This window comes from Nitratidesulfovibrio termitidis HI1 (assembly GCF_000504305.1).
GTDB lineage: Bacteria > Desulfobacterota > Desulfovibrionia > Desulfovibrionales > Desulfovibrionaceae > Cupidesulfovibrio > Cupidesulfovibrio termitidis.
Window position 1 is genome coordinate 1,933,379 of sequence record NZ_KI632512.1, and the last position, 115,343, is coordinate 2,048,721.

Annotated in this window: 94 protein-coding genes and 1 riboswitch (1 of these 95 cut by a window edge); of the genes, 47 read left to right on the plus strand and 47 right to left on the minus strand. The window is 65.8% G+C overall.

The window, feature by feature from the left end; translation table 11 throughout:
• The 5 genes from DESTE_RS18215 to DESTE_RS07975 form a co-directional block, all read left to right on the plus strand.
• A protein-coding gene (locus tag DESTE_RS18215; protein ID WP_035066694.1) for a hypothetical protein crosses the window boundary here: on the plus strand, positions 1 to 88 show its 3' end. It extends 224 nt beyond the left edge of the window; the window shows 88 of its 312 coding nt (coding positions 225-312); its start codon lies beyond the left edge, outside the window; the stop codon is at positions 86 to 88.
• Between the two features lie 31 nt (positions 89 to 119).
• Positions 120 to 401, plus strand: coding sequence for a hypothetical protein (locus DESTE_RS07965; RefSeq protein ID WP_035066697.1), 282 nt, complete (start codon positions 120 to 122; stop codon positions 399 to 401).
• 74 nt (positions 402 to 475) lie between these two features.
• Positions 476 to 610 (plus strand): hypothetical protein, encoded by a 135-nt coding sequence (locus DESTE_RS18545; protein ID WP_281172047.1) that lies wholly within the window; start codon positions 476 to 478, stop codon positions 608 to 610.
• A 69-nt stretch (positions 611 to 679) separates the two neighbouring features.
• Positions 680 to 1,264 carry a BRO-N domain-containing protein gene (locus DESTE_RS17180; RefSeq protein ID WP_051384378.1) on the plus strand — a complete coding sequence of 195 codons (585 nt, stop codon included), beginning with the start codon at positions 680 to 682 and terminating at the stop codon, positions 1,262 to 1,264.
• A 1-nt stretch (position 1,265) separates the two neighbouring features.
• A complete protein-coding gene (locus tag DESTE_RS07975) occupies positions 1,266 to 1,472 on the plus strand; it encodes a hypothetical protein (RefSeq protein WP_035066699.1) in 207 nt (68 codons plus the stop codon).
• 73 nt (positions 1,473 to 1,545) lie between these two features.
• On the opposite strand, the gene DESTE_RS07980 is transcribed toward DESTE_RS07975, so the two are convergent.
• The 6 genes from DESTE_RS07980 to DESTE_RS08005 are packed head-to-tail and all read right to left on the minus strand — an operon-like array spanning position 1,546 to position 6,082.
• Complete coding sequence (locus DESTE_RS07980; RefSeq protein ID WP_156925295.1) at positions 1,546 to 1,836, minus strand: hypothetical protein; 291 nt, start codon at positions 1,834 to 1,836, stop codon at positions 1,546 to 1,548.
• Positions 1,837 to 1,844: 8 nt separating this feature from the next.
• On the minus strand, positions 1,845 to 2,354 hold the full coding sequence (locus tag DESTE_RS07985) for a host-nuclease inhibitor Gam family protein (RefSeq protein ID WP_035066705.1): 510 nt from the start codon (positions 2,352 to 2,354) through the stop codon (positions 1,845 to 1,847).
• Positions 2,354 to 2,563: a hypothetical protein gene (locus tag DESTE_RS07990; protein ID WP_035066708.1), complete on the minus strand. Its 210-nt coding sequence runs from the start codon at positions 2,561 to 2,563 to the stop codon at positions 2,354 to 2,356. The genes DESTE_RS07985 and DESTE_RS07990 overlap by 1 nt, the downstream gene beginning before the upstream one ends.
• A 2-nt stretch (positions 2,564 to 2,565) precedes the next feature.
• Entirely contained in the window at positions 2,566 to 3,180 is a 615-nt protein-coding gene (locus DESTE_RS07995; protein ID WP_035066711.1) for a hypothetical protein, read from the minus strand.
• Positions 3,180 to 3,893 (minus strand): AAA family ATPase, encoded by a 714-nt coding sequence (locus tag DESTE_RS08000; protein ID WP_035066714.1) that lies wholly within the window; start codon positions 3,891 to 3,893, stop codon positions 3,180 to 3,182. Before DESTE_RS08000 ends, DESTE_RS07995 begins: the two co-directional genes overlap by 1 nt.
• On the minus strand, positions 3,890 to 6,082 hold the full coding sequence (locus DESTE_RS08005; RefSeq protein WP_084559406.1) for a DNA-binding domain-containing protein: 2,193 nt from the start codon (positions 6,080 to 6,082) through the stop codon (positions 3,890 to 3,892). Before DESTE_RS08005 ends, DESTE_RS08000 begins: the two co-directional genes overlap by 4 nt.
• Here DESTE_RS08005 and DESTE_RS08015 point away from each other — a divergent pair.
• Complete coding sequence (locus tag DESTE_RS08015) at positions 6,081 to 6,377, plus strand: hypothetical protein (RefSeq protein ID WP_156925296.1); 297 nt, start codon at positions 6,081 to 6,083, stop codon at positions 6,375 to 6,377. The two genes, DESTE_RS08005 and DESTE_RS08015, sit on opposite strands and share 2 nt — an antisense overlap.
• Here the strand turns inward: DESTE_RS08015 and DESTE_RS17960 are convergent.
• From DESTE_RS17960 to DESTE_RS08025, 3 genes are read right to left on the minus strand one after another with little or no spacing between them, the layout of a single operon-like run.
• Positions 6,343 to 6,576, minus strand: coding sequence for a hypothetical protein (locus DESTE_RS17960; RefSeq protein ID WP_156925297.1), 234 nt, complete (start codon positions 6,574 to 6,576; stop codon positions 6,343 to 6,345). The two genes, DESTE_RS08015 and DESTE_RS17960, sit on opposite strands and share 35 nt — an antisense overlap.
• Positions 6,576 to 6,851, minus strand: a complete 276-nt coding sequence (locus tag DESTE_RS08020; RefSeq protein WP_035066722.1) for a helix-turn-helix domain-containing protein — start codon at positions 6,849 to 6,851, stop codon at positions 6,576 to 6,578. Before DESTE_RS08020 ends, DESTE_RS17960 begins: the two co-directional genes overlap by 1 nt.
• On the minus strand, positions 6,848 to 7,276 hold the full coding sequence (locus tag DESTE_RS08025) for a hypothetical protein (protein WP_035066725.1): 429 nt from the start codon (positions 7,274 to 7,276) through the stop codon (positions 6,848 to 6,850). The genes DESTE_RS08020 and DESTE_RS08025 overlap by 4 nt, the downstream gene beginning before the upstream one ends.
• 260 nt (positions 7,277 to 7,536) lie before the next feature.
• Between DESTE_RS08025 and DESTE_RS17605 the strand changes: the two genes are divergently transcribed.
• On the plus strand, positions 7,537 to 8,298 hold the full coding sequence (locus DESTE_RS17605; protein ID WP_084559407.1) for a LexA family transcriptional regulator: 762 nt from the start codon (positions 7,537 to 7,539) through the stop codon (positions 8,296 to 8,298).
• Positions 8,299 to 8,646: 348 nt separating this feature from the next.
• The gene (locus DESTE_RS08035; RefSeq protein ID WP_035066727.1) at positions 8,647 to 10,002 is read left to right on the plus strand and encodes an L-cysteine desulfidase family protein; all 1,356 of its coding nucleotides are present in this window, start codon (positions 8,647 to 8,649) and stop codon (positions 10,000 to 10,002) included.
• 128 nt (positions 10,003 to 10,130) lie between these two features.
• Here the strand turns inward: DESTE_RS08035 and DESTE_RS08040 are convergent, their stop codons facing one another.
• The 7 genes from DESTE_RS08040 to DESTE_RS08070 form a co-directional block, all read right to left on the minus strand.
• Positions 10,131 to 10,586: a YqhG/Tai3 family protein gene (locus tag DESTE_RS08040; RefSeq protein ID WP_198015343.1), complete on the minus strand. Its 456-nt coding sequence runs from the start codon at positions 10,584 to 10,586 to the stop codon at positions 10,131 to 10,133.
• 82 nt (positions 10,587 to 10,668) lie between these two features.
• Positions 10,669 to 11,007, minus strand: coding sequence for a hypothetical protein (locus DESTE_RS08045; protein ID WP_156925299.1), 339 nt, complete (start codon positions 11,005 to 11,007; stop codon positions 10,669 to 10,671).
• Positions 11,008 to 11,964: 957 nt separating this feature from the next.
• A complete protein-coding gene (locus tag DESTE_RS17190) occupies positions 11,965 to 13,035 on the minus strand; it encodes an RHS repeat domain-containing protein (RefSeq protein ID WP_051384380.1) in 1,071 nt (356 codons plus the stop codon).
• Between the two features lie 1,229 nt (positions 13,036 to 14,264).
• Complete coding sequence (locus DESTE_RS08055) at positions 14,265 to 15,056, minus strand: nitroreductase family protein (protein WP_035066736.1); 792 nt, start codon at positions 15,054 to 15,056, stop codon at positions 14,265 to 14,267.
• 176 nt (positions 15,057 to 15,232) lie between these two features.
• Positions 15,233 to 15,910: a LysE family translocator gene (locus DESTE_RS08060; protein WP_035066739.1), complete on the minus strand. Its 678-nt coding sequence runs from the start codon at positions 15,908 to 15,910 to the stop codon at positions 15,233 to 15,235.
• Positions 15,911 to 16,529: 619 nt separating this feature from the next.
• The gene (locus DESTE_RS08065; protein ID WP_035069982.1) at positions 16,530 to 18,083 is read right to left on the minus strand and encodes an ammonia-forming cytochrome c nitrite reductase subunit c552; all 1,554 of its coding nucleotides are present in this window, start codon (positions 18,081 to 18,083) and stop codon (positions 16,530 to 16,532) included.
• 40 nt (positions 18,084 to 18,123) lie between these two features.
• Positions 18,124 to 18,603: a NapC/NirT family cytochrome c gene (locus DESTE_RS08070; RefSeq protein WP_035066741.1), complete on the minus strand. Its 480-nt coding sequence runs from the start codon at positions 18,601 to 18,603 to the stop codon at positions 18,124 to 18,126.
• Positions 18,604 to 18,925: 322 nt separating this feature from the next.
• Here DESTE_RS08070 and DESTE_RS08075 point away from each other — a divergent pair, with 322 nt between their 5' ends.
• The 7 genes from DESTE_RS08075 to DESTE_RS08100 all read left to right on the plus strand — a co-directional run bounded on the left by DESTE_RS08075 (position 18,926) and on the right by DESTE_RS08100 (position 28,686).
• Positions 18,926 to 22,051, plus strand: a complete 3,126-nt coding sequence (locus DESTE_RS08075) for a response regulator (RefSeq protein WP_051384381.1) — start codon at positions 18,926 to 18,928, stop codon at positions 22,049 to 22,051.
• Complete coding sequence (locus DESTE_RS08080; protein WP_035066743.1) at positions 22,051 to 23,910, plus strand: sigma-54-dependent transcriptional regulator; 1,860 nt, start codon at positions 22,051 to 22,053, stop codon at positions 23,908 to 23,910. The genes DESTE_RS08075 and DESTE_RS08080 overlap by 1 nt, the downstream gene beginning before the upstream one ends.
• Before the next feature lie 930 nt (positions 23,911 to 24,840).
• Complete coding sequence (locus DESTE_RS08085; protein ID WP_245590778.1) at positions 24,841 to 26,094, plus strand: TolC family outer membrane protein; 1,254 nt, start codon at positions 24,841 to 24,843, stop codon at positions 26,092 to 26,094.
• A 320-nt stretch (positions 26,095 to 26,414) separates the two neighbouring features.
• A complete protein-coding gene (locus tag DESTE_RS08090) occupies positions 26,415 to 26,663 on the plus strand; it encodes a helix-turn-helix domain-containing protein (protein ID WP_035066748.1) in 249 nt (82 codons plus the stop codon).
• Entirely contained in the window at positions 26,656 to 27,939 is a 1,284-nt protein-coding gene (locus DESTE_RS08095) for a type II toxin-antitoxin system HipA family toxin (protein ID WP_051384382.1), read from the plus strand. Before DESTE_RS08090 ends, DESTE_RS08095 begins: the two co-directional genes overlap by 8 nt.
• Before the next feature lie 223 nt (positions 27,940 to 28,162).
• Positions 28,163 to 28,381, plus strand: a complete 219-nt coding sequence (locus DESTE_RS17610; RefSeq protein ID WP_245590907.1) for a type II toxin-antitoxin system RelE/ParE family toxin — start codon at positions 28,163 to 28,165, stop codon at positions 28,379 to 28,381.
• Positions 28,378 to 28,686: an addiction module antidote protein gene (locus tag DESTE_RS08100; protein WP_035066749.1), complete on the plus strand. Its 309-nt coding sequence runs from the start codon at positions 28,378 to 28,380 to the stop codon at positions 28,684 to 28,686. Before DESTE_RS17610 ends, DESTE_RS08100 begins: the two co-directional genes overlap by 4 nt.
• Before the next feature lie 231 nt (positions 28,687 to 28,917).
• Here DESTE_RS08100 and DESTE_RS08105 read toward each other — a convergent pair whose 3' ends face one another.
• Positions 28,918 to 37,863 carry a VCBS domain-containing protein gene (locus tag DESTE_RS08105; protein ID WP_035066751.1) on the minus strand — a complete coding sequence of 2,982 codons (8,946 nt, stop codon included), beginning with the start codon at positions 37,861 to 37,863 and terminating at the stop codon, positions 28,918 to 28,920.
• Between the two features lie 603 nt (positions 37,864 to 38,466).
• Positions 38,467 to 38,647: riboswitch (cobalamin riboswitch) on the plus strand.
• Between the two features lie 260 nt (positions 38,648 to 38,907).
• Between DESTE_RS08105 and DESTE_RS08110 the strand changes: the two genes are divergently transcribed.
• The 5 genes from DESTE_RS08110 to cobI all read left to right on the plus strand — a co-directional run bounded on the left by DESTE_RS08110 (position 38,908) and on the right by cobI (position 43,957).
• On the plus strand, positions 38,908 to 39,873 hold the full coding sequence (locus DESTE_RS08110; protein WP_156925300.1) for a sirohydrochlorin cobaltochelatase: 966 nt from the start codon (positions 38,908 to 38,910) through the stop codon (positions 39,871 to 39,873).
• Entirely contained in the window at positions 39,873 to 41,066 is a 1,194-nt protein-coding gene (locus DESTE_RS08115; protein ID WP_051384383.1) for a FecCD family ABC transporter permease, read from the plus strand. Before DESTE_RS08110 ends, DESTE_RS08115 begins: the two co-directional genes overlap by 1 nt.
• Positions 41,063 to 42,076 carry an ABC transporter ATP-binding protein gene (locus DESTE_RS08120; RefSeq protein ID WP_035066753.1) on the plus strand — a complete coding sequence of 338 codons (1,014 nt, stop codon included), beginning with the start codon at positions 41,063 to 41,065 and terminating at the stop codon, positions 42,074 to 42,076. Before DESTE_RS08115 ends, DESTE_RS08120 begins: the two co-directional genes overlap by 4 nt.
• A 4-nt stretch (positions 42,077 to 42,080) precedes the next feature.
• Entirely contained in the window at positions 42,081 to 43,106 is a 1,026-nt protein-coding gene (locus tag DESTE_RS08125; RefSeq protein WP_245590779.1) for an ABC transporter substrate-binding protein, read from the plus strand.
• 71 nt (positions 43,107 to 43,177) lie between these two features.
• A complete protein-coding gene (gene cobI / locus DESTE_RS08130; protein WP_051384384.1) occupies positions 43,178 to 43,957 on the plus strand; it encodes a precorrin-2 C(20)-methyltransferase in 780 nt (259 codons plus the stop codon).
• 393 nt (positions 43,958 to 44,350) lie between these two features.
• Here cobI and DESTE_RS08135 read toward each other — a convergent pair whose 3' ends face one another.
• The 10 genes from DESTE_RS08135 to DESTE_RS08180 all read right to left on the minus strand — a co-directional run bounded on the left by DESTE_RS08135 (position 44,351) and on the right by DESTE_RS08180 (position 55,033).
• Entirely contained in the window at positions 44,351 to 46,396 is a 2,046-nt protein-coding gene (locus DESTE_RS08135; RefSeq protein ID WP_035066759.1) for a methyl-accepting chemotaxis protein, read from the minus strand.
• A gap of 246 nt (positions 46,397 to 46,642) precedes the next feature.
• Positions 46,643 to 47,347 (minus strand): ABC-type transport auxiliary lipoprotein family protein, encoded by a 705-nt coding sequence (locus DESTE_RS08140; RefSeq protein WP_051384385.1) that lies wholly within the window; start codon positions 47,345 to 47,347, stop codon positions 46,643 to 46,645.
• Entirely contained in the window at positions 47,344 to 48,267 is a 924-nt protein-coding gene (locus DESTE_RS08145) for an MlaD family protein (RefSeq protein ID WP_035066762.1), read from the minus strand. Before DESTE_RS08145 ends, DESTE_RS08140 begins: the two co-directional genes overlap by 4 nt.
• 1 nt (position 48,268) lies before the next feature.
• Entirely contained in the window at positions 48,269 to 49,096 is an 828-nt protein-coding gene (locus tag DESTE_RS08150; RefSeq protein ID WP_035066765.1) for an ABC transporter ATP-binding protein, read from the minus strand.
• A 1-nt stretch (position 49,097) separates the two neighbouring features.
• Positions 49,098 to 50,402, minus strand: a complete 1,305-nt coding sequence (locus DESTE_RS08155) for an ABC transporter permease (protein WP_035066768.1) — start codon at positions 50,400 to 50,402, stop codon at positions 49,098 to 49,100.
• 372 nt (positions 50,403 to 50,774) lie between these two features.
• Complete coding sequence (locus tag DESTE_RS08160) at positions 50,775 to 51,047, minus strand: hypothetical protein (RefSeq protein ID WP_035069996.1); 273 nt, start codon at positions 51,045 to 51,047, stop codon at positions 50,775 to 50,777.
• Positions 51,048 to 51,275: 228 nt separating this feature from the next.
• On the minus strand, positions 51,276 to 52,079 hold the full coding sequence (locus DESTE_RS08165; protein ID WP_035066771.1) for a DODA-type extradiol aromatic ring-opening family dioxygenase: 804 nt from the start codon (positions 52,077 to 52,079) through the stop codon (positions 51,276 to 51,278).
• 201 nt (positions 52,080 to 52,280) lie between these two features.
• Positions 52,281 to 52,715 (minus strand): hypothetical protein, encoded by a 435-nt coding sequence (locus tag DESTE_RS08170; RefSeq protein ID WP_051384386.1) that lies wholly within the window; start codon positions 52,713 to 52,715, stop codon positions 52,281 to 52,283.
• Positions 52,716 to 52,797: 82 nt separating this feature from the next.
• On the minus strand, positions 52,798 to 53,241 hold the full coding sequence (locus DESTE_RS18375; protein ID WP_245590780.1) for a hypothetical protein: 444 nt from the start codon (positions 53,239 to 53,241) through the stop codon (positions 52,798 to 52,800).
• Positions 53,242 to 53,620: 379 nt separating this feature from the next.
• Positions 53,621 to 55,033, minus strand: a complete 1,413-nt coding sequence (locus DESTE_RS08180; RefSeq protein ID WP_035066774.1) for a sigma-54-dependent transcriptional regulator — start codon at positions 55,031 to 55,033, stop codon at positions 53,621 to 53,623.
• Positions 55,034 to 55,238: 205 nt separating this feature from the next.
• Here DESTE_RS08180 and DESTE_RS17195 point away from each other — a divergent pair, with 205 nt between their 5' ends.
• From DESTE_RS17195 to DESTE_RS08205, 4 genes are all read left to right on the plus strand, one after another.
• Complete coding sequence (locus tag DESTE_RS17195) at positions 55,239 to 55,913, plus strand: hypothetical protein (protein WP_051384387.1); 675 nt, start codon at positions 55,239 to 55,241, stop codon at positions 55,911 to 55,913.
• Between the two features lie 215 nt (positions 55,914 to 56,128).
• Positions 56,129 to 56,515 carry a Rid family detoxifying hydrolase gene (locus DESTE_RS08195; RefSeq protein WP_035066777.1) on the plus strand — a complete coding sequence of 129 codons (387 nt, stop codon included), beginning with the start codon at positions 56,129 to 56,131 and terminating at the stop codon, positions 56,513 to 56,515.
• A gap of 371 nt (positions 56,516 to 56,886) precedes the next feature.
• The gene (locus DESTE_RS18615; RefSeq protein ID WP_035066780.1) at positions 56,887 to 57,771 is read left to right on the plus strand and encodes an HD domain-containing phosphohydrolase; all 885 of its coding nucleotides are present in this window, start codon (positions 56,887 to 56,889) and stop codon (positions 57,769 to 57,771) included.
• Positions 57,768 to 58,943, plus strand: coding sequence for a GGDEF domain-containing protein (locus DESTE_RS08205; protein ID WP_035066782.1), 1,176 nt, complete (start codon positions 57,768 to 57,770; stop codon positions 58,941 to 58,943). Before DESTE_RS18615 ends, DESTE_RS08205 begins: the two co-directional genes overlap by 4 nt.
• Before the next feature lie 153 nt (positions 58,944 to 59,096).
• Here the strand turns inward: DESTE_RS08205 and DESTE_RS08210 are convergent, their stop codons facing one another.
• Genes DESTE_RS08210 through DESTE_RS08220 form a run of 3 tightly spaced genes read right to left on the minus strand, consistent with a single transcriptional unit; the run spans position 59,097 to position 64,548 of the window.
• Positions 59,097 to 62,213 carry an efflux RND transporter permease subunit gene (locus DESTE_RS08210; protein ID WP_035066784.1) on the minus strand — a complete coding sequence of 1,039 codons (3,117 nt, stop codon included), beginning with the start codon at positions 62,211 to 62,213 and terminating at the stop codon, positions 59,097 to 59,099.
• Positions 62,210 to 63,505, minus strand: coding sequence for an efflux RND transporter periplasmic adaptor subunit (locus DESTE_RS08215; protein ID WP_035066785.1), 1,296 nt, complete (start codon positions 63,503 to 63,505; stop codon positions 62,210 to 62,212). Before DESTE_RS08215 ends, DESTE_RS08210 begins: the two co-directional genes overlap by 4 nt.
• A complete protein-coding gene (locus DESTE_RS08220; protein WP_035066787.1) occupies positions 63,502 to 64,548 on the minus strand; it encodes a CerR family C-terminal domain-containing protein in 1,047 nt (348 codons plus the stop codon). Before DESTE_RS08220 ends, DESTE_RS08215 begins: the two co-directional genes overlap by 4 nt.
• Positions 64,549 to 65,348: 800 nt before the next feature.
• Between DESTE_RS08220 and DESTE_RS08225 the strand changes: the two genes are divergently transcribed.
• The 6 genes from DESTE_RS08225 (at position 65,349) to DESTE_RS08250 (ending at position 70,651) form a co-directional block, all read left to right on the plus strand.
• Positions 65,349 to 67,295, plus strand: a complete 1,947-nt coding sequence (locus tag DESTE_RS08225; RefSeq protein WP_035066789.1) for an NADH-quinone oxidoreductase subunit 5 family protein — start codon at positions 65,349 to 65,351, stop codon at positions 67,293 to 67,295.
• Positions 67,295 to 68,143 carry a respiratory chain complex I subunit 1 family protein gene (locus DESTE_RS08230; RefSeq protein WP_035066791.1) on the plus strand — a complete coding sequence of 283 codons (849 nt, stop codon included), beginning with the start codon at positions 67,295 to 67,297 and terminating at the stop codon, positions 68,141 to 68,143. The genes DESTE_RS08225 and DESTE_RS08230 overlap by 1 nt, the downstream gene beginning before the upstream one ends.
• Positions 68,144 to 68,158: 15 nt before the next feature.
• Positions 68,159 to 68,632, plus strand: coding sequence for an NADH-quinone oxidoreductase subunit B family protein (locus tag DESTE_RS08235; protein ID WP_007524163.1), 474 nt, complete (start codon positions 68,159 to 68,161; stop codon positions 68,630 to 68,632).
• 125 nt (positions 68,633 to 68,757) lie between these two features.
• Positions 68,758 to 69,150: an NADH-quinone oxidoreductase subunit C gene (locus DESTE_RS08240; RefSeq protein WP_035066792.1), complete on the plus strand. Its 393-nt coding sequence runs from the start codon at positions 68,758 to 68,760 to the stop codon at positions 69,148 to 69,150.
• A 12-nt stretch (positions 69,151 to 69,162) separates the two neighbouring features.
• Positions 69,163 to 70,239: a hydrogenase large subunit gene (locus DESTE_RS08245; RefSeq protein WP_035066793.1), complete on the plus strand. Its 1,077-nt coding sequence runs from the start codon at positions 69,163 to 69,165 to the stop codon at positions 70,237 to 70,239.
• Positions 70,240 to 70,255: 16 nt separating this feature from the next.
• Positions 70,256 to 70,651: a 4Fe-4S dicluster domain-containing protein gene (locus DESTE_RS08250; protein ID WP_035066794.1), complete on the plus strand. Its 396-nt coding sequence runs from the start codon at positions 70,256 to 70,258 to the stop codon at positions 70,649 to 70,651.
• Positions 70,652 to 70,915: 264 nt separating this feature from the next.
• On the opposite strand, the gene DESTE_RS08255 is transcribed toward DESTE_RS08250, so the two are convergent.
• Positions 70,916 to 73,615: a sigma 54-interacting transcriptional regulator gene (locus DESTE_RS08255; RefSeq protein WP_051384388.1), complete on the minus strand. Its 2,700-nt coding sequence runs from the start codon at positions 73,613 to 73,615 to the stop codon at positions 70,916 to 70,918.
• Positions 73,616 to 73,893: 278 nt separating this feature from the next.
• On the opposite strand from DESTE_RS08255, the gene DESTE_RS08260 reads away from it, so the two are divergent.
• The 5 genes from DESTE_RS08260 (at position 73,894) to DESTE_RS08280 (ending at position 76,786) form a co-directional block, all read left to right on the plus strand.
• On the plus strand, positions 73,894 to 74,193 hold the full coding sequence (locus tag DESTE_RS08260; protein ID WP_035066795.1) for a DVU0150 family protein: 300 nt from the start codon (positions 73,894 to 73,896) through the stop codon (positions 74,191 to 74,193).
• 30 nt (positions 74,194 to 74,223) lie between these two features.
• Entirely contained in the window at positions 74,224 to 75,249 is a 1,026-nt protein-coding gene (locus tag DESTE_RS08265) for a sulfite exporter TauE/SafE family protein (protein ID WP_035066796.1), read from the plus strand.
• Positions 75,250 to 75,289: 40 nt separating this feature from the next.
• A complete protein-coding gene (locus tag DESTE_RS08270; RefSeq protein WP_035066797.1) occupies positions 75,290 to 75,625 on the plus strand; it encodes a hypothetical protein in 336 nt (111 codons plus the stop codon).
• A gap of 89 nt (positions 75,626 to 75,714) precedes the next feature.
• Entirely contained in the window at positions 75,715 to 75,948 is a 234-nt protein-coding gene (locus DESTE_RS08275; protein ID WP_035066798.1) for a hypothetical protein, read from the plus strand.
• Between the two features lies 1 nt (position 75,949).
• Positions 75,950 to 76,786 carry a hypothetical protein gene (locus tag DESTE_RS08280; protein WP_035066799.1) on the plus strand — a complete coding sequence of 279 codons (837 nt, stop codon included), beginning with the start codon at positions 75,950 to 75,952 and terminating at the stop codon, positions 76,784 to 76,786.
• 293 nt (positions 76,787 to 77,079) lie between these two features.
• On the opposite strand, the gene DESTE_RS08285 is transcribed toward DESTE_RS08280, so the two are convergent.
• The gene (locus DESTE_RS08285; protein ID WP_051384389.1) at positions 77,080 to 77,712 is read right to left on the minus strand and encodes a flavin reductase family protein; all 633 of its coding nucleotides are present in this window, start codon (positions 77,710 to 77,712) and stop codon (positions 77,080 to 77,082) included.
• Positions 77,713 to 77,827: 115 nt separating this feature from the next.
• Entirely contained in the window at positions 77,828 to 78,133 is a 306-nt protein-coding gene (locus DESTE_RS08290) for a putative quinol monooxygenase (protein WP_035066811.1), read from the minus strand.
• A 331-nt stretch (positions 78,134 to 78,464) separates the two neighbouring features.
• On the opposite strand from DESTE_RS08290, the gene chrA reads away from it, so the two are divergent.
• A complete protein-coding gene (gene chrA / locus DESTE_RS08295; RefSeq protein WP_035070011.1) occupies positions 78,465 to 79,682 on the plus strand; it encodes a chromate efflux transporter in 1,218 nt (405 codons plus the stop codon).
• 153 nt (positions 79,683 to 79,835) lie between these two features.
• Here the strand turns inward: chrA and DESTE_RS08300 are convergent, their stop codons facing one another.
• From DESTE_RS08300 to DESTE_RS08310, 3 genes are all read right to left on the minus strand, one after another.
• Positions 79,836 to 80,882 (minus strand): zinc dependent phospholipase C family protein, encoded by a 1,047-nt coding sequence (locus DESTE_RS08300; protein WP_245590781.1) that lies wholly within the window; start codon positions 80,880 to 80,882, stop codon positions 79,836 to 79,838.
• 297 nt (positions 80,883 to 81,179) lie between these two features.
• Complete coding sequence (locus DESTE_RS08305; RefSeq protein ID WP_156925301.1) at positions 81,180 to 82,640, minus strand: phospholipase D-like domain-containing protein; 1,461 nt, start codon at positions 82,638 to 82,640, stop codon at positions 81,180 to 81,182.
• Positions 82,641 to 82,749: 109 nt separating this feature from the next.
• Positions 82,750 to 83,175 carry a universal stress protein gene (locus tag DESTE_RS08310; RefSeq protein ID WP_035066813.1) on the minus strand — a complete coding sequence of 142 codons (426 nt, stop codon included), beginning with the start codon at positions 83,173 to 83,175 and terminating at the stop codon, positions 82,750 to 82,752.
• Positions 83,176 to 83,535: 360 nt separating this feature from the next.
• On the opposite strand from DESTE_RS08310, the gene DESTE_RS08315 reads away from it, so the two are divergent.
• A complete protein-coding gene (locus tag DESTE_RS08315) occupies positions 83,536 to 86,148 on the plus strand; it encodes a sensor domain-containing protein (protein ID WP_245590782.1) in 2,613 nt (870 codons plus the stop codon).
• Between the two features lie 224 nt (positions 86,149 to 86,372).
• Here DESTE_RS08315 and speB read toward each other — a convergent pair whose 3' ends face one another.
• The 5 genes from speB to speA form a co-directional block, all read right to left on the minus strand.
• On the minus strand, positions 86,373 to 87,251 hold the full coding sequence (speB, locus tag DESTE_RS08320; RefSeq protein ID WP_035066815.1) for an agmatinase: 879 nt from the start codon (positions 87,249 to 87,251) through the stop codon (positions 86,373 to 86,375).
• A gap of 251 nt (positions 87,252 to 87,502) precedes the next feature.
• Positions 87,503 to 87,712 carry a hypothetical protein gene (locus tag DESTE_RS08325; protein ID WP_035066818.1) on the minus strand — a complete coding sequence of 70 codons (210 nt, stop codon included), beginning with the start codon at positions 87,710 to 87,712 and terminating at the stop codon, positions 87,503 to 87,505.
• Between the two features lie 330 nt (positions 87,713 to 88,042).
• Positions 88,043 to 89,269 (minus strand): carboxynorspermidine decarboxylase, encoded by a 1,227-nt coding sequence (gene nspC, locus DESTE_RS08330; RefSeq protein WP_035066820.1) that lies wholly within the window; start codon positions 89,267 to 89,269, stop codon positions 88,043 to 88,045.
• A gap of 173 nt (positions 89,270 to 89,442) precedes the next feature.
• Complete coding sequence (locus DESTE_RS08335; RefSeq protein ID WP_035066822.1) at positions 89,443 to 90,633, minus strand: saccharopine dehydrogenase family protein; 1,191 nt, start codon at positions 90,631 to 90,633, stop codon at positions 89,443 to 89,445.
• Positions 90,634 to 91,110: 477 nt separating this feature from the next.
• Positions 91,111 to 93,030, minus strand: a complete 1,920-nt coding sequence (gene speA / locus DESTE_RS08340; protein ID WP_035070018.1) for a biosynthetic arginine decarboxylase — start codon at positions 93,028 to 93,030, stop codon at positions 91,111 to 91,113.
• An 866-nt stretch (positions 93,031 to 93,896) separates the two neighbouring features.
• Here speA and DESTE_RS08345 point away from each other — a divergent pair.
• Positions 93,897 to 95,042, plus strand: coding sequence for a GGDEF domain-containing protein (locus DESTE_RS08345; RefSeq protein WP_084559409.1), 1,146 nt, complete (start codon positions 93,897 to 93,899; stop codon positions 95,040 to 95,042).
• Between the two features lie 412 nt (positions 95,043 to 95,454).
• Here the strand turns inward: DESTE_RS08345 and DESTE_RS08350 are convergent, their stop codons facing one another.
• Positions 95,455 to 97,056 (minus strand): leucyl aminopeptidase, encoded by a 1,602-nt coding sequence (locus DESTE_RS08350; RefSeq protein WP_035066824.1) that lies wholly within the window; start codon positions 97,054 to 97,056, stop codon positions 95,455 to 95,457.
• 277 nt (positions 97,057 to 97,333) lie between these two features.
• Positions 97,334 to 98,653, minus strand: a complete 1,320-nt coding sequence (locus DESTE_RS08355; protein WP_035066826.1) for a malic enzyme-like NAD(P)-binding protein — start codon at positions 98,651 to 98,653, stop codon at positions 97,334 to 97,336.
• Positions 98,654 to 98,833: 180 nt separating this feature from the next.
• On the opposite strand from DESTE_RS08355, the gene DESTE_RS08360 reads away from it, so the two are divergent.
• Together DESTE_RS08360 and DESTE_RS08365 are read left to right on the plus strand one after the other, a co-directional pair.
• Positions 98,834 to 100,198 (plus strand): TrkH family potassium uptake protein, encoded by a 1,365-nt coding sequence (locus DESTE_RS08360; RefSeq protein ID WP_035066828.1) that lies wholly within the window; start codon positions 98,834 to 98,836, stop codon positions 100,196 to 100,198.
• 35 nt (positions 100,199 to 100,233) lie between these two features.
• On the plus strand, positions 100,234 to 100,899 hold the full coding sequence (locus DESTE_RS08365; protein ID WP_035066830.1) for a potassium channel family protein: 666 nt from the start codon (positions 100,234 to 100,236) through the stop codon (positions 100,897 to 100,899).
• Between the two features lie 656 nt (positions 100,900 to 101,555).
• On the opposite strand, the gene DESTE_RS08370 is transcribed toward DESTE_RS08365, so the two are convergent.
• Together DESTE_RS08370 and DESTE_RS17615 are read right to left on the minus strand one after the other, a co-directional pair.
• Positions 101,556 to 102,410 carry an IS3 family transposase gene (locus DESTE_RS08370; protein ID WP_035066832.1) on the minus strand — a complete coding sequence of 285 codons (855 nt, stop codon included), beginning with the start codon at positions 102,408 to 102,410 and terminating at the stop codon, positions 101,556 to 101,558.
• Entirely contained in the window at positions 102,377 to 102,697 is a 321-nt protein-coding gene (locus tag DESTE_RS17615; protein ID WP_198015345.1) for a transposase, read from the minus strand. The genes DESTE_RS08370 and DESTE_RS17615 overlap by 34 nt, the downstream gene beginning before the upstream one ends.
• Positions 102,698 to 103,059: 362 nt before the next feature.
• Between DESTE_RS17615 and DESTE_RS08375 the strand changes: the two genes are divergently transcribed.
• The 6 genes from DESTE_RS08375 (at position 103,060) to DESTE_RS08400 (ending at position 110,129) form a co-directional block, all read left to right on the plus strand.
• Positions 103,060 to 103,842, plus strand: a complete 783-nt coding sequence (locus tag DESTE_RS08375) for an aldehyde dehydrogenase family protein (RefSeq protein ID WP_035066834.1) — start codon at positions 103,060 to 103,062, stop codon at positions 103,840 to 103,842.
• A 2-nt stretch (positions 103,843 to 103,844) separates the two neighbouring features.
• A complete protein-coding gene (locus tag DESTE_RS08380) occupies positions 103,845 to 105,674 on the plus strand; it encodes a triose-phosphate isomerase (protein ID WP_035066837.1) in 1,830 nt (609 codons plus the stop codon).
• A 533-nt stretch (positions 105,675 to 106,207) separates the two neighbouring features.
• A complete protein-coding gene (locus DESTE_RS08385; RefSeq protein ID WP_051384390.1) occupies positions 106,208 to 106,996 on the plus strand; it encodes a septal ring lytic transglycosylase RlpA family protein in 789 nt (262 codons plus the stop codon).
• A gap of 232 nt (positions 106,997 to 107,228) precedes the next feature.
• A complete protein-coding gene (locus tag DESTE_RS08390) occupies positions 107,229 to 109,025 on the plus strand; it encodes a glycosyltransferase family 9 protein (RefSeq protein WP_035066839.1) in 1,797 nt (598 codons plus the stop codon).
• A 142-nt stretch (positions 109,026 to 109,167) separates the two neighbouring features.
• Entirely contained in the window at positions 109,168 to 109,773 is a 606-nt protein-coding gene (locus DESTE_RS08395) for a DUF8043 domain-containing protein (protein WP_012612674.1), read from the plus strand.
• Positions 109,774 to 109,778: 5 nt separating this feature from the next.
• Positions 109,779 to 110,129 carry a hypothetical protein gene (locus DESTE_RS08400; protein WP_035066841.1) on the plus strand — a complete coding sequence of 117 codons (351 nt, stop codon included), beginning with the start codon at positions 109,779 to 109,781 and terminating at the stop codon, positions 110,127 to 110,129.
• A gap of 395 nt (positions 110,130 to 110,524) precedes the next feature.
• Here the strand turns inward: DESTE_RS08400 and DESTE_RS08405 are convergent, their stop codons facing one another.
• Together DESTE_RS08405 and DESTE_RS08410 are read right to left on the minus strand one after the other, a co-directional pair.
• Entirely contained in the window at positions 110,525 to 112,735 is a 2,211-nt protein-coding gene (locus DESTE_RS08405) for an EAL domain-containing response regulator (RefSeq protein WP_035066843.1), read from the minus strand.
• A gap of 573 nt (positions 112,736 to 113,308) precedes the next feature.
• A complete protein-coding gene (locus DESTE_RS08410) occupies positions 113,309 to 113,962 on the minus strand; it encodes a septal ring lytic transglycosylase RlpA family protein (RefSeq protein ID WP_035066845.1) in 654 nt (217 codons plus the stop codon).
• Between the two features lie 347 nt (positions 113,963 to 114,309).
• On the opposite strand from DESTE_RS08410, the gene DESTE_RS08415 reads away from it, so the two are divergent.
• Entirely contained in the window at positions 114,310 to 115,188 is an 879-nt protein-coding gene (locus DESTE_RS08415) for a DMT family transporter (protein ID WP_035070024.1), read from the plus strand.
• The last annotated feature ends 155 nt before the right edge of the window (positions 115,189 to 115,343 follow it).

Here is a 115,343-nt window from a genome sequence, read left to right on the forward strand (position 1 = left end):
CCTGCTCATCGCCTACGGAGTGGCTGCCCTGCGGCGCTGGCGCTTGCGTCGTGCTGCTGCCAAGGCTGATGACCAGCAGCAGGCGTAGTTCTCTCACTGGAAAAACAGCGGAGGAACGCATGGACAGGGGCAAACTGGAAGACTGGCTCGGCATCGCCATCCTGCTGGCGATCATCTTCGGCATCGGCTCCTGCCAGGCTAAAAGAATGACGTGGTGGCAGGGCGGCATCGAAACGTTGCTGGCCCTCGCCATGGCTGCGACAAGCATCATCCTCGGGGGGATTGCCGGAACAGAGGTCGGCAAGCGTACAAATATGGCCGCAGGCATCCTTGTGGGATTTTTCGTCTTTTGCTTGCTTGGCGGCATGATGGCGCTCATCCCGCGCCCTTGGTACAGGTAGAAGGGGTTGACATGAAACCTGCATGCCTGTATTTTGTTAAAAAGCATGGAGGTGCCGTGCCAGACAGAAAGAACATGACCGTTCAGATCAAGGAGGAAGAGCACCGGAAATTGAAGGTACTTGCGGCGGCGAAGGGCTTGACCATCAAGGAAGCCGTACTGCTGGCGCTGGACAAGACATTTCCGGGATGGCGGGAGAAAACCAAATAAAGCGGCGTGGCCGGGTGCAGGAACACCGCGGCCACGCCTAACCACAAACACCCTGAAAAGGAGGGTATTATGGCTGAAAACACCGTAGCGCAATCCGTGTTCGCTGTCGATGGGAATGACGTGCACTACGTTGAAAAGGATGGAGAAGTCCTGTTCACGGCGGAGGAGATAGGACGCCACCTCGGCTATGGTGACCCTGCCAAGGCGATCAATAAGCTGTATGAACGCAACGCCGACGAACTCAAGTTGTATTCCTCCGTCGTCAAACTGACGAACGAAGAGCAATCCCAGCGCCTTACGCGCGTATTCTCCGAAGAAGGCGTGTACATCCTGTCCATGCTGGCCCGCACGGGCGAGGCCAAGCGCTTCCGGGCGCGGGTGGCCCTGCTGCTGCGCCGCATCCGGGGCGAGGCCCAGCAGCGCGCCGTGGAATTGGCCCGACAGGCCGCGCTGCAAGAGGCGGGCGCGGCCCGGCAGCAGTCGGTGCGTGCTGCGCTGGACATCACCCCGGCCAACCGGGCGCACATCCGCAAGGTGCTTGCCTACCGGGCGCGCGGGTTCACCGTGCGCGAAATCGCGGCGGTCATGGGCATGAGCCGCAGCCGCGTGGGCTGGTTCGTCACCGCCGCGCGCAAGCTCGGGCTGGAGGTGTAGCATGCACCTTTGCGACACCGGCTCCCCGTGGGACCATGTGGGAAGGGCGGAATCCGTGCTGCGCTTCCTGGCCGAAGCCTGCTGCTGGCCTGCCGGACAGGTGGAGATATCCCCCTCCGCCACCAGCGGTCTGGCGTTCATCCTCATGGCCTGCGCCAACACCCTGGAGCAGGCCGCACGCGAGGCGGAAGAAAGGCCGTCGGCGTAACCACACGTCATTCGCACACCCTGTACCTCGCCGCCCCCGCCCTTCGGGGGCGGCGTTTTGTGGTTATGTTCCTTCACTGCGCCGTGGCCGAAGTCGCGCCCGGTATGATTTCCCGTTCCGCCATGGCCAGCGTCCTCCCGAACAGTTGGGTTTGCATGGCCAGGTCCAGGTCACCCCATGCGAGTCCCACACCGTTCATGGCGGTAGCGCCGTTTTCTGCCTGCGTTTCAAACATCAGGTGCAGTACGAACCCGTCGGCCTTGTCCGCGTACTGGCTCACAACCAGTTCCACCGCCTTGCGGATATTTTCGCCGATGGCGGCGTTATCCATTGTCCCTTTGACCAGTACTTTCCCGTTGTTCATGTGGCCTCCTACGCCGCGCGCTCCACGCCTTCCAGGTGAATTTCGATGTAGAACTCGTCGCTGGTGCGCCGCCGCAGGCCCACCAGTTCCAGCCGCTCGTCCGGCCAATCCCGCATGACTTCCTTGTCGATCTCCTGCTTCACGCGGATGCCGTCGCGCAGGCCGTACTCGGCCAGCTTGGCCAGGGTCATTTCCTTGGTGATCTTCGCCAGCTGGCTGATTTTCGTGGTCACGCGAAAGCCCACGGTCCCGAAGCCCAGGTCCAGGCTCTTGCGCCCCTTGAACAGTTCGCCCTTGTTCAGGATGGCCCAACTGGCCACCGCGTTCTCCAGTTCCTTGCGCCGCGCCAACAGAGGGGCGCTGGCCTGGCTGGCGGTGGCCTTGGCCGCGTCGATGGTCGCGTTCATGTCCGCTTCCAGGGCGGCCACCTTGCGGTTGATGGCCGCAATCTCCGCCAGTGCGCCCTCGGCCTGCGGCGTTTCCGCCACGATAATGGGTGCGGGCTTGCTCCTGGCCATCAGTTCACCCCTCCCGTTCCGGCGTCCGCCGGACCCTTGCCGCGCGGCGCGCCGGGCACGGCCAGCATCTTCTCCATCTGCTCGGCCAGTTGCGCCGCGTCGGCCAGTTCGCCCTGCACGCACTTGATCAGACCCCACTGGTCCTCGGTGATCTGCCCGGCCAGCACGCCCAGCGCCAGCCGCGCGTCCTTGATCTTGTTGGCAATCATGCTCATGCCTCCTGTCTCTTCATGTTCATGCCGTCGATGATGGTGTTGCATTCCGCCGCTATCCGTTCCCGCACGCTCCGCTCGCCCAGGTCGCCCTCCACGAACAGCCGCACCAGGCGGCACAGGGCGGCCCGCTCGGCCTCGTGGGGCATGGCCCGCGTGATGGGCGGGAACGGGGTCACGCGCTGTTCAATTCCTTCCCGGGTCACGCCGTACAGCCGGGTGTTGCCGCGCTTGCCCCGCTCGGCCACCAGTCCCTCGGCCGCCAGCCACGCCACGTACCGCTGCACCCCGCGCAGGTTCACGCGGGTCACGTGGGCAACGTGCGTGCAGTCCCAGCCCGGCCGTTCCGTCCGTATGATGCGCCACATGCGGTTGTACGTTTCGCCCCCGCGCTCCGGTTCGCCCCGGCCGGTCCAGCGCAGCCACCCGCGCCCCAGGCGCTCCAGTTCGCCGCGCGCCACAAGCTCGGTAATCTGCTTGCGCACCCGGTCCTTCTCCTCCTGCGTGCGGCACCCCATGGCCTCGTAGACCAGGGCGTTGCTGATTTCCTGGCTCCCGCTGGCCGCCAGGCTGCGCACCGCCAGGCGAATCTGGTCTGCGGTTCCCGTGCGCATCACTGCCTCCCGGTCGGGGTGCCCATGCCCAGGGCGGCCCGGCACATGGCCAGGTCCACGTCACTGGTCCCGGCGGCGCGGGCCGTCCCCTCAATGGACAGCACCGCGTTGTGTACCCGCCGGAAGTTCCCCCGTGTCGCCGTATGCACATGGGCTGCGGCCTCCGGCGTCAGCCGCAGGTCCGCCGTCTGCGCGGCGTACAGCAGGATGTCCTGCCGCGAGATGCTGTCGAAGTGCACCCGCAGGGCCGCCGGAATGCGGTCGTTGATGCGCGTCCGCGCGTTGACCCGCGTTGGCAGGCCCATCTCGCCGATCAACACCACGGGCGAACCCGTCACGTCGTGAATGTCCCGCAGGTCTTCCAGCCGCCGGATGTCCAGCCGGTCCGCCTCGTCCACAAAGATGGGCGCAGGGGCTTCGTCCAGCCGCCGCAGCACCGTCTGCTTGCAGCGGTAGCTTCCGTGCGGACGGCTGCCGTCCACCTCGAAGCACAGTTCCTGGAGAAATGCGTGCTGGCTCATCTGCTCCATGGCGCGCAGGTAGACGCCGCCGAACTCCGAAAACAGCATGCGCGCCGCCACGGTCTTGCCGGTGCCCGCCTCGCCGTAGGTCATGACCATGGCGGGGTAGCCCCGCCCGGCCCCGCAGGCGCTGCCCACGGCTGTGCGTAGCGCCTGCACGTTGTTGGTTTCCACGAATACGTCGCGCCTCATGCCTGTGCCTCCATGGTGTGAGAGTGGTCGTTTGCGTAGATGGCGCGCAGTTGCGCATAGCGCCGCTCCAGCGGCGGGTACTCGGCCGACGCCTCGAAATCGGCCATGAACCGGGCGTCCTCCGGCGTCAGGCGCTTGCCCTCGCCCACGGACACCTCGAACAGAAATTCGTACTTCTCCCGCGCATTGGCGAAGAACGCCGGGGCCTCGTATTCGGGCCGGGCCGCCTGGCGCGCCGTCAGGTCTTCCAGCGCCGCCCGCAGTTCCTGCGCCTCGGCCTCGCTCATGTCGGGGGTGGGGTGGGCTTCCGGCAGCATGCGCCGGTCCTGTGCGGCGGGCATGGCCCCGCGTGCGGGCACCACGGTCAGGGGGGTGCGGCGCTCCTGCGCGGGCTGCATCCACGGCAGGCCGCCCAGCGCCTCGGCGGCCCTGCCGTCCAGTTCCCGCGCCAGTCGCACCGTGTCGCGCTTCATCTGGCGCAACCGCTTGTTGGCGTCGGCCACGCTGTCCATGTCCAACTTGTCGCCGAAGTGCTTGGCCAGCGGGTTCAGGCTGGCCACGGGCCGGGCCGTGGCGATGTAGCGCCCGTCGTCGTACAGCCGCACCTCCGAAAGGTCCGACCACGCGAACATGGCCGTCAGCCGCTTGTTGACGCCGTACAGCGCGTCCGACTCGAACTCGACGCCCGCGATGGTGATGCGGCAGCGCCGGGGGGTGACCTCCCGCCGCCACAGGAAATGCCGGTCAAGGTCGGCCTGTTGCGCCTCGCTGAACCCCGGCCCGCGCCCCTCGTCGAACACCTCGCGGATGCTCCGGCCAGGCCGCGTGGGGTGCTCGCGCTGGGCGTGCCATTCCACGTACAGGGCAAGAATGCGGCCCACGTCGTCCACGGTGGGCACCCATTCGTTGTGGCGGGCCTTGTGCCACCGCTCGTTGCGGTGCAGGTGCGCGGGCTTGTCGTCTATGCAGCGCCCCCGGTAGCTCGGCAGGATGCGGGCGCACTCCTCGTTGAACGATCCCCAGAACCGCTCAATCACCTTGGTGCGGCCCTGGTAGGGCAGCGAATGCACCACGTCGATGCCCAGCCGCACGTACAGCCCGTCCAGTTCCGCAAGGTCGCTGCGCTCCGAAAAAAACTTGTTTTTGAACGCCTTGCCGTTGTCCAGATAGACCACCTGCGGGCACTTCCCCAGGTTCAGGATGCTCATGCGCAGCGCGGCGGAAACGGCCACGGTGTTCTCGGTGGGCATGATCTCCCAGCCCACCGGCATGCGGCTTGCCCAGTCCTGCCAGCCGATCAGGGTCATGCGGCAAGGCTTGCCCGTTTCCGGGTGCAGCACGTCGAAGTTCAGCACGTGCCCGTCGGCGAACAGCACGTCGCCCACGCGCAGAATGCGGTCGTCACGGTTCAGGTACGCCCCCACCTTGTCGGCCAGCGCCTTTTCCCCGTCGCGTCGCAGCACCACCAGGTCGTGGTGGTAGCTGTCGAACCGCTCGAAGAACCGCCGCACCGACGCATAGCTGGGCACGTCCAGCCCCTGCCGTTGCAGCACCAGTTCCATGGCCCGGTAGGCCAGCGTCATGGATGGCCGGTTGGGCGTCAGGTACGCCGCCAAAAACGCCGCCTCCGCGTCCGGGCCTATCTGCCCCAGCCCCTTCTTGCGCCCGTTGGCCCACCCGCCGCGCTTGTCGGCCAGAACCTCCATGTCCTCGCCCGCCTCGCGCAGGGCCTTGTCCCAGCGGTACAGGGTGGGGCGGCTCACCTCGCCCGCTGCCTCCATCACCTCGCGCGGTAGCAGCGTGCCGCTGCGGTAGGCCGCCAGAAACGCCTCAGTCGCGCCCTTGCCGCTCATCCCGCGCGCCTTCTGGCGCACAATGGTGGCCCGCCACTCGGCAACAACCCGGTACCGGGCGCGCGCCACGCGCCATGCCCAGTCCGGCACCACCACGTCGCTCACCCGCGCCACGGGCGGCGCAGCGGCCTCCGCCTGCCGGGCCAGCGCCACGGTCAGCGCCGCCCGCGTGGGCTCCGGCATCGACGCCACCAGCCACTCGTGCCCGCCGCCACGGCCCGCACGGGGCCGTGATGCCCACCCCTCGCGCTCGGCGCGCATTTGTATTGCGCGATCTGTGCGAGAGAGGAGTTGGGCCAACTCCTGTGCTGTGAATGTCTCTTTCAGTGCTGCCATGTTCCTTGCCGCCGTTGCGATGGTCCGGCTCCTTGGATATGTCTTGGCCTATCCACAAACCCTGCGGGCCAATCCCGCACAAACCCAAGGAGCCGGAACAATGTACAAATTCCAGAATGCCTTGATCCTCGAAAAGGGAACCCAAGTCTTTCTTGAAGCCCTCCGACAGCCGAACGCAGGGATTTTCTTTTCAGCCAAGGCTGGTCCCAAGGCGTCCGCACAAGCTCTCGCCGAAGCCTACGTGGAATTTATTAGGGCGATCAGCCAAGAGATGGCAGAGAAACCCAGGGAATAGCTGTTGTTGCCGTAAGCTCGACTCTCGCGCCGAGCGGCAGTGACAACCTGTTGAGCGACGAGGCCGCCGCCAGTGCGGCCTCGTCCCACGGGACGCCTTGCAGCAGTTCATCCAGCTTCTGCGAAAGCTCTCGCACCCGCTGCGGCTTCGATGTTTCCTTCGCCTTTTCACTCACCTGCTGTTGTTTCTTCTCGCTCATCACGCCACCTCTCGTTGCGTTGCGTCCGGCCCCTTCGCGCATACCTTCGCGGGGTCGAACAGGTACTTCTCCGGCACGCCCACGTCGCGCAGCGCCTGCAACACCCTTGGGCTGTGCAGCCTGCCATTCACCGTGTTGGAAACGGCCTGGTTGCAAACGCCTATCTGTTCGGCCAGCGCCGTCATGGTCAGGCTGCGCCGCTCCAGTTCCTCGCGGATGCGGAAACGCACCTGCGCCCGTGCCGCACCGCACTTCCGCCGCATCTCAACACTCATATGTCGTCCTCCAACTGCCTCTTGCGCTTGCGGGCCGCCCGCTCTTCCAGGCATGCCCGGCCATAGTCCCGCAGCCGTCTGTCCTCTTCCGTCATCACGTCCAGCCCCATGGTGCGCAGCAGCACCCGCAGCGCCCCCGCGTCGCCGGTCGCCCGGCAAAACGCCACCACCGCCAGCAACGACGGGGTGTGGTCCCGGTCACTGGGCGACAGCCACTTGTCCAACGTGTCCTTGCTGATGGCCTTGGTGTTGCCAGCGGTCAGCCGAATCCCGGCGCTTGCCGCAATCTGGTTGATGCGGTCCACCAAACGCTTGCGTCCGTCCTCGTCCTGACCGGCGGCAACGTTCATGGCCGCGCGCACGGCGGGCACAAGGCCCGCCAGCGCACTGTCGTTGCTGCCATCAAAGAGGGAGAATTGCCGCATGTCGTTCGCCGTCCGCTGGGGTGGTGGGCTAACGTCCAATCACTATCTGCTCATGGACGTTGACCCTTGGTTGCGGGCGGTTTAGGTAGGGTCAGCGATAATCTTTCCTAGCGCCCGCAAGTCCGTTTTATAGACTTTAGCTAGGCACGGCAAGCCAAAAAGTACTTCGCAGTTTGGTTTTTGCGATATTTTGGCTAACTCGACGTGTTATATAGCTATTTTAGCTATGGCGGACTTCGGAGTTAGCTTCGGAGTTCTCAATGGACAACGCGAAATTGTTTGAAGAGAAGTTAGCCAGAATTTTTGCTGCTACCCAAGCTAAAGGGGATACGGCGTTAGCTAACATTCTTGGGATAAAGCCACCGTCCGTCGCTGCTGCAAAAAAACGCCAGCAGATACCCACCGGATGGGTTGAAACCATTGCGGAAAAGTTCAATGTTTCAGCAGACTGGCTGTTCTTCGGGCGCGGGCCAATGCACCTTGGGGAGCCATCCGGCCAGACAACGCTCCCCGGCTCGGAGGTCGCGCGCAGACTGCTGGCGTCCCGCCCGCAGCCCAATGCGCTCGATGCGCGCCCCCTGTTCGAGGACACGGAACCCGACTGCGACATGGTGCTCGTCACCAAGGTAAAGGCGCGCCTCTCCGCTGGCGGCGGCAGCCTGGAGGTCAACGGGGAATCCGTGGGCCGCTATGCGTTCCGCTCCGACTGGCTGTGCCGCAAGGGCTCACCAGCCCACATGGTGCTCATGGATGTGGTCGGCGACTCCATGGCCCCCGACATCCAGGACGGGGACATGGTGCTCATTGACCAAGGCAAGACGGACATCATCCCCGGCGCGATCTACGCCGTGGGCATTGATGAAGGCGTGTTCGTCAAACGGTTAAGCCTGCTGCCGGGCCGCCTGGTCATCTCCAGCGCCAACCCGGCCTACGCCCCCATAGAGGTTCACCGCGAAAGCCAGGACATGGAAAGCATCCGCGTCATTGGCCGCGTCCTCTGGTGGTGCCGCGAGGCGCACTAGCGCCGCATTTTTCAGGCTGTTTTTGTGTCGAATCAGACACGCAACACATGTGCGCCAGGCAACGCCGGAACGAACGGGAAAAACGGAACCGCAGCGGGCAAGCGAGCCGCGAGAAATCTTACCTTGCATGAAAAAACCGGGCCGAAGTCCGCGATGAAATCTCATCTTGGAATTCGACCCGGTTTTCGCGCGACAATCCGACGAAACCCGCACCAGTCCTGCTTTCGTCGCGCATTCGTCCTATTCGATCAAGGCGCTTCCTCGTGTCTCAACTCTCCTGACCCCTAACAATGCCGGAACCTGCCCATTCCACTTCTCCCGGCCGCCCGCGCACAAGCAGGAGGCCCCATGGACATCGCCGCCTTTTTCGCCGCCGAAGTAAAGCCCGCGCTGGGCTGCACCGAACCGGGGGCCGTGGCCCTTGCCGCCGCCACCGCCGCGCGCCACCTGCCCGCCCCGCCGGAACGCATCCACCTGCGCCTTTCGGCCAACATCTACAAGAACGGCCAGTCCGTGGGCATTCCCGGCGCGCAGGGCCTGCGCGGCAACATGCTGGCATCCGCGCTGGGCGCACTGGCGGGCGATGCGGACATGGGCCTGCAAGCGCTGGCCGCCGTCACCGACGACGACGTGGCCGCCGCCCGCGCCCTGACCGAGCGTGGCGCGGTAACGCAGGAAATCGTGCAGGACGTGCCCACGGTGTACGCCGAGGCGGAACTGTACCGCCCCGGCCATCTGGTGGTGGCCGTGGTGGCCGGGCGGCACGACCGCGTGGCCGAGGTGCGCCACAACGGGCAGGTGGTCTACCGGGCGGAGGACACCCTGGGCGGCGACAGCCTGCCCCCGTACATGGCCGACCTGCAACGGGCCGCCTTTGACGACCTGTGGAACTGGGCCGACGGAATTGACGCCGACCTCACCCGAGACCTGCTGCGCGGCGCGGAGATGAATCTGGCCGTGGCCGAGCAGGGGCTGACCAGCCCGTGGGGCTTGGCCGTGGGACACACCTTGGGAATGGCTCTGCGCGGCGGAGATCGCCAGCATACCGGCGCGTCCGGCACCAACGCATCTGGTTCCTGCGTATCTGGCGACCGCGTATCTGACGCCTGCGGTCCGGACATCAGCGCCCGCGTGAAGGCCACCACGGCTGCCGCCGCCGACGTGCGCATGGCCGGGGCCAACCAGCCGGTCATGAGCAGCGCAGGTTCCGGCAACCACGGGCTTACCGCCATCATTCCTCCGGCGCTGGCCGCCCGCGCCTGGGGCCGCAGCGATGCGGAACTGGCCCGCGCGCTGGCCCTGTCGCACCTGGTTACCGGCGCGGTAAAGGCCCGCACGGGCCGCCTTACCCCGCTGTGCGGCTGCGCCGTGGCCGCCGGGGCGGGCGCCGCCGCCGCGCTGGTGCGCCTTGCGGACGGCACGCCCGCGCAGGCCGAACAGGCAGTGGCGCTGGTGTTCTCGTCAGTCATGGGGATGATCTGCGACGGGGCCAAGGGCGGCTGCGCCCTGAAGGTGGGCACCGCTGCGGCAGAAGCCTGGAGCGCCGCGCAACTGGCCCTGCACGGGCCGGGCATGACCGGGGCCGAGGGCATTGTCTCCCCCGATTTCCGCGCCTCGCTGCGCTCGCTGGGCGAAGTGTCCAGCCTGGGCTTCGCCGCCGTGGACGTAGCCATCATCCGCCTGCTGGAGCGCGGCGTGCAGTAGGCGGCGCATCGCCCCCGCGCTCTGGACATACTACAAGAACGGCCCGCCGCATTGCGGCGGGCCGTTCTTGCGTCTGACCGTGACAGAGGATTGCAGCGGGGCGAGAAAAGCCCGCTCCGCACTCCACGTCATTCCGACCAGTGGACCGCTCTTTCCACCTTGATGATGCGGAGTTCCCCGGCCTCCTTCCCAAGAAACACGAGAAGCGACGTGCATTCCGGCTTGTCCCCTGCAAAATTCACGGGGACCACCATGACGGAATCGTTGATGGCTACTGCCTTGTAAACGTGGATGGTTTCAAGCCATTCCTCATTGGGATCCTGAGAGTCCAGAAAATAGTCTGACCAGTAATTCCCCCTGTCCAGCTCGACAAGGTTCCTGTGTACCGTATCTGCGTACACATACCGATATATTTCTCCATTCTTCAGCGGCTCGTTGCCAAGCAGTATTGCTTCTCGCATATACCACTGATAAAAATCGTAAACAAAATTTTCCGGACCGTCTGAAAACTTGCGCACATTGGCATGGCCAGATGCACATCCGCACATAAAGACAAGCATAAGCAGGTATACGTATTTTTTCATATGCACCCTCTTGCGAATCATATGAAATAAAACATGACGATACTCACATACTGTGCGCGCTCACCACGTCGACCAACACCCTTCACATAAGCGGATACACGTCCATAACCTTGAAGATTTTCAACTCGCCATCATAGCTCTTTACCAAAACAATCACATTTCGTCTTTCCTGTCCCAGAACAAATTCCACAGGTATCATGGAGACGCCCCCTCCAATGCTAACCGCATCCTTCACATCGACAACAACATCAACCCACTGCGCCCCATAACTGCCAACCTTGGTGAAATAGTATATCCCGGACGTATCCGCGCGAACATCCGTGACAAGAGGCTTGGCTACATATTTATAAATTGCATCATTCTTCTCCGCCATATCTTCACCACGGTCTGCCACGAAATACCACGCATAGAAATCACGCACGACTTGTTCGGGGGACTGCTCCGCGCACTAGCCATCGACCGCATGAAAAAACAGCATCGCAACCAGCATGACACTACAATATGCCCATCTCAACATCTTCATCTTATCCTCCAAAAACCTCGCAGACTTCCTACCAACACAGCACATATTTTCTGGACCGCGTCATTGCAACCGACAAGACCGCGTAAACCCAAGGAAAAACACTACTTCCCTACATTTTATCATATCGCACTAAATCCCAGATTTTCATAAAAAGCACAACTCCGAGCCACGACAGAACGCAACGCGAGCTCCTCCAGCGCGCGTCGCACATATTGCAAAAGCGCGAAGATAACCTTGACACTATCGGACAAAAGAAGGATACAAAGACCACTACGCACCATAGCATCAGTACCAAACCCGCATCCCACACATTTTTCATGATACGTGACCATCATACCCGCGTGCACTTCATCCACATTTAATCTTAATCAGTATTATGACAATAACCAACCACACCCAAAAAATAATCACGATACTATGTATATTCCTGTCAGAAACACTTATCTGGTACTTCTTAGACATACTTGACGATGTAAACACATTCTATATGTACATGTTCATCACTTTCTGGATATCAATACTACTCATGACCGCAGTCAACATAAATAACGATAACAACATAACAAAAATCGCATCATGTATAATGATATATTCTGCCTTTCTATTTATGGCATTTATGTTTACCTCATGGTCACATAACATCACAGGTGGCGACAATGTGAGGCCAGATTTATTTCTATTCAAAAAGAATGAACACATAGAAATTGGATTTAGAGGATATTTTGCAGGATATATGCAATGCATATATTTAATTACAATATACAACACAGTTAAAAATCATGAAAATTAAAAGCACCTGTGACTACTTGGCGAAGACGCAAGTACCCGCAGGTGCACCACACAAAAAATTCCCTGCTATTTTTTAGCATTTTCCTCTTGGCGCCTTTTCTCTCTTTTCTTCTTCACGCGGTCTATTCCCATTTTCGCCCCTTCAAACAACAAGAACTCTTGGGCGTTTATTCCGCCTCTCCCCACGTTCTCCATTGTTTTCGCCCAACCCTGAATATTAGGGGTCATAGTTTCCTGCATTTTTGCAATGCCATCCTGCTTCTCTTTGCTTCCATAGGGGTACATCCACCACGGACGCAGGCGTTGCAATATGTCTTTCGCCTTGGAGTCTCCACCACTTTTGCCCTGCCCGTCAGGCCCCGCAGTTGGGACATCGCGCGCGCCTGCTGCATCCCCAGCAGGCCGTCCTTCTTGCTCTTGCACATTGCTCGTCGCGGCGGCACTTCCCGCCGCGCCGCCATGGGCAAACGTGAACCTGCCGTCCGTGGCGCGCGGGTGTTTCGACTCGTCCCAGCCGCGCGCGGCAAGGCCCTGCTGGATCAGCCCCGTCGGGTCGTACGCGCTGACCGGATCGTCCACGCAGTAGTCGTACAGGTCATGGTCGCCCCCCGTGTCACCCAGGGGATCCGGCGCCGTAAAACGCCCCGTGCGCGGATCGTAATCGCGGAAGCCGAAGCGTACAAGGCCGGTGTGCCGGTCCACAAGTCCCCCGGCAAACCCCAGCGGAAAGAAGAAATACGGGCAGGTGTCCAGCAGCGGCAGGCCGAAGCTGTCGTACTCCAGCCGCTTGACCACCGTGCCGTCGGGATCGATGAGCGCCTTTACCGTACCCACCTGATCGCTGCCGATGCAAAAGGTGACGCTACGCGCATGGGCCGCCCTGTTCTCCGCATCGGTACGAAAAAGGGACGGGGCCAGCATGCCGCCGCCCAGATTGTCCAGTGCCGGGCCACGCACGGTGACAGCGTGCGGCACGCGGCACATGCCTGCCGTCGCTTCCGGCTTGTCTTCGCCCGCCTCGTAATGAAACACGTACTCCGTGCCGGTCCGGTGGTCGCGGAACCGCGCCAGGCGCAACGGGTCATGCCACTGGTATTCCTCGCTGGGCGCATCGTTGCGCAACACCAGAAACGGCATGCCCGCATTGTTGAGCGATACCGGACGGTATCGCCAGAGGGCAGCAGCACGGAATCCAGCGTCACCGGGGCGACGAGAATGCGGTGGGCATTCCGGCGCACCCCGTCACGCACCAGTACCTCCCGGACACTGCCGTTCCCGTACTGGAAATACGCACGTTCCCGCCCCTCCTCCCGGCAGCGCAGGGTACCATCGGGCGCGTATCCGTACCGCGCACGTCCCGCGCGGACCATCCTCCCCTCCCTGTCGTAGGCAAAGCTTCGTTCCGACTCCAGACCGCGTAGCGCATCCCTCGACATGCCCGGTACGGTGGCCGTCCGCGCCATGATGCGCTGGCCCGCCGCATTGTACGTGTATTCCTCCGCCAGCGCACCGTCGCGGCGCACTCCGGACAGATGGCCGCGTTCATCGAAGGTGTAGCCGTATTCAACGACATGGCCACCGCATGTCTCCAACCTGGTGCACAACGTGCCATCGGGGCCAAAATCGCAACGACAGGAGAAGCCCGAGCCGACGGCAGGCTCAGCCAGATTCCCCCCTGATACGGTGGTGCCGGGCTGGAACATCTTTCCGGAAATATCGGCAACGACATCCGGCGGACTTGTGCGAGGCTCCGGGTATTCAGGCCTGGGCTGTTTGGCAAACACGATGTCACGCAAAAAAGCTTCCGTGGACATGGCGGGGCGGGCGATACGGGGGCGCGCAGTCTGCTGCCTGCTGGTGCGGGAATACGAAGGCATGGCACTCTCCTGAGTTATGTCGGCATGCGGGCCGACACCGCCGATAGCATGCTCATATCCCGATATTTCCCCGCAAGGGGGTTGGCAGGGGATCACAAGGCCATCCGGACGGGGTTCCACCATGGCCGTTTTCCGTGGCGCAACACCCCTGACGCGCTTTACCGCCACCGCCCATGCCGCCCAATGCCCGGAAGCTCGTCACGCGCCTGTCCGCCTGCATGGGGCAACCACATCCATGCGGAGCTGTCGCACCGCTCTTCCCTGCGGACATGGGCATCAGAAAACGCAACGGGCCGCGTCACCACGACGCGGCCCGTTGTTCATTATTTTCCGATGGCTTCGGCACGTTGCTGCTGGGCATACAAAACGCCACACGGCAGCATACGGCACGCCACGCCCACCGGTTGCACGCGAGGGGCAACCGCACCCCTCCCCGCCACAACCCGGCCCCGCCCGATGGCGCGCAGGGCAGCGCCCCTTCCGTCCCCCTCAGTCCACCCAGACCACCTCGGGCACGTTGCGCGGGGGCACCCGGTGGTACTTCATGGCGGGCATGCCCAGCATCATGGCGCCCACCACGTCCAGGTCGTCGGCAAGGCCCAGCGCAGCGCGGGTGGGTTCGTGATTGCTGGCGGCCCACATCACCAGACCGGCCCAGCAGGTGCCGATGCCCCGCGCCGCAGCCGCGTAATCCAGCGTGGTGGCGGCGATGCCGCCGTCGCACGCGCCAAAGTTGTAGCTTTTCGGGGCGGTACAGTACGCCAGATGCGGCGCGCCGCGCAGCACCTTGTCGCCGCCTGCGGCAAACGCGGCCAGCGCATCCGGGTAGTAGCCCGCTGCGCTCAACCATTCGGAAACCACCCCGGCCAACGCCCGCGACGCGGCTGCGGAACGGATCACGTGCCAGCGCAGCAGGCGGCTGTTGCGGGCGGTAGGCGCATGGCGCACCACGTCCATCAGTTCGTGCAGGGTGGCATCCAGCAGCGGACGCGGCGAAAAACGGCGGATGGAGCGCCGGTTGCGGATCAGTGCATCCATGGCCGTGGCGTCGGCCTGGCCCGGCTGCACCGGCAGGAAGGACGCCAGCGGCAGACGGGCGTGGCGCAGGGCACTGGTGGGGCACACGGCCACGCAGTGCCCGCAGTCGATGCATTGTTCCGCTGCGTCGGGCACGGGCACAGGGTGGCCGTTGCCGTCCGGTTGCAGCAGCCCCTTGGGACAGGCGGCCATGCAGTGGCCGTCGCCCGTACAGACATCCGTATCGAGGGTAATCAGTTCCATGCAGGCCTCCTTGGGCGTTGTGCCCATGGAGCCCTTTTGCCACGTACGGTGTTTTCGGCAAGAAGGCACAATTGGGGAAGCGAGTACCCGGCGGGAAACAGGGGCACCTGCACGAGACCGCCCCCCGCACATCGGAAAAAGGGGACGGACACGGCGGCAGAGGGAAACGAACGGCCCTACCTGTCGGACAAGGCCAGCCCTGCCCCGCTGCCGATGAAGGCGACCCCCACGGTGCGGTTGTACCAGCGCGCGGCGCGGGTGGTGGCCAGCAGCGCGGCAATGCGCGCCCCGGCCATGGCGTAGAGCATCATGCCCAGAAAGGCGATGACGGCCAGGTCCGCCACCAGCAGGGCGCTGCGGGCCAGGGTGTCGCCGGGGGCCAGAAATTGCGGGAACAGCGCGGTAAAGAACACGATGGCCTTGGGATTGCCCGCCGCCACGAAGAACGCCTGCGAGAACAGCTTGCGCGCCCCCGGACCGTCGGGGGTTTCGGATGTACCGCCAACGCTGGCATTGCCGGTGGCGTCTGCATCACCCGCCGTCGCCGCCGCATGCAGGGGCACTGCCGAGGCGCGCAGCATGCACACCCCCACGTACACCAGATAGGCCGCGCCCGCGTAGCGCACCACCCGGAACAGGTCTTCCGACGCGGCCAGCACCACGCCCAGACCGGCCACCGCCACCAGCGCCTGCAACACCGAAGCTGCCGTATTGCCCAGCGCGGATGCCAGCGCGCGCCGCACGCCGTAACGCACCCCGTGCGTCAGGGCCAGCAGCATGCTGGGACCGGGGGTGATGGTGGCCACCAGCACCGTCAGTGTGTACACGATGAGGAAATTCCATGAGATGGACATGACGGCGGGCTCCTGCGGCGGAATAGGGGAACAGGGGGAAGGAGGGTACGCTTGGCGGAAGCGTGGCGGGCAGGGCCGCCCCGTGCGGCTCCGCTGCCCTATCGCGCATCCTGTAGCGCGGCACGATGCGCACGGCAAGCAGCCCGTATCGCCAATTCTCCTGTCGGCAGTTGGCCTGTCCCATCCTGCCCTGTTCTGCCCTGCTCTGTCCTGTTCTGTCCTGTTCTGCCCTGTTCTGCCCTCAGCCTTTCCCCTTGCTCTGAATGCTCCCGTTGCCCCGCCGCTCCGGGCTGCCTTGCCTCCCGATGCCCCCCTGCTCCCCGTGCACGACGAAGGGCGCCCCCGATGGGCGCCCCTCTGCCTGTTCAGGCTGTCGTGTCCCTGTGAAGGAGATCCACGGCGAAACCATGTCTGCAATGCGCCGCGCGGGCAGTGGTGCGGGCATCGGCCCCCCGGAAAGGAACCGCCGGGCCCGGCGGGCGCGCCGTGGGAAATCGATCCGGCGCGTTCCGCGTGCCGCCCGCGCGGCACGTCATGTCATCCGTACATGGACGGGAGCCGCCCGGCGGCTCCCGTCCTTTCGAACAGCGGTCTTTATCCTACTGGGTCCTACTGGGTCCTACTGGGCGGCGGAAACCAGCTTCTTCTGGCCGTCCCACACCTTGTCCGCCTTGGGCAGGACAGGAATGTACCTGAACCAGACGTGCGTCTTCATGTGTTCGGGATCCTGCTGCAACTTGCGGCTGTGCTTCAGGATGGGCGGCACGATCTTGTGGATGTCGCCCGCGAGATCCTTGGAGATGGCAAAGCCGGTGGCCTCGCTGGCCAGGTCCACGGCCTGCTGGCTGTACTGCTGCGAAGAGGCCAGCGTATCCAGCGCCTTGGCCGGGTTGTGGAAGCCCACGCTGTTCTCTGCGGACACGTAATCCCAGAAGAACTGACCCTTGCGCACCATTTCGCGCGCCTGAATCATCAGGTCGTCATAGTTGGCGGGCCTGGTTCCCTGGAATTCGGATGCCAGGCGCACGGCCTCGTGCGCCTTCACCGACAGGTCCTGGGCCTTCAGCAACTGGTCGTAGGTCTTCTGCTGGCTGAACAGCACGCGCGAGCGCAGGTAGTCGGGGCTCTTGTCCGAATGGCACTGGCGGCAGGCGCGCAGGTCCGGATCCTTCAGGGGCGAGGTCCACCAGTGGCCGGAGATCTTCTTCTTGTCGTCGGTGCGGGTGTAGCCCATGTGGCAATCGGCGCACGAAACGCCCGCCGCGCCGTGCACGCCGTTCTGCCACGTTTCGAATTCCGGGTGCTGGGCCTTGATCATGGGCGTCTTGGACACGGGGTGCACCCAGTCCACGAAGTTGCCCTCGAAGCCCTTCATCTGCGAATTGCCCGCGGTCTTGTAGTAGGTGTACATGTCCTGCGGGTCATACCCGTCGGCCCAGGGGAACACGGGCTTCTTGGCCACGCCCTTTTCCTTGTCCAGAAAGTAGTACTCCACGTGGCACTGGCCGCACACCAGCGAACGCTTCTCGTTGCGCGAAAGCTTGGCCCAGTCCTTGCCCTGCGCCTTCAGCTGGTCCTGCAACGGCACGCTGTACAGACGCAGTTCCATGGTCTGCGGGTCGTGGCAGTTGGCGCAGCCGATGGTCTCGTCCTTCATGTCGATCTTGTCACGCAACTCGTTGACGTCCTTGGCCCAGAAGCCGTCGCCGTATTCCTTCACCCAACCCATCATCTTGGGGGTCTTGCAGTTCCAGCAGGTGGCGGGCAGACCACCCTTTTCCGCATAGGTGTTGATGCGGTCGATGTGCAGGAAGTCTTCCAGCGCCTTGGTATGGCCGCGCGCGTTGCGGTACTCGTAGCTGAACGGGTAGCCCAGCCACAGGTTCTTCAGGTACGGCTGGGCGTGCTTGTACCCTTCGGGCAGCGGATTGACGTTGTCGTTCTTGTTGAACGGCACCGAACCGTTGAATTCGGTCATCACGGTGCTTTCGTCGTTGCGCTGGTAGCTTGCGTACTGCTGCGGAAATTCCGCCTTGAAGGCGCTGCTGCGGGTTTCCTCCGCCGCGATCCTGGTCTTGAACACCGGGGTTTTCAGTTCCGTAACGTCGGAACAGCCCGCGAGAACAAAGGGGACAAGCGCAACGGCAAGCAGCAGGGTCCCCTTGCGGGCCATGCCGCGCACCGTGCGCAGCGACAGCGTGTCATTCCTCAGATTATCCATCGGCGACCTTCCTTGTGCTGATCGGCGTCATGCGCATGTGCTGGACGTTGCGGTGGCAGTCCACGCAATAGGGTTTGGAATCCATGCTGGCCACCTGCGTGTTGGTCATGGTGTGGCATGCCTTGCAGTTGGCGTTGACCACGTCCTTGGTGGACTGGCCCGAATGGATCACGTCGTCCGGCCTGCCCAGCGTGTTCATGTACACGTCCTTGGCCCCCGCCACCGCCTTGAAGGGCAGCTTGGCGGCCAGGTTGTGCGGAGCGTGGCACTCGTTGCAGGCCAGGTTGGCATGCGTGGACGCCTTGTGGGTCAACGCCGCCTCCTGCATGATGTGACAGCTCGCGCAGAACGGACGCCGGTCCGTGACCTTCATGCCGAAGCCCGCCCCCGCCGCCAGCACGACCCCAAGGGCCGCCCCGACGACGATGAGCCGCAGCCCCGTACGTCCGTTGCGAGGTGCTTCCTCTGACATTTCCGCCTCCTTGCTGTGGAGGGGCGCCCGCCCTGCCCGCGTGCGGCGGGGTGGTCGCGCCTCCGGGTGCATCCGTGCCCGCGCCCGATCAGCCCGACGGGTGCGCACGGCACTTGGTGACGGACAGTCTTCAAGACCCGTGCCGTTGCGTGAAATCCGGCACATTCCTTCGTTCAAAAATAATTTCGCCGGATTGCCATTACGGCCACTAATGAGGAAGGTATGGCAGGGCTTGCGCTTGTCATATTTACATGACAAATTGGCAGATAAATCTGACGAAGTCAGCTTTTTCAGACTTTCCCGACTCCGCACAGGGGACCCCATGACACAGCCCCAAATGCAGCAGCAAACGCAACCCGATGGCAACGCGGCCGCCACGGACCCGGCGGCAGGAAGTCCGCAGACCAGACTGCCCCATACCCGCGCGGCCTTGTTCTGGAACATTCAGACCCTCATCGTGCCCGCAGCACTGGTGACCCTGTGGGTGGTGCTGCTGCTGGCCCTGTATCAGTGGAATGCCCGCAACGAGGCGGCCCACGTACGTGAACTGGCGCTGTTGCAGGCACGGGCGTTCTTTTCGCAGATCGTTTCGACCAGAGCCTGGAACGCGGCCCACGGCGGGGTGTTCGTCCAGACCAGCGAACTGGGGCAGCCCAACCCGTGGCTGCCGCCCGACCAACGCACCCTGCTGGCCGCCGACGGCACCATGCTCACCCGCATGAACCCGGCCTACATGACCCGCCAGATCTCGGAATTTCTCACCACCAGCCAGGGGGTCAGCTTCCGCATCACCGGCCTGCACCCCCTGCGACCGGAAAACGAGGCCGACCCGTGGGAAACCGTGTCGTTGCAAGCCTTTGGCAAGGGCGAGCGGGAAACCTTCACGCTGGCCGCCGAGCATCCCCACACGGCGGAACAGGGCGCGTCCATTGACACCACTGGCGGCGCCCATGGCCCCAGCTTTCGCTACATGGCCCCACTCGTTGCCGACCAGACCTGCCTGACCTGCCACCGCACCGCCGACGACACCGTGGGCGGCCTGCGCGGCGGCATCAGCGTATCCATCGCGGCGGCCCCGCTGCTGGCTCTGGAACGCCAGCGCCTGGACCAGATGGGGCTGGCCTACGCCATCATCGGGCTGGTAGGGCTGTTGGGCATTGGCGGGGCATCGTTGCAGATCAGCCGCAAAAAGGCCCTGGCCGAGGCGGCCAACCGCATGAAAAGCGCCTTTCTGGCCAACATGAGCCACGACATGCGCACCCCGCTCACCGGCATCATCGGCATGGCTGAGTTGCTGTCCGGCTTCCAGCCGGGTCCGCAAGACCTGTCGGAACCATCCCGCCAGTCCGGCAGGCCTGTCGGTCCAGATGTACCGATTGGACCATGCAACCCGGACGGACCGGGAGGGACAAACGAGTTTGGCGGGCTTGGCGGACCAGGCGGCGCCGATGCGCCCTCCGCGGAACCCGGGGCCCGCTACAACGAATACCTGGGCCAGTTGCGGTGCGCCGCCACGAACCTTCTGGAAATCGTCAACGACATCACGGACTTTTCGTGCCTGGAGTCAGGCCGGATGCGTCTTGCGCCGCGTACCTTCCGGCTGCGCCCCGCGCTGGAGGCATGCCTGGGGTTGTTCCGCTTCGCGGGCGAACGCAAGGGACTTTCGCTGTCGCTCCACGTGGCGGAGAACGTGCCCGAAGCGTTGGTGGGCGACGACTTCCGGCTGCGCCAGGCCCTCGGCAACCTCATCGGTAATGCGGTGAAATTCACCCGCCAGGGGGGCATTGCCGTGGTGGTGAACATGGTGCCGGAACCTGTGCCCAGCCGTCCCCCCGTGACCGGAACCGGAATGGCGACGGGGATTGCGGCAGGAATAACGGCAGGGATTGCGCCGACGACCGGAGCGGGGTCCGCCCCGCGTGAGGTGCTGTTGCGTTTTGCCGTAGTGGACACGGGCGTGGGCATTCCTGCGGAACAGCAGGAAACCATCTTCGAAAGCTTCGTACAGGGCGAGGCGGCCAGTTCGCTGTGCCTTGGCGGCACGGGCCTTGGCCTTGCCATCTCGCGCGAGATTGCCCGCATGCTGGGCGGCGACATCGGCGTTGCCAGCACGCCGGGCGCGGGCAGCGAATTCTGGTTCACCACCCGGTTCACCGTGACGGGGTCGCCCTTGGACGGTGATGTGCCCGTTGACGCGGCCAGCGCACCCGACATGGGGCTGGCCGCATGGGTGGGTGCCTCTGAAACCCGCACCGCCCACCCGGTCCCGCCGATGGTGGAAGAAACCGGTCGCGCCCCGGAAGCCGGACCGGCAAGCGGCGCCGTTGCCCCACTGCGGCTGCTGGTGGCCGACGACAACCCGGTGAACCGGCTGTTCATGCAGGACGTGCTGCGCGGCGCCGGACATCAGGTGGCCGTGGCTACGGACGGCCTGCAGGCCCTGCAACTGCTGGAGGAACTGCGGCCCGACCTGGCCCTGCTGGACGTGCGCATGCCCGGCTGCAGCGGCATCGAAGTGATGCACCGCCTGCGCGCCGGGCAAGTGCCGGGGGTTGCCCCCGACATGCCGGTGCTGGCCGTCACCGCGTCGGCCATGGGCCACGAAAGTGCCGCCCTGCTTGCCGCGGGCATGACCGGCTGCGTGTGCAAACCGCTGACCGCCGTCATGTTGCTGGCCGCCGTGGCCGATGCCGCAACCGGGGGCACCCCGCTGGAATGCCCCGGTACCGGCGATTACGCCGATGGCCTGCACCGTTGGCACGCCGGAGAAGGTACGGTTCCTTCCCGCGCGGGGGCACAGCCCGCCGAAGCGGCCACCGCGAAATCCGACGGTCAGGCAGGGGTGGGCACAGCCACCGCACCCGTTACGCCCGCCCTTTCCGACACTCCCGCTGCGCCGGACGTATCAGGAACCCCGGACGTACCGGACATAATGGACGAGGCTGCCGCGCTGGACGCCCTGGGCGGCAACCGCCCCCTGTTCGTGAAGCTGTGCCGGGCCTTTCTGGACGAGGTGGACACCCGGCGCGCCGCACTGACCAACGCCGTGCGCGAAGGCCGACGCCAGGACGCCCTGCGCGAGGCGCACGCCCTGCGCAACTCGGCGGGCATGCTGCGCCTTTCAGCCCTGCATGACCTGTGCGACGCCATGGAGCAGGCGGCGGGACGCCCCGTGCCTGGCGCCTCGCCGGACGACCTGCCCAATCTAACGGACCTGCCCGATCTGGCGGACCTGCCCGATCTGCCCGATCTGCCCGATCTGGCGGACATGTTGCACCGTCTGTTGCCGCTGCTCGAAGCAGGTGTGACACGCGTACGCGCGATCACCGACCCGGATGGCGGGCCCGATGCAACGGACGCGACTGACAGAGCTGGCGCAAAGGGCGCAAAGGGCGCAACCGATACCGCAACGCCGGACGCCGCCCCGGTGAAGGAGACGCATCGCTGATGGCCCGCATACTCGTGGTGGACGACGAAGCCATGGTCCGTACCATGCTGGCCGAGGTGGCCGTGGGCATGGGGCACGAGGCCCTCGCCGCCGCCACCCTGGACGAGGGGCTGCGCCTTGCCGCCACCGGCGCGCCCGACGTGGTCTATCTGGACGTGCTGCTGCCCGACGGCAACGGCCTGGCCCACGTGACCACCTTCAGCCGCCTGCCGTGCGCCCCGGAAATCATCGTGGTCACCGGCTTCGGCGACGCGGACGGCGCGGAAACCGCCCTGCGCCACGGGGTGTGGGAATACCTGCAAAAACCCCTGCGCGTGCAGGACATCACCCTTTCGCTGTCCCGCGTGCTGGCGTATCGGGGCGGCAGGGCACGGCGGGGGATTGGCGGCAACGGCACGGTGCAGGCCAGCCAGACGGGTCAGGCGGGTCATACGGGTCGGGCGGGTCATACGGGTCGGGCGGCTCAGGCGGGCCTGGCCGACAACGGGCCGGGAACGCCCGCCAATGCCGTGCCGTCTTCCGTTGCGCCCCCTGCACCGTTGTCGCGCGAGGGCATCGTGGGCGACAGCCCGGCCCTCGATGCCGCACTGGAACTGATGGCCGAGGCGGCCGCCAGTTCCGTCAACGTGCTGGTGCTGGGCGAAACCGGCACCGGCAAGGAACTGTTCGCCCGCGCCGTACACCGCAACAGCGCCCGGGCGGCAGGTCCGTTCGTCACCCTGGACTGTGCATCGCTGACCGAAAACCTGGTGGAAAGCCAGCTCTTCGGTCACGTGCGCGGGGCCTTCACCGGCGCGGACCGCAGCCGTGAAGGCCTGCTGCGCCTGGCCCACGGAGGCACGCTGTTTCTGGATGAAATCGGCGACCTGCCCCTGTCCATCCAGGGGGCCTTTCTGCGGGCGCTGGAACTGCGGCGGTTTCGCCCGGTGGGCGCCAGCAGGGAGGTGGAAAGCGACTTCCGCCTGGTGGCGGCCACCAACAAGGACCTGCACGAAATGGTGCGGCTGGACATGTTCCGCAGCGACCTGCTGTACCGGCTGCGCGGCCTGACCATCACCCTGCCCCCGCTGCGCGAACGCACGGAGGACCTGCCGGAACTGTGCGCCTGGGCGGTGGACCGGTTCTGCCAGCGGCACGACCTGCCCCCCAAGTTTCCGGCCGAGGATTTTCTGGAAACCGTGTCCTGCTACCCGTGGCCGGGCAACGTGCGCGAACTGGTGCACGCGGTGGAGCGCGCCTGCGCCGCCGCCCGCGACGAAACCACCCTGTACGCACGGCAACTGCCCACGGAAATCCGGGTGCGTGTGGCCCGCGACAGGATGGACGAGCATGCGGCGGGGCATACTGGCCAGACGGGCCCGGCAGGGCTGGCAGCCAGTCACGCCATGTCCGCCATGTACGGGCAGGCTGGCTGGCCCGGACTGCCCGGATTGCCCGGACTGCCCGGACTGCCCGGATTGGCGGGGGCGGGGTCAGCGGCGCTGCACCGTGCACCAGCCACGGCGGAGCAGGGGGCGGCGTCCATGACGGGCAGGCCGCCCGATGCCGTGCCCGCGTGGCCACCACGCGCCAACGGGGCAGGCCCCGCCCCGGAATGGCCCGAAGCCCCTGCCGCCACCCTGCCGGGAATGACCGGAGCAGCAATGCGCGGGCAGGCGACCATCGACCAGCGTGGATTTGCGCCGGGCGCCACCCCGCCCACCCTGCGCGCCCACAAGGCCGACGCGGAACGCGCCTACGTGACCCGCCTGCTGACCCACTGTCGCGGGGACATCCGCGAGGCGGCGCGGCTGGCCGACGTTTCGCGCGGGCACTTCTACGAACTGCTCAAAAAACACGACATCGGAAAAACCGACTGACCGCGCAAGCCCTGCTGGTACCCGAACAGACTGGTGGACGGGGCGGCGGACCGTGGGGGACCGTGGGGGGCCGTGGGGGGGGGGACCGTGGGGGGCCGTGTGTGGAGCGGGCCGACAGGCAGCGCTCGCCCAGCCAGCCCATGCCATGCCGAATAATTGCCGCGCCGCATCCGCCATTGGGGCATGCGGCGCGGCTTTTCGCATTTCTTCCCGCCCCGTTCCGCCGTTCCCCCGTTCCTGATGACGACAAGCCCCCTTTCCGGCGCGGAGCGGGCAACCGGAAAGGGGGCAATACGGAGCCTGCCACGAGTGGGGGGAACCCGTGACGATGTTACGTTACGACCATCGACGACAGCCATCCATTATTTTTGCATTTTCCGCGTGGCATGACTTCATATGCGAAAATATCGAAAAACCACCATCAGCGCCCCCATTCCATGCATTGCACAAAATGCATACAGCAACAATGCGCACTCCGTCCCCTCATTCCGCATGGCATCATACGTTTCCTTCCGCCATGCGCCAGAAAGCTTTCGCGCTCCGGTTCTTCTCCCGGCGCACACTCCTGCCTGCCTTCGCCTCCCGTGCCCCCCGGCCTGACCGGTCAGGCGCCGTCCGGGTGTAATCCCGCCCGGTGAACCGGCAAGATTTCCCCCAAAAACCTGCATGCTTTGCAACTAACCCTATTGCGCATGACTGCCAAAACAATGTAGTGTCATGAATAGTATTACCGCAAAAGCAGAGGGTGCGGGGTATCCCGCGTCATGTTTTGGAATCACTACGCGCTCTCCGATCCGCGTCTACGGTGGGGGGCCAAAGAGGAGGACTGTCATGAAGGAAAGGAAATCGCAAAAACGGCGCTGGCTTGCATTCTGCGCGCTGGCCGTCGTACTGGGGCTTGCGATCGGGGGGTCGGCGCAAGCGCAGGAGATGACGCTGAAAGATTCGGTCGTCAACACCCTTGAAACGCATCCCCGCCTCAAGGCCTTCCAGGAAAACCGCCAGGCCGCCGAACACGACGTTGACCGCGCGCGTGCCGGCTGGTTCCCGCGCCTTGACGTGCGCGGCGGCGTGGGCGTGGAACAGTACAACGACCGCTCCACCCGCGCCACCGGCAACGAAAACGACTGGTACGACCGCAGCGAAGGTTCGGTGACCCTCAGCCAGACCATCTGGGACGGCCTTGCCACCGCCAGCCGCGTGGATATCAACAAGAACAAGCTGGGTTCGGTGGACAACCGCCTCATCGACAACGCCGAAGCCCTTGGCCTGGACGCCGTGCTTGCGCACATCGAAGTGTTGCGCCAGCGCGAAATCGTCCGCCTGTCCGAACTCAACGTGCAGCAGCACGAATCCATCCTGGGTTCGCAGGAAGAACGTTCGCGCATGGGCGCGGCCAGCGTTTCCGACGTTACCCAGACCCAGGGCCGCCTGGCCCGCGCCCAGTCCACCCTGACTGAAGCCCGCAGCGCGCTGCAGGTGGCCGAGGCCGCCTACCTGCGTCTGACCGGCAAGGTTGTGCCCGAAACGCTGGGCCCGGCGGAAGCGCCCACGGACACCCCGCCCAGCGCCGACGCCGCCCTGGCCGACAGCCAGTCCACCAACCCCAAGGTGCTGGCGCTGATCTCCGACGTGCGCACCTCGGAAGCGGAAATCGACCTCGCCAAGTCCGGCTACCACCCCGTGATCTACGCGGAAGTGGGCCCCACCTACAAGGATCAGGTGGAAAGCAGCCGTGACCACGAATGGGGCACCGCCGCCATGCTGCGCATGAGCTGGAACCTGTTCAACGGCGGCGCCGACGTGGCCGCGGTGAAGGGCGCCTCCGCCCGTTCGCGCCAGAGCCGCCAGGAACTGCAGAACCAGATCGACGAACTGGGCCGCGAAACCCGCGCCACCTGGAGCCAGATGCTGTCCGCCCGTGAACAGCAGCGCTACTTCCTGTCTGCCATCGACTACAACGTGCAGACTCGCGACGCGTACATGCAGCAGTTCCTGGTGGGCCAGCGCAGCCTGCTGGACGTGCTGGATGCCGAAAACGAACTGTACAGCTCGTCCATTCAGGAAGTGACCTCGCGCCTGAACGATGCGGGCGCCCAGTACCGCCTGCTGGCCCTTGGCGGCAAGCTGCTGGACAGCCTGGGCATCGACCGCGACGCCCTGCGCAAGAACACCGAGCAATAGCCGCTCCCGCAGAGAACGGCATACCCGAAGGGGTCGGTCCGAAGGACCGGCCCCTTTTTGCGTGGGCAAAGGCGGGAGCAGGGAACGGGACCGCCACGTCCGGACGGGGGTTGGCTTCACGCAGGCTGGGAGCGGACCGGGTGTCGCTCCCCTGCGGACGGCGAACCGCGTACTGCAGCCACACTCCTGACTGGTCCATATGCAAGGCCCGCATGCAGCATGAAGCGCCTTGTGCGCGCCTTCAAAAAGTGATCAATACTTGACTTTTTGGCATAAAAAACTATTTAAGTCGAAAATACATCACTTTTCTTGGAGCACACATGGATGCCTTCGAGATCGGCATGGCCATCAGGAACGCCCGGAAGGAGCGGCGAGTCACCCAGGCAGCCCTCGCGCAGGCTGCGGGGCTGTCCCGCGAGACCCTGATCTGGCTCGAAAAGGGAACCATCCACGACCTCGGGTTCAGGAAGCTGATCCGCGTCCTGGAGGCCATGGATTTCGAACTGCATGTCCGCCCGGTCGGGCGTCTGCCGGTCCTTGGCGAAACCCTGGAGGACGACCATGCTTGACGTCTGGGCCGGAAACACCCCGAGCGGCATACTGAACCGCCATGGACAGTGGGAGTGCTCCTTCACCTACCGGCCGGGAACCCAGCCCGGCACAGCCGTGTCGGTCATGATGCCGCCCCGGCCGGAAAGCTGGCTGCACCACGGGCTGCACCCCATTTTCGAGCAGAACCTGCCCGAGGGAGCGCTGCGCCTGTGGTTCGATACCGTGGTCGCGAAGACCCTGCCCCGGTACGACGACCTGGAACTGCTGCGGATCACCGGGCGTTCCCAGATCGGCCGCCTGCGCTACACCACGCCGGGCGAGCCGTTGCCGGGACAGCCGGAACAACCAGGACAGCCAGGGCAGGGGGACGACATGCCCGCCATCAGTCTTGGCGACATCCTGTGTGCCAAGGGCACGGAGAATCTCTTCGAAGACCTGATGCGCATGTACGCCATTCACTCCGGGCTCTCCGGCGCGCAGCCGAAGGTCATGGTCCGGGCGGCGGAGGCGGACCGCGCGGAGGCCGAACCGGCCCGGCTGACCGTGCGGATGCCCACCCACATCGTGAAGACCTGGCAGCCGGGGGAGTTCCCCGAGCTTGCGCTTAACGAAACCCTGTGCATGCTGGCGGCTGCCCGTGCCGGTCTGCCGGTGGCCCGCACCGAGATGTCCGATGACCGCCGCTTCCTCGTGGTCAGCCGGTTCGACCGCAACCCTGACGGCAGTTTCATGGGGTTCGAGGATTGCTGCGTCCTGCTCAACAAGTCGGCCCGGCAAAAGTACACGGGCTCGTACGAGCAGGCGGCCAGGGCGTTACGCACGTTCGTGGTGGCAAGCGCCCGCCCGGCGGCCCTGGCACAATTCTTCAGGACGGTGGCGCTCTCCGTGGTCATCCGGAACGGCGATGCCCACCTGAAGAACTTCGGCATCGTCTATGACTCACCGGCCACCCGCCAGGGGACCATGGCTCCGGCTTTCGACCTTGTCACCACCACGCCCTATCTCCCGCAGGACGCCATGGCGCTGGCCATGAAGGGCACCAAGCGCTGGCCGGACAGAAAGACCCTGGAGGAGTTCGGGCGCACGGCGTGCGGGCTGAATGCACGCGAGGTGGCCGGTTGCCTTGAGGATGTCGAGCACGGGGTTTCCCGGACCATGGAAGACCTGAACGCCTGGATACGGGATGAACCGGCGTTCCGGCATGTGGGGCGCGCCATGCGCGCGGCATGGGAGGCGGGATTGCAGGCGTTGACGCCGCGTCCCGGCCAGAATGCCGCCGCCCCGTCTGCCTGAACACGACGGCAGCCTTTCCGGCACCGCGGCGGAAAGGTACGGGGCATGACTGCGGCCGCTTGCGACAGTGACCGGACAGCGCGATATTCCCTCTTGACGTTTGTATCCTGCAAGCTACAATCAGGTCATTCAGAAGAAAAACATCTTCCACGAAACCAGCCAGTTTTCACGTTGACTTGAGAAACTCCGGGATACGCGGGGCAGAGCCAGAATCGCGGCCCGCATTGATTCGGCCAAGGCTGGCAACTTCGGCGACTGTAAGGGTCTGGATGATGGCATTTGCGAAATGAGGATCGATTTCGGCCCCGGCTATCGCCTGTATTACGCCCAAGAGGGTTTGCATGTGTATCTGCTTGTGGTTGGCGGGGATAAATCTTCTCAGAAAAAGGATATCTCCAAGGCAAAGGAGCTATGGCGAACGATAAGGGAGGAACGGCAATGAGCAACGTTGCTATCCGTGAATATGAAACGGCAAGGTACCTGGACAGCGAGGAAATGATTGCCGAATACCTCGCTGCGTGTCTGGAGGATCCGAACCCGGACGTGTTTCTTGCAGCCCTCGGAGAGGTGGCGAAAGCACGGGGGGTCGCCCAGTTGGCCAAGGAAACCGGACTGAGCCGGGAAAGCCTTTACAAGACCTTTTCTCCCGGGACCAAACCGCGTTTCGAAACGATTCTCAAGATAACAAACGCCTTGGGGGTGCCGCTTGGCATACGCCAGAGCGGAGAAACAACGCACCTTGCGTGACATCAAAAAGCCCCTGGAATGGGGCTTTTTGATGTCCGAAACACTTCATCATGGGATTCAGCGGGGCTTGCCGCTCTACGACCGCCATCCCTGCAGCTACTGAAAGTGCGCAAAATTCTGGACACTACCTCTGGATACTACCCCACACCACACTCCATACCACGCAAGACGCCCCGGCCAAGGCCGGGGCGTCCGTTTGTTCATGGTGTGCCGCCGGGGGCGGCGCGCCGGTTAGCTGTTTTCGGTGATGATCTTGTGGTTCAGGATGTGCTGCTCGATGGCTTGCAGGGCCGCCGAGGTATCCGGGGCGCCCGACAGGGCATCCTGAAGCACCACATACTGGGACTGGGCGCCATGGTGCAGGGTGATCACCACGTCGTTGCTGTCGGTACCGGCCAGAACCGAGTTGCCGCCAGCCACCACGTCGGGGTTGGTGCCGATCAGCACGTCGCTGAACTTCAGCACGTCGTGCTCGGTGTTCATGTGGAAGTCGGTCACCACGTCCTTGGCGCCCGCAGTGAAGTCTTCCGCACTCCACATGAAGGTGTCGGCCCCGGTGCCGCCGGTCAGGGTATCGCCGCCCTGTCCACCGACGAGGATGTCGTTGCCGCCGTCACCGAACAGATGGTCATCGCCAGCCCCGCCGTGCAGGTAGTCGTCCCCTTCGCCGCCGTAGAGGTAATCAACGCCGTCATGGCCGAAGATCACATCGTTACCGTCGGTTCCGTGGATGGTGTCACCACCAGTGCCACCCTGGTAGAAGTGGTTGTCATCAGAGTTCAGGGTATGCGTGATGTCCGACACCGACACGTGCGTGGATCTGTCACCCAGATGCACGTTGAGGGTCGCGTAGTCTTCCTGACCGCCACCTTCGGTGGTGGACAGCTTGTACACAAAGGTGTCGTCATGGCCTTCCATGCCCACCTTCGCAGTGTAGGTATAGGTGCCGTCCTGGTGGATATCCAGATGACCGTACGTCGTATCCAAGGACAGACCTGTGGCGGTTACCTCGTGTCCGTTGACCTCGGTCACGTGGGCAACCATGCCCACGAGTTGATCAGCCACATCGGTCCCGACGTGATCGTGGATCACGTCGCCGCTGATGATCGCCGCCGCCGCGTGCATGATGGTCACGTCGTCGATGTAGACCTGCAGGCCGTTGTTCCGGTTTCCGGACGCGTAGGTACCATTGCCGCCGACACCGTCAACCGCCTTGATCTGGACGGTGTGCGGACCGCCCGTCAGGAAGGTATAGGTGAAGGTGCCGGAAGAACCCGTGGAACCGGCGCTCACGGCGTAGACCGCGGGCTGTTCAACGCCGTCGATGACCACAACGAACTTGTCGGGGTCATGATTGTCCGAAACACCGGTCCGACCGGTGACCACGGTCCGCCAGTCGAATTCCAGCGTATCGCCCGCAGAGACGTTAGTGAAGGTCTTGCTGCTGACAATCGCACCGCTGTCGGTGTTAAGGTTCAGCAGAAGCCTTGTATCGCTCTCGGACGAGAGCGTTGCCCCGCCAGTATTGCTCCAACCATCATAACCGGGCTCTTCCGTGGTCCAAGTATATCCGAGCCAATTGTGCGTCACGGTTTCCGTAAAATCATCCGTACTCACCGTCTGGAACGTCGGATTGCCGGTGATCGCGTGGTTGTCATGGGCATCCAGCATGGGCAACCGCAGCAACAGGGTCGCTGTGGACTGCGTGCCGTCCGCGTCTTCCACCGTGTAGGTAAGGATCTCTTCGCCGGTGGCCTTGGAGCCGGGGACGAACTCGTAGCTGCCGTCGTCGAAGTCCAGGGTCAGGATGCCCTTGTTCTCGCCAAGGTCGATGGCGACCTTGTGGGCCGCGTTAGCCTGGGCGTCCACGTCGAAGGTGTAGGTCTTCAGCACACCGTCGACCATCAGCGTCACGTGGTCCACATGCATGCCGCCGTCGGCCCCGGCCGTGTCGTTGGCGAACAGGTTGCCTTCCGTCGAAACGGTGCCAAGCAACACGTCCGGCAACTGGGTCAGGTTGGAAATGACCTCGGAGGTATCCGCCCCGTGTGCGTCCCAGGCAACCCGGTCGAGCTGCGTAGCGCTGACCGCTTCGCCCATGCCAAAGGCGTACACGGTGTCGACACCTGCGGCGGTCAGAGCGTTGATCCACGCCGGCTCGTCGGAAGTGCTCAGCCCGTGCCCGCTGTTCGGGTCACCGTCGGACAGGAAGTAGACCACGGACTTGTCCGCGGATGGCAGACCGCCCGCCAGCACCGCCTTGGCCGCGTCGATGGCGTCGTCGTAGTAGGTGCCGCCGCCAATGGAGCTGTTGGCCGAGGTATTGACCCAGGACATGGCCTGCACCGTCGAGCCGTCGCCGGTGAACCAGGAACTGGTGCGGGTGTCATCGTCGAAGTCGATGATGCGCACGTTCACCTGGCCCACGTCGTCGTACTTTTCAAGCAGCGCGGCTATGGCTGCCTTGGCAAGGTCGAACCGGGTTGCGTACCCACCAGGGCCGTCCGGGTTATCATCCATGCTGCCCGAAGAGTCGAGCACGATAACCACGTTGGTGGTGATGCCCTTCGGGTAGCTGGCCACGTCGTCCACCGCCGTCGGATGATCGTCGACGATGTTGATGTTCACGGTGCCGGTGGCCGCATCCGTATGCGGGTCGGTATCGTTGGCGGTTACGGTAAAGGACAACGAGCCGCCGTTAGGCAACGCATGATTGGCGGCGGTATCCAGGGTGAAGTGGTAATTCACCGTGTAGGTGCCATCACCGTTGTTGGTCACGCCTTCAACCACAAGGTCGCCGTTGGGGGTTCCGATCGTAATCGGCGCACCGGGCAGCACGCCGCCCTGCACCACCGGAGTGCTGTCGATGGACAGGCTGTCCAACCCGTCGGTGGCGGTGACGGTGAAGGAATTATGGTCGTAGATGTCCGTGGGCGGGGTACCCGAACCGTCCGGCGACAAGCCGGATTCGTTCACATTGATCTCCGTGCCCTCAAGCCCGGTGATGAACAGGTCCTGCGCCTCGTTAGCGCCATGCACGTCCACCGTCAGGGTCGACTTGCTGATGTCGCCGTCGGTATCAACGACCATGTACTTGAAGGTTTCCGGAAGGATACTGCCTTCATCCAGGCCGTCCAGACCGGAGGCGTTGTTGTTCAGCGTGTAGGTGTAGTGGCCGTTCTGCTCCACGTGCAGCGTGCCATACTCGGTTTCGATGTCCGTGCCGTCGGCGTCCACTTCCACGTAGCTGCCGATGCCGGTGCCCACCTTGATGCCGATCACCTTGAGCGGCGCGTCTGCGCCTTCCACGTCGGCCGGAGCGTCGGTGATCAGGTTGCCGATGGCCGTCAAGGTACCGTCTTCGTACACCTCGGCCGTATTGGGATTGGCCGTGGGCACGTCGTCGGTGATGTGCACATTGATGGTGCCGCTGTCGGAGCTGCCGTTGCGGTCAACGACTTCCACGCCGAAGGGGAGGTTCTTGTCGTTCTCGCCAAAGCCCGGATAATGGCTGGCGTTGTCCGCAAGGGTGAAGGAGTAGAACACCTCGTAACGCCCGTGGCCCAGGTCTTCCACATGGGTGATGGTCATGCCGCCCAGCGGCGTATCCAGAGTGTGGTCGACCTTCAGTGCGCCGTTCTCGTACACGGTTTCCGTGGCCCCGCCAAAGCTCAGCTTCAGCAGGCCCAGCCCGTCGTTGGCCGACACGATGAACGAGTCGGTATCGGTCAGCGATTCCTTGTGGATGTCGCTGCCCAGAGGCAGGTCATCCTCGTTCACATGCAGGCTGTTGATGCAGCCGATGTCCACCTTGTCGTCGGCGCCGTTGATGGTGATGGTCAGATTGGCCGTATCGGTGTCGCCGTCGCCGTCCTTCAGGGTGTAGGTGAACACTTCCTGCAGGTGCTCGCCCGGAATCAGGTGCTGCACCTTGTCGTTGTGGTTGTTCAGTTCGTAGGTGTAGCTGCCGTCCGGCTTGATGAACAGCGTGCCGTACAGCCCGTTGATGTGTTCGCCGTGGTTGCCCACGCCTTCGGAATGGAAGCCGAACTTGATGTCGGACACCTTGGCCCCATCCGCGCCCTGCACGTCGTCGCCGAATTCGGGCGTATGGAACAGGTTGCCGGTGATCACGTTGCCGGAGGCTTCGTCGTCGGTGAACGGGTTGTGGTCGCGCCCGCCGTCTTCGGTCACCGTGGCGTAGTTGTCATGCGCCGTGGGAACGTCGTCGGTGATGTGCACCTTGATGGTGCCCGAGTCGTCGTCACCGTTGCGGTCAATGGCCTTCACGTCGAACGAGAGCTGGTAGTCGTTCTCGCCCTGAATCGGGGCATGCGGCGCGTTGTCATCCAGGGTGAACTTGTACGAAACCTTGTAGTTGCCGTTGCCGATATCCTGCACCCCGGTGATCACCAGGTTGCCGTACGGCGAATCGAACGTGTGGTCGGTCTTCAGCACGCCATGGTCGAACACCGTCTCGGTCACGCCGTTCAGGGTGATCTTCAGGGTGTCGAGCCCGTCGTTGGCGTTCACGATGAACGAACTGGAATCGGTCAGCGATTCCTTGTGGATGTCGCTGCCCCACGGCAGGTCGTCTTCGTTCACGTGCAGGCTGTTGATGCAGCCGATTTCCACCTTGTCGTTGGCGCCGTCGATGGTGATGGTCAGCTTGGCCGTGTCGGTATCGCCGTCGCCGTCCTTCAGGGTGTAGGTGAAGACTTCCTGCAGGTGCTCACCCGGAATGAGGTGCTGCACCGCAGCATTGGAGTTGTTCAGCGTGTAGGTGTAGCTGCCGTCGGCCTTGATGAACAGGGTGCCGTACAGGCCGTTGATGGCTTCGCCGTTGTTGTCCACGCCTTCGCTGTGGCCGCCGAACTTGATCAGCGACACCTTGGCGCCGTCCGCGCCCTGCACGTCGTCGCCGGGTTCGTTCAGCCAGAAGATGTTGCCGGTGATCACGTTGCCCGAGGCATCGTCGTCGGTGAACGGGTTGTGGTCGTGCCCGCCGTCTTCGGTCACCGTGGCGTAGTTGTCATGCGCCGTGGGCACGTCGTCGGTGATGTGCACCTTGAGGGTGTCGGTGTCGTAGTCGCCTTTACGGTCGATGACCTTCAGCCCCAGCGAGAGCAGGTAGTCATTCTCGCCGTTGCCGTTGGCGTGCGGAGCATTGTCGTCCAGGGTGAACGAGTAGGATATCTTGTACTGCCCGTCGCCCAGGTTCTGCACACCGGTAACCACCAGGTTGCCATAGGGGGTGTCGATGGTGTGGTCGGCCTGCAGCACCCCGTTCACGATCACGTTCTCGCCGCCGATCTGCACGATGTTCAGGCCATCGTTGGCGGTCACGATGAACGAACTGGAATCGGTCAACGATTCCTTGAAGAAGTCGCTACCGAACGGCAGGTCGTCTTCGTTCACGTGCAGGCTGTTGATGCAGCCGATTTCCACCTTGTCGTTGGCGCCGTTGATGGTGATGGTCAGCTTGGCGGTGTCGGTATCGCCGTCGCCGTCCTTCAGGGTGTAGGTGAAGACTTCCTTCAGGGTTTCACCCGGAATGAGGTGCTGCACCGCGTCGTTGCCGTTGTTCAGTTCGTAGGTGTAGCTGCCGTCGGCCTTGATGAACAGCTTGCCGTACAGCCCGTTGATGAATTCACCGTTGTTGTCCACACCTTCGCTGTGGGCGCCGAACTGGATGTTCGACACCTTGGCCCCGTCCGCGCCCTGCACGTCGTCACCGAATTCGGGCACATGGAACAGGTTGCCGGTGATCACGTTGCCCGAGGCTTCGTCGTCGGTGAACGGGTTGTGGTCGCGTCCGCCGTCTTCGGTCACCGTGGCGTAGTTGTCGTACGCCGTGGGCACGTCGTCGGTGATGTGCACGTTGATGGACGCGGTGTCCCAGTCGCCGTTGCGGTCGCTTACCGCAAGGCCCAGCGAAAGCAGGAAGTCGTTCTCGCCGTTGCCGTTGGCGTGGTGGGCGTTGTCATCGAGGGTGAACTTGTATTCGATGCGGTACTTGCCGTCGCCCAGGTAGTCCACGTCGTACACCACCAGGTTGCCGTACGGGGTGTCGATGGTGTGGTCGGCCTGGATGTGGCCGTTGATCACGACGCTTTCACCGTTGATCTTCACCACGTCCAGACCGTCATTGGCCGTGACGATGAACTGGCCGTAGTCGGTCAGCGATTCCTTGTGGACGTCGCTGCCCCACGGCAGGTCGTCTTCGTTCACGTGCAGGCTGTTGATGCAGCCGATTTCCACCCGGTCGTTGGCGCCGTTGATGGTGATGGTCAGCTTGGCGGTGTCGGTATCGCCGTCGCCGTCCTTCAGGGTGTAGGTGAAGACTTCCTTCAGGGTTTCACCCGGAATGAGGTGCTGCACCGCGTCGTTGCCGTTGTTCAGTTCGTAGGTGTAGCTGCCGTCGGCCTTGATGAACAGGGTGCCGTACAGCCCGTTGATGTGTTCGCCGTTGGCGTCCACGCCTTCGGAATGGAAGCCGAACTTGATGTTGGACACCTTGGCGCCGTCCGCGCCCTGCTGGTCGTCACCCAGTTCCGGCAGCCAGAAGATGTTGCCGGTGATGACGTTGCCCGAGGCTTCGTCATCGGTGAACGGGTTGTGGTCGCGTCCGCCATCTTCGGTCACCCACGCGACGTTGTCGTGCGCGATGGGATGGTCGTCCACGATGGTGATGGTCAGGGAGGCGTAGGCGGAATCGCCGGAGGCGTCGGTGACGCTGACGGGAATCACGTCGCCGGTTTCGGTTCCGTCGGGGAAGGTGTGGTCGACGTTGTCGTACAGCACGTAGGTGTACGACACGGTGTACTTGCCCGTGGTCGCATCGAACGTGTAGCCGGTTACATCCAGCGCGGCATGGGCGTGCAGCGGGTTGTCCACCGCAAGCCCGTTCTCGCCGATGAACAGCAGGCCGCCGTCGCGAAGCGCATCAAGGTTGTCGAAGTGCTTTCCGGCCATGGTGATGGCGCTGAAGTCCTCGTGCTGCATGTCGATGACGAAGGTGCCGGTGGCCACCACGTCCTCGTGCCCGGCCTCGGTGCCCACGGCGAACGGCGTGAACAGCCCGGATTCGTGCACCACATGCGCTTCGGTAGGCATGTCGATGTCGGGGGTGCGTTCTGCCTCGATGATCTGCACGTTGAACGACGAGGACGCCGTGTCGCCGTCACCGTCGGTGATGGTGTAGTTGAAGTGCAGGGTGCCGCCACTGTCGTCGGGCAGGTCGAGCAGCGCCTTCTGGGTGAAGGTCCAGTAACCGGTGTCCGGATCCACGCTGAGCACGAAGGCCACGTTGGACTGGGCCAGCGCGGAAGTTGCGTTCGCGTAATCTTCGAGGCTTTCCGGCGCATCACCGATGAAGCCCACCACCAGCCCTTCGGCAGTGGTGACCACGTTCACCACGTGGCCATCGGTGGTCCAGATTTCCGACGGCGATTCCACGGCTGCCGCCGCTTGCAGTTCGCCGCCTTCCGATCCGCCCTCGGGAACGACCACCGACACCCCGGCAAAGCTCAGGTCGAACGACCCGCGGTCGTCCGCGCCGTAGGTGAAGTCCAGGTCGCCGTGGGCCACGCCCACTTCAGAAACCAGGTGGAAGCCGACGTTGGTGATGTAGAAGTCGCTGCTGTCGCCGACGGAGGGCGTGTCATGCCCGTGGCTGCCGTAAAAGCTGGGCATGTGCTGGTAGTCAAGGCCGATGATGACCACGCGGTCGAACAGCCCGCCGTTGTTCAGGTGGGAGAAGTTGTAGCTGTCACCGGGCTGGTTGGCGAAGATCATCCGCGAATCGACAAGTTCGTCGCCCAGGAAGAACAGCACCTTGCCGATCTCGCCGGAGCCGCCCTCGCCGCTGTAGAATGCGGAGGTTCCCATGTGGAACGAATCGGCCACGCCGTCCAGCTTGAAGACCACGCCTTCCTGCTCGTGGAACAATTTGTCGTCGCGGTGGCCCAGTTCGTTTTCGCGGTCGGGCGAATCACCGGGCACCTGATTGCCGTCGTAGGTCACGCCAAGGCCGGCGCCGGAACGGAAGAACGGGGTGCCGCCGTTCACGCGCAGGTCCACGATGCCGTTGTCGAGTTCGGAGACGCCACCGTTGGTCAGGTCGAAGTGCAGATTGAACTCGCCGTTGGTGAAGACGTGTTCGACGACGCCGTCGGTGCCGAGTTCGGGGTAGTCGTCGGGGGTGACTTCGTCTTCGGGGTTGGGGTTGTTGATCTTGCCGATGAACGGCTCGTCATCCGCGATGGTGATGGTAAGAATGCCGGTGGCCACGTCGCCGTCGGTGTCGGTGATGGTGACGCCCACGGTTTCGATGCGGTCTTCAGCACTGGGGGTCAGCAGGGTATGGGTGCTGTCGTCCACCAGGGTGTAGGTGAAGAACACGTTGGTGCCGTCAAAACCGGTCAGCACCATGTCGGCGTAGGCGTCCTGCGCGCCAAGGTCAACGGTAAGCGGGGTGCCGCCTGCCAGGGCGGCAAGCTGCGCCGCCGTGAACACGCTGTTGCCCACGGTCAGCGAACCGATGCCGTCGGGCGCGGTGATGGCGAACGACCCGGAAACGCCGATGGGGCCTTCCGTGGTGCCCTGATAGGTGGAACTGCCGTCGCCCAGGTTCGATTCGTACACGGTGAGTGCGCTGGTGGTCATGACCAGGGTGGGAATCGTGTCGATGAGCGGGGTGGCGTCATCTTCGATGGTCGCCAGCGGGGTCACGCCGAAGGTGGTGGTGCCCAGCGGGTCCAGGCGGTCCACGCCGCCGATGAGGCTGCCCGGATCGTCGGCGTAGTCGCCCACGCCGCCACCGGCAGCGCCCGCCCCCCCGCCGGGACCGGCGGCGGGCAGCAGGTCTTCGCGCAGGGCCGCGAGGAACGCATCGCCCGGCAGCGACTGGCCGTCTTCAAGTGTGAAGGCGGGCAGCTGATTGGATTCGAACAGGCCGAAGAAGTTGGAAAGGACGATGCGGCCGCCGTTCTCGAACAGGAACACGAGATCCTGGCCGGACTGCTCCAGTTGTGCCGCCTCGGACGGAAAGGCCATATCCAGCGCCGCACCTGCGATGTTGTCGATGACGATCTGCTGGTTTGCCTGCGGCTCGGTCAGCTGGATGTGGCGGGCCGCCGATGCGGCGCCTGCGGTGGTGGTGTTCTGCGTAACCATGGCTATCTCCCCATGTTGGCGAAGGCGCGCTGCGACTCCGACCTTGCGTTGTGCGGGAATGCCGATCGGAATCCGATTCCGGGCGCGCCCCGCCTGCGTTCAGCCTGTTGTCCGGGTCCGCCGCGTATCCGTCCGGCTTTTCCGGAATCCCCAAATCCATCCGAAATTTTGTTCCGGGCCGTGCCCGTTGCCTTGTTTTCTCAAGAAATACCAAGGCGTTTTTACATTCCTTCAGGGCAGCGCCAGAATCGCGGGTGTTGTCCGGACAAGCCGGATTCGGGCGTGCGACTAACGCTAGCATTGCAACCGAGATGCCAACCCTGTTAGTCCTGTATTACAGGTGTATTACGACAGCATTCGGCCATCACGGCATCCGGAGCGCCCGGATACCCCCACCTTTCCGGGCGTTCAGGAAATCCGGGGGCCTCAGGAGACTTCGCAAACCCCGGCTCCGTATGCCGCGCCCCCCTGCCGGGCGTCCCCGCCCCGACCCACCCCGACCCGCCCCGACCGGCCCCGACCGGCCCCGACCGGCCCCTCTCGGCACACCTCCCTGCTCTCCCCCCGCGCGGTCCTGTTGCTTGACAGCCTCGCCGCACGGGGCCTATCCATGACCCTTCAGGTGTCCATCGGACTTGATAGGGAATCCCGTGCAAATCGGGAGCGGACCCGCCGCCGTAAGCCCGTCAGAACGCCTGCTCCCCAGAGCGCCACTGGACCATGGTCCGGGAAGGCCGGAGCAGGTCGGGCAAGCCGGAAGACCTGCCTGACGCGTCATCGGCCATGCCCGGAAGGCAACGGGGCTTTTGCCCTTCCGGGACCGGCGGCCACGATTCGCGCGCCCGTGCCTGCCCGACCGCACACACCGTGTCCCCGCGTCCGCCGCGTCCGCCACGCCACTCCATCCGGCGCAACGGACGCATCGGCCGCACCAGCCGCATCAGCGGATGGGGAACACGCCGCACGTCCCGGGCCGTAACGGACCGCATCTCCCGTGCGCCCGCCGCCTTGCCAATTGCCCGCCTGCCTCCTTCGGAGGTCCCCATGCTTCTCGTGCCTTCCGGCCTGCCCGCCCTGCGGCGGGGCGCCCTTTCGTGCGCCTTCTCCCGTTCCCGCTCCCTGCCGCTGCTGGCGGCCCGACTGCTCCCCCTGCTGCTGATCCTGTGCCTGGCCCTGCCCGTGGCCGCCCAGGCCGGACACGGCGGCGATGCCCTCCGCAAGGACGGCATCCTGCTGGTTGCCTTCGGCACCACGGTGGAAGAAGCCCGCCCCGCGCTGGACAACATCGAACGCCTGGTGCGCGCCGCCCATCCCGACGCGGAAATCCGCTGGGCCTGGACGGCCCGGCAAGCCAGAGCCTCGCTGATCAGGGAAGGCAAGCCCGCCGCTTCGCCCCAGCAGGCCCTGGCCGACATGGCCGAGGACGGCTTTACCCACGTGGCCGTGCAGTCGTTCCATACCATCACCGGCGCGGAATTCAGCGGCCTGCTGACCACCGCCAAGGCCATGGAAGGCCTGCCCAAGGGGCTGACCCGCATCACCGTGGGCCTGCCCCTGCTGGGTTCCACCGACGACGCCGAATCCCTGGCCGTGGCCCTGAAATCGCTGCTGCCCAAGGAACGCAAGCCTGGTGATGCCGTCATCTTCATGGGCCACGGCAACCCGCACCACCCCGCCACGCTCAGTTACCCGGCCATGCAGTACTACCTGACCAAGGCCGACCCGCTGTTCTTCATCAGCGTGGTGGAGGGATCGCCCTCGTTCGACGAGGTGACCGCCACCCTGGCCGCCCGCAAGGTGCGCACCGCCTGGCTGGTGCCGCTGATGGCCGTGGCGGGCGACCATGCCCACAACGACATGGCGGGCGACGAACCGGATTCGCTGGCCTCGCTGCTGCGCGAACGGGGCATCACCCCGCGCCCGGTGCTGCGCGGCACAGCGTCGTCCGACGCCATCGTCGCCATCTGGCTGCGCCACCTGGACGTGGCCCTGAAACAACTGGACCAGTAATGCACAACGCCACCGCGCCCCGGACCGTGCCGCCACAGGCGTGGTCCGGGGCCGCGCGGCCCCGCCGCGCCCTGCGCATCATCCTGCTGGCCGTCCTGTGCTGGGCGGCCACGGTGGTGCTGGCCTGCCTGTTCGGGCCGTTCCACATCGCCGTGGGCGACGTGCTGCGGGCGCTGGCCGAACTGGCGCTGCCGGGCGGGCTGGCGGGCGGGGTCGGCGCCACGCCCGACGCCACCCACATGCTGGTGGTCACCCGCATCCGCCTGGCCCGCGTCTGTCTGGCCCTGCTGGCGGGGGGCGGGCTGGCCGTGGCGGGCACGGTGTTTCAGGGGGTCTTGCGCAACCCGCTGGCCGACCCGTTCACCCTGGGCGTGTCCGGTGGGGCGGCATTCGGCGCGTCGCTGGCGCTGACCCTGGGCATCGGCCCGCTGGCCGCGTGGCTGACCCTGCATCTGCCCGCGTTCGCGGCGCTGTCGCCCCAGGCCCTGCTGCCGCTGGCCGCACTGGCCGGGGCACTGGCCTCGCTGGGCGCGGTGCTGCTGCTGGGCGGGGCGGCGGGTGGAGGCTTTCGCCGCGAAACCGTGGTGCTGGCTGGTGTGGTGGTGTCCACCGTGCTCTCGGCGCTGGTCTCGCTGGTCAAGGCGCTGGACGAGGAATCCGTGTCCAGCATCGTGTTCTGGATCATGGGCAGCCTGCAGGGACGCGGTTGGGCGCACACCGCGGTGCTGCTGCCGTGGCTGGCGCTGGGCCTGCTGCTGGTGCTGCCGCGCTTTCGCGAACTGGACATCCTGGCCCTGGGCGACGTGCAGGCCCGGCAACTGGGCATGGATACGGCCCGCGTGCGCCTGCAACTGCTGGTGGGCGCCAGCCTGATCACGGCAGGCTGCGTGGCGGTAAGCGGGGTCATCGGCTTCGTGGGGCTGGTGGTGCCGCACCTGGCGCGGATGCGTCTGGGCGCGGCGCACGGCCCGCTGCTGGCGGCGGGATGGTTCGGCGGCGGCATATTGCTGGCCTGGGCCGACGTGCTGGCCCGCACCCTGCTGCCCGGCGGGGCGGAACTGCCGGTGGGCGTGGTCACGGCGCTGCTGGGCGGGCCATTCTTCTGTCTGTTGCTGGTGCGCGGCGGGCGCGGCACGGCAGCCCGGACGACCGGCCCGACGGCAGGACCAAGAGAATCCGGGGTCACGCCATGATCGAACTTTCCCGCGTGCATGCCGGGTACGGCAATACGGAAGACGTGCTGCGCGACGTATCCCTGTCCGTGCACCCCGGCGAACTGGTGGGGCTGCTGGGGCCCAACGGCAGCGGCAAGACCACCCTGTTGCTGGTGCTGTCCGGCGTACTGACGCCGCGCTCCGGCACGGTGACCCTGAACGGCGCGCCCCTGCACCGCCTGCGCCCGCGCGAACGGGCCCGGCGCATCGCCGCCGTGCCCCAGCGACCGGAACACATTCCCGATATGGACGCCCTGTCGCTGGTGCTCATGGGCCGCTACCCGCACACCACCCTGCTGCGCGGCTACGGTCCGGACGACCATGCAGCCGCCATCGCCGCCCTGCGCGATACCGGTTGCGCCCACCTTGCGGCGCGCGGGGCGCGCACCCTGTCCGGGGGCGAACTGCAACGGGTGCTGCTGGCCCGCGCACTGGCCCAGGGCGCGGACACCCTGCTGCTGGACGAGGCCACCGCCGGGCTGGACGTGGCCCGCGCGCTGGACATCCTGGATCTGCTGCACACGCGCCACCGGGCCGGGGCACGCATAGTGGCCGCCGTGCACGATCTGAACCTGGCCGCCCTGTACTGTACCCGTCTGATATTCCTGAAGCATGGCCGCGTGGTGGAAGACGGCCCGGTGGAGCGCACCTTTACCGCCGCAGTGCTCTCCGAGGTGTACGAAACCCCGGTGACGGTGCACCCCCACCCGGTCACCGGCGCACCGCAGGCCTTCTACGTGCCCGGGGCATTCCGGTTGGATGTGCACACGAGGCTGCCCGTAACTCCAGAGAAACGCGCCATGGCGGACTCCACCGAAAGCAAGCACTCGCCACACCGTCACGATGCACGGCTTCCGGAATCTGCACCGTCACTGTCCGACTTTTCCGGACATGCGCATCCCCTCGCCGCAACACCCCCGGCCCGTTGCGGCGAACCCGACATTTCCGCACAGACCGCGCCTCTTGCCACGGGAACACAGGATGATTGAGCACATGCATTCCGTTGCTTACCAGCCCGCCACGACCACGGCGGCAACGCCCTTCCAGCGCCCGTACCGGACGCTGGCCGTGGCCCTGCCCCTGCTGACCACGCTGGTCATTATCCTTACCGCGCCCGCCGTTGCCGGCACCAGTACCAGACAAGCTGGCATGCACTCTGCCGGGCCGGTATCCATCACCGACGATACGGGGCGCGAAGTGCGCCTGCCCCACCCCGCCCGGCGCATCGTGGCCCTGTACGGGGCCTTCAACGAATTGCTGGCGGCCATGGACCTGACCGATCGCATCGCGGCCCGCACCGCCGCCGATGACGAACCCGCCGCCATCCGCGCCTTGCCGGTCATCGGCACGCACATGCGGCCCAGTCCGGAAATGGTGGCCGCCGTGGCGCCGGACCTGGTGTTGCAGATGGAGGGCCGCCGCGAGGCGGGCGAGGCCGTGGAGGGGCTGCGCGCCCTGGGCATTCCCGTGGCCGTGTTCCGGGTGGGGTCGTTCGAGGAACTGTTCGGTGTGCTGCGCCGGGTAGGCGCCCTGACCGGCGAGCCGCAACGCGCCGCCGCGCTTGAAGCGGCCCTGCGCGCCCGGCTTGACGCCGTGGCCGCGCGCGTGGCGGATAGCCCCCGCCCCACCGTGTTCTTCGAGGTGCGCCACCCCAACCTGCTGGCCGCCGGGGCCGATTCCATCGTCACCGACATCATCAACCACGCTGGTGGCCGCAACTGCGTCACCGCCGAAGGCCGGGTGGCCCGCCTGAGCGAAGAGGAACTGCTGCGACTCGACCCCGCCGTCTATCTGCTGCAACGCGGCCCCATGAATCCGGAACCGGAACCGCCCGCCACCCGGCCCCACTACGCCACCCTGTCCGCCGTCCGGAACGGCCACGTGCGTGAAGTGGACGAGGCCAGCTACTCCCGCCCCGGCCCCCGCGCCGTGGACGCCGTGGAGGAGCTTGCCCGGTACCTGCACCCCGATGTATGGGGCACCACCCCGGCCACGCCCGCTACCGGCCCCAAAAAGTAGCCCCTGAACCCACGGCCTGCCTGACTCGCGGCTTGCCTGACCCGACCGCGCCCTATCCCAAGAGGTTTTTCATGCCTGCCTTCAACAATACGTCCCTGCCCGCCTGCGGCACCCTGTTCGGCATCGGCGTCGGCCCCGGCGAGCCGGACCTGCTCACCCTGCGCGCCGCCAACGCCCTGTCCCGGGTACACGTGGTGTTCGCCGCCTCGTCCACGCGCAACGACTATTCGGTGGCGCTGGACATCGCCCGCCCCCACCTGCCCGCCGACGTGCGCATCGAGACGCTGGGCTTTCCCATGACCCGCGACAAGGCCGCCCTTGCCGCCGCGTGGGAAGCCAACGCCCGCGCCGTGGCCGACACCCTGCGCAAGGGCGAGGACGCCGCCTTCCTGACCCTGGGCGACCCGCTGATCTATTCCACCTTCGGGTACCTGCTGCGCACCCTGCGCCGGGTGGCCCCGGACCTGCCCGACGACGCGGTGCAGGTGGTGCCGGGCGTCACCTCGTACCAGGCGGCGGCCGCCCGCACCCGCACCATCCTGTGCGAAGCGGACGAAACCCTGCTGCTGGTGCCCGGCGTGAACGGCACGGACAAGCTGGCCGACGACGTGGCGGGCGCGGACAATGCCGTGATCCTGAAGGCGTACCGCAAGTTTCCGGAAATCCGCCGGGTGCTGACCGACCAGGGCGCGGCGGAGCAGGCGGTGTTCGTCTCCCGCCTGGGGCTGCCGGGCGAGATCATTGCGCCCACGCTGGCCGAGGCCCCGGACACGCCCCACTACCTGACCCTGCTGCTGGTGCCCAAGGCCCGCACCGGCGACGATACCGACAACGATACCGGCATGGCATAGCCCTTTCCGGCTCCCATTCCCTATCCTGCGAAGCCGAAGGGCCGCTCGTTTCCCACGGGCGGCCCTTGTCCATGCAACCCCGGGCAATGTCGGCAAGACCTATTCTCCCCTGCCCCACCGTATCTCCGCCCGTCCAGCCATCCGAGTTCCTTGCGCACCCCGCTGACCACAAACACCGACGGACCGCCCGGCATCGCCGGACAGCCCGTCCCCTTGCATCCATATATATATATGAGGGCTACACGTTCCTGGGGCTGTTTCCAAATTAGGATTTTCGTTCGTTGGCAAGGAAAACGAGCCTGCCATGAGGGAGTATACTCTTACCGTATTCGACCGACATGGCAGACGAAGTTTGACGCAGCCAACGAGCGAAAGGACAATTTGGATACAGCCCTACCCCCGCTTCAACTGTTCCACCAACTGCCTTAACTCTTGCCCCATGCGGGCCAATTCGCCCACGGCCTGGGACGACTGTTCCATGACTTCCGCCGTCTCCGCCGCGATGCGGTTCACCTCGTCCGTGCCCCGGTTGATCTCCTCGCTGGCGGCGGACTGCTCTTCCGCCGCCGTGGCGATGGCCCGGACCCGGTCTGCCGTTTCCTGCACCACATCCACGATCACCCGCAGGGAATCGCCAGCCATGGTGGCCAGTTCCGTGCTGCGGCCCACGGACATGGACGCCTCTTCCATGCCCTGCACGTTCTCGCGCGACGAGCCCTGGATGGCCCGCACGGCATCGCCCACTTCCTTGGTGGCATTCATGGTCTTTTCGGCCAGCTTGCGCACCTCGTCGGCCACCACGGCAAAACCGCGCCCGGCATCGCCCGCCCGCGCCGCCTCGATGGCGGCATTCAGCGCCAGCAGGTTGGTCTGGTCGGCGATGTCGCTGATCACGTTCAGGATCTGCCCGATGGATTCGGCCCGGTCGCCCAGTTCGTGCAGGCTGCTCCGCAGCAGGGAAGACTTGTCGTTGACGTCCTCGATGGCCTCCACCACCGAACGCACGATGCCCTCGCCGTCTTCCGCCTGACGACGGGCCTTTTCCGCGTTGTCGGCGGCGGACGAGGCGTTGCGGGCCACCTCCATGACCGTGGAGTTCATTTCTTCCATGGCCGTGGCGGTCTCTCCGGTGCGTTCACGCTGCACGTCGGCGCCCCGGCTGGCCTGCTCGATCTGGGCGGCAAGCTCCTCGGACGCGGACCCCACCCGGTCCACGATCACTTCCAGCCGTGCGGCGGCCTGCTGCATGCCCTCGCTCTTGGCGCGTTCCGCCTCGGCGCGGGCGGTTTCGGCTTCGGCCATGGCCCGGCGGGCCTGCGCCCCCTGTTCCTCGGCCTCGCGGGTCTTCTGCTCCGAGGTGGCGATCATGTCCTTCAGCCGGTCCACCATGGTGCGCAGGGCGTTGGACAGTGTGCCGATCTCGTCGGAACGGGCCAGGTCCAACTGCCGCGAAAGGTCACCCTCGGCCACGGCACTGGCGAATTCCACACCCTTGCCCAGCGCGTTCACGATGTTGCGCACGATAAGGAAAATGACCGTTCCCACCAGCACCAGGATGATCGTGGTGGCGGCCACGCTCACGTTGCGGATGGCGGCCACCGGGTCGCGAATGTCACTTTCGTCCACGGTGATGCACATGATCCACTTCGAGAACGGTTCTTCCATGAAGTACGCGTACTTGGTTATACCTTGCCACGGATAGGCAATGCTGCCCGTGCGCTGTGCCAGCACCTTCTTGCCCCAGTCCAGTTCGCTGATGTCGGTCTTGAGGATCAGCGAGGCGTCGGGGTGGGCAATGATCTTGCCGTTGCCGGAGACCAGAAAGGCGTAGCCGGTCTTGCCGATCTTGATGGGATTGATGAATTCCTTTGCGTACCTGGCAAGATCCACCGAGCCGTAGACAACGCCGGCCACCTTGCCGTCCACCTTCAGGGGCGTGGCCACCACGACCACGGGAGTGTTGGTGGTCATGCTCATGAGCGGCTCGGACACGGTGGCCTCGCCCTGCATGCCGCGCTTGAAGTAGTCGCGATTGGAGCGGTTTTCCTTGCCTACCGATTCGTCCAGGTTGCTGGCCGCCACGATGCCGTCCGGCCCCAGCACGTTGACCACCTGATACACGTTGTACGTGGCCACCACCTGGCGCAGGGCCTCGTTGGCGCGCCGCACCACGGCAGCCTTGTCGGCCCCCGGCGGCACCCGCAACACGTCCGCCAGCACGTTGCGCATGCCCTGCGAGGCGATGTCCTCGCGCTGGTCCTGCATGCGCCTGCCCAATTCACCCGTGGCGGCGCGCACCATCATTTCCGACTGGGCAGTGATGGCCTGGTGCTGGGCGTCTTCCGACACGGAATACGACAGCCACGAAGACACGACCATGCCGATGAGCACCAGCCCCAGCGTCGGCACGAGGAAACGGTTGCGCAGATTCCAGCCCATGGACCACCTCGTCTGTTGCAGCCCTCCCCCGAGAGCGCCACATCAGATCCTGATGGTGCCAGCGTAGCACGGCGCCCTGACTGGCGATAGCCCCGCGCCGCAGAAAATACTGTGCGGAAAAACAGCGGGGCCGGAACGAATCCGGCCCCGAGCGCATACGAAGGGGGAAAAGGCGGAGTCGGGCAGCCCTGCGGCATCGGCGGGGCGCAATGCCGCGCCGGGCGCGACGCAGGACCGCACGCCGCGTCAGGAACGGGTGGCGGCCATGGCTTCCAGGCTCCACGCGGTGGCCCGGGCCAGCACGTCGCCCATGGCTGTTTCGAAGGCTTCCGCCACCTGCGGCAGGGCGGACCCGGCGGCGCGGCAGTCGCGCCCGATGGCGGTAAAGGCCACGATGCGCCCGGTCTTCAGGTCCACCAGGCGCAAGGCCAGTTCCACCTCGACCAGCGGCACGCCCCCCTCGCCCATGCGGGTATTGAAGCGACGCAGATCGGTCATCAACCGGTAGTCGGGGTAGATGCCCGCGGATTCCTCTGCCGCGCCGTCCAGCCGCCCGACGCGTTCGAAGGCTTCCACCAGCAGCCGCTGCACCAGGCGCGGGGCCGGGCTGGTCCACTTGGCCCCGGCATAGTAGCGCACCTCGCGCCCGTTCGCCCCCCCCAGCACCAGCACGATGCGGTCGGTATCCAGCATGCGGCTGGTCTCCGGCAGGGAAACGGCCAGTTGCAGATGCAACGCGCCGCCCGCGCCGGGGCCGGGCATGGCCGGGGCCAGCAGCAGGTGGGTGGGCGCGGGGCCGGGATCCAGCACGCGGGCGCAGCCGGACAGCACGGCCAGCAGCAGGCAGAGCAGGCAGAACAGTTGCGGCGCGGCCAGGGCGCGGCCCCTCCGGCCGGGGGAGCCGGGCCTGATGGGAAGAAGGCGGGGCGATACGGAAAGCTGGGCGCTCATCGGGCATCATACTCCGGTACGGGGTTGCCGAACAGGAAACGGCGGGGGTCGCTTTCCACCTTGTGGGCCAGTCGGTCCAGCGTGGCCACCAGCTGACGGGCTTCGGCCAGCAGGCGGCGCATGTCTTCCAGCCCCTCGCCCGAGAATTTGGCCACGCCCGGTTCGGCGCGGGCCACCATGCCGTCCATGCGCCGGGCCATGTCGCCCACGGCGCGGGTGGATTCGCGCAGGTCGGTGCGCAGGTAATCGCGCATGTCGCCGGTGGCGCCTTCCATCCCGGCGGATGCGTTGGCCAGCCGCCGGGTGGTCACGTCCAGATTGCCGATGATGCGGTCCATGGCGTCGGAACGGGCGGCCAGACGCGCGGTGAGCATGTCCAGCGACTGCAACGTCTGCGCCAGCGCACGGCGGTTCTCGTCGTCGGCCATGCCCGCGATGCGCTGGATAAGGTCGCGACTGTCGGAAACCACGGCGGGCAACCCGGCGAACAGGGCCTCCAGCCGCGAAAGCTGGGCAGGGATCACCGCCACCTCTTCGCCGGGCTGCGGCTTGAGCAGCGGGCTGGTGGCCGTGCCGCCGGAAATCTGCACCACGGTCACGCCGGTGATGCCGCGCGCCTCCAGCGAGGCCATGGAGTCTTCGCGCACGGGGGTGTCGGCCGCGATCTCGATGCGCACCTTGACCCGGCCAGGATCGGTGGGGCTGATGGTGATGGCCTTCACCGAGCCCACCTTCACCCCGTTGAACAGCACGTCGTTGGCCACGCTGAGGCCGGAAACGTGCCCCGTGAAATTGATGTCGTACTGCACGAGGTCCACGCCGCTGCCGCGCCCCGCCGTCCACAGGATGAAGGCCAGCGCCCCCACCACGGCCATGAGCGTGAATACCCCGACCAGCACGTAGCTTGCCCTGATCTCCATGTCATCTCCCTTGGGCCGGGGGCTGCCCGGCATGGGCGGCGCGCCCGGCGTGGCCCGAAGCGTCGGACACCCCGGCGGCCACGCGCCCGCGCGGCCCCGTGAAATATTCGCGCAGCCACGGGTGGTCCACCCGCAGCAGTTCGTCGATGGCGCCCACGGCGTAGATGCGCCTTTCCGCCAGCACGGCCACCCGGTCGCACACCGCGTACAGCGAATCCAGGTCGTGGGTGATCATGACCACGGTCAGCCCCAGCGCGTCGCGCAGGTCCGCGATCAGCGCGTCGAAGGCCGCAGCGCCGATGGGGTCGAGCCCGGCCGTGGGTTCGTCCAGAAACACCACCGCCGGGTCCATGACCAGGGCTCGGGCAAGCCCCGCGCGCTTGCGCATGCCGCCGGAAAGCTCGGACGGGTATTTCAGCGCCGCCTCCGGCGCCAGCCCCACCATGCGCAGCTTCAGGGCGGCCACGTCGTCCATGGCGTCCGGCGGCAGGTTGGTGAACTCGCGCAGGGGCACCTTGATGTTCTCGATGACCGACAGGGACGAGAACAGCGCCCCGTCCTGGAACAGCACCCCCCACTGGCGGCGCACCGCGCGGCGCGCGGCCTCGTCGGAATGGGTGATGTCCACACCCAGCACGCGCACGTCACCCGCCTGGGGGCGGCGCAGGCCAAGGATGGTGCGCAGCAGCACCGACTTGCCGGAACCCGATCCGCCGATGAGCCCCAGCACCTCGCCGGGCCGCACGTCCAGGTCCAGGTTCTCGTGCACCGTCACCGGGCCGAAGCGGTTGGCGATGCCCCGCAGCGAGATGATGGGCGCGACCGTCACCCTACACCCCCAGCGACATGAACAGGATGGCGAAGCCCGCGTTGGCCACGATGACCAGGAAGATCGACTCCACCACCGCCTGGGTGGTCAGCCGCCCCACCGATTCCGCGCTGCCGGTCACCCGGAAGCCCTGGAAGCACCCCACGATGCCGATGATCAGCGCGAAGAACGGCGCCTTGACCAGCCCGGTGACGAAGTTGGCCAGCCGGGTGATTTCCAGAAAGCGCACCGCGAATGCGCCGGGTGAAATGCCCAGCGACAGCCACGAGGCAATGCCCCCGCCCAGCACGCCCATGAAATCGGCGATGAAGGCGAGCACCGGCAGCATCAGCACCAGCGCCACCACGCGAGGAATCACCAGCACCTCCATGGGGTCCAGCCCCATGGAGCGCATGGCGTCCACCTCTTCGTTGGCCACCATGGCCCCGATCTGGGCGGTGAACGACGAGCCGGAACGCCCCGCCACGATGAGCGCCGTCAGCAGCACGCCCAGTTCACGCAGTGTGGAAACCTCTATCAGGTTCACCACGAACACCTGCGCCCCGAAGCGGGTGAACTGCTCCGACCCCATGTACGCGGTGACCAGCCCGATGAGAAAGGTCAGCAGGGCCACGATGGGCACGGCCTGGATGCCGGTCTGCTCCATGTGATGCACGATGGACACCCAGCGCAGTCGCCAGGGCCGGGCCACGGCTGCGGCCAGCGACACCAGGAACATGCCCAGGAAGCCGATGATGGCGCGGGCCTGTTCCATCTCCTCGATGATGGACGCCCCGATGGCATTCAGCGCGCCCAGCACCGGAGAGACCCGGCGCGCGCGCGGCACCACGGAAATGTCGATGGCCCGCACCCGGTCCAGCAGCGTGGACTGACCGGGGTCGGACACGTGCCACACCACGTGCGCCCCCGCCGCAGCCATGCTGGCGGCGGCCCGGCACAGCAGTTGCGCCCCGGCGGTATCCAGACGGGTCACCTCGGCCAGGTCCAGGTGCACCACGGGGGCATCGCCCGGCACCGCACAGGCGTTGCCCACCTCTGCGCAACGGCGCAGCAGTCGGGCGGTCATGCGGCCGATGGAGGCGACGTCCCACGCGCCGGAAAAGGCAAGCACCCGCTCGCGCGCGCCCCCGTCGTCCGCTCTGCCCGGCCTGCCGCCCGCCCGATCAGCCGGGCCGGGCTCCACGCAGGGCGCCATGGGCGTGCAGGACAGCCCCGGCTCGTGGGGTCCGGCGTGGGCGTCCGGGTCGGGACGCCGGTAGTCGCCCTTGAGGCTGGGCTCTCTGAACGGGGGAACGGTCTCGCGCATGGGGTCAATCTACCATGCCCCATGGGCTGCGCCAAGGGCGCCGGATACGACCGGCGCGGAAAGGAACGGAAAGGACCGGAAGGAAGCGAAAGCGTGGAATCCGCCCGGACGAAACATGCCGCGGAGGGGCCGCAGTACGGACGTGACGGCGGGCGCAACCACAAACGTGGCAACGTGGGGAAGGAAGAACGAAGAGAACGGGCAGGATGCGGCGTCGGCAGGGCGCATCTCTGCGGCGTGGCAAGCGCGGAGAGCCGCGCGGCCAGAGCCCGCACGCGGCGGGCACTGCCCGGCAGCGATACCCGGTCGCCGGTGATGCCCGGTCGACGCGGCCAGCCGGTGCTGATGAACCGGCGAGATACCCGACGACGGCTATTCCACGTCGTCGTCGTACCACTCGTGCTCGTAGCCGTCGGTAAGCTTGTAGCTGCGCACCTGCAACAGCAGCTCGCCATCCTTTTCGCGCACCGTGCCCACGATTTCCACGTGGGCGTTGATGTGCGCCGCAAGGTCGGCCCCGGCGCCCCGAGGGACGATGTGGAACTCGGTATCCCCGGCGGACACGGCCACCTTGGCGGCCATGTCGTCGTGCCCCTTCAGGGTGAGCGGCACGATGTACCCCTGAATAGTCCTGATGCCTTCCATGGTGTTCACAAATGGCTCTCGTGCGAACGGGGAAAGGGTCCGCCTTTCGGACCCACACAACACTGCGGAATATTACCCCTTTCCTCAAAACGCAAGCGTTTGGTTGGCCCGTTGTGCAAAAAATTTCTCGCAAGAAAAAACATTCGTTATTTCAATATATTAAGCGCTCGACATTTCGCGCTCCACGGCTGGCGCAAGCCGGACTCCGGCAGGACGCGCCCGCCGGCATCAGCCGAAACGGTGCGCGGCGATGGTGGCGCCCATGGCCCGACAGGCGAATACCCGCTCCCCCACATCCGTATCGGCGGCACCGGCAGCCACCATCAGCGGCAGCAGATGGTCCTCGCGGGGGTGCGCGTCGCGGGCGGCCGGGGCGGTCTGCCAGCGGGCCAGGGCGTGGTTGCGCCGCTGCGGGTCCGCGTCGGTGACCGTGGCGGTGAGCCAGGCGTCGAACACGTCGGAGTCCGGCAGGGGCAGATTGTCGGCCCGGCGGAAGGCCCGCATGTTGTGGTAGCTCATGCCACTGCCCACCAGCAGCACGCCCTGGTCGCGCAGGGGAGCCAGGGCGCGGCCCAGCGCAATGTGCGCGGCCGGGTCCAGGTCGTGGCGCATGGATATCTGCAACGTGGGAATGGCGGCCTGCGGCCACGCCAGCAACAACGGCACGAACACCCCGTGGTCGAAGTCGCGCCGGGGATCTTCGCCAAGGGGCATGCCCGCCCCGGCCAGCAGCTCGCGCACGCGGGGGAACAGGTGCGGGGCGGGCGGCGCGGGCCATTGCAGTTCGTAGGTGTGCGGCGGAAAGCCGTAATAGTCGAACAGCAGCCCGGGATCGGGCGTGGTGGCCAGGGTGAAGTCGCGCTCTTCCCAATGGGCGGAGATGACCAGCAGGGCGGCGGGGGGCTCCGGCAGTGATCCGGGCAGCGCGCGCAACCATGCGGCCAGCGCGTTCCAGGTGTCGGGCGGGGTCCAGTCCATGAAGAAGCAGGGGCCGCCGCCGTGCGGAATGTAGAAAACGGGTTGCCGGGCCATGGATTCACCTCGCTGTCATCCGGCAGGAACCGCCTGCCGGGAAAATGCCGCCCCGAAATGCTGCCGGATACATGCCGCCCTGGAAAGGCAACCCTGGAAATGCCGACGGACACGCCACGCCGCACCCCAAGGCTGCGACGCCGTGTCCGTCCAATGCCCCGCGCCGTGATGCGCAAGGCAATCCGGAACCGCTGGTGCCGGCTAGATCCTGCGCCCCAGGTCCGCGGTATCCACGCCGTACAGGTGCGAGGCCTGCGGCGCGGATTCTCCGTTATCCTCATCCACCACCGAATACCCGGTGACGTCAAGGGTGAAGTAGCCTTCCTCGATCTGACTGGCGACGCCGGTCACCACCACTTCCAACCCGTCCAGTTCCAGATCGGTGACGCCCCGCAGCAGAAAGATGCGGTCGTCCATGGTTTCCAGCAGCGGGCCGTCATCGGTCACAACCACCACGCCGGTCACCACCACCTCGGGGGTTTCCGGCCCCAGGGTCATGCCCGTCGCGCGGGCCGCCGTCCCCGCAAGCATCCAGTTTGCCAGCAGCACCAGCAGCAGCGCCGCCATTACCGTCCGCAGCCCTCGCCGCGCGGGCGCCGCCGCGCCGCGCATCCCTTCCTGTATCCGCGCCTTCATGTTCCTGCCCTCTTCCTTGCGCACTGTCCTTGCCCAGCCCTTGCGCACCAAAACACCGCGCCCGGCGCTTTCGCCGACAAACCTACCCCGCCCCGTCCACAACCATGAAATCGCGCACCGTGAACAGCAGCCGTCCGTCACGCGCCGCCAGCCAGCCCGTGGCCGTCACCTTGCGGCGGCACAGGCCCAGCAGGTCCGGATGCTCAGCCACGTTGCCCACCACCAGCTCGCGCTCGCGGTCGTCGGCAATGAGCACCCCGGCAACCTCGAAATTCTTGCCCCAGGCGTCCGGCAACACATACCCGGTGCCGGACACCAGCGATTCCCCTTCCCGCCCCTGCTGCCCCTGTTGCCCCTGTTGCCCCTGCGCCGCCGAGGCCGGGGAACCTGCACCGCCCACGGCGTCGGCGGGCCCCCCGGAGCCTTCGGGAAGCCCGCCGCGCGGGTCGGAGACCTGTTGTCGGGACGTGGCGACAGCGGAAACCGTGCCGTTTCGGTCCCCATGCGGGTATTGCCGGGAATCCATGACCAGTGCTGAGCACTTTTCGCGCCATATCGGCAAGTTGGCGCTCTTTCTAGATTTTTTGTATACCCCCCGGCAAAACAGGAACTGTAACTTCTTATATTTACAGGTTGTGTGATCACCACACCGCAGAATATCCTCTAACTTGCCATTGTGCGCTGACATATCAATCCATAACATTGTGAATAAAAATGAAATATCAAATAATAAGAACCAATGGTTCTCGAAATAGAAAAAAAGAATTCAAAGTTCTCTTTTTACGTCACTTGCCCAGAAACACAGCGCGCCGATGGCGAACTTCCTCCACCATCGGCGCGCTGCATGCCGGACAAGGTCAACACTCCGAAATTCCCAGGGGGCGTTTTCCGAGCAGGCGGGCACACTAGCCGCGCAGTTTGTAATCTTCCTTGCGCAGCCCGTGCCGGGTCATCAGCTTGTGCAGTTGCCGGGTGGTCACTCCGGCCAAAGCCGCAGTACGTTGCACGCTGCCCCCGCACTGGGCCAGCGCCCGTTCCAGATAGGCCCGTTCGAACACGTCCACCGAACGTCGGCGCGCCTCGGCCAGGGGCAGGGTGGTATCCACCGTGGCCAGCCGCCCGCCCCCGCCGGGGCCGAAGAATTCCGCCGGAAAGCTGTCCGGCGTGAGCACGGTGCCGCCTTCAAGAATGCAGGCCCGCTCGATGAGGTTTTCCAGTTCGCGCACGTTGCCCGGCCAGTCGTAGCCCATGAAGGCGTCGATGACCTCCGGGTGGATGGACCGGATGTCCTTGACCATCTGGGCGTTGTAGCGGCGCACGAACAGTTCGGCCAGCAGCAGCAGGTCTTCCTTGCGTTCGCGCAGGGGCGGCACGTCCACCGGAAACACGTTGAGCCGGTAGTACAGGTCGCGCCGAAAGCGCCCCTGTGCGCACAAGGCGGCCAGGTCCTCGTTGGTGGCGGCAATGACCCGCACGTCGGCGCGCAGCACCGCCTCGCCCCCCACCCGCTGGTAGGCCCGATCTTGCAGCACGCCCAGCAGCTTGATCTGGGCCGACTGGCTGACGGTGCCGATTTCGTCCAGAAAGATGGTGCCGCCCTCTGCTATTTCGAACTTGCCCGGCTTCTTGCGCACCGCGCCGGTAAATGCGCCCTTCTCGTGGCCGAACAGTTCGCTTTCGATCAGCGTGTCCGGAATGGCCCCGCAGTGCACGCTGATGAACCGCCGCGTGCGCCGGTTGCTGTGGTTGTGGATGAGCCGGGCGATAAGGCTCTTGCCGGTGCCCGTCTCGCCCGTGAGCAGCACGGTGCTGCGCGTGCCCGCCACCAGCCGCACCTTGTCGAACACCTCGCGCATGCGCGGGCTGTTGGTGTGGGCCAGGTCCACCCCGTCGCCCGCCCAGTGGCGGTCGCGCAGGTAGTCCAGTTCCGAGCGCACCAGCGCCGATTCGTGCAGCTTCTGGGCGACAAGGCGCACCTCCTCTTCCAGCAGGGGGTATGGCAGGTAGCCACCGGCCCCGGCCTGCACCGCGTCCACGGCGTGGCGCACGGCATCGGCATCGGCCAGCACGATGATTTCGGCGGAGGGCACCCGGCGCTTCACCTCCCACACCGCCTCGTGCAGCACGCGGCGCGAGGGCTCGCGCCCTTCCAGCAGCAGGCCAAGGTCGATCATCACCATGTCCAGAGCGCGACCGGTGGCCTGGGCCAGCGCCTCGGCCCTGGTGCGGCAGGGAATGACCGTGACGTCGCCGGAAAAGCTGGTGCGCAGCACATGCAGGGCGTCTTCGTGCGGGGTGACGGCGAGCAGGTATTTCATGTGGTCCTCGTTGCCCATTCGCCTATGGGAAGCCGGGCCGGAGCGCAAGCCCCGCAGCGGGACGCCGCGTTTTCAACCTGAGGTGTCATTTGTATTTCTTTACATTTCCTGCGGCAATCCATAGGCTGTAGCAATGAAAAATCCGGGCATGGCACGGCGACGCTGGAACCCCTCCGTGCCTGCCCGCAGCACTTCGGAGGTACGCATGTTCTCTCGCTGTTTCCCCGGGCGACGCTCCGCCGCCGCCCTGTTGCTGACGCTTCTGGCCCTGGCTCTTGCGCCCGGCATGACTCGTGCGGCCCACGCAGCCGACGCGGACACCATCATCGGGGCCGTTGACGATGCCATGCGCCAGGCCGACCGGGCGCGCGACGCCTACGACCGCGTCCGCACTTCGGGCGACCGCGACGCCACGGCGCGCTACGAGCGGGAATGGCGCGATTCCGAATACAAGCTGGAAGACGCCCGCATCGAAAACCTGTCGCGCGAATCGGGCATGTCGCCCGCGCGCATCCGCTCCATGCGCGAATCGGGCATGGGTTGGGGACAGGTGGCCAAGGAAGCGGGAGCGCACCCCGGTTCGCTGGGAGTGGGCCATTCCAAGGGCAAGAAGGGCAGCTGGAACCGCGACGACGACCGCGACCTGTACCGCGATTACTACCGGGACCGCCATGGCAAGGCCGGGCAGGACAAGCGGGACAAACAAGACAGGACCGGACGGGACAAGGACCGCCATGCCGACGACGGCGACCGGGACGGAAAACCCGGCAAGGGCGGCAAGCACGACAAGCACGAGGGCAGCAAGGCTGGCAAGGACGGCAAGCATGGCCGTGACGACTATCTCGAAGACGGCAAGGGCAAGGGGAAGGGGAAGAAGTAGACGCCGGGACACGTGAGCCCCCCACGCAATTCCCGGCGGTGATCTCCTGCTGGCCCTGCCCCGTTCCCGCACTGCCCCTGCGATCTCCCGTACGCATTGCCTCCGGTGTCTTTACAAGCACGCGGCGACATGGCTAGGTTGCGCCATCGTCCCCCGTGCCCCCGGCGGCCCACCGCCGGAACCATTCCTACACCCCGCATTGCAGGAGCGCGCCAATGGCCCAACGCACCGCCATCATCCCCGCCGGAGCCCCCGCACCGGTCGCCCCCTATTCCCCCGGCCTTGCCTGCGGGGGACTGCTGTTCGTTTCCGGCCAGTTGCCCGTGGACCCGGCCACCGGCACCTTCGTGGAAGACGACATGGGCGCCCGTGCCCGCCAGTGCCTGCGCAACGTGCAGGCCGTGGCCCAGGCCGCCGGAGCCGACCTTGACCGGGTGGTCAAGGTCACCGTGTTCCTTACCGATCTGGCCGACTTCGCGGCCATGAACGCCGCCTACGGCGAATTCTTCACCGCGCCCTTCCCGGCGCGCTCCACCATCCAGGTGGCCGCGCTGCCGCTGGGGTCGAACATCGAGATCGAGGCCATCATCGATCTGCCGTAACGGGCCAAAACGGCCCCTGCCCGCGCGTTCACGATGCACGGCGCGCCCGATCCGTCCTGCGGGTCGGGCGCGCCGCCGCGTTTGTCATCCCGCTTCCCTGCGCTCTCCACCGCCGCCAGCCCGATCCTCCTCCCCGCCTCACTCCCCGGAACCGCTTCACGGCCCCTGCCCGCGGCCCCCATTTCCACGAGCCGACACAGGCGGCCCGCCAGGATGCGTCCACTTTTTCCGGACAATCAGAGGATCTCCCCGCCCTGCCCCATTGACCTCCCACGGTGATGGGGATATTCCCTGCACATGAGAATGATTTTCAACTTCGAAACGCCGCGCCGCCGAAGCGGACCTGCCGCCGTCAGCGTGGGGGACGGGCCATGCTGAGCACCCTGCTGCACCAGTTCGCGGAATCCCTCGGCAACGCCATCGACGCCAAGGACGCCCACACCCGCTCGCATTCGGAAGAAGTGGCCGTGGCCGCCTTTCTGCTGGCGCGCACAATGGGATTTTCTCCGACGGACGCCGACCGCGTGCACGTGGCCGGGCACCTGCACGACATAGGAAAAATCGGCGTGCCCGACGCCGTGCTGCTGAAGGCGGGCACCCTGACCCCCGAAGAATGGGAACACATGCGCGCCCACCCGGTCATCGGGGCGCGTATCGTCAGCCCGGTGGCGGACCTGGCCGACGAAGGCGTGGCCGCCATGATCCTGCACCACCATGAACGGTGGGACGGTCGGGGCTACCCGCACGGCCTGCGCGGCGAGTCCATCCCCCTTGGCGCGCGCATCATCGCCCTGGCGGACAGCCTGTCCGCCATGCTCCAGCACCGTCCCTACCGTCCGGCCCTGCGGTTCGAGCAGGCCGAGGCGGAACTGCTGCGCTGCTCCGGCAGCCAGTTCGACCCCGCCGTGGTGCAGGCCTTCGTTGCCGTGCGCGACGAGATGCACCGGGCCTTCAGCACGCCGCAGCCGCCCCGGTCAGCGTTGGGCGGCACCGCATCCATCGTCGTGGCCAGTTGCTGCCGCCCCGCCACGGCGCCGCGCGCCCTCGTGCCCGACGCAAAACCCGCCCCCGGCGCCGCCCCGCCGTCCGAAACAACCGCCACCCCGGCGGCCTCCCCCATCGGCCCTGGCGCGACGGGCAGTGCCGACCCCGTCCGCCGCAACGACATCACCGCCCCACGGAGCGCCACATGGGAAGACACGTGGGAAGACGGTCGCGCCACGCCGCGCGGCCTGCTGATCCCGGTGCCCGCATGAACCACACCACCTCGTGCAATACCGGTGCGCCCGGCTCCGTTGGTCCCGCCGGTTCCTCCGGCCCCTCCGGCGCAGCCCGCGCCACGGACACTGTCTCCGCGTCGGGGCTGACCCTGGCCATGCCCCGATGGCTGCGCCGCGTCGTCGATGCCTTCTGGCGCGGCGTGGATGCGCTGAACCCGCGCACCCGGCTGGCCATCGCGCTGTTTCTGGTGGTGGTGGCGCCCGCCGGGGTATTGCTGCACCACCTGGAATCGCAGGGCCGCGCCGTGCTGCCGGGGCTGCCCCGCGCACTGCCCGTGAGCATCTATGATGACGTGGTCCTTGCCGTGGCCCTGTACCTGGCCGGGGCGCTGGTGCTGTGCATCCCCATGGCCGGGTTGATCTGCCGCTTCGTGCTGCTGCGCGACATCCGCGAGATCAACGTCTTCTGCCTAGCCCTGCGCGAAGGACGCCAGCCGCGCCCGCTGGCGCTGCCCAACGAGCAGGAGGACGAGCACGACCTGCTGCGCCTGAAACGCAACCTGGAATGGATGGCCCATCTGGTGGCCAGCCGCGAACGGCACCTGATGGCCCGTCTGGAGGCCACGGACAGCCGCGCCCGACACATGGAGGAACTGGCCGTGCGCGACGCGCTGACCGGCCTGTTCAACCGCCGCCATTTCGAACGCCGCCTGACGGAACTGGCCGGTGAAGCGCGGCTGCGCCCGCCCTTCCACCTGATGCTGGTGGACTGCGACCGCTTCAAGGCCGTCAACGACACCCACGGGCATGCGGCGGGCGACGAGCTGCTGCGCCTGCTGGGCGACGTCATCGCCGAGGCCGTGCGCGCGGGCACCGACACGCCCTGCCGCATCGGGGGCGACGAGTTCGGCATCCTGTTCGCCTGCCCGGACGAGAATTCCGTGCGCGCCGTGGCCGAACGCATCCGTCACCGCTTCTCGCAGTGCCAGAACCACGGCTGCACCCTGAGCATCGGCATCGCCCGCTACCGCCAGCAGGGCGAAGGCCGCGCCGATGCCGCCTGCCAACTGGCCCCGGTGACCGACGCGGGCAACGCCGCCTGCGCTGGCCAGGGCGCGCCCCTGGCCGTGCAGGCCATGGTGGCCCGCGCCGACGGCGCGGTGTACGCGGTGAAGCGGCGCGGCGGCGACGGCATCGCCGTGCGGTAGGAGGATATTCCTTCGTCCCCGGTACAGCGTTCCTCATCTCCAGACAACAACACCCCCGCCGATGCCGCGCATCGACGGGGGTGTTCCGTCACTATCGTGTCCGTACAGGGCTGCGTTCGTTGCCCGCAGCGGCCGTGGCGCGACCCGCCGCCCCTAAGCCTGTTCCTGCGGCACGGCCCGTTCGTTGCCCAGCGCGCGGCCCATCTTGCGTTGCAGCCAGCGGCTCAGCTTGTCCAGGTACATGTAGTACACCGGGGTGATGTACAGGGTCAGCATCTGCGACACCATCAGGCCGCCCACCACGGCAAGGCCCAGCGGCCTGCGTTCTTCCGCACCCGCGCCGAAGCCCACGGCGATGGGCAGCGCGCCCATCAGCGCGGCCATGGTGGTCATCATGATGGGCCGGAAGCGCACGAGGCAGCCGTGGAAGATGGCGTCCGCCGGGGCGCGGCCCTCCACGCGCTCGGACTCGATGGCGAAGTCGATCATCATGATGGCGTTCTTCTTCACGATGCCGATCAGCATGATGATGCCCACGAAGGCGTACAGGTTCAGGTCGTACCCGAAGAACATCAGCGTGAGCAGCGCGCCCATGCCCGCCGAGGGCAGGCCCGAAAGGATGGTCAGCGGGTGGATGAAGCTTTCGTACAGGATGCCCAGCACGATGTAGATCACGAACACCGCCAGGGCCAGCAGCACGGCCATGCCTTGCAGCGAATTCTGGAAGGCCTGTGCCGTGCCCTGGAACGAGCCCACCACGTCGGCGGGCAGCAGTGGCGCCGCCACCTGCTCGACCTGCGCCACCCCGTCGCCCAGGGCCACGCCGGGCCGCAGGTTGAAGGACACGGTGACCGAGGGCAACTGGCCGGAATGGTTCACCGAAAGCGGCCCCACCCCTTCGCTGAGGCTGGCCAGGGTGTCCAGCGGCACCAGCATGCCGGAGTTGGCCCGCACGTACAGCAGCGGCAGCACGGAGGCATCACGCTGGTATTCGGGCAAGAGTTCCAGCAGCACCGCGTAGTCGTTGGTGGGCGCGTAGATGGTGGACACCTGCCGCGAACTGAAGCCCGACTGCAATGCCTCTTCGATACGCTGGGCCGACACGCCAAGGGCCGCCGCCTTGTCGCGGTGGATGGTCACGCGCACTTCGGGGTTCTTCAGTTGCAGGTCGCTGGTCACGTCCTGCAGGCCCGGCAGGGTGCGCATCCGTTCTTCAAGCAGCGGGGCCACCCGGTACAGTTCTTCCGTATCCGGCCCCAGAATGGTGTACTGATACAGGCTCTTGGTGGTGCGCCCGCCGATGTTGATGGACGGCGGGTTGGACACGAAGGCCTGGATGCCGGGCAGGGTGTTCAGTTTCGGCCGCAGCCGCTGGATGACCTGTTCCGGCGTTTCCTTGCGCTGGTGGCGGTCCTTCAGCATGATCACCAGCCGCCCGGCGTTGCCGCCAAGGTTCGGCCCGCCCGGCCCCACGATGGAGGTGAACGAAGCGATGGCCGGATCCGCCGCCAGCACGGCGTGCAGGGCGGTCTGGTTGCGCACCATGGCGTCGGACGAGATGGACTGGTCCGCCTCGGTGAAGCCGGCAAGCTGGCCGGTGTCGCCGCTGGGCAGAAACCCCTTGGGCATGATCACGAACAGCCACACCGTCAGCCCCAGCACGCACAGGGACACCAGAAAGGTCATGAAATGGTGGCGCGTGGTGAAGCGCAGGCTGCGCTCGTAGATGTGCAGCAGCCCGTCGAAGAACGCCTCCAGCGCGTTGTACACGCGGCCATGACGTTCCGCGCCGTGCGGCTTCAGGAAGCGGCTGCACAGCATGGGCGTGAGCGACAGCGAAACCACGCCCGAAAGACCGATGGCCACCATGATGACCACCGAGAATTCGCGAAACAGCCGCCCCACCACCCCGCCCATGAACAGCACGGGAATGAACACCGCCGCCAGCGAGATGGTCATGGAGATGATGGTGAAGCCGATCTCCTTCGAGCCGTCCAGGGCGGCCTGCATGACCGGCTTGCCCATTTCCTTGTGGCGCACGATGTTCTCGAGCATGACGATGGCGTCGTCCACCACGAAGCCCACGGCCAGCGTCAGCGCCATCAGCGACAGGTTGTCCAGGCTGTGCCCGAACACGTACATCAGGGCAAAGGTGCCCACCACCGACATGGGCAGGGCCAGGCTGGGAATGACCGTGGCCGACAGGCTGCGCAGGAACAGGAAGATCACCAGCACCACCAGCACCACGGTGAGCACCAGGGTGAACTTCACGTCGTCCACCGATTCGCGGATGGTCTGCGAGCGGTCGTACATCACGTTCAGCTGCACCGAGGCGGGCAACTGGCGCTCGAAGGCGGGCAGCAGATCCTTCACCGCGTTGACCACGGCCACGGTGTTGGTGCCCGGCTGGCGCTGCACGGCCAGCACCAGCCCGCGCGTGTCGTTGAACCAGGTGAACTGCTTGTCCTGCTCCACGCTGTCGATGACCCGGCCCACCTCGCCAAGGCGCACGGGTGAACCGTCGCGCCAGGTGACCACCATGGGCCTGTACGACGCGGCGTCGAACAACTGCCCGCTGGCCTGGATGTTGCGGGTGGTGTGGTCGCCCTGCAGGGTGCCGGTGGGCAGGTTGACGTTGGAATTGGCGATGGCCGAGGCCACCTCGTCCAGGCCGATGCCCCGCGTGGCCAGGGCACGCGGGTCCACCTGGGCGCGCACCGCGTACTTCTGCTGGCCATACACCTGCACCTGGGCCACCCCCGCCACCATGGAGATGCGCTGGGCCAGCATGGTGTCCGCGTATTCGTTCACCTGCGACAGGGGCAGGGTGGGCGAGGTGAGCGCAATGTACAGGATGGGCTGGTCGGCGGGGTTCACCTTGCGGAAGTAGGGCGGCGTGGTCATGTCGTCGGGCAGGCGGCGCGCCGCCTGCGAGATGGCCGACTGCACGTCCAGCGCCGCCGCGTCGATGTCGCGGTCGAGGGCGAACTGGATGGTGATGCGGGTGCGCCCCAGCGTGCTCGACGAGGTCATGGAGTCGATGCCCGCGATGGTGGCGAACTGCCGCTCCAGCGGGGTGGCCACGGCGCTGGCCATGGTTTCCGGGTCGGCCCCGGAAAGCTCGGCCGTCACCTGGATGGTGGGAAAGTCCACGTTGGGCAGGTCGCTTACCGGCAGGTTGCGGTAGCCCACCACCCCGAACAGGAACAGGGCCAGCATGACCAGACAGGTGGTCACCGGCCTGCGGATGAAGAACGCCGCGATGTTCACTGGCGCGCCTCCGCCGGGGCCGCGCCCTTGCCCTTGTCGGGTTCGCCGGGCTTGTCGGCGGGCGCCGCACCGGCGGAGGCCCTTTCCTCCACCACCGCGCCGGGGGTCAGGCGCAGGTGGCCGTCCACCACCACCCGCTCGCCCGCGGCCACGCCGTCCTCGACGACGATCCTGCCCGCGTTGGTCATCCCGGTACGCACCTTGCGCAACTGCACGGCGTTGTCCTGCCCCACCACATAGGCGAACAGCCCCTGGCTGCCGGTCTGCACCGCCTGCGAGGGCACCACCACCACGCCCGGCAAGGCGCCCAGTTCCGCGTACACGTCCACGAACTGGCCGGGCCACAGTGCCCGCGCCTCGTTGGCAAAGGTGCCGCGCATGCGGATGGTGCCGGTGGCGGTGTTCACCGCATTGTCCACGAAGGTCACCGTGCCCCGCGCGGAACCGCCGTCACCCTTCGCGCTCTCGCCCTTGCCGCCTTCCGTGGGGCCGGGCACGCGGGCCTCCACGGGCACGCCGCCCGCCGCCATCTGCCTGCGCGCGACGGCCAGATGCATTTCCGGCAGGGCAAACCCCACGTAGATGGGCTCTATCTGGTCGATGACCACCAGCACCGTGTCTGCCCCGGCACGCACCATGTTGCCCAGGTCCACCCTGACTTGCCCGGCGCGGCCCGACATGGGCGCGGTGATGGTGGTGTACGAAAGCTGCACCATTGCCGTTTCCACCGCGGCCTCGTCGGCGCGCACGGTGGCGCGCAGCGAATCGGCGGTGGAACGGTACTGCTCGTACTGGTCGCGGCTGACGTAGCCGTCGGCCACCAGCTTTTCGAAGCGGCGCACGTCCTCGTCGGCCTTGACCAGCAGCACGCGGTCGCGCTGCAGCCTGGCCTGGGCCTCGTTCAGCGCCGCCTCCAGCGCGCGGCGGTCCAGGGTGAACAGCAGGTCGCCCTTGCGCACGTCCTGCCCTTCCTTGAAGTGCACCCCCACTATCTGGCCGTCCACGCGCGACTTCACGGACACCGTGGCGTAGGGCTCCACGTTGCCCACGGTGCGCACCACCACGGGCAGGTCGAGCTTTTCGGCCAGGGCCGTGGCCACCGGGACGGGACGCTTCTGGGACTTGGCCTTGGCGGCGTCGTCCCCGCCGGAACAGCCAGCCAGCAGGACCAAGAGCAACAGCGGGACAGCCAGCAAGGGCAGAAGCGCCGCAGCGCGCCGGGCAGGCGCAACGGAAGAAGGGACAGCGGGACAGGCCCCAAGCTGGGGCCGGAATTGGGCGTCGATGTTCATGCGGGGTTCCGTTGGCGGCTGGGAGTGGAGGGGGATGCGGCGCTCGACGTTGCGCCGTCGGTGCTGTCCGGGGAGTCGGGGTAGTCAGGGCAATCGGGGCAATCGGGGCAATCGGGTGATGCGGGGGGTACGGCATGCAGACGCTCGCGCAGGGCCGCGATGCCCGCCAGGGAAAAGGCGGTGATGTGTTCCTCCAGCTCGTCGAGGCTGGCGGCATCGTACGAAATTTCGGGGTACAGCAGTGGAATGATGTTCCGCGCGAAGTGGTGGTACAGGCTCTGCCCCACCACGCTCAGCGCGCACAGGGCCACGGCGCGGGTGCGGTCCGGCTCGTCCAGCAGTTCGCGCACCGTTTCGGCCAGATAGCCCGCCCGCGTGCCGATGACCTTGCCCACGATGTCGCCGATGACCCCGGTGGGGTCGGTCATCTCGCGGATGAGCAGACGGTTGTACCATTCCGGACGGCGCGCGCCGCGCGTGCGGTGCAACTGCGAATGGATGAAGGCGCGCAGCCGGGCTTCCGGCGTGGCGGCGCCGGACGGGCCGCAGGCCACTTCGCCGGGCACGCGGTGCGGCATGCCGGACGGGGGCAACGGCGGTTCCGGAAAGGGTTGCAGCAGCACCGCGCGGTACAGGCCCTGCTTGTCGCCGAAATGGTACTTCACCAGGGCCACGTTGACGCCCGCGCGGCGGCATATCTCGCGCAGCGAGGCGCGGTGGAAGCCCAGTTCCGCAAAGGTTTCGCCCGCTGCGGCCATGATGCGCGCCCGGCTGTCCGGACTCTGGCTGTTCGGGCCACCGGCAGCAGGCGGGGCGACGGCGGGAACCGCATTGGCTGGCTCGTTCTGGAGAGGGGAGGATGCCGGCGCCTGTGCCGACGCCTGATCCTGCCCCCCGTCCGGCGCATGCTCTGGCACACGCTCCGGCACACGCTCTGGCGCATGCTCTGGCGCATGCTCCGGCGTGATCACGCCCCGCGCGGTCGTGCGCGTTTCGCGTTCGGGAGGTGCAGCGGGCTGGCGGGCAGACAGGGCGTCGTGCATGAGGCATCCGGGCGGCGCGGCCACAAACGGCCACGGCAAAAAGGAAGGGCGGCCCCCATCCGCAAGGCGGATGCCACAAGGCCATGCACGGCCCATCAATGCGGGCCGGACATCCCCGGTCTTTTCCGGAGGGCGTTCGGCCTACTTAAACGAGTGTTTAAGAAAGTCAATACCCTGTCAACACATTGTAATAAAAGCGCATCGAGGCTGCCCCCCATTCCTGTTCCACCATCTTGCCGCTTGTGCCCGTTCGCCACATGCTCCGTCGGGCGCGTTCATGGCGCGCTGTGCACGGGCAACGCCCCTCCGCGCCCTGCGCGCCGCCCGTGTCAACGGATGCGCTGCCGCGTTCGCCGCCACACCCTGCGATGGTTCCGCAGTGGGTCCGGGTCCCGAAACACCGCAGCGCCCCCCCCCAATCCCTCCGCACCGCCGCCAGGCTTTCCTGTCCGACCTTGCCGGGCGACATCCGGCAAGGCGGAGGATAATGGCCCAACGTCGCGCCCACTGCCGCGTGGCGCCCCTCGCGGTGCCTTTCCGTGCCCTGGGTATTGCTCCATGCTTGCGCAAATAAAAGCAATACTCATATATGAGACTTGCGCTAATTCCTACCTGCCAATTAGACTGTGTGACCAACCACCTGTAGTATTTTACAATTCCCTTGACGTTTCCGTATTGGCGGGACATAGAATCCCTGCGGGAATCCAAGGGCCCATGCCTGTAGGGGCATGCAATCCGTGAGCGGCGACACTCACCCGGAGGTGTCGCAGCTCTCCTTTGTCCTTTGTTACGAGGTGCGTATGCTGGACACCCTTGTCTTTGGAAGCGTCGTGTTTCCACTCTTAGCTGCCCTGGCGGTCTATTTCGTCAGGGGCGACGCCGCGCGCAACATCATCGTCCCGGTATCGGTGGCGATAACCGCCGCGGCGGCGGTGGGACTGGCGAGCGCGGGCTCGTTCTCCTACTCGCCCCAAGCCATTCTTGGCATCAGCCTCAACGGCCTGATCACCGTTCTTGATTTCGCCCTGCTCGCGTTCATCTTCATCATCGCGCTGCGCATGGGCAACCTGCTTATCATGGGCCTGACGGTCCTGCAGGTGCTGGGTCTGGCCTACCTGGACTTCTTCCTGGCGGACCACGGCGCGCAGATTACCGGCTTCTATGCCGACAGCCTGTCGCTGACCATGGTGCTGATCATCTCCATCGTGGGGGGCCTGATCTGTTTTTACGGCCTTGGCTACATGAAGGAACACGAGGAGCACCTGCACCTCGCCAAGAGCCGCCAGCCGCGGTTCTTCTTTTTCATGCTGCTCTTCCTGGGCGCCATGAACGGCCTGGTGCTGGCCAACAACCTGTCGTGGATGTACTTCTTCTGGGAAGTGACCACCCTGTGCTCGTTCATGCTCATCGGGCATGACGGCACCGACGAGGCCAAGACCAACGCCACCCGCGCCCTGTGGATGAACATGGCGGGCGGCGTCGCCTTCGTGGCGGCGCTCATGTTCCTGCAGAAGAGCATGGGCACCCTTTCGGTGCAGGACATCCTGGCCAAGTCGACCGCGCCCGGCATGAAGACCGCGGCGCTGCTGCTGCCCATGGCCTTCCTGTGCTTCGCGGGCTTCACCAAGGCCGCGCAGGTGCCCTTCCAGAGCTGGCTGTGCGGCGCCATGGTGGCTCCCACCCCGGTCTCCGCGCTGCTGCACTCGTCCACCATGGTCAAGGCGGGCGTGTACCTGGTCATCCGCATGGCCCCGGCCTATCAGGGCACCATGCTTTCCGCCGCCGTGGCCATCTTCGGCGCGTTCACCTTCATCGCCGCATCCGCCCTGGCCGTTGGCCAGAGCAACGGCAAGAAGGTGCTGGCCTACTCCACCATCGCCAACCTGGGCCTGATCATCGCCTGCGCGGGCATCAACACCTCGGCCGCCATCGCCGCCGCCGTGATGCTGATCATCTTCCACGCCATCTCCAAGGGCCTCTTGTTCCTGTGCGTGGGCGCCATCGAGCAGAAGATCGGCTCGCGCGACATCGAAGCCATGCGCGGCCTGTTCAAGGTGATGCCCCGCACCGCGGTGATCACCGTCATCGGCATCGTGACCATGATGCTGCCGCCCTTCGGCATGCTGCTGGCCAAGTGGATGGCCCTTGAATCCGCCGCCACCGCCACCGCCGCCATGCCTCCGCTGGTGATCATGCTGGCCCTCGGCAGCGCCCTGACGGTGCTGTTCTGGGCCCGCTGGGCCGGCGTGATGCTGGGTTCCACCATGCCGGGCGAAAACCCGCCCGCCGAACGTCAGCCCTTCTCGGTGCGCCTGCCGCTCCTGCTGCTGGCCGTCGGCGCCGTGGGCCTGTCGCTGCTGTCTCCCTTCGTCTACAGCATGCTGGTGGCCCCGGCCACAGCCCTGTATGCCAAGGCCACGGCCTACACCGTCACCATGGGCGTGTTCGAGAACAACGCCGGGGTGTTCGCGGTGTACCCGCTGTTCCTGCTGCTGGGCGTGGGCTTCATGTATGCACTGCGCGCCGCGAAGAAGGTTGGCCCCGAAGCGGCCAGCCTGCCCTACATGGGCGGTTCGCAGAAGGTTGTGGACGGCAAGATCGGCTTCAACGGCCCCATGAACGGGTTCGTGGAAACCGCCGCCGGCAACTACTACCTGGAAGCCCTGTTCGGTGAATCCAAACTCTCCAAGTCCATCAACGTGATCGCCATCGTACTGCTTGCGGTCATGCTCGGGGGGGTGCTGTAATGCTGACGTTCATCGCCGCTCTCATCGGGCTTGCCCTCACCCCGGTGGTCGGGGGCCTTCTGGCCGGCGTCGACCGCCGCGTCACCGCCCGCCTGCAGTCCCGCTTCGGCCCGCCCATCCTGCAGCCCTTCTACGACGTGCTGAAGCTGCTGGGCAAAGCGCCCATGGTGGTCAACTCGTGGCAGGTCATGTCGGCCTACATCTACGTGATGTCCTCTGCCCTGGCCGTGCTGCTGTTCTTCATGCAGGGCGACCTGCTCTTGCTCTTCTTCGTCATGACCATCGGCGCGGTGTTCCAGGTGGTGGGCGCGCTTTCCGTGCCCTCTCCCTACGCCCAGGTGGGCGCCCAGCGCGAACTCTTGCAGATGCTGGCCTACGAGCCGCTGATCATCGTGGTGTTCGTGGGCATTTCCATGGCTACCGGCAGCTTCAAGATCGCCGACGTGTACGCCATGGACAAGCCGCTGCTGCTCAGCATGCCCTTCCTGTTCATTGCGCTGGGCTACGCGCTGACCATCAAGCTGCGCAAGTCGCCCTTCGACATCTCGGCCTGCCACCACGCCCACCAGGAACTGGTGCGCGGCGTGCTGACCGAATACTCCGGCCCGCACCTGGCGCTGCTGGAAATCGGCCACTGGTTCGACGTGGTGCTCATCCTGGGCCTGTGCTCGCTGTTCTGGCACACCAGCATCGTGGGCATGGTCGCCCTGCTGGTGGTGACCTACGCGGCGGAAATCCTGATCGACAACATCTGCGCGCGCATGACCTGGCCGTGGATGCTCAAGAACGTACTGGGCGTGGGTCTTGTGCTGTCGGTGTTCAACCTGCTCTGGCTCTACGTCAGCTAAGGGGAGGAGGCGATAATGGGTCTGCTTGAAAACTGGATCAACAAGGGCCGTCTGAAGTCCCCGTGGGTCGTCCATTTCGACTGCGGGTCGTGCAACGGCTGCGATATCGAGGTGCTGGCCTGCCTTACCCCCGTCTTTGACGTGGAGCGTTTCGGCATCATCAACGTGGGCAACCCCAAGCATGCCGACGTGCTGCTGGTCACCGGCACGGTGAACCACCGCAACAAGAAGGTGCTGAAGAACATCTACGACCAGATGCCCGATCCCAAGGCCGTCATCGCCATCGGGGCGTGCGGCACCTCGGGCGGGGTGTTCCGCGAGTGCTACAACGTGGTGGGCGGCGTCGACCAGGTCATCCCGGTGGACGTGTACGTACCCGGCTGCCCGGCCAAGCCCGACGCCATCATCGACGGCGTCGTCACCGCCCTTGATGTGGTGAAGGCCAAGCTTGGCCTTGGCGAAATGCCCAAGGTGACCGTCATCGACTAGGCCGCACGGCGGGGTGCCCCGCCGACGTCCGCGCCGCTTCGCCGCACATTCGCGGATGGAACGGGCGCGAACCCTCAAGCGCCGGAACGACCGGCGAGCCCCGGCACGGGGCAACGAGGACAGCAATGCCCACGCACAGCGAAATACTGAACGCAACACCCATCGCCGCGGATGCCGTGGTCGCGCAGGCCAGGAGCATGTTCGACCAGGGCTACCGCCTGGTCACCATGTCCGTGGTGGACCTTGGCGACGGCAATGTGGATATCTTCTACCACTACGACCTGAACAACGAGATGACCCACTTCCGGCTGACCCACCCCAAGGACCAGCCGGTACCCAGCATCTCGCCCGTCTACTTCGCCGCGCTGCTCGTGGAAAACGAATCGCGCGACCACTTCAACCTGAAGTTCGACGGTCTGGTGCTGGATTTCAACCGTACGCTGTACCTGGATGACGAGATCACCTCGACCATCTCGGCGCCGTTCTGCAAGATCTCCACCATCCAGAAAAAGGATTAAGAGGTAGGTCTCATGTCCCGCACCATCATTCCTTTCGGTCCGCAGCATCCGGTTCTGCCGGAACCCCTGCACCTGAAACTGGTCGTCGAGGACGAGACCGTCGTTGAAGCCGTGCCCGCGCTGGGCTACGTGCATCGCGGCCTCGAAACCCTCGCCAGCATTCGTGACTACAACCAGATGGTCTACATCGTGGAGCGGGTGTGCGGCATCTGTTCGTGCATCCACGCCATGTGCTACTGCCAGGGCCTTGAAACCATGATGAACGTGGAAGTGCCGAGCCGCGCCAAGTACCTGCGGGTAATCTGGTCGGAACTGCACCGTATTCACAGCCACCTGCTGTGGCTGGGCCTGTTCGCAGACGGTTTCGGCTTCGAAAGCCTGTTCATGCAGTTCTGGAAGATCCGCGAACGCGTCATGGACATCAATGAAGCCACGGCGGGCAACCGCGTGGTCATCTCGGTCAACGTGGTGGGCGGCGTGCGCCGCGACCTGGACAAGACCCAGCAGCGCTGGATCCTCGACGAGCTGGACAAGCTGGAAAAGGAACTGCGCCAGCTGATGAAGACCATGCTCGACGACTACACCGTGAAGAAGCGCACCGTGGGCGTGGGCGTGCTGACGGCCCAACAGGCCCTGCAGCTCGGCGCGGTCGGCCCCACCCTGCGCGGCAGCGGCGTTGCCCAGGACGCCCGCCAGCTTGGCTACGCGGCCTTCGACGAACTGGACTTCGAGCCCGTCACCTCGCCCGAGGGCGACAGCTGGGCCCGTTCCAAGGTCCGGTTCATGGAAACGCTGCAATCCATGGATATCGTGCGTCAGGCCATTTCGCGCCTGCCCGATACGGAACTGGCCGCCAAGGTTCCCGGCAAGCCCACCGGCGAGGTGGTCTGCCGCGTCGAACAGCCTCGCGGCGAGTTGCTGTACTACCTGAAGGGCAACGGCTCGAAGAACATGGAGCGGGTGCGCATCCGCACCCCCACCTTCGCCAACATCCCGCCGCTTCTGGCCATGCTGCCCGGCGCGCAGCTTGCCGACGTGCCCATCGCGGCCCTGACCATCGACCCGTGCATCAGCTGCACCGAGCGGTAAGCAAGGAGACCAGACCATGTACATGCTCAGCAACGTGCTGCGGAACATCATGGGGAAATACTCCACCCGGCTCTACCCGTTCGAAACGCGGCCGGCGTACGAGGGTTTCCGCGGCAAACTGGTAAACAACATCCACGACTGCATCTTCTGCAAGAGCTGCCAGATCAAGTGCCCTTCGCAGTGCATCACCGTGGATCCCAAGGAAGGCAAGTGGGACTGCGACCCCTTTGCCTGCGTGTACTGCTCGGTGTGCGTCGATGCGTGCCCCACGCACTGCCTGTCGATGGAAAACCAGCATCGCAAGCCCGCGCCCAGCAAGTTCGTGGTGAGCCTGCAGGGCACGCCCAGAAAGTCCAAGAAGGCCGACAAGAGCGCCGAAAAGCCCGCAGAGGGCGCCGCTCCCGAAGCCTAGACGAATACCCCGCACGATCGGCACGGCGAATGCCGGTCGTGCGGCTGCCTTGAGAGCTGACCGGGAAGCGGGGAGAAACGACCCGGAACAGAAGGGGCGTGGCGAAAGCCACGCCCCGCTCTGTTCCGAAGTATGGAGAGATCAGGAAGGGGTGCGGCCAACCCGCGTCCCTTCCTGCTTTGACGTGTGGGAAAAACCGGGAAGGAACCCGCGAAAATCGCGCGTGTTCCGCTCTTCGGGATGCAGCCCGGAACCAGAGCCGTATCAGTCGGTGTCACCAGCCCTGCTTCCGGCACCATGCGCCAGAACGTAGCGTGTGGATGGCCCCTGTCCCACCTTGTCGAGCACCTGCCGTCTCACCATGTCATGCAGGTCGTGGTTGGCCGTTCGCACCGGCAGCTTCCCGCCAATGCAGTCCTGATACTCCTGGCGGGTAATGGATCCGCGTGCCAGGACACGCTCGTAGGCCCGTTGCTGGCGCTTGTTCAGGAGGGGCCTTCCCGGCCCGCCCGCGTCACCATGCGACCCCGCCATGCCATGCACATCGTCCTGACCGGAATCCGCCATCCTGTTCGGCGCATGTCCTGTACCCCCGTCTGCCCGTTCGCGTCGTCCGCCATCCAACGGATTACGCGACAGATCAGGTGACAGGTCGCCCGGCACATCGCCCGACGTATCGCTCGGCAGGTCGCCCGGCAGCCCCCCGGCAGCATCGGCCTTTTCCACGTCCGCGTCCTTCTCCGCAAGGGCCAGGCGCACCGCATCTCCCTCAAGCACGATGTCCTCGGCCTGAATGACGTTGCTCTCCGCCATCACCGCCGCGTTGGTGATGCGGTTGATGAACTCGCGCACGTTGCCCGGCCAGTCGTGCCCCATGAGCTTGTCGATGGCGCCGTTGCTGAATCCCAGCCCCTGCTTGCCGGCCTTGTTTTCCGCGTTCACCAGGCAGCGCACGGCCAGCAGCGGAATGCTTTCCTTGTGTTCGCGCAGGGGCGGGGTGGACAGGGTAATGACCTTGAGCCGGAAGTAGAGGTCCTCGCGGAAGGTCTTGCGCTCGATGAGCTGTTCCAGACTCACGTTGGTGGCGGCAATGATGCGCACGTCCACGTCGATTTCCGAATCGCTGCCCAACGGCTTGATCTTGCGCATGGCCACGGCGCGCAGCAGCGCCTGCTGCACCTTGGGCGATGCCGTCTGGATTTCGTCCAGGAAAAGGGTGCCGAAGTTGGCGTTGAGAAAGGCCCCCTTGCGCTCGCTCTTGGCCTCGGTGAAGGCCCACTTCACGTGGCCGAACAGCGTGTCGAGCAGCAGGTTCTCGTCCAGCGCACCACAGTCCACGCAGATGAACGGCCCGCCGGAGCGGCGGCTGTGCCGGTGAATGGCCTCTGCCGTAAGCTGCTTGCCGGTGCCGGTCTCGCCCACGATGAGCACATCCACGTCCACGCGCGCGGCCTTCAGCACATCGCCCTTCAGCTGCTCCATTTTCGGCCCCAGGCCGCAGAATTCCGGCAGGTCCCCCTGCAATGCCCCGGTGATCTGCGCCTGCAACTGGTCGTCGATGACGGCCCTGCGCCGCATGTTCACCGCGCGCAGCGCCTCGTCCTTCGAGCGGATAAGCTCGGACTGGTGGCGCATGCGCTCGATCATCTTGTTCACCGCATCCCGCAGCATGCCCGTTTCGTACCCGGAATGCGGAATGTCCACCGGGGTCATTTCCTGCGAGGCCCAGGCGGTGCTGACGGCATGCGTCATCTTGAGGATGGGCTTCGCTATGACCCGGCTCACCAGATAAACCAGCGCGGTGATCAGGGCGATGGTGCACAGGGTGATGAGCAGCATGATGTCGATGTGGCGGTACCCCGCGGTCAGCGTGAGCTGGCTGCGGTCCATGGTGGCGATGCCTGCGTACACCACAGGATCCTGACCAGGGTGGGTGGTGAAACGCACGGGGGCATAGGCCTGGATGCAATCACGCGGAAGGCCCGTCTGCGGCGTATCCGTCGTGAAGTCGGCGCTGGTCAGGGTTGCCAGGCCGGACCGGCCCTCGCTTACCTCGCGCACCATCCGCCAGAACGGCTTGTGCAGCGAACTTGGCCGAAACGCACAGGAAATGTACGGGTTGCCCAGTGTCCCCTCGAACCCCGCGCGGGCGAGATACGTGGCCAACGGCGGATCCTGCTTGTCGATGTCCTCGGACTGGAACAGTTCCCAGCCGTCCGTGTCGAACATGAAGCTGTACAGTATCTCGTCGTTGTGCTGCACGCCCCGCAACGGCGACTGGGCCGAACTGTACAGGGAAAGAATGTCGCGGATCTGGCGCACGTCCAGGGCCAGCAGCAGATGCCCCCGTTCGCCCCCGGGCGTGACGTACGGCGTGGCCATGCGGATGACCTGTGAAGACACCTTGCGATTGGGATTGGTTTCGGAGGGGAAGGGATATTCCACCTCCATGACCGGCGAAATCCAGACCTCACCGGGCTCCAGCGGGGGCAGCTTTTCGATGAACAGGAACGGATTGGGGTGAATCTTGTCCAGCCTGTTCTCCGGCAGGGTCAGTATCTCGCCATCGTTGATGACGAAGAAGGTGTGGCCGCTTTCCTTTTGCGAGATCTTGGCAAGCTCGCAATATCTCGTGCCGGAAATGGCCAGACGGCGTTCCAGAAAGCCCCGCAGCAGCCTGTCTTCACCCGCCTGCTGTTCGGCGATGAGCAGGTCCTGCCTGCAATGCCCCAGAAAGTCCTCCACCTGCCTGGCCATGGCCTGGGTCTGGACGGCCGCGATGCGCTCCAGCCCAGTCTGGATGAATGTGTTGGAAAGCAGGTGGGTAAGATAGCCGGTAACCGCCAGGGTAAGCACCACGGGGGGCAGCAGGGCCAGCATGAGCTTGCCCTTGAGGGTCATGTCCCTGAACCAGTTGAAGGTATTCGAAAGTTTTTCGAAGACGCTGCGCCCCATATCCGGCATTGCCAAAACTCCTTCTTGAAATTCGGAAGGATGGAACTCCACGCCAGCTTGTCTTGCGATATCGTTTGCCAGAAGCAGCGTCAACCCGCCTATTGCAACCCCCTGCAAACACGGAAAGCCACACACTTCTCGCCAACCATCCCGCCAGCCTTCGAATGGTCCGGAGATTGCTTTTATTGCGAGACAACGGGCTCGCAGCCACGGAGCATACCCCGGAAACAACGTGCCGGCATGGCGCCGGGCGGAAACGGGGCAACCCCATACCTTCGGAGGAGTACATGTACAGGAAACTGGCCAAGCTGGGCGGTCTTGCGGCTCTCTTGCCCATGCTCGTGCCGTCGTCGCTCTGGGCAGCAGGCGGCAAGGCGGCGGAACTTGTCGTGGTGGCGGACACGCGGGTGCTCACCTCGCCCGTGAACCGGTACTTCGCGAACCTCTACAACACCGACATCCTGGTCTTCGCCGTATGGGCCGTGGTGCTCACCGCCCTGCTGGGGTGCATTCTCGGCATCATCATGGACCGCATCATGCTGGCTACCGGCATCGATCTGACCAAGCGCAAGATCATCGAGCACTAACCGGAGCAAACCACCAGGAGTGAACTAGACATGGAATGGTTGTACATGCACATGCCCATCTCGGGCGTGAACATCCTGTGGCCCGGTCTTGTGCTCATCGGCTTCTCGGTGGGCGTCATCGGCGGGTTCTTCGGCCTGGGCGGCGCGTGGATGGTGACCCCCGGCCTCAACATTCTGGGCTTTCCGATGGCCTTCGCCATCGGCACGGACATCGCGCACATCGCCGGCAAGTCCATGATCTCCACGATCCGGCACTCCAAGTTCGGCAACGTGGACTACAAACTCGGCCTCGTCATGCTTGTGGGCACCATGGTCGGCATCGAGATCGGTGCGCAGATCGTCATGCATCTCGAACGGATAGGCCTTGTGGGCAGCGTGGTCCGCTGGGTGTACGTGGTGGTGCTTGCGCTCATCGCCTTCATGGTCTTCGCCGACTATGCAAAGGCCGCTGGCAAGCGCAAGCGCGGCGAACTGGGTGAACACGGCGCCGAAGGCATCACCTGGTACAAGACCATGCACCGCATCAGCATTCCGCCCATGATGCACTTCCGCGAAGCCGGCATCACCTGCTCCATGTGGCTGCCCATCGTGGTCAGCCTCGTCACCGGCGTGCTGGCCGGTTTCCTGGGCATCGGCGGCGGCCTGCTGCGCATGCCCGCCCTGGTCTACCTGATCGGTTGCCCCACCCACATCGCCGTGGGCACCGACCTGTTCGAGGTCATGATTTCCGGTCTTTACGGCGCCTTCACCTACACCCTCAAGGGCCGCATCGAGATCGTGGCCGTGTTCGTGATGCTTACCGGCGCCGCCATCGGCGCGCAGATCGGCACCGTGGCCACCAAGTACGCCAAGGGCTCCGGCATCCGCATCGCCTTCGGCCTCGCGGTCCTCGCCTGCATGGTTTCCATCATCCTCAAGCAGAACAACATGAACTCCGCGGCCGCCGTGGTCATCCTTGGCGCCATCGGCCTCATCTGCCTGTGGATCTGCAAGATCATGTTCACCGGCGCCGCCAACGAACTGCGGATGAAGAACTCCGGCCTGACCGCCGAATAATCCCACCGACATCGATGCACACGCAATACGGAGTGGAGAAATGAGGAAATTCGCCATCTTCATCGCAGGCGCACTGCTTTCCGGCCTGCTTGCGACAGCCCCGGCCCTTGCCGCGGATGTCATTCAGGGCAAGTGCCTGGATGTCAATCCGCAGGCAAAGACCATCACCATCGAGGAATACGACATCAACTTCGACAAGGACTACAAGTTCGGCCATCCCACCGGCGTCAACACCACGGTGGACGTGACCAGGGCCATGATCGGCATCGACCCGGTGCCCGGCGACATCCTGCGCATCGCGTACGACGTTGAAAAGGACAAGAAGGTTGCCCTGAAGGTGATGAACATCACCAAGCAGAACCTGATGAAGAAGTAGTTCCCGCCACGGCCCGCCCCCGCCCCCCTTGACCGCATCCTCACGGGGGCGGGCCCTTCCACCATTCCGGCACGCACAAGGAGCGGCGCATGAGCAGAACTTCATACAACCTGAAGCAGGCACTGGTGGTGGTGACGCAGGACGTGCTGCTGCTGGCGGAACTGGCCCTGGCCATCTATCTTGGCAGCCGGAATCCCGACGACCTTTCGGGCATCTTCCTGCGCACCTTCATTCCCCTGGCCGCCGCTACTGTCTTTGCCTCGCGCATGGCCATCCGCCGCCTGGCCGACGCAAGCCCCCCCTCCGTTCCCACGGGAGCCTGACATGGACCGGTTGCCGGACGCCGCACGCCAGGCCCGGCGGGACGAACTCGCCTGGAAGGGTCTGACCTGGATGAGCAGGGCCCTGCTGCTGCTCCTGGTGCTGGCCCTCATGGATACGGTGGCCGGGGGCTTTCTTGGCAAGATACCGTTGCAGGTGGTGCGGGGCGAAGAGGAATACCTGACCGCCCAGTTGAACAAGCCCGTGGACGTGGGGACGGGATTTGCGCTGGAGACAGGCCCGGAGGACGCAGGCAGGCTTCTGGACTACCGGACCGACGCCGTGGGCCTGACGCTGACGTTCGTCGAAATTGCCGGACGCGACTGGCGAGCCCTGGCCAGCGTGGAACAGGACACGCCCACCGGCATCTACATGTTGCAGGTGTTCCAGCGGGGCGATCCCGCCGCCGACAAGGAACCGGTGCACGACCTGCGCGTGTTCAGCGACCAGGCCGCCGCCAATTCCGTGGCCCCCACCTTCTGCCAGCGGCAACTGGGCTTCCCGCCCTTCTACATCCTGTTCGGCATCGTCCCCCCGCTGGCGGCCTGCTTCTACCTCAGCTTCAGGATTTCCGGGCGCAGACTCGGCAACCTTGCCGCGCAGGGCATCGCCCCCATCTACCGTCTGACGCGCCGCAAGAAGCACTGGGAGTTGCTGGTGGGCCTGGGGACCGTGCACGGGGTCACGGTGGGCAGCAGCCTTGTGGTCCTGAACCGGCACAAGACTCCCGTGGACGAGGCGGAAGTGGACACGGTGGAGCGGGACACCGCACACGCCACACTGCCGCTGGACAGCAAGGTTCGCCCGGATTTCCTGGTGATGCTCAAGCCCCGGGGTTGAACCGCACGACCGCCGCGTATCCGGGACGGTCCGAGGCCGGATCAGGGACGAGCAGGGACAGAGCAGGGCCGGATCTGGAATGGCTCAGGAGTGGACGAGGGATGGTCCCAAAGCAGCCCGCACGACGGGAAGGCGGGGCTATCCCCACAGCAACGACATGCGGCGCGGAACACCGCGCCGTACGCATTCGCGGGGTCCGCACACGCGGCATGCCGGGCAGCCACAAGCCAATACCGCCAGCCCGAAACGCAGCAGCCAGCCGGACGCCCCCGCGCCGGAACCATGCGCCGGACCTATTCTTCCGCCGGACTGCCGCCCGCCTTGCCTCGCAGGGCCTTGCCGTCGTGCCACGCCCGGCCCACCACGTCGCCCATGGACCAGTACCGGTTGTCGGGCATGGTCAGCAGCATGGGCCGCAACAGTTTGGGGTCCGGCGCGCCTTCCCCGTCCAGGCAGTCTTCAGCGCACCAGGCCCCGGCAATCTCGCCGATGAAAAAGGTGTTGCTGGGCAGTTCCACGGCGGTGTGCACCCGGCATTCGATGCACAACGGGCATTCCCGTATCAGCGGCGCCGCGTCGAGATGCCCGTGGAACACCTCGAACAGGCCGGACTTGTCCACGCGGGCGCCGGAGGCCAGGCCCGTGTAGTCGGTCACCGCCGTCATGTCCACGGTGGGAAAGTTCACGCTGAACTGCCCGCTGGCGGCGATGGCCCCATGGCTGAAGTTGCGCCGGTTGATGGACACCCCCAGCATGGGCGGCTGGTAGTTGACCCGGGTCAGCCAGGCCACGGCCATGAAATTGGGCCTGCCGTCGGCCATGCAGCCCACGATGGTCTGGGCCATGGGCACCACGAAGGCGTTGGGGGCGATGTCCACCCGTCCGGGGATTGTCGCCGTGGAAGTGGTCGTCACGTCGGTCGCCATGGGGGCCTCCTCCCCGACTGGAGATGTGGGGGATGTGCGGGATGCTGGGGAGCGAACGCGGGGCCGCGCAAGTGCAACGGGGCCGTGAGCCACGGCCCGTTCGAACAGTGTTCCGCTACTTCACCAGCCGCCACAGTCGCATGTCGGCCGGACCTTCGAAAACCTCGGCCGCCGCCGCGCGGAAGGCCAGCAGTTCGGGCGTGGCCAGGTGCGCGTCCAGGGTTGCCCTGGACGTCCACTGCTCGATGAAGGTGAAATTGCGCGGTGCGTCCAGTTGCTGCTGCGCCTCGTAGCGCAGCATGCCCTCGTGCCGTTGCGTGGCGGTCACGATGCCCGCGATGAGTTCCGCCGCGCGGGCTTCGCTGCCGGGAAGGGCGGTAAGCATGGCGGTGACCGCCACCGGGGAATCGGCTTGTGACATCTTTCGTGCTCCTTGCACTGTGTTGAAAGGGGCCGCCGACATGGCTTCACCGTACGGCCGATGTATCCAGTCTCCCTTAATGGAACGCTTTCGGCAAGTACGCACCAGAAAGATACCGCCCCAAGCCTCGGCACCTCTCACGAAACTTCCGGCATGCCTGGCTCCCCTTGTACGCCACTGCCTACACGGCTAGACTCGGCCAGGCAGATGCATCCTGTGCCCAGTTCATGCTGGAAACACCCGGAACCGAATTTCCGCTCGGGAGCGGCTGGTGCCCCGCCCCGTCTTTCCGGCGTCCTGCACGGCACCGCCCCGAAACCACGAGGCCGCCGTGTCCGAACCCTCCACGAAATCCCCCTCTCTTCCGCGCGCAGGCACCCCGCCCACCCTGCGCGACCTGTTCCTGACCTTCATGCGCCTGGGGGCCACTGCCTTCGGCGGCCCCGCCATGCTGCCCGTGGTGCGGACCATGGTGGTGGAGCGCAAGGGCTGGATGGACGAGGCGGCATTCCGCTCCGGCGTGGCCCTGTGCCAGACAGTGCCGGGAGCCACGGTGATGCAGGTGGCCTCGTACGTGGGGCTGCGGCTGCGCGGCACGCCCGGCATGCTGGCCGGGTTCTTCGGATTCACCCTGCCCGCGTTCCTGTCCATTACCGTGCTTTCGGCCATGTACTGGAAAAACCACGAACTGCCCGGCGTCATGGCCGCCTTCATCGGACTGAAGGCCGTCACCGTGGCCCTGATGGTGTCGGGGCTGCTCGATTTCGGGCAGCGCTACCTGCGCATGGGCATGGACTGGGTGATCGGGGCCGGGGTGTGCGGGCTGACCCTTTTGGGCGTCCACCCCATCGTGCCGGTGCTGGCGGCGGCTGCCGCCGGGGTGGTGGTGTACCGCGACGGCGATGCCGTACCCTCCGCGCAGGCAGGTGGCGGCCCCGGCGCAGCCGTCCGGCCCGGCGCGATGGGCGCGCTGCGCGGCATTCTGGCGGGCCTGGCCGGGGTGGCCATGGCCATGGCCGTGCTGGCGGCGCTGCGGCCCGACCTGTTCGCCCTGGCCGTATCCATGCTGCGCACCGACCTGGTGGCCTTTGGCGGGGCGCTGGCCGCCCTGCCGGTGATGCGCCACGAGGTGGTCCACCTGCGCGGCTGGATGAGCGATGCCGCCTTTCTGGACGGCGTGGCCATCGGACAGGTGACGCCCGGCCCCATCATCCTCACCGCCGCGTTCATCGGCTGGCGGGTGGACGGGCCCGTGGGCTCCATGGTGGCGGGCCTTGCCATCTTCACGCCGTCGCTGTTCTTCATGCTGGGGGCGGAGCGGTTGGTGTCGCGCATCGAGCATTCGCGCATCTACCGCCGGGCGGTGCGGGCCACGCTGGCGGGGTTCACCGGGCTGCTGGGGTATCTGGCCATCAGCGTGGCCCAGGCCCTGCCCCCCACGCCGCTGCCCGCCGTCATCGGCGTGGCCGCCTTTGCCGCGCTGCGCACCGGGGTAGACGTGCTGTACGTGGTGGGCGCTGGCGCGCTGGCTTCGTGGCTGCTGGGCTGAACGGGACATTCCCCTTCATCCCGCCCTGCCTGCCGCCGCCATGGTGGCCGCGCGCATAGTGGACGCGCGCCCTTTCCCTCTCTTGCCCGCACACGCGCAAAGGCGGCGGAATCGCTCCCGCCGCCTTTGCGCGTCATCTGGAAAATCGTGGAATCAGGCCGCCCGGCACGGTACCGGCAAATAGGGCAGGTCCACCAGCCGCTCGTCCAAAGGAAAGCGCACCCCGCCCGGCCTGCGCGCCACCATGGGCCGCACGCCCCGGCACACGTCGCGTGCCTCGGCCAGATTGTCGCTGCCGATGGGGTCGATGCCCGTCACCACAGACCCGTGGGGGTCGCGCAGCACGTCCACCACGGCACGCACGCTGACGTCGATCATCTCGCACAGGTAGGCCCTGTCCGCCGCGTGGGGCATGACTCGGTGCACCAGACGCAACGAACGCCGCCACGACTGTTTGCCGCTGACGGCCAGGCTGCCCTGGAACAGCCGCTTCTTGAAGGCAAAGGGCCAGTGCCCGCCATGGGTGGCCTGCAGCAGGGTGCGGTCCGCCGCGCCGTTGGGCAGGCGGAACAGGCTGACGGCCTCTGCCGCATCCCATTCCACCATGCGGTCGGCCTGCATCTCGACATACACGTGGCTCAGCTTGCCGGTGCCGGGGGTGCCCCCCAGCAACGTGGGCACGTAGTGGTTGTGGGCCACGGTATCGGCGGCAAGGTGCGCAAGGTAGCCGCAGGCGTAGGCGTGCAGGCGCGGGGTGTCCGCCGCCTCGTACAGGGTGTGCCCGGTGCTCCAGTTGTGGCTGTGGCCGGGGGTGACGGTGCAGCCCTTGCCGATGAAGATGTCGGCGGAAAGGCTGCCGTACAGGAAGGCATCCGGATGGGCCAGCAGGGCCGACCCCACGGCGGTGGGCAGGAGCGATACGTTCTGCAGCAGCCAGTGCGCGGCCACCATGTGCACCCCCGGTCCCCAGGCAAAGGCCGCGTCGGGCAGCAGCACCACCCCCAGTACAGCCAACACGGCGCAGCAGAGCAGCGCCAGCGGAGAACAGGGGGGGCCGCCCGTACCGCGCGCACGCTGCTCCCCGACGCGGGGCATGCCCTGCGAGGCGGAGAAGGAACACAAGGAGACGGAACCGGTATCGGATGCACCCAGGCCGCGCGGCGTGCCGCACGAAACCGGGCGCAGAAGAGGCGTATTCATTCCGAAGGCTACCTTCCGGGTAAACGGCGTTGCGACCCCCCTAGTAATCTCCTGGCAGGGGGTGTCAACCCTGTGCCCGCACCCCGGGAAATGGTCTGAAACACCGCAAGCCGCCATCGCAACAAGCCGTCATCATTACGTTACGCCTGCCGAAAAAGCAGGCATGCGGCATCCCGCCCCGCGCCGCCCTTTTCCCGCCGCTGAAAAACGCCATGATGCCGGTGGGCTGCAAAGCCCGTCCGGCACGCGATGAAGGATGATTTTTCCGAAAGACGCAAGGGATGGTGGGACGACACCTTACAGATAAGGCGAAAACAACCAGCATGTCGCATCGCGCAGGCGCACCGGCATGCTGCGGGCGGCCAGCGATTCTGGCGTCACCTCGTCGGACACGGCGCGCACCGCATCGAAGTGCTGGCCCAACTGGCGGGCCACGGTGGTGTCCAGCACCTCCACCGTCAGCTCGAAGTTCAGGCGCAGGCTGCGCGGGTCGATGTTGGCCGACCCCACGTGGGCGTAGCAACCGTCGATGAGCAGCAGCTTGGTGTGGCAGAATGGCGGCGGCTGGTAGTACACCCGCACCCCGCTTTCCAGCAGCGATGGCAGCAGGTTGCGGGTGGCCCAGTGCACGAAGGGCAGGTTGTTGCGGGCGGGCAGCACGCAGTGCACCTCTACCCCGCGCAGCGAGGCGGCCCGCAGCCCGCTGATCAGTTCGCGCGAGGGCAGGAAATAGGGCGTCATGATGTGGATGGACCGTTCCGCCCCGGCCACCACGCCCGCCAGCAGGTCGTGCACGCGTTCGGAGCCGAAGCCGGGGCCGTCCAGCACCATGCGGCACAGCGAATCGCCGCAGGGTTCCTCGCGCACTTGCGGGCCGGGGGCATATTCACCGGTGACGAAGCCCCAGTCGCGCAGGAAGGCCTCCTGCAATTGGGCCACGATGGGACCGCTGAACAGGAAGTGCATGTCGGTGACGCAACGGGTGCAGCCCTGCGCGGCCATGTGGTTCTGGGCAATGTTCATGCCCCCGGTAAAACCCACCTTGCCGTCGCACACCAGCACCTTGCGGTGGGTGCGCAGGTTCACCGAAAGCTGGGGCGGCAGCAGGTGCGGCGGCAGAAAGCGCTCCACGCGCACCCCGCGCCGGGCCAGGCGACGCCAGGCGCGCGGCCAGTGGTACAGGCCGCCCACGCCGTCCACGATGACCCGCACGTCCACCCCGCGCGCCGCGGCGTCGGCCAGGGCGTCCACGAAGCGCTGGCCCGCGTCGCCCGTGCCGAAGATGTAGGTGGTCAGAAAGACGCTGCGCTCGGCATTGTCGATGGCGTCGAGCATGGCGGGATAGGCCTGCTCGCCGTTGTGCAGGGGCTGCACGTGGTTGCCCCCGGCAAGGGGACGGCCGGTGACCGCATAGCCCACCCTGGCCAGCCGTTCGTAGCGCGGCGGCACGATGTCGGACGGCATGGCCCCCGGCGGTTCGTGGCGGGCCGGGCCGCCATGCAGGCGACCGCCCTCGCGCAGGCGGCGGGTTTCCGATTCTTCCAGCAGGCGGGCGGCGCGGCTGTGCACGCGATTGATGCCGAACAGGAAATAGAGCAGCGGCCCGGCCAGGGGAAAGGTCAGGCACACGGCAATCCAGCCCAGCGCCGCGCGCGGGTCGTGCTTGTACAGCAGGGCATGGCCCGCCGTGTACACGGATACAGCGTACATGGCGGGAATGAGCACCCATTGCAGGGTGGTCAGTGCGGTATCGGTCATGCCGCGCCCCGCCGTGCCGCGGCACGGGCAAAGGCCCGGTTGCGGCCGGAATGCGCGCGGCGCGGCCCGCGCGGCGCGGCGGGGGCGGTCCGAACCATGGCTCCGATGCCTAGCGGACCACGAGCACGGGCACCTTGGCCAGTTGCAGCACCTGATGGGTGACGCTGCCCATGATCATCCCGCCCAGTTCGCTCAGCCCGCGCGATCCCATGACGATGGTGTCGCAGCCTTCCTCTTCGCACACGCGGATCACGGCCCGTCCGGGCGCCCCGTCCACGATGCGCACGGAACTGGACACGCCCAATTCGGCCAGCAGGGCACGCGGTTCGGCCAGCAGGGCTTCCGCTTCCTGGGTGCACTCGCGCATCAGGTCTTCTCGTGCTTCGCCACCGATAAGCGCGGGAATCTCGCCGAAGCTGTGCAGCAGCACCACGTGTCCACGACCGCCGCAACGGGCCAGGTCCACCGCGTGGCGCAGGGCAAGGCGCGCATGTTCCGAACCATCCATGGGAAGCAGTATCTTCGAGTAAGGCATTCAGGGCTCCTTTGTACTGTTGCGCCTGTGGCGTCGTGTGGCCGCATCCCCCGTTTCCGCCATGCCGCGGAGCGCTGGCACCAGCGAAAAAGACGGCTGCCGATACGGCACAATGCACGAGCGATGTCCGGAATGCAAGCCTGCCAGCGTGTGCTGCGGCGCACCCTGCCCCTCCGGCGGAGCCGCCAGCGCCAGACTCCGGGGTGCGGGAGTCCGAGGCAAGCCCGGGCACGCCCCTTCCTGCCCCACGTGCTTTCTGGTATGTCATGCCATCTGGACATCCACGTACGCCGTGTTTTCAAGGGGGGGCCAATGACGGGCGACATGCCACAGCACATGCCACGCCATATGCAGGACGACATGCGGGACGACATGCGGGACGAGGAACAGCGTCTTGGCACCGCCGGGGGAACAACTGACGCGCACACCCCCGGCCTGTTGCGCGCCCTGCTGGACAACCCCATGGTTGCCCTGTTCCTGCGTGACGCCCGTGGGCGTTACCTCGCCGCCAATCAGTTGTACGCCAATCTGGCCGGGGTACCCGGCAAGGACGTGGTGGGGCTTTCCCCGCGCGACCTCTTTCCCCATGCCGTGGCCAGCGCCCTGCTGGACGAGGACCGGCGCGTGGCCGCCGACGGCGCCCCCCTGCTGTGCGAACGCATGCTGCCCGACGACGAGGCCGAGCGGGTGTTCCGCGTGGCCAAGCTGCCCCTGCCCCCCGAGGTGGCCGGGCCGGGCGCCGTGCTGGGCCTGGCCTTCGACATCACCGCCCTGGTCCATGCCGAAATAGAAGAAGAGGTGCGCCAGCGCACCGCCGCCCTTGCCGAAAGCACCGCCCGCTTCCGGGCGTTGTTCGAACTGGCCCCGAACGCCGTGTACGTGCGCGGCGAGGGGGGCCGCATAGTGGACTGCAACCGCGCATCAGAACGCATATCCGGCTACCCGCGCGAAAGCCTGCTGTCCATGCGCACGGCGGACCTGCTGCCACCGGACATCGAAGCCCGCATCGACAGCCTGCTGTCCGACAGCCTCCACTCCGACACCCCACGGACGGAATCCTGCCAGGGCGCCAACAACGCCTGCCCCGCTGGCGGCTACTGCCCGACCGGCGGCTTCTGCATGGAAGGGGTCTGCACCGCCGCCCACGGCAACCACGAGGCCGAGGTGAGCGTTGAACCCCTGCCCCTGTCCCTGCTGCGCGGCGAGGGCATGGCCGCGCTTGTGGTGGTGCACGACATTTCCGGACGCCGCGCCGCGGAACGGCAGGTGCGGCTGTTCGAGCGGGTATTCCGCAACGCGCTGGAAGGCATCTGCATCACCGACCCGGAAGGGACCATCGTGGCGGTGAACCCCGCCTTCACCACCATCACCGGATACCCGGCGGAGGACGCCGTGGGCCAGACCCCGCGCATCCTCAAGTCGCACCACCACGACAGCACCTTTTACGAGGACATGTGGCGCACCCTGGTGGAGGACGGTCGCTGGGAAGACGAGATATGGAACCGCCGCAAGAACGGCGAGGTCTATCCCGAGTGGCTGAGCATCAGCGCCATTCCCGGCCCCACCGGACGCACCGAATACTACGTGGCGGTGTTTCACGACATCACGGAACTGAAGGCCAAGGAATCGCAGATCCAGCATCAGGCCCATCACGACGCCCTCACCGGCCTGCCCAACCGCGCCCTGCTGCGCGACCGCCTGGGCATGGCCATCAACGGCGCGCGGCGCGAGGGCCGCAAGGTGGCCGTGCTGTCCGTGGACCTGGACAACTTCAAGCAGGTCAATGACAGCCTGGGCCACATGGTGGGCGACATCTACCTGCAACAGGCCGCCGAGCAGATGCGCCAGATGGTTCGCCCGCAGGACACCCTGGCCCGCGTGGGCGGCGACGAATTCGTGGTGGTGCTGCAGGACGTGGAAAACGAGCGCGACGCCGCCCAGGTGGCGGAACGCCTGCTGGCCCGGTTCACCGACCCGGTGCGGGTGCAGGAGCACGAACTGTTCGTGGGCGCCAGCGTGGGCATAGCCCTGTTTCCCGACGACGGGGACGATCCGGACACCCTGGTGCGCAACGCCGACATCGCCATGTCGCGCGCCAAGGAACAGGGCAAGCGTCGCTATCACCTGTTCACCCCGGCCATGAACGAGCGCGCCGTGCGCCGCCTGTCGCTGGAAGGCGACCTGCACCGCGCCCTGGCCGCCGGAAACATCACCGCGCACTACCAGCCGCGCGTGGACCTGAACACCGGCCTGATCACCGGCATGGAAGCCCTGGCCCGCTGGACCCGTGCCGACGGCAGCCAGGAACATCCGGCGGAATTCATCCCCCTGGCCGAGGCCACGGGCCTCATCGTGCCCCTTGGCGAGCACATGCTGCGCTTGGCCTGCGCCAAGACACGCGCCCTGTGCGACGCCGGTTACGCCGACCTGCACGTGGCCGTGAACCTTTCGGTACACCAGTTCCGCCACGCCAACCTGGTAGGCATGGTGACCGACGTACTGGCCGAAACGGGCCTGCCGCCGCACCTGCTGGAACTGGAAATAACCGAATCCACCATCGTCACCGACGCGGACCACGCCATCCGCAAGCTGAACCAGCTTTCGGAGATGGGCATTGCCCTTTCGGTGGACGACTTCGGCACCGGCTACTCCTCGCTGTACCAGCTCAAGAACCTGCCGCTGACCTCGCTGAAGATCGACCGCTCGTTCATCCGCGACATTCCCGACGACCCCAACGACGCGGCCATCGCCGCCACCATCATCACCATGGCCGACAGGCTGGGGTTGCGCGTGGTGGCCGAAGGGGTGGAAACGCCGGAACAGCTCAACTTCCTGTTGCTGGAAGGCTGCCACGAGGTGCAGGGATTCCTGTTCAGCCGTCCGCTGCCGCCGGACGAATTCACCGCGCTGCTGGCACGGGGCAGGATGCTCACCGTGCCCCGCGACGGTGGCGAGAACGGCGACGGCATCTGAGCGGGCGGCCCCGTGTGGCGGGGCATGCGCTGCCTCCCGAGGCCGTGCGCCGCATGCGCGGCGGTGTTGCCCGCCCGCGCCCATCCCCTCTGCAATCGCCCAAAGCGAACGCCCCGGCCCGGAAACATCCGGAAGCCGGGGCGCTGTCGTTGTCGCGCGCAGGTGCGGGGGCCGCACGTAGCGTGCGGAAAGATGGCGAAAACAGGGGTGAAAATGGCGCGCGCTCAGCGGCCCAGCCGCTGCACCAGCCCCATGATGTCGTACACCAGCCGGGCCGCCGCAAAATCCGCCGCGTGGTAGCCGTCCATGGGGGCCAGTTCCACCACGTCGAAGCCCAGCACCCGCCGCCCGGCCATGGCCAGTTCCAGGCAGCGCCGGGCGTCGTACCAGCCAAGGCCGCCGGGCACCGGGGTGCCGGTGGCGGGCATGATGGAAGGGTCCAGCCCGTCCACGTCGAAGGTCACGTAGATGCGCTCCGGAAAGTCCGGCGGCAGCAACGGATCGGGGATGCCGTGGCGGGCCAGCGCGGCGGCGTCCAGATGACCGATGCCCAGCGCGGCGCGGCAGTCCACCTCTTCGCGGCACAGGGCGCGGACGCCGATCTGGAACAGCGGCAGGCCCAGGTCGGCCACGGCGCGGCGCATCACCGCCGCGTGGCTGTAAGGGGTGCCGCCGTAACTGTCGCGCAGGTCGGCGTGCGCGTCGAACTGGACTACTCCAAAGGGGCCGAACCTGCCGTGCTGGCGGTGCAGCGCGCGCAGCGCCCCCAGGGTGACGGTATGCTCCCCGCCCAGCAGCACGGGCAGCCCACCGTGGGACAGGGCCGTGGCCGTGGCGGCCTCGATGCGTGCCAGCACGGCTTCCGCCCCGCCGGAACAGTCCACGGCGGGCGCGGTGTGGATGCCCAGTTCTGCGGGCACGGATTCGCCGTCCCATAGTTCCAGCTGGTCCGAAGCCGCAAGGATGGCTTCCGGCCCCGCCGCCGTGCCGCCCCCGTAGGAAACGCTTTCTTCGTACGGGACGGGAATGACATGAAAAAGCGCCCCATCGGGCGCGGTATCGTCCAGTTCAGAGGCCAAGAAACGCCCTTCGGCGTGCCGCATGGCAAGCTCCGGTAACGCCTTCCCGCGCGGGGAGGCGGCTGTTTGCCCATACGCGCGGCCTGACACCCCTGACAGACCGCGCGCCCTTCCAACAACACCGCCCTGTACAAGGGCGGAAGCCGAACCCATGAAACGGAAACATGCCGGACTGCGGCGCATATGTGGGCGCACTGTGCGCGCCATCCCGCGCAAGCCCGCGCACGTCAGCGCAGAACCTGCCGGCCCCACAAAACCTGCGGAACCCCACGGGGCTACGCCACCAGCGTGCGCGCGCCCTCCACGTCGAAATACGAAAACCACAGGAACCGGCGCAGCCGCACGCGGGCAGGCTCATCCCAGCGCAGCCGCTTCACCGCCGGGTCGAGCCATACCACCACCCCGTCCACCATGTGCCGGTGAAAGGCGGGCCGCATCCATTCCGAGGGTTGCCCCACGCGCACGGCGGGGGTTCGCACGGGCATGATGCGCGACGCTCAGCCGCAGCCGCGCGCCGCCTGCATGTACACGATCACGTTGCCGCCGTCAGACAGGATGCGTTCCCGCGCGTTGTCGTCGATGTAGATCATGGCCGCCTCCGGGGCGCGTGGCGCCCGCATGCAGACATGCTAGGCATTGCCGGGCGCGGACGCAAGCGGCACAGCACGGGGCGGGCACGGAACACTCCCACGGGACGCCGTGCGGTTCCCCACCAGTCACCATCCGGTCACTGTCCGGTCAGCGCATGGCCATGCCCGTTGCCGGAAGAATCCGGAACGGACACGGGACAGTCGGCGCCCCCGCGCCCTGCCGCATCACGACAGGCGGTACTTGAACGCCTCGTACCCGAAGGAACGCACCACCTCGCGCCGCGCGCCCTGACCGACGGCATCGCCATCCGCGTCGGCAGGCCGGTAGCGGGCGATGGCGGGCAGTTGCAGCCCGTTGAAGGTGGTGGTCTTGACCATGCTGTAGATGGCCATGTCCAGGAAGGCCAGCCGGTCGCCGGGTTGCAGGGGCGCGTCGAAGGAGTATTCGCCGATGACATCTCCCGCCAGACACGACTTGCCCGCGAAGCGGCAGGTCCACGCCTTTTCGCCCGGCAGGCCGGAACCGATACAGCCGGGGCGGTAGGGCATTTCCAGCACGTCGGGCATGTGCGCGGCGGCGGAGGTGTCCAGAATGGCCACGGGCATGTCGGCCTGCACCACGTCCAGCACGGTGCACAGCAGCACCCCGGCGTTCAGGGCCACGGCCTCGCCCGGCTCGATGTACACCTGCATCCCATACTTCTGCTGCATGCGCTCGATGCACCGGCACAGCAGGTCCAGGTCGTAACCGGGGCGGGTGACGTGGTGCCCGCCGCCAAAGTTCAGCCACTTCATGCGCGAAAGATGCGCGCCGAATCTGGCCTCTACCGCGTGCAGGGTGCGGTCCAGCGCGTCGGCATCCTGCTCGCACAGGGTATGGAAATGCAGGCCGGAGATGCCGTCCAGCGCGTCTTCTCCGCGCGCCGCCGCCTCGGCCAGGGCGGCCTCGAAGTGATGGGGCCGCACGCCCAGGCGCGAACCGGGCGAGCACGGGTTGTAGATGGCCACGGCCCCTTCCGAATGCTCCGGATTGATGCGGATGCCGCACTCGATGGGCCGCCCCGCCGCCGCCACCGCAGGGCGAAACCGCTGCCACTGCGCGAACGAGTTGAACACCAGATGGTCGGCCAGGGTCACCAGTTCGGCCATGTCCGCATCGCTGTACCCGGCGGCAAAGGCATGCACCTCGCCCCCGAATTCCTCGCGGCCCAGCCGCGCCTCGTGCGGGGAACTGGCGCAGGTGCCGTGCAGCAGCCCGCCGTGCGCGTGCGACAGCAGCGGAAACAGGCTCCACATGGCAAAGCCCTTCAGCGCCAGCAGCACCTTTGCCCCGGTGCGGCGCTGCACCGTGTCCAGAATGGCGGCATTGGCCTCTATGCGCGCCTCGTCCACCACAAAGCACGGGGACGGGAAGCGGCTGGGGTCGAGCTGTTGCAGGTACTTGCTGTCCATGGCGGCACCTCACGGCGGGGGGAAGGGGAGACGCGGGGAGAGGGAACCTCTTGGAAGAGGTTCCCTCTCCCCGCACCCCTCACCCTCCAGAACTTTTCAAACGTCAATACTCATGGCGGCGGGAGGACAGGGTCCTTCCGCCGCCCAATCATCAACGGAAACGCCGCGTGGTGCTACTTTTCAACCACAACCCACGGCAACCCGTGCTTGTTCAGGGCGTCCATGAACGGGTCGGGATCCAGCTGTTCCATGTTGTACACGCCCTTGCCGGACCACTTGCCGGTCATCATCATCATGGCGCCGATCATGGCGGGCACGCCGGTGGTGTACGAAATGGCCTGCGACCCCACCTCGCGGTAGCATTCCTGATGGTCGCACACGTTGTAGATGTAGACGGTCTTGGGCTTGCCGTCCTTCACCCCCTGCATCAGGCAGCCGATGCAGGTCTTGCCCTTGGTGCGCGGCCCGAGGGATGCCGGGTCGGGCAGCAGCGCGCGCAGGAACTGGATGGGCACGATCTTCTTGCCGTCGTGCTCCACTTCGTCGATGCGGGTCATGCCCACGTTTTCCAGCACCTTCAGGTGGTTCAGGTAGTTGTCCGAAAAGGTCATCCAGAACCGGGCGCGCTTCAGCCCTTTCAGGTTCTGCACCAGCGATTCCAGTTCCTCGTGGTACATGAGGAAGCACTTCTTGGCGCCGATGCCGTCCGGAAAGTCGTAGTTCATGGACCACGACAGGGGGTCGGTTTCCACCCACTCGCCCCGTTCCCAGTAGCGGCCGCGCGCGGTCACTTCGCGGATGTTGATTTCCGGGTTGAAGTTGGTGGCAAAGGGGTGGCCGTGGTCGCCTGCGTTGCAGTCGATGATGTCGAGCACGTGCACTTCATCCAGCAGATGCTTCATGACGTAGGCGCAGAACACGTTGGTCACGCCGGGGTCGAAGCCGCTGCCCAGAAGGGCCATCAGCCCGGCCTTCTCGAAGCGCTCCTGATAGGCCCACTGCCACTTGTACTCGAACTTGGCTTCATCCAGCGGCTCGTAATTGGCGGTATCCAGATAATGCACGCCGGTTTCGAGACAGGCATCCATGATGGTCAGGTCCTGGTACGGCAGGGCGATGTTCAGCACCATGTCCGGCTTGTAGGCGCGGATCAGGGCCACCAGTTCGGGCACGTTGTCGGCATCGACCTTGGCCGTTTCGATGGTGCGCCCGGTGCGGGCCTTCACGTCAGCGGCAATGGCGTCGCACTTCGACTTGGTGCGGCTTGCCAGCATGATCTCGGAAAATACGGAGGGAACCTGCGCGCACTTGTGGACGACCACGCCGCCCACGCCGCCAGCGCCGATGATGAGGACACGTGCCATGACGCACTCCTTTGCGCACCCCGCCCGCCCCAGGCACCCATGCCCGGAAACGCGCGACCGCGCGACACTGCTGTGGTTATCCCGAACGGCCTGCCCCACACCATGGGACGGCCCGGCTTGTTGCCTGCATGCGCCGGTGACCGGCGTCAGCATACCACGCGATTGGCATGGCATGCATCAAAGGTATCCTGCTTCGATGGGGTGCAAGCGCAGGCTTTCTTCACGTCCCGGCACCACCCGCCGACAGTGCGATTTTTACCGCATCGCTGTGGCGCTACGGCGCCCGCTTCCGAAAGAGGCATCTTGTTCGCTGGCGAGGAAGGCGAGCCTTTCATGCAGGGAGTGCGGCAGCCGTTAGGCGAGCTTGCGAGCCTTACGGATGGCGACCGCAACGCGTACTCTTATCGTACTCGACCGGAATGAAAGGCGACGCCTGACGAAGCCAGCGGGCAAGAGGCCCTTTCGGAGCGGGTGCCGTTAGCGTTCGAAGTAGGTATACCCGCGTAGCCCATCCTCATACGCCTGCATCACCCGGTACCGGTCCGAAGGGGTGATGCGCCCCTCGCGCACGGCCTGTTCCGCGGCCTCGCGGATGTCCTCGATGATGCGGCGGGGGTCGTATTCCACGTACGACAGGATGTCCGCCACGGAATCGCCGCGCAGTTCGCGCACGAATTCGTAGCTGCCGTCCTCGTGCACGCGCACCGAAACCACGTTGGTGTCGCCCAGCAGGTTGTGCAGGTCGCCCAGGGTTTCCTGGTACGCCCCCACCAGGAACACGCCGAGGTAGTATTCCTCGCCGTCCTTCAGGGGGTGCAGGTCCAGGGTGCCCTTCACGCCTTGCGGGTCGATGAAGTGGTCGATGCGTCCGTCACTGTCGCAGGTGATGTCGGACAGGATGCCCTGGCGCGAAGGCAGCTCGTTCAGGCGGTGCAGGGGCACCACCGGGAACAGCTGGTCGATGGCCCACGAATCGGGCAGCGACTGGAACACGCTGAAGTTGCCGTAGTAGATGTCGGCCAGGGCCACGTCTATCTCGGCAAGGTCTTTGGGCACGTGCTTCAGCTTCTGCTTTTCCTGGGCGATGCGCTTCATGATGGCCCAGAAGTAGCGTTCGCCAAGGGTGCGTTCGCGCAGGGTGATGCGCCCGGTCAGGAACTGCTGGCGTACTTCGTCGCGGTAGTACACGGCGTCGTTGTAGCATTCCTGCAGGTTGCGCAGGGTAAGACCGGCCAGCGCCTCGCGCATGTTGCGCACGGGCTCGGGGCAGTCGTCGGGCAGGATGTCGGGCAGGTTGCCGATCTCCACGCGGCTCACATCCAGGATGTTGAACAGCAGCATGGAGTAGTAGGCCACGGTGGCGCGGCCCGATTCGGTGACGATGTGCGGATGGGCGATGCCTTCCTCGTCGAGGATGTTCATCACCGCCTCGATGATGTCCGCGCAGTATTCGTCCAGGCTGTAGTTGCGGCTGCTCACGTAGTTGGTGTGCGAGCCGTCGTAGTCCACGGCAAGGCCCCCGCCAAGGTCCAGGTAGCCCATGGCCGCGCCTTCGGCCACCAGCCCGCCGTAGATGCGGCAGGCTTCCATGACGGCGGCGCGGATGTCGCGAATGTTCGGCACCTGCGAACCCAGGTGGTAGTGCAGCAGCTGGAAGCAGTCGAGCATGTCGTGGTCCTTCAGCAGGTCCACAACGTCCACGATCTGCGCCGTGGTCAGGCCGAAGGTGGAGCGCTCGCCGCCGGAATCGGTCCAGTGGCCGCCCGCCTTCACGGACAGCTTGGCGCGCACGCCGATGAGCGGGCGCACGCCAAGGCACTTGGCGCGTTCGAGGATGAGCGGCAGCTCGCTGGCCATTTCCAGCACGAAGAAGCACTTGTAGCCCATGCGCACGGCGTGCAGGCCAAGGTCGATGAACTCCTCGTCCTTGTAGCCGTTGCAGACCAGGCAGGCCTCGTGGTCGCGCAGTTGCGAGACGGCGGCGATGAGTTCGGCCTTGCTGCCCACCTCGAGCCCGTGGTGGTAGCGCGAACCGAACTGGGCGATCTTTTCGACCACCTGCTGCTGCTGATTGACCTTGATGGGGAAGATGCCCCGGTATTCGCCCTTGTAGCCGAGCGACCCGATGGCCTTGCGGAAGGATTGGTGAAGACTGGTGATCTGGGAATCGAGAATGTTCTCGATGCGCAGGAGCACAGGCATGTCATGGCCCCGCTCCCGCATGCCCCGGATGATTTCCGGGATGCTTACGGCAGGACCGCGGTTGTCTCCGAAAGGATAGACCACGACATCGCCACTCTGGGCGACATCGAAGTACCCGGCACCCCAATTGCGGATGCCATAGAGCTCAGCGGAGTCTTCGACACTCCACTGTTGCAGCGTACGGTTTCTTGCCAATTCCCGAACCTCATACATACCCCGTTTACAGGTGCATGCCACGGCGCCGCCATTACGGCGGGCCGACCAGAGCCTCTCTCTTCCCCCATGCGCGGCTGCAGGGCAGGGGCGCGCATGCGTTGGAAGAGTGGCACTATCTATTGATAGCGGGGGGCCTTGTCAACGGTATTTTCCCCCATTTCGCACGAACGTCACAGAACCCTGCAATCATTGACCGCGTACGGCAGGGGATACACGCCCGGTGGGTATTCCACCCATTTTGGGGTAGGGCATGACATGAGGGCCGACTTGCCGCTGACAGGGCGGGCAACGCTGTGCTATGGCGAAGCTGTACCATCTTGCAGGCCATATCCAACAAGGCCTAAAGGACAGGCCGAATTCCGCCGTAAAGGAAGGACTGGTCAATGGCCGGTCCGTCGGCCACGTGGCTGGTTGCGGCCTGCCAGGCCAGTTGCCTGGTCAACCCGACGGGGAAGCCGCCAGGCAGTGTCTGCCAACTGGAGTCTGCCCGGCAGAATCCGGCACGTAGGATCTGCTCCGGAGAATCTGCCCCGGAGAATCTGCCAGGTCGGCACGTCGAATCCGGCTGACAGGCCCCTACCGGCCTGTTGCCATCCGGCTACCGGCAACTGTCCGGCAACGGCTTCACGGTTTCACTGTATCCAGGTTCCATCCGGCAGGCGCGCGTATGGCACGTTCGGGGAAACGTGCGGGGAGAACGCCGCCACCGGCCCGCCCGGCACCACCCCTTGCGTTTCCCCTCACGCATGGACACGCCAGCCCGACTTTCGCCCCGGCACCGGATGCCTGGCGCGATGCGGGCATGCGCGGCTTTGTCCATCCCCATTGTGGCACGAGAGGCACCATTGCTCGACAAGAACAGGCTGCACCGCTGCATGAACGCCCTGCTGGCCAATGGCCTGCAGGACGGTGCCGACCCGGAGACCGCGCGCGTCACCGGGGTGGCAAACCTGTTCTATGGTGTCACCGCGCTGTTCTCCGCCATAATGGCCCTGCTGGATTTCATGCAGGGGCAGAACACCTTCACGCTGTTCCTGCTGGTAATGCTGGCCCTTGCCCTGTTCGGCCTGTTCTGGGTGGGGCGCACCGGCCGCCACGCCCTGCCCAGCACCGCGCTGGTGCTGGCGCTGTTTGCCCTGTCCCTGTACATGGTGTCCCACGGCGGGGTGGAAGGCAGCGGCTTTGTCTGGCTGTTCATATTTCCGCCCGTGGTCATGCTGACCTTCGGCCTGTCCATCGGCATCCTGCTGATGGGCGCCCTGCTGCTGGGGGTGGGGGCCATCCTGTTCCTGCCCGGCGATCCCTTCCTGTACGCCGACTATTCGCACGCCTTCCGCATCCGCTACATGGTGGCCCTGCTGTGCTGCGGCATCTTTGCGGGGCTGGCTGAATACACCCGCCGCCACACCCAGCGCCTGCTCATCCTGCTTACCCAGCAACTGGCCGAAAGCGCCCGCACCGACGAACTGACCGGGCTCGCCAACCGGCGCGCCCTGTGCGAACGCCTGGAATACGAGCAGGTGCGCGCCCGCCGCACCGGCAGGCCGCTGTCCATCGCCATCTGCGACATCGACCACTTCAAGTCGGTGAACGACTGTTACGGCCACCAGTGCGGCGACCAGGTGCTGCAATCGGTGGCCGGGCTGCTGCACGACAACCTGCGCCATCAGGACACCATCTGCCGCTGGGGCGGCGAAGAGTTCCTGCTGCTGCTGCCGGAAACCGACGAGGCCGGGGCCGCCCGGCTGGCAGAAAAGCTGCGCGGCCATGTGGAAGCCACGGAATACTCGTACCACGGCATCCCCGTCAGCGTTACCCTGTCCTTCGGCGTGCACACCTGCGGCCCGGAAGGCGACATCGACTACCACATCCGCAAGGCCGACCAGAAGCTGTATCTGGCCAAGGAACAGGGCCGTAACCGGGTGTTTTCGGGCGAGGTGCCCGACATCTTCCTGCCCGAGGGGTTGCTGTTGGACGAGGAAGAAGCGTAGGGACGGTTTCCAAATTGTCTTTTCGCCCGTTGGCGTCCGATCCGAAGGACGCGAAGCGTGCCCGTTGGGCGAGCTTGCGAGCCTTACGGGCATCGTGCGCAGAGAGGTCAAACTTCGCCTGCCATGGCTTTGCTGTCCTTATCCGTAAGACTCGCGCTGCGCGCTCGCCTAACGGCTAAGGCTCGGTCGAATACGATAAGAGTATGCGGTGCGGTCGCCATCCGTAAGGCTCGCAAGCTCGCCTAACGGCTGCCGCACTCCCTCATGGCAGGCTTGTTTTCCTCGCCAACAAACGAAAATCCTGCTTTGGAAGCCGCCCCTGAAACATCCCCCACCGCAACGCAACGAATGCGGGCCGCGAAGGTTTCCCCTCGCGGCCCGCTGGTCGTTTTACGGATTCGTCGCGCGCGGTCTACACGCCGCCGCGCGCAAGTTCCAGCAACGTGCGCACCGCAAAGCCGGTGCCGCCGCCGGGGCAGGTGGAGCTTTTCTTGGCGGTATAGGCGGGACCGGCAATGTCCAGATGCGCCCAGCGCACGCCCTTGTCCACGAACTGCTTCAGGAACAGCGCCGCGTTGACCGCCCCGCCCTCGCGCGGGCCCACGTTGGCGATGTCGGCCACGTCGCTTTTCAGGTTCTCGAAGTACATGTCCCACAGCGGCAGGGGCCAGAAGCGGTCGCCCACCACGTCGCCCACGGCGCGGATGCGGCCGGACAACTCATCATCCGTGGCGAACACCGCCGCCACGTCCATGCCCAGCGCCACCACGCAGGCCCCGGTCAGGGTGGCCAGGTCCACCACCACTTCGGGGGCGTATTCGCGCTGGGCCCAGGTCAGGGCGTCGCACAGCACCAGCCGCCCTTCGGCGTCGGTATTGATGACCTCCACCGTCTTGCCGGACAGGGTGGTCACGATGTCGCCGGGGCGGGTGGCCCGGCCATCGGGCATGTTCTCGGTGCAGGGCATGATGCCCACTACCCGGCGGGGCACGTCGGAGCGGCCCAGGGCCTCGAACATCCCCAGGATGGCCGCCGCGCCCGCCATGTCGCCCTTCATCTCGTGCATCTTGGCGGCGGGCTTCAGGCTGATGCCGCCCGTGTCGAAGGTGATGCCCTTGCCCACCAACACCAGCGGCTTCTGGTCTTCCGTGCCCTTGGGGGCATGCTCGATGACCACCAGCCGGGGCTCTTCCTCCGCCCCGCGAAACACCGAGGCAAAGGCCCCCATGCCCATCTCCACCAGTTCGGCGCGGCCCAGCGAACGGGCCTGCATGCCGTACTTTTTGGCGATGGCCACGGCCTGCTCGGCCAGATGGCCGGGGGTGACGAAGTTGGGCGGGCCGTTGACCAGGTCACGCGCCAGGGCCACCCCGGCGGCTGCGGCCTCGCCCCGGCGGGCGGCGGCGTGCAGGTCGTCCGGCACAGAGGCTTCGGCGCACAGCAGGGCCAGCCAGCGCGGCTCGAAGCGGGCGTCTTCGCCAGCTTCGGCCCCGCCGTTCCCGTTGCCATTGGTCTTGAACCGGTCATAGCGGTACAGGCCCAGCAGCGCGCCGCACACGGCCTCCTCGAAGGGGGACCACGCCCGTGCACCGTCGCCGGTCCGCGTGACGCGCGCCAAGGCCACCGCGTCCAAGCGAACAAGGGACGAAGCGTCCAAGCGAACGAGGGACGGCGCGTCCATCGCCACCGTCTCTATCTTCAGTTCGCGGCAGCGGCGCAGGGCAGCGCCCGCCGCCGCGCGCAGCCCGGCCGGTGCCGCGGCCGCGAACGCCTCGCGCTTGCCAAGGCCCGCCGCGATCACGCGCGGCACGGCCAGGTCCGGGTGCCCGTGGAACACGGCGACCTCATCCTTCCTGCCCCGAAAATCGCGCACCGCCGGGGCAATGCCCAGCCACGGCGCAGCATCCAGCAGTTCCGGCGCCGCATCCGCAAGGGCCTCGCCCTCGAACAGGAACACGATCACCGCATCCGCACGCCACTGGGCAGGACCGCCCACCTGAAAGCGAATGTCCACGTCACACCTCCATCACGCGCCTCTCCGGCGCGATTCATTCAGGATAATCCTTGTCGGAGAAAGAAGGAACCGGGGGAAGGAACCTTTTGGAAAAGGTTCCTTCCCCCGGACCCCCCATCCTCCAAAACTTTTCATTCGGGTTGTTGCAACGGCACCCGGCACAGGCAGCCCGTGCTGCGTGCCCGATTATCCACAATGAAAACGTTTTGGGGGGAGGAGGGAGGGGGCCGGGGAGGGAGGGGGCCTCCCTCCCCGGTTCGCGTGTCCCCTCAACGCATTAAAAATCCAAGCCATAGGTCTCAATAAACTGCCCGATGCGGGCGCGCGCGGCCTGCATGCGTTCGCGCAGTTCCACCTTGTAGGCGGCCAGGTCCAGCTGGCGGCGCGCCACGCCGGTACGCATGGCGGCTTCGGCCACGGCCGGGGCCACCCATTCGATGACGCGCGGGTCCAGCGCCTTGGGGATGATGTAGTCCACCCCGAACGCCAGTTCCGAGATGCCGTAGGCGGCCAGCACCTCGGCGGGCACGGGTTCGCGCGCCAGGGCGGCCAGGGCGCGGGCGGCGGCCAGCTTCATTTCCTCGTTGATGGCGCTGGCGCGGGTGTCCAGCGCGCCCCGGAAGATGAACGGAAAGCCCAGCACGTTGTTGATCTGGTTGGGGTAGTCGGAGCGCCCGGTGGCCATGACCACGTCCGCGCGGGCAGCCCGGGCGTCTTCGTACGAGATTTCCGGGTCGGGGTTGGCGCAGGCGAAGATGATGGGGTTCGGGGCCATGGAGCGCACCATGTCCTGGGTGACCATGCCGCCCACGGAAAGGCCCAGGAAGCAGTCGGCGCCGCGCATGACGTCGGCAAGGCTGCCATGGTCCCGTTCCTGCGCGAATTCCAGCTTCTGCGCGTTCAGGTCGGTGCGGCCCTTGTGGATGAGCCCGCGCGAATCGAACATGAACACGTTCTTGCGCTGCACGCCGAACGATTCGAAGAACCTGGTGCAGGCGATGGCCGCAGCCCCCGCGCCGCTGATGACCAGCTTGACGTCCTCGGGCTTGCGGTTCGTCAGCTCCAGCGCGGCGATGAGCCCGGCGCCCGAGATGATGGCCGTGCCGTGCTGGTCGTCGTGGAACACCGGAATGTCCATCTGCTCGATGAGCGTCTGCTCCACCTCGAAGCACTCCGGCGCCTTGATGTCCTCAAGGTTGATGCCGCCAAAAGTGGGTTCCAGCATCTTCACGAATTCGATGATCTTCTTGGGGTCCTTCTGGTCGATGGACAGGTCGTACACGTCCACGTCCGCGAAAATCTTGAACAGGACGCCCTTGCCTTCCATCACCGGCTTGCCGGCCAGCGGCCCGATGTTGCCAAGCCCCAGCACCGCCGTGCCGTTGCTGACCACGGCCACCAGGTTGCCCTTGTTGGTGTAGTCGTAGCCCAGCGCCTCGTCGGCGTGGATGGCGCGGCACACATCGGCCACGCCGGGGGTGTAGGCCATGGAAAGATGCTTCTGGGTGGCGCAGGGCTTTACGGGAACCACCTCGACCTTACCGGGGTGGCCGCAGGAGTGGTAGCGCAGCGCCTCATCCTTGGTGAACAGGGCCATGAATGCCTCGCTTGTCGTTGACGGTGCGGAAAAAACGAAACGAACGCCGCGCCCGGCAGAGCGCCTGCCTGCGACCGGCTGCATGTCTTCACGTCCGGGCAACGTAGTGCAGCGGCGCATCCATTGCAAGCCGTGCCGCACACCGCTTGCCGCGCCGAACGAACCGGGATAGTTTCGGGAATGCTCCGTCGTCGCCTGCTTTCGCCCCTCATCCTGCCGGTGTACTCGTTCGCGGCCACCATCCTTGCCGGGGCCGTGCTGCTGTACCTGGACATCAGCCATGCCCCGTCGGTGGGCGACCAGGGGCTGGCCTTCGTGGATGCGCTGTTCACCGCCACCTCCGCCGTGTGCGTCACGGGGCTGACCGTGGTGGACACGGGCGCCACCTTCAGCCGCACCGGCGAATGGGTCATCCTGTTGCTGATCCAGCTTGGCGGCCTTGGCATCATGACCTATTCCAGCCTGCTGCTGTTCCTGCTGCGGCGGCGCGTCTCCCTTACCGACAGGCTGGCCGTGGGGCAGGCCCTGATGCACGACGCCTCGTTCCACCTGGGGCGCTTTTTGTACCGGCTGGCGCGCACCATCCTGTACATCGAACTGGCGGCGGCGTGCCTGCTGTACATTTTCGCCCCGCAGGGCATGGGCGCGTTCGGCGCGCTGTTCCACGCGGTGTCGGCATTCTGCAACGCGGGTTTCGCCCTGCGGCCCGACAACATGATGGCGTGGCAGGGGCACACCGGGGTGAACCTGGTGATCATGTTCCTGATCATCGTGGGGGGCATCGGCTTCTCGGTCATCGATGAACTGCTGGGGGCCGCGCGCACCAAACTGTCCCGCAAGCCCTATCGCCCCTTGAGCCGCCACACCCGGCTGGTGCTGACCACCACCGCGTTCCTCATCGTGGCAGGTGCCGCGCTGATCTGGATGGCCGAATACTTCAGCGACTACACCGGGCTCAGCCCCACCGGGCTGGTGCTGCCCGCCCTGTTCCAGTCGGTCACCTGCCGCACGGCGGGCTTCAACACCCTGGACATTTCCCGCCTGACCGACTTCACCCTGATGGTGATGATCTGCCTGATGTTCGTGGGCGGGTCGCCGGGGTCGTGCGCGGGCGGCATCAAGACCACCAGTTTCCGGGTTCTAGCCGGATTCGTGGAAATGCAATTGCGCGGCAGGCGGCAGAACGTGCTGCTGGGCCGCGCCGTGGACGTACCCACCCAGTCCAAGGCGCTGACCCTGTTCCTGTTCGCCATCATCGTGGTGACCGTGGGCACCATGATGCTCAGCCTGACCGAGGGCGGCGTCAACCCGCACACCCATGCCCGGTTCGAACAGCTGGACCTGATGTTCGAGGTGGTATCCGCCTTCGGCACCGTGGGCCTGACCACCGGCGTCACCCCGCACCTGAGCGTGCCCGGCAAGATTTTGATAACCCTGCTGATGTTCATCGGACGCATCGGCCCCATCTGGCTGCTGTCCACCTTGCAGCATTTGCAGAGCGAACCCAAGTTCCGCTGGCCCGAGGTGGACTACCCCATCGGGTAGTCCACGCCGGCAGGCGACGCATCCGGGAGCATCCCATGGTGAATGTGGCGAAGAAACTGGAAATCGGCATCGTGGGCCTTGGCAAGTTCGGCCTGCAACTGGGCCGCACCCTGACCGGCATGGGCCACACCGTGGTGGGGCTGGACACCGGCGAGGATCGCGTGCGCCTTGCCCAGGACGTGCTGGCGCAGGTCTACCAGGCCAACGCGGCGGACATAGCGGTGTTGCAGCAACTGCGCTTCCAGGATCTGGACATGGTGTTCGTAAGCGTGGGCGATTCCATGGAGACCTCGCTGCTGGCGGTGCTGAACCTTCAGGAACTTGGCGCGCGCAAGATCGGGGTCAAGGCGGCCTCCGTAGAACACCGCAAGGTGCTCACGCGGCTTGGCGTGGACCTGGTGATCCTGCCCGAGCACGACGTGGCCACCCACGTGGCCCACCGCCTGGCCAACCCCGGCATGCTCGACCTGCTGCCCCTGGGCGGCGGGGTGCTGGTGCAGGAACTGGTGGTGGACAAGTGGGCGGGCCGCACCCTGCTGGACCTGAAGCTGGTCAACGACTACGGCGTCATGGTGGTGGCCGTGAAGCCCGCGGGCGGCAAGGAATATCGTTTTGTGCCGCAGGCGCTTGAAACCCTGGAGCGGGGGGACACGCTGGTGGTCATCGGCAAGCAGGAGGATGTGTTGCGGCTGGCGCCTTGAAGGCATTCGCGCGGCGAAGGAGATGGGAAGGGGCGCGTGCTGATGGATGCGGCCTCTGCGAAGACACGCCAGCCCGTTTGACCACGCTTGATTTCGTTATGCCTCCGGCGGAAGGCAAAAGAGCTGTCGCGCGCCGCTGGGCGCGGCTTCTACGAAGACAGTCCTGCCCTTTTGATTGCCCTCGATTTCGTTATGTCTCTGACGGACAGGAGGCCGCTGCTTGGGGCAATACGACAGACCGAAAATTGGGAACCGTGCGCTATCCTTGTCCAACGGAAACACCCCACGCGTCGCAACGAGGGCGGGGGACAGGGCAACCAGGCGGGATAGAGGTAGCGAGAGCCACGCGCACATCGCATTCCCGTCGCCAGATCACCCGAAGGCGCTTTGGCCGAGGGAAGCTGCCGACGAAAGGAACGCGGTGCAGAATACGTGCGGGTAGAGGCACTCATGCGTTATTGAGGCAATGGGAGCCTCGGGCGCATTGGCGGCACCGGCGGCAGATCACCCGGAGGCGCCTTGCGCCGGAGGGAAGCTGCCGCCGAAGGGACGCCGCGCAAGATACGCCGGGGGTCCAGGGGGCGGAGCCCCATGGAACGCGGGGGTGGTCTGACCCCCGTCAAGTAGACAGTGAAAAAGCCCCCTGGGGGCATCATTCAGGCGGCCAGCTTTTCCCTGTATTCCGCAGGGGAAAGTTGGCCAAGCCTCTTTTGGAAACGTTCCGCATTGTAGAAGCGGATGTATTCTTCTACCAAGATCATAGTCTCGGCAGCAGGTAGGACATTTTGGGTAGCAAATATTTCGGTTTTCAAGTGCGAGAAAAATGACTCAACGACAGCGTTGTCAAGGCAGTTGCCTTTTCTGGAATGGCTGCCGCGTAAGTTCATTTCCGTAAGCCTGTCCGCGTATGTCTTGTGCGTATATTGAAACCCTTGGTCAGAGTGTAGAATAGCCTTGTCCTCGTGCCTGGGAAGGGCACGCAGAGTGGCAAAGACGAGATCAAGATTGTTCTGATTTGACATGTTGTGGGAAATGATTTCGTTATTGTGCAGGTCTTGGATGACTGACAAATACATAAATCCACTCTTGACGGGGATATATGTAATGTCTGTCACGAGCTTTCTGCCAGGCTGCATGCTTGAAAAATCCCGCTTCAGCAGGTTCGGAAAAAGACTGCTCCCCACCCTTCCAAAGAATTTCCGTTTCTTGCGAATGGTGGATTGAATGCCAAGTTTACGCATCAGTCGGTACACGCGCTTGTGATTCACAAGCAATCCTTCTCGCTTGAGCGCAACGGACATCCTGCGATATCCGTAATACGGACGAAGCGAGTGAATTGCGGTGATATGCATCTCGACAGTGTCGTTCTCACGCTGTTGAAAGAATGTGCTCTTCCACTTGTAAAATCCAGACCTGGATATTCCTGCATGCTTCAGAAGAACTGCGAGTGGGTAACGACTCCGCAGTTCGTCGACTATCAAGAAATTCCACCCTTTTTGTGCGCTCCCCATTCGTGACCGAACCGGGAGCGATACAACTTTTTTACGTATTCAAGCTCCGCCTTGACGTATTTGAGCTCCTCTTCAGCGGAAGCAAACTTTGTACGCGGTCGACCGCAGCGCTCTCCTTGCCTGCCTCGGCCATCTTCAAGAGATTCACCACGCTGGAATTTTGCAACCCAAGTGCGCAATGTCTTCTTGTCCTTCAATCCCAATTCATTGGTTAACTGCTGGTAGCCCTTATTGCCCTCAAGATAGAGCTTGACCGCAGCCTCCTTAAATTCCTTGCTATACGTCATAAAGTTCCGCTGTGACATAAAACACCCCCATCAGGTTACAACGTCATTCCCTAGTGGGGCTTTTTTACGTTGTCCACCTAATGGGGGGCATACCAGGGTGCAGGGGGTGTTCGTTACAACACCCCCTGCCCGTCGGAGACATAACGAAATCGAGCGTGGTCAACAGGGCTGGCGTGTATTCGTAGAAGCCGTGCCCGCCATGGCGACAGCCTGCTTTCCGCCGGAGGCATAACGAACTTAAGTGCCCTGGTCACGCGCCTGTCTTCATCAAGACCACGCCGCGCACGGCGATAGCCTCCCACCCCATACTTCCCGTTCTTGTCAAATCACGCTATACATCCCAGCTTGGAGTACCACGCACCATGTCGAGACGCTGGGTAGAGGCCAATCTGGCCGAATTCGCACGGGACGTCATGCGGGATTTCTGCATGGCGAGCGTCGTGCTTGAGGGGCAGTTCCACCGCTTCGATGAGGCCGGTGCCGTTTCCTTCCCCGTCATGCGCGATCTTCTGGGCGAAATGATGAACAAGGGGCTGCTCTGGCGTCTGAAGGACACCGCGCACCACCTCTTCCGCAACGACCCGGCGCAAGACCCTGTGGCGCCCATGCTGGACTGGGCCGTGGGCTACGCCTTTCACGAATGCGTGAAGCTGAAGGAAGACGCCTACCAGCACCAGCACTACGCGCCGCAGTACCGGGCCCTGCGCGAGCAGGACATGGGGGAGGAGTTGCGGGCCATCGTCGAGCCGCTCGCATCCATGCTGGCCCAGACACGGGAAAGCATGGAGCGCGAAATCCGGCGCATCCGCTACATCCTTGGCCGCATCCGCAGGCTGATGTGCCTGTATTACGCCGCCCATGGCGGCAACAGGCTGCTTGCGCGGCTGCTGTTCGACCGCGACGAGCTTGTGCGCTCGGTGTTCGGCGAAGAATACGGGCCGCTGCTGCAAGGATTGTACGACGACAAGCCGGAGCGCATGTTCATCCAGGCAGGGGAATCCCTGCTTGACGGCGGCAGGCCCGAAGATGCCCTGCGCGCCGCACACGCCGCCGTGGCCCTGGCGCCCGGCTGCCAGCGCGCGCACCGCCTTGTGGCCGAGGCGGAACAGCGTATCGACCAGACCCCCCGAAGGAGAGCCATCTAGCCATGAGCCTGCTGCATCTCAACCGCGCTTCCTCCCGCGTACGGCTGGAGAACCGCGACGACCCCGAACTGTACCGCGAGATCTTTCCCTATTCCAAGATCAGCCGCGTGGAGTTCGACGACATCTTCCTGATGCCGCGGCCGGCGGAACCGATGTTCATCACGGACACCACCTTCCGCGACGGCCAGCAGGCCCGCCCGCCCTACACCGTGAAGCAGATCGTCCAGATCTACGACATGCTGCACCGCCTTGGCGGCCGCAGCGGCCTCATCCACGCCTCGGAGTTCTTCATGTACTCCGACAAGGACCGCAGGGCCATCGAGGCCTGCCGGGCCAAGGGGTACAAGTTCCCCCATGTCACCGGGTGGATACGGGCCAACGTCAACGATCTGAAGATCGCGCGGGACATGGAGTTCGAGGAAGTGGGCCTGCTGACCAGCGTGTCGGACTACCACCTGTACCTCAAGCTGGGCCTGGACCGTGAAAAGGCCATGGAAAATTACCTGCGCGTGGTGGAACAGGCCCTGGAATGGGGCATCACCCCGCGCTGCCACTTCGAGGACATCACCCGCGCCGACATCCACGGCTTCTGCCTGCCCTTCGCGCGCAAGCTGATGGATCTTTCGAAGCAGAGCGGCCAGCCGGTCAAGATCCGCATGTGCGACACCATGGGCTACGGCGTACCCTACCCCGGCGCCACCCTGCCGCGCTCGGTGCCGCGCATCGTGCGCGCCCTGACCGACGAAGGCGGCGTGCCCGGCCAGTGGCTGGAATGGCACGGCCACAACGACTTCCATAAGGTGCTCATCAACGGCGCCACCGCGTGGCTGTACGGCTGTTCCGGCGTCAACTGCACCCTGCTGGGCTTTGGCGAGCGCACCGGCAACACCCCGCTTGAAGCGCTGGTGATCGAATACATCTCGCTGACCGGCGACGACGATGCCGCCGACACCCGCGTCATCAACGAGATCGCCGAGTTCTTCGAGAAGGAACTGGATTACCGCATTCCGGACAACTATCCGTTCGTGGGCAAGGACTTCAACGCCACCAGCGCGGGCATCCACGTGGACGGCCTGGCCAAGAACGAGGAAATCTACAACATCTTCGACACGCGCAAGATCCTGAACCGGCCGGTGCCCATCATCATCACCGACAAGTCGGGGCGCGCGGGCGTGGCGTACTGGATCAACCAGTACCTGGGCCTGCCGGAAGCCCGGCACGTGTCCAAGAAGCATCCCGCCGTGGGCAAGATCTACACCAAGATCATGGACGCCTACGAAAAGGGCCGCAACACGTCCTTCTCCAACAAGGAAATGAAGGCCCTGGTGCGGCGCTTCATGCCCGAACTGTTCGCCTCTGAATTTGACCAGATCAAGAAGCTGGCGGGCGAACTTTCGGCCCACCTGATCATCAAGCTGGCCCAGGAATGCCAGATCACCGGCCTTGGCGGCGAGGACAAGTACCCGTGCATGCGCGATTTCGTGCGCGAGTACCCGTTCATCCAGTACCTGTACCTCACCGACAAGGAGGGCAAGCTGCTCTCCGCCGCCATCACCGATCCGGCGTACAAGTCGAAGTACGACCAGCTGCCGCTGGGCTTCGACTTCTCCAACCGCGCCTGGTTCATCCGGCCCATGCAGACCGGCGAACTGCACATCACCGACGTGTACCAGTCGCAGTTCACCAGCCAGCTGATCCTTACCGTGTCCACGGCGGTCACCGACGACAACGACGAGATCACCGGGGTCATCGGCGCGGACATCCAGATCGAACAGCTGCTCCGCCAGGCCGAGGCCATCGAGGACGTGGTGGACGGCGATTCCGAAGAATAGCGACCGAATGGAAAGGCCCGGAAGCGGCGATGCTTCCGGGCCTTTCTTGTTTGCGGCCTGCAACCGCGCGGCCGCGTCGTGAGCAGCACGCGGGCTGGGTCGAAGCCCTGGTTTCGCCGCAGGCGGGCCCCTGCCGTGTCACGGCCAAACCGGACTGCGGCGGCGGGGTACCCCCCGCGTGGCGTGGGCGCACGCCGCCGCATCGACGTGGGCGGAACGGCATCGCGCCTTGCCCGCCACCATGTGCTGCGTTGCGAGACAGGCGGATGTGCAAGCAGTTGCGTGCGCGCCGGTTTTCGGTAACAGTTCGGAAAACGCACGGCGCGTCGTGCCCCACCTGCCCGGGGCTTCACGTTCGGCGGATTGTGTTCGGCGGATTGTGTTCGGCGTGACCGCCCAAGGCAATGTGCGCCCCCGCCGCGACCGCATGCCGTGCGCATCCGGAACCACCGTTTTCCGCTGCCGCCCGATTGCGCCATGATTCGCTCATGGCCGCGTACACGCCGTATCCGGCGCAACCCGACGGAGCCTTGATGCCGCACCTTCGCCCCTGCCAGACCTGTTCCGCGCCGTCCCGCCTCGTCTCCCTCATCTGGCCCATCATACTGCTGCTGCTTGCCGCACTGCTGACGGCGGGCTGCGGTTCCGGCCCGCGCCGCATTTCCACGCCGCCGTCGGACCAGTCCGTGAAGTACCCCAAGGGCCAGCCCCAGGGGCCGCGCGCCAAGCCGTACACGGTCATGGGCAAGACCTACCATCCGCTGCTTTCGGCGCACGGGTTTTCGGAAGAAGGCGTGGCCTCGTGGTACGGCAAGGATTTTCACGGTCGCAAGACCGCCAACGGCGAAATCTACGACATGTACGGGCTGACGGCGGCGCACAAGCTGCTGCCGTTCAATACCGTGGTCAAGGTGACCAACCTGCAGAACGGCCGGTCCACCACCGTGCGCGTCAACGACCGTGGCCCCTTCGTGGGCGACCGGATCATCGACCTGACCAACACCGCCGCCAACCAGATCGGCATGCTGGGCCCCGGCACCGCGCGGGTGCGCGTGGAAACCGTGGGCGACGTGCCCGGCCTGCAGGACGGCGACATGACCGGCCGCTTCTATGTGCAGGTGGGGGCCTTCTCCAACAAGGACAACGCCAGTCGTCTGGTGACCCGCCTGCAGGGCCAGGGCTGGAACGCCCGGATGTACTGGGCCGACATGGTCCGGTTCTGGCGCGTCCAGGTGGGCCCGTGGAGCACCCTGAGCGAGGCCGAGCGCATGCGCGAGAAGTTGAAGGGGGATTTTGCGGTCAACTTCGTGGTTGCGGATTAGGGACGCGTCGTCTTTTGTAAGCCTCCGGCGGGCAGGGGGCGAGCCCCCTGCACCCCCTTTTCTCTCAGAACGCGTGAAGTGCTTTGTAAATGGGAAGGCTTTCGGACTGCACCCCGTTACCCGACATTCGCGTGATGGGTTGAAGCGGCAGCCTCGTCCACAAGCGAACCCTTCCCAGTCCTTTCCCTCTCTCCCCGTTTCCTTTCGGACCTGCTCACGGTAAGGATGCGCCATGAACCTTCTGCTGGTGAACCTGACCCGCTTCGGCGACCTGCTGCAAACGCAGCCGGTGGTGCATGGCCTGCGTGCGCAGGGGCACCGGGTGGGGTTGGTGTGTCTGGAGAATTTTGCCGGGGCGGCGGAACTGCTGGAAGGCGTGGACCACGTGGCCGCGTTGCCGGGTTCGGCGTTGCTGGCGGGCGTGCAGCCCGGCGGCGACTGGCGGGCCTGCACGGCGGGGTTGATGACCTGGGCCGAACGGCTGCGCGATGCCTATGCCCATGATGCCGTACTGAACCTTACGGCCACGCTGGGCGGTCGCCTGTTGGCACGGCTGCTGGCAGGGAACGGGGATGACGGGAACGACAAGGGGCCCGGGGGCGACCTGCGCGGCTTCGGGCTGGACCCGTTCGGGTTCGGTGTTAACGCCGACCCGTGGTCGGCCTTCCTGCAAGCCTCCACCCGGCAGCGCGGATGCAGTCCGTTCAACCTCGTGGACCTGTTCCGCATGGCGGCGGGCGTGGGTGACGTGGACCCGGTATACGAGTTGCGCGCGCCCGCGCCGGACGCCCTGGCCGAGGCCGGGGCACGGCTCGCCCAGGCCGCGCCGCCCGGCCATGCCGGGTACGTGGCCATGCAGCTTGGCGCCAGCGAGGAACGCCGCCGTTGGCCCGTGGCCCACTTCGCGGCGCTGGCCGCCCGCTTGTGGCGCGAACTGCGACTGGTGCCGGTGCTGCTGGGCGCGGGCGGCGAGCGCGCGCTGGGCGAACGGCTGCGCGCGGCGCTGGCGGAAGACGCCGGTGGCGGGGGGGCCGGTGGAGTCGGCGGAACCGGAACAAGCGGGCCGGTGCCCTGCATCGACCTGATCGGCGCCACCAGCCTGCCGCAACTGGCCGCCACCCTGCGCCACATGCGCATGCTGGTCACCAACGACACCGGCACCATGCATCTGGCCGCCGGGCTGGACGTGCCGGTGCTGGCCATCTTTCTGGCCACGGCCCAGCCGTGGGACACCGGCCCCTACCGGCAGGACTGTTGCTGCCTGGAACCCGCGCTGGACTGCCACCCCTGCCCGTTCGGCGCACCCTGCCCGCATGGCGAACGCTGCCGCAGGGTCATTTCCGCCACCACCGTGTTCGACCTGGCCCGTGCCCACCTGACCACCGGCCAGTGGCCGCAGCCGGAAACCCCATCCGACGCCACGTTCCCTGCCACAGCGGACGCAAATCCGGATGCCCACAGCGAGGCGCGGGTATGGCGCACCCTGCGCGAGCCGGATGCGGAGCTCGCAACCGGCGATGCCCCGACCATGACCATGCCCGGGCGCGGGTTCATGGACCTTGTCTCGCTGTCCGGCCACGAGGCGGAAGACCGCACCCGCTGGATACGCCTGCAACGCCATTTCTATCGTCAGTTTCTTGACCTGCCCCGGATGCAGCCCCCCGAGTCTACCGATGCCCGGCCTGCCCGGTCCATTCGGCCACCGCATGGACCCTGCGTGCTTTCCGAAGACCTGCGCGCCCGGGCCGCCGACGAACTGCATCAGGCCGACGCCCTGCTGCACCTCATGGGCGAACAGGGCGGCCTGCTCAGGGTGCGCCCCTCGGACATGGCCAAGTCGCGCTTCCTCGGCACCGTAAGCCGCGTGCAGGCCTTGTGGGACAACAGCGCACTGTTCAACGTGCTGGGCCACCTGTGGCTGTGCGAATCGCAGGGGGCGGGCGGCTCGCTGGATTCCGTGCTGGCCCTGGCGGCGGCCTATCGCGGGCTGGTGCGGGTCTGGCTGGACCACCTTTCCCCGTCGATCTGACCTTCCCTTTCCCGTTGCCGCGCGGGAGCGGTATCAGTACATGCCTGCCGGGGCGTGCTTCCCGCACTCTGGTCCGTTTTTTGCTTCAGCGCAGGCGGACGTGACAAATTTTCCCGGTGCCGGGATGCAGGAGGGAGACCCCATGATCGTTATTGATGGCCGCCAGGCCGATATCAAGCTGGAAAACTTCGCCAATCTCGAAGAAATCCTCGTCAAGGTGATGGAGGGCAGCTACCTCGAGAACCGCGTGGTGACCGACGTGCTCGTCAACGACGAGGCGTTTTCGGAAATCTACCCCCACCAGGCAGAGGACATCGAACAGCGCGACATCCGCTCCGTCGAGATCCGCAGCATGCCCGTGGGCGAAATGGCCGTGAACATCACCCGTGAACTGTACAAGGTGGTGCAGGTGATGACCGACGGCGCGCGCCAGGTGGCCGGGCTGTTCCGCCAGGCCGACGACGCCGAGGCGCTGGACATGTTCCAGGACCTGCTGGAAGTGACCCGTGACTTCATGGGCATGATCGGCGTGCTGCGCAACGAATTCTCGCTGCGGACCACCAAGGATTTCAGCGACAACGTGGAACGTTTTTCCGACCAGTTGGGCGAAATGACCGAAGTTCTCGAAAACGAGGACTGGATTCTGCTGGCCGACCTGCTGGAATACGAATTCCTGCCTGCCTGCGAAAACTGGAAGAAGGTCATCCAGGCCCTGCGCGAGGACATCCGTCAGGCCAGCAAGGGGTAGCAGCCATGGCCGACAGCCTTTCCCTGCTCGACATGGCTCTGCAACTGGGCGAGCGTGAACTGGGGGCCCTTGCCGCCGGTGACGTGGATGCCGCCGAATCCGCCTCGCGCGAGCGGGCGGAACTGGTGGAGATGGCCTGGAGCCGCCGCGACCCGGCAGCGCTGCATGATCTGCGCGCCAAGCTGCTGCGCTTGCAGTGCCTGCAAGGCCGACTGACCGAAGAGGCCCGCAGGCTGCACGAGAACATCCGCAGCCAGTTGCAGCAGACCCGCCGCGAATCGCAGCGCCTTACCGGCTACAGGCAGGCCACGCGCTCCACGCCGCTGACCATCACCCTGGGACGCGGACAGGTCTAGGGGCTGTTCTAAATTGCCTTTTCGCCCGTTGGCTAACCGACCCGAAGGGCGCGAAGCGTGCCCGTTAGGTGAGTTTGCGAACCTTACGGGCATCGTGCGCAACGCGGTCAAACTTCATCTGCCATCTCGGTCAAATACGATAAGAGTATATTCCCTCATGGCAGGCTTGTTTTCCTTGCCAGCGAACGAAAATCCTAATTTAGAAGCACCCCCTCAGGGCTGTCGATAACGGCACCGGATACGAACGAATCGGGGGCCGGATGCATCACGCATCCGGCCCCCGTTTGCCGTCTTGCGGGTACCGCCCCAGTTGCCGGTGCCGTTCGCTACCGTCCCAGCTCTCCGGCTGCTCGTGGCCCCTGCGGCCCCTGCCGACAGGGCCGCTCGCGACTTCCCTACTTTCGGCTGCCTGCGGCCCCTGCGGACCCTCCGGACCCTCCGGACAGGGCCGCCCGCATCCAGTCCGCGAACCCGTCAGCGGGCAGGGGCTTGCTGTAGTAGTAGCCCTGCACCTCGCGGCAGCCGTGGGCGCGCAGGAAGTCCAGCTGGTCGTCGGTCTCCACCCCTTCGGCCACCACATTCAGCGACAGGTTGCGGCCCATGGTGACGATGGTGGACACGATGGTGGCGTCGCCCTCGTCGCCGGGCACGTCGCGCACGAACGAACGGTCGATCTTGATGGTGTCGATGGGGAAATTCTTCAGGTAATACAGCGAGGAATGCCCGGTGCCGAAATCGTCGATGGCAATGGAGATGCCCTGCGCCGCCAGCCGCTCCAGAATGGCCACCGAGGTGGGCAGGTCGCGCATCATGGTGGTTTCGGTAATCTCCAGTTCCAGTTGCGAGGGCGGCAGTCCCGATTCGGCCAGGGCCGCCTGCACCCTGTCCAGCAGGTCCGGCTGGAACTGCCGGGCCGAAATGTTCACGGCAATGCGCAACGGGCCAAGCTCGTCGGTCCAGCGGCGGGTCTGGATGCACGCGTCGCGCAGCACCCGTTCACCCAGGGCCACCACAAGGCCGGTGTCTTCGGCCACGGGAATGAATTCCAGGGGCGGCACCAGGGTACCGTCGGGCCGGGCCCAGCGCACCAGGGCCTCCATGCCGGCCACCTGCCCGGTCACGATGTCCACGCGTGGCTGGTAGAACACCACGAACTCGTCGTTTTCCAGCCCCTTGCGAATGCTCTTTTCGATGGCCAGGCGCCGGGTCACGTCGTCGTTCATGGCCTGGGTGAAACGGCGAAAACGCGCGCCGCCCTGCTCCTTTGCGCGGTACATGGCTATTTCCGCGTTCTTCAGCAGGGTGGCCGGGTCGCGCCCGTCGTCGGGCGAAACGCTGATGCCGATGGACGGCATCACGTACAGTTCATGGTCGGCGGCGTTGAAGGGACGGGTGAACGCGTCCTGGATGCGGGTCGATTCCGCCTCGGCCGCCTCGCCGTCGCCTTCCGGCGACAACGGCAGCAGCATCACGAATTCGTCGCCGCCAAGGCGCGCCACCATGTCGCGCCGGGGGGCCATGCCCACCAGGCGGCCCGCCACGGCGCGCAGCAGTTCGTCGCCCACGGCATGGCCCAGGCTGTCGTTGACGGTCTTGAAATTGTCCATGTCCAGGTACAGCACCGCCAGCGGCGCGTCCGGCCCGCCCCGGAGAGCGTAGTCCTCCATGCGCTGGCGCAGCCCCATGCGGTTGGGCAGTCCGGTCAGTTCGTCATGGGTGGCCTGGTGGACGATCTGCGCTTCCTTGCGCTTCAGTTCGCTGACGTCGAGGAAAGTGCCCACCTCGCCCGCCCGGTGGCCGGTGCGGTCGCGGAAATAGCTTTTGTACAGCACCAGCACCCGGTCCTCGCCAGCGGCGTCGCGCATGTCGATCATGCACGAGTAGCCCGCGCCGTCATCGTCCACGGCATCCAGCCGCCGCCCGGATTCCTCGACCCGGCAGGCCAGTTCCTGCGGCAGTATCTCGTGCACCGAACGGCCCACGACGTCCTCGGGCGCGCGGCCGATCAGGCGGCTGAAGGCGCGGTTGCAGCCGATGTAGGTGCCTTCCAGCGTCTTGTAGAACACCGGGTTGGGCATGCCCTCCACCAGGGCCTCCAGGAACTGGTTCTTCTCCTGCAGCAGGGCCTGATACTCCACCAGCCGCTCGTTGGTCTCGCGCAGTTCGCGGGTGCGTTCCTGCACTTCCTGTTCGAGATGCTCGCGGTAGCGCTTGCGCTCCTCCAGCAGGCGGGCGCGCTCCAGCGCCTTGTTCACGGCGTGCTCCAACACGCGCATGTCGGTGACCGGCTTGGTCACGTAGTCCCACGCGCCGTGGCGCAGCGCCTCCACCGCCTCTTCCAGCACGCCCACGCCGGACACCACGATGACGGGCACCTCGGGTGCGTCCTGGCGCAGGCGTTCCAGCACTTCCATGCCCCCCATGACGGGCATGCGCAGATCCACCAGCACGAGGTCGGGCGCCTTTTCGGCAAACGCCTCGAGCCCGCGGCGGCCATTTTCCGCCTCGATCACGTCAAAGCCGCTGTCCTCGAGATAGGCGACCAGATTCGAGCGGACGTTGACGTCGTCGTCGATGGTCAGAATGCGGGGGGGCCGTTGGAGCATGGGGCGGCTGTTTCCTGTGGCTTGCGCTGATGTGGTTGGCGATATGTTGCATTCCAGATTGCCAAGCAGCGGGGAAATTATCCACAAAAAAATGCCTGGGGCGCGGCGGCGGGGTGACGGCTCTATGGCGATGCGGCCTTGTGGCGCAGGGCAACGACATGCGGGCCGCAGTTTGTGACGGCTGCCGGATATGCGGGGGGAGGCGGTGGGCGAACAGTGGCGCCCGTACCAGACTGTGCCTGCGCGGGACGCGCATGCGTTCATGCCCTGTAAAGCGGGGCCGAACGAAGCCGGGCGGGAGCCGGATTCGGGCGGATATTGAGCGCCCCCTGAGCGGGCTGCGGGCGGAACATGAGGCAGGACATGGGCCGGAACGGGGGTCGGAACGGGGGCCGGAGCAGGGGCAGGAAGGGGGCCGGAACGGGAGCCTGGCGCACCAGCACAGATCACCCGGAGAAAAGGCTGCACCGGAAGATACCCGAGCCATGAAGGCGGGCATGCGGCGACCCACCGTGTCGGCGGGCTGCGGGTGGGCTGTGCCGAACGGCGGGGATGGGCGACGGGGGTGGGCGGTCAGTCGCGGGCGCGGTCGGCCACGATGTCGATGTCGGCGTGGCGCTGCATCAGGTGGCGGCGCAGGGCGCGCGCATCGTCGAAGTCGCGGAAGGGGCCCACGCAGACCATCCAGCGTTTGCGGCCGTTTTCCGTGCGCGCACGGACGCGCGCGGCGGCTTCACCCTCGCGTTCAAGCTTGCGGACCAGCCGTTCGGCTTCGGCCTTGCTGGCGTACGACCTGATGCGGACGAAATAGGCGCTGTCGGGGTCCAGGGGACGGCCCTTGGCGTCGCCCAGCACTTCGATGCGCACGGCGGCGCTGCCCGGCTTGACGATGCCCAGCTGTTTCGCGGCGGAATAGGAAACGTCGATGTCGCGGTTGCCGCGATAGGGGCCCCGGTCGTTCACCGTGACCAGCACGGAGCGGCCGTTGGAAAGGTTGGTCACGCGGACCACGGTGCCGAGGGGCAGGGTCTTGTGCGCGGCCGTCAGGGCGTTCATGTCGTAGGTTTCGCCGCTGGCGGTCTTCTTGCCGTGCAGGTCGTCGCCGTACCACGAGGCGTGACCACGTCTGGCGGGCGCCTCGCTGGCTGCCGCGGGCAGCGACGCGGGAAGCAGCGCGCAGAGCATCAGGATGGTCGTCAGGTATCGTAGGGGGTGGCGTCGGGTCATGGGCCTCCTGCGGTTGCGTGCCACGGAAGATCGTGGCGAGTCGTGTCCTGCCCGGCGCAAGGACGCGGCTCTGGGGCAACGTTCGGTCTGTCCCGTTGTGCAACGGGCTGCCGGGCAAACCTTGGGGGTGGCACCTCGACAGTACCGTGTTTTTCCCGTATATCGCCGCACGTGTCAACGTGCCGCAATCCCGGCATGTTACGGAGTGGTGTTGCGGCAACATACTGTTGCGCCACAGTGTGCCGAGAGCCGTGTTGCGGCATTATTTTCTGTCGTTCTTCCCGCGACGTGCCCCGCGCATCGTGCGCCCGCGCCGCCGCGCCTTTTCCTGCACGCGGGAGTCGTTCATGTTGCTGTATGCCAAGCTGATGCTGGCCACCGTGTTCTGGGGCGGCACCTTTGTTGCCGGGCGCATCGCCGCCGCCCACGCCGGTCCCTTTTCCGCCGCCTTTCTGCGCTTTGCCATGGCCACCGGGTTGCTGTTCTGGTACGTGCGCCGCCGCGAAGGCGCACTGCCGCGCCTGACCTCGCTCGGCATGCACGGCTGGACCGGGGTGCTGCTGCTGGGGGCCACCGGCGTATTCGCCTACAACGCCCTGTTCTTCACCGGACTTGCCACCGTACCCGCCAGCCGGGCTGCGGTGATCGTCACCAACAACCCCATCGCCATCGCCGTGGGCGCGGCGCTGTTCCTGGGCGAGCCGCTGTCGCGCCGCAAGCTGGCGGGCATCCTGCTGTCCGTGAGCGGCGCGGTCATCGCCATCACCCGGGGCAACCCGCTGACGCTGTTCTCGTCGGCCCTGTCGTGGGGCGACGTGGCTCTGCTGGGCTGCCTGGCCAGTTGGGCCGCGTATTCGCTGCTGGGCAAGGTGGTCATGCGCGCGCTGTCGCCGCTGGCGGCGGTGACCTGGTCATGCGCGGTGGGCACGGTGATGCTGCTGCCCTTCGCACTGCACGAGGGGCTGTGGACGGCGCTGCCAGAATACCCGACCTCCATGTGGGTGGCGGCTGCATACCTTGGCGTGTTCGGCACCGTGCTGGGATTTACCTGGTTCTACGAGGCCGTGAAGGAAATCGGCGCTGGCCGGGCCGGGGTGTTCATCAACTTCGTGCCGCTGACGGCCATCGTGTGTGCCTGGGCCATGCTGGGCGAGGCGCTGCCCGCGTCGCTGCTGCTGGGGGCCGCGCTGGTGACGTGCGGGGTGTTCATTACGAACAGGGCGTAGTGGTTGGGGGAGAGGCTGGCGCCTTGGTGGGTGCGGCCTCCACGAAGACCGTCCGGCCCCTTTGACCACGGCGGTCTCGTTATGCCTCTGGCGGGTGGAGGACCAGTGCCTGTTGGGTGCGGCCTCCACGTAGACACGCCAGCCCTGTTGATACC

Excerpts from the sequence above, each read along its gene's own strand:
- DESTE_RS07965 (WP_035066697.1), top strand. The coding sequence starts at position 120 with ATGGACAGGGGCAAACTGGAAGACTGGCTCGGCATCGCCATCCTGCTG.
- DESTE_RS18545 (WP_281172047.1), top strand. The coding sequence starts at position 476 with ATGACCGTTCAGATCAAGGAGGAAGAGCACCGGAAATTGAAGGTACTT.
- DESTE_RS17180 (WP_051384378.1), top strand. The coding sequence starts at position 680 with ATGGCTGAAAACACCGTAGCGCAATCCGTGTTCGCTGTCGATGGGAAT.
- DESTE_RS07975 (WP_035066699.1), top strand. The coding sequence starts at position 1,266 with ATGCACCTTTGCGACACCGGCTCCCCGTGGGACCATGTGGGAAGGGCG.
- DESTE_RS07980 (WP_156925295.1), bottom strand. The coding sequence starts at position 1,836 with ATGAACAACGGGAAAGTACTGGTCAAAGGGACAATGGATAACGCCGCC.
- DESTE_RS07985 (WP_035066705.1), bottom strand. The coding sequence starts at position 2,354 with ATGGCCAGGAGCAAGCCCGCACCCATTATCGTGGCGGAAACGCCGCAG.
- DESTE_RS07990 (WP_035066708.1), bottom strand. The coding sequence starts at position 2,563 with ATGATTGCCAACAAGATCAAGGACGCGCGGCTGGCGCTGGGCGTGCTG.
- DESTE_RS07995 (WP_035066711.1), bottom strand. The coding sequence starts at position 3,180 with ATGCGCACGGGAACCGCAGACCAGATTCGCCTGGCGGTGCGCAGCCTG.
- DESTE_RS08000 (WP_035066714.1), bottom strand. The coding sequence starts at position 3,893 with ATGAGGCGCGACGTATTCGTGGAAACCAACAACGTGCAGGCGCTACGC.
- DESTE_RS08015 (WP_156925296.1), top strand. The coding sequence starts at position 6,081 with ATGTTCCTTGCCGCCGTTGCGATGGTCCGGCTCCTTGGATATGTCTTG.
- DESTE_RS08005 (WP_084559406.1), bottom strand. The coding sequence starts at position 6,082 with ATGGCAGCACTGAAAGAGACATTCACAGCACAGGAGTTGGCCCAACTC.
- DESTE_RS17960 (WP_156925297.1), bottom strand. The coding sequence starts at position 6,576 with ATGAGCGAGAAGAAACAACAGCAGGTGAGTGAAAAGGCGAAGGAAACA.
- DESTE_RS08020 (WP_035066722.1), bottom strand. The coding sequence starts at position 6,851 with ATGAGTGTTGAGATGCGGCGGAAGTGCGGTGCGGCACGGGCGCAGGTG.
- DESTE_RS08025 (WP_035066725.1), bottom strand. The coding sequence starts at position 7,276 with ATGCGGCAATTCTCCCTCTTTGATGGCAGCAACGACAGTGCGCTGGCG.
- DESTE_RS17605 (WP_084559407.1), top strand. The coding sequence starts at position 7,537 with ATGGACAACGCGAAATTGTTTGAAGAGAAGTTAGCCAGAATTTTTGCT.
- DESTE_RS08035 (WP_035066727.1), top strand. The coding sequence starts at position 8,647 with ATGGACATCGCCGCCTTTTTCGCCGCCGAAGTAAAGCCCGCGCTGGGC.
- DESTE_RS08040 (WP_198015343.1), bottom strand. The coding sequence starts at position 10,586 with ATGAAAAAATACGTATACCTGCTTATGCTTGTCTTTATGTGCGGATGT.
- DESTE_RS17190 (WP_051384380.1), bottom strand. The coding sequence starts at position 13,035 with ATGCCGTTTCTGGTGTTGCGCAACGATGCGCCCAGCGAGGAATACCAG.
- DESTE_RS08055 (WP_035066736.1), bottom strand. The coding sequence starts at position 15,056 with ATGGAACTGATTACCCTCGATACGGATGTCTGTACGGGCGACGGCCAC.
- DESTE_RS08060 (WP_035066739.1), bottom strand. The coding sequence starts at position 15,910 with ATGTCCATCTCATGGAATTTCCTCATCGTGTACACACTGACGGTGCTG.
- DESTE_RS08065 (WP_035069982.1), bottom strand. The coding sequence starts at position 18,083 with ATGGCCCGCAAGGGGACCCTGCTGCTTGCCGTTGCGCTTGTCCCCTTT.
- DESTE_RS08070 (WP_035066741.1), bottom strand. The coding sequence starts at position 18,603 with ATGTCAGAGGAAGCACCTCGCAACGGACGTACGGGGCTGCGGCTCATC.
- DESTE_RS08075 (WP_051384381.1), top strand. The coding sequence starts at position 18,926 with ATGACACAGCCCCAAATGCAGCAGCAAACGCAACCCGATGGCAACGCG.
- DESTE_RS08080 (WP_035066743.1), top strand. The coding sequence starts at position 22,051 with ATGGCCCGCATACTCGTGGTGGACGACGAAGCCATGGTCCGTACCATG.
- DESTE_RS08085 (WP_245590778.1), top strand. The coding sequence starts at position 24,841 with ATGACGCTGAAAGATTCGGTCGTCAACACCCTTGAAACGCATCCCCGC.
- DESTE_RS08090 (WP_035066748.1), top strand. The coding sequence starts at position 26,415 with ATGGATGCCTTCGAGATCGGCATGGCCATCAGGAACGCCCGGAAGGAG.
- DESTE_RS08095 (WP_051384382.1), top strand. The coding sequence starts at position 26,656 with ATGCTTGACGTCTGGGCCGGAAACACCCCGAGCGGCATACTGAACCGC.
- DESTE_RS08100 (WP_035066749.1), top strand. The coding sequence starts at position 28,378 with ATGAGCAACGTTGCTATCCGTGAATATGAAACGGCAAGGTACCTGGAC.
- DESTE_RS08105 (WP_035066751.1), bottom strand. The coding sequence starts at position 37,863 with ATGGTTACGCAGAACACCACCACCGCAGGCGCCGCATCGGCGGCCCGC.
- DESTE_RS08110 (WP_156925300.1), top strand. The coding sequence starts at position 38,908 with ATGCTTCTCGTGCCTTCCGGCCTGCCCGCCCTGCGGCGGGGCGCCCTT.
- DESTE_RS08115 (WP_051384383.1), top strand. The coding sequence starts at position 39,873 with ATGCACAACGCCACCGCGCCCCGGACCGTGCCGCCACAGGCGTGGTCC.
- DESTE_RS08120 (WP_035066753.1), top strand. The coding sequence starts at position 41,063 with ATGATCGAACTTTCCCGCGTGCATGCCGGGTACGGCAATACGGAAGAC.
- DESTE_RS08125 (WP_245590779.1), top strand. The coding sequence starts at position 42,081 with ATGCATTCCGTTGCTTACCAGCCCGCCACGACCACGGCGGCAACGCCC.
- cobI (WP_051384384.1), top strand. The coding sequence starts at position 43,178 with ATGCCTGCCTTCAACAATACGTCCCTGCCCGCCTGCGGCACCCTGTTC.
- DESTE_RS08135 (WP_035066759.1), bottom strand. The coding sequence starts at position 46,396 with ATGGGCTGGAATCTGCGCAACCGTTTCCTCGTGCCGACGCTGGGGCTG.
- DESTE_RS08140 (WP_051384385.1), bottom strand. The coding sequence starts at position 47,347 with ATGAGCGCCCAGCTTTCCGTATCGCCCCGCCTTCTTCCCATCAGGCCC.
- DESTE_RS08145 (WP_035066762.1), bottom strand. The coding sequence starts at position 48,267 with ATGGAGATCAGGGCAAGCTACGTGCTGGTCGGGGTATTCACGCTCATG.
- DESTE_RS08155 (WP_035066768.1), bottom strand. The coding sequence starts at position 50,402 with ATGCGCGAGACCGTTCCCCCGTTCAGAGAGCCCAGCCTCAAGGGCGAC.
- DESTE_RS08160 (WP_035069996.1), bottom strand. The coding sequence starts at position 51,047 with ATGGAAGGCATCAGGACTATTCAGGGGTACATCGTGCCGCTCACCCTG.
- DESTE_RS08165 (WP_035066771.1), bottom strand. The coding sequence starts at position 52,079 with ATGGCCCGGCAACCCGTTTTCTACATTCCGCACGGCGGCGGCCCCTGC.
- DESTE_RS08170 (WP_051384386.1), bottom strand. The coding sequence starts at position 52,715 with ATGAAGGCGCGGATACAGGAAGGGATGCGCGGCGCGGCGGCGCCCGCG.
- DESTE_RS18375 (WP_245590780.1), bottom strand. The coding sequence starts at position 53,241 with ATGGATTCCCGGCAATACCCGCATGGGGACCGAAACGGCACGGTTTCC.
- DESTE_RS08180 (WP_035066774.1), bottom strand. The coding sequence starts at position 55,033 with ATGAAATACCTGCTCGCCGTCACCCCGCACGAAGACGCCCTGCATGTG.
- DESTE_RS17195 (WP_051384387.1), top strand. The coding sequence starts at position 55,239 with ATGTTCTCTCGCTGTTTCCCCGGGCGACGCTCCGCCGCCGCCCTGTTG.
- DESTE_RS08195 (WP_035066777.1), top strand. The coding sequence starts at position 56,129 with ATGGCCCAACGCACCGCCATCATCCCCGCCGGAGCCCCCGCACCGGTC.
- DESTE_RS18615 (WP_035066780.1), top strand. The coding sequence starts at position 56,887 with ATGCTGAGCACCCTGCTGCACCAGTTCGCGGAATCCCTCGGCAACGCC.
- DESTE_RS08205 (WP_035066782.1), top strand. The coding sequence starts at position 57,768 with ATGAACCACACCACCTCGTGCAATACCGGTGCGCCCGGCTCCGTTGGT.
- DESTE_RS08215 (WP_035066785.1), bottom strand. The coding sequence starts at position 63,505 with ATGAACATCGACGCCCAATTCCGGCCCCAGCTTGGGGCCTGTCCCGCT.
- DESTE_RS08220 (WP_035066787.1), bottom strand. The coding sequence starts at position 64,548 with ATGCACGACGCCCTGTCTGCCCGCCAGCCCGCTGCACCTCCCGAACGC.
- DESTE_RS08225 (WP_035066789.1), top strand. The coding sequence starts at position 65,349 with ATGCTGGACACCCTTGTCTTTGGAAGCGTCGTGTTTCCACTCTTAGCT.
- DESTE_RS08230 (WP_035066791.1), top strand. The coding sequence starts at position 67,295 with ATGCTGACGTTCATCGCCGCTCTCATCGGGCTTGCCCTCACCCCGGTG.
- DESTE_RS08235 (WP_007524163.1), top strand. The coding sequence starts at position 68,159 with ATGGGTCTGCTTGAAAACTGGATCAACAAGGGCCGTCTGAAGTCCCCG.
- DESTE_RS08240 (WP_035066792.1), top strand. The coding sequence starts at position 68,758 with ATGCCCACGCACAGCGAAATACTGAACGCAACACCCATCGCCGCGGAT.
- DESTE_RS08245 (WP_035066793.1), top strand. The coding sequence starts at position 69,163 with ATGTCCCGCACCATCATTCCTTTCGGTCCGCAGCATCCGGTTCTGCCG.
- DESTE_RS08250 (WP_035066794.1), top strand. The coding sequence starts at position 70,256 with ATGTACATGCTCAGCAACGTGCTGCGGAACATCATGGGGAAATACTCC.
- DESTE_RS08255 (WP_051384388.1), bottom strand. The coding sequence starts at position 73,615 with ATGCCGGATATGGGGCGCAGCGTCTTCGAAAAACTTTCGAATACCTTC.
- DESTE_RS08260 (WP_035066795.1), top strand. The coding sequence starts at position 73,894 with ATGTACAGGAAACTGGCCAAGCTGGGCGGTCTTGCGGCTCTCTTGCCC.
- DESTE_RS08265 (WP_035066796.1), top strand. The coding sequence starts at position 74,224 with ATGGAATGGTTGTACATGCACATGCCCATCTCGGGCGTGAACATCCTG.
- DESTE_RS08270 (WP_035066797.1), top strand. The coding sequence starts at position 75,290 with ATGAGGAAATTCGCCATCTTCATCGCAGGCGCACTGCTTTCCGGCCTG.
- DESTE_RS08275 (WP_035066798.1), top strand. The coding sequence starts at position 75,715 with ATGAGCAGAACTTCATACAACCTGAAGCAGGCACTGGTGGTGGTGACG.
- DESTE_RS08280 (WP_035066799.1), top strand. The coding sequence starts at position 75,950 with ATGGACCGGTTGCCGGACGCCGCACGCCAGGCCCGGCGGGACGAACTC.
- DESTE_RS08285 (WP_051384389.1), bottom strand. The coding sequence starts at position 77,712 with ATGGCGACCGACGTGACGACCACTTCCACGGCGACAATCCCCGGACGG.
- DESTE_RS08290 (WP_035066811.1), bottom strand. The coding sequence starts at position 78,133 with ATGTCACAAGCCGATTCCCCGGTGGCGGTCACCGCCATGCTTACCGCC.
- DESTE_RS08300 (WP_245590781.1), bottom strand. The coding sequence starts at position 80,882 with ATGAATACGCCTCTTCTGCGCCCGGTTTCGTGCGGCACGCCGCGCGGC.
- DESTE_RS08305 (WP_156925301.1), bottom strand. The coding sequence starts at position 82,640 with ATGACCGATACCGCACTGACCACCCTGCAATGGGTGCTCATTCCCGCC.
- DESTE_RS08310 (WP_035066813.1), bottom strand. The coding sequence starts at position 83,175 with ATGCCTTACTCGAAGATACTGCTTCCCATGGATGGTTCGGAACATGCG.
- DESTE_RS08315 (WP_245590782.1), top strand. The coding sequence starts at position 83,536 with ATGCGGGACGACATGCGGGACGAGGAACAGCGTCTTGGCACCGCCGGG.
- speB (WP_035066815.1), bottom strand. The coding sequence starts at position 87,251 with ATGCGGCACGCCGAAGGGCGTTTCTTGGCCTCTGAACTGGACGATACC.
- DESTE_RS08325 (WP_035066818.1), bottom strand. The coding sequence starts at position 87,712 with ATGCCCGTGCGAACCCCCGCCGTGCGCGTGGGGCAACCCTCGGAATGG.
- nspC (WP_035066820.1), bottom strand. The coding sequence starts at position 89,269 with ATGGACAGCAAGTACCTGCAACAGCTCGACCCCAGCCGCTTCCCGTCC.
- DESTE_RS08335 (WP_035066822.1), bottom strand. The coding sequence starts at position 90,633 with ATGGCACGTGTCCTCATCATCGGCGCTGGCGGCGTGGGCGGCGTGGTC.
- DESTE_RS08355 (WP_035066826.1), bottom strand. The coding sequence starts at position 98,653 with ATGGCCCTGTTCACCAAGGATGAGGCGCTGCGCTACCACTCCTGCGGC.
- DESTE_RS08360 (WP_035066828.1), top strand. The coding sequence starts at position 98,834 with ATGCTCCGTCGTCGCCTGCTTTCGCCCCTCATCCTGCCGGTGTACTCG.
- DESTE_RS08365 (WP_035066830.1), top strand. The coding sequence starts at position 100,234 with ATGGTGAATGTGGCGAAGAAACTGGAAATCGGCATCGTGGGCCTTGGC.
- DESTE_RS08370 (WP_035066832.1), bottom strand. The coding sequence starts at position 102,410 with ATGGGGAGCGCACAAAAAGGGTGGAATTTCTTGATAGTCGACGAACTG.
- DESTE_RS17615 (WP_198015345.1), bottom strand. The coding sequence starts at position 102,697 with ATGACGTATAGCAAGGAATTTAAGGAGGCTGCGGTCAAGCTCTATCTT.
- DESTE_RS08375 (WP_035066834.1), top strand. The coding sequence starts at position 103,060 with ATGTCGAGACGCTGGGTAGAGGCCAATCTGGCCGAATTCGCACGGGAC.
- DESTE_RS08380 (WP_035066837.1), top strand. The coding sequence starts at position 103,845 with ATGAGCCTGCTGCATCTCAACCGCGCTTCCTCCCGCGTACGGCTGGAG.
- DESTE_RS08385 (WP_051384390.1), top strand. The coding sequence starts at position 106,208 with ATGCCGCACCTTCGCCCCTGCCAGACCTGTTCCGCGCCGTCCCGCCTC.
- DESTE_RS08390 (WP_035066839.1), top strand. The coding sequence starts at position 107,229 with ATGAACCTTCTGCTGGTGAACCTGACCCGCTTCGGCGACCTGCTGCAA.
- DESTE_RS08395 (WP_012612674.1), top strand. The coding sequence starts at position 109,168 with ATGATCGTTATTGATGGCCGCCAGGCCGATATCAAGCTGGAAAACTTC.
- DESTE_RS08400 (WP_035066841.1), top strand. The coding sequence starts at position 109,779 with ATGGCCGACAGCCTTTCCCTGCTCGACATGGCTCTGCAACTGGGCGAG.
- DESTE_RS08405 (WP_035066843.1), bottom strand. The coding sequence starts at position 112,735 with ATGCTCCAACGGCCCCCCCGCATTCTGACCATCGACGACGACGTCAAC.
- DESTE_RS08410 (WP_035066845.1), bottom strand. The coding sequence starts at position 113,962 with ATGACCCGACGCCACCCCCTACGATACCTGACGACCATCCTGATGCTC.
- DESTE_RS08415 (WP_035070024.1), top strand. The coding sequence starts at position 114,310 with ATGTTGCTGTATGCCAAGCTGATGCTGGCCACCGTGTTCTGGGGCGGC.